Annotated in this window: 87 protein-coding genes and 2 tRNA genes (1 of these 89 running past the window's edge); 29 read left to right on the top strand and 60 right to left on the bottom strand. The window is 67.8% G+C overall.

Annotation, left to right across the window (positions count from 1 at the left end):
* From ISU10_RS02405 to ISU10_RS02395, 3 genes are all read right to left on the bottom strand, one after another.
* Positions 1-38 carry the 5' portion of a hypothetical protein gene (locus tag ISU10_RS02405; RefSeq protein WP_194694772.1) on the bottom strand. 907 nt of this gene lie to the left of the window's left edge, so 38 of the gene's 945 nt are visible here — the first part of the coding sequence; its start codon is at positions 36-38; its stop codon lies off the left edge, out of view.
* 131 nt (positions 39-169) lie between these two features.
* Complete coding sequence (locus tag ISU10_RS02400) at positions 170-1,012, bottom strand: endonuclease/exonuclease/phosphatase family protein (protein ID WP_194694771.1); 843 nt, start codon at positions 1,010-1,012, stop codon at positions 170-172.
* 611 nt (positions 1,013-1,623) lie between these two features.
* A complete protein-coding gene (locus tag ISU10_RS02395) occupies positions 1,624-3,828 on the bottom strand; it encodes a DEAD/DEAH box helicase (RefSeq protein WP_194694770.1) in 2,205 nt (734 codons plus the stop codon).
* 481 nt (positions 3,829-4,309) lie between these two features.
* Here ISU10_RS02395 and ISU10_RS02390 point away from each other — a divergent pair, with 481 nt between their 5' ends.
* The 3 genes from ISU10_RS02390 to ISU10_RS02380 are packed head-to-tail and all read left to right on the top strand — an operon-like array spanning position 4,310 to position 13,814.
* Positions 4,310-7,369 (top strand): hypothetical protein, encoded by a 3,060-nt coding sequence (locus ISU10_RS02390; RefSeq protein ID WP_194694769.1) that lies wholly within the window; start codon positions 4,310-4,312, stop codon positions 7,367-7,369.
* Positions 7,370-7,377: 8 nt separating this feature from the next.
* Positions 7,378-12,732, top strand: coding sequence for a DEAD/DEAH box helicase (locus ISU10_RS02385; RefSeq protein WP_194694768.1), 5,355 nt, complete (start codon positions 7,378-7,380; stop codon positions 12,730-12,732).
* Positions 12,720-13,814 carry a RecB family exonuclease gene (locus ISU10_RS02380; RefSeq protein ID WP_370864594.1) on the top strand — a complete coding sequence of 365 codons (1,095 nt, stop codon included), beginning with the start codon at positions 12,720-12,722 and terminating at the stop codon, positions 13,812-13,814. Before ISU10_RS02385 ends, ISU10_RS02380 begins: the two co-directional genes overlap by 13 nt.
* Before the next feature lie 48 nt (positions 13,815-13,862).
* Here the strand turns inward: ISU10_RS02380 and ISU10_RS02375 are convergent, their stop codons facing one another.
* The 6 genes from ISU10_RS02375 to ISU10_RS02355 form a co-directional block, all read right to left on the bottom strand.
* Entirely contained in the window at positions 13,863-15,515 is a 1,653-nt protein-coding gene (locus ISU10_RS02375) for a nuclease-related domain-containing DEAD/DEAH box helicase (protein ID WP_194694766.1), read from the bottom strand.
* Positions 15,512-15,634: a hypothetical protein gene (locus tag ISU10_RS23985; RefSeq protein ID WP_370864593.1), complete on the bottom strand. Its 123-nt coding sequence runs from the start codon at positions 15,632-15,634 to the stop codon at positions 15,512-15,514. Before ISU10_RS23985 ends, ISU10_RS02375 begins: the two co-directional genes overlap by 4 nt.
* Positions 15,635-15,971: 337 nt before the next feature.
* Positions 15,972-17,189 carry a tyrosine-type recombinase/integrase gene (locus ISU10_RS02370; RefSeq protein WP_194694765.1) on the bottom strand — a complete coding sequence of 406 codons (1,218 nt, stop codon included), beginning with the start codon at positions 17,187-17,189 and terminating at the stop codon, positions 15,972-15,974.
* Positions 17,190-17,192: 3 nt separating this feature from the next.
* Complete coding sequence (locus tag ISU10_RS02365; protein ID WP_194694764.1) at positions 17,193-17,903, bottom strand: hypothetical protein; 711 nt, start codon at positions 17,901-17,903, stop codon at positions 17,193-17,195.
* 316 nt (positions 17,904-18,219) lie between these two features.
* Positions 18,220-19,998 (bottom strand): DUF262 domain-containing protein, encoded by a 1,779-nt coding sequence (locus ISU10_RS02360; protein ID WP_194694763.1) that lies wholly within the window; start codon positions 19,996-19,998, stop codon positions 18,220-18,222.
* A 469-nt stretch (positions 19,999-20,467) separates the two neighbouring features.
* Positions 20,468-21,817: a protein NO VEIN domain-containing protein gene (locus tag ISU10_RS02355; protein WP_194694762.1), complete on the bottom strand. Its 1,350-nt coding sequence runs from the start codon at positions 21,815-21,817 to the stop codon at positions 20,468-20,470.
* A gap of 560 nt (positions 21,818-22,377) precedes the next feature.
* Here ISU10_RS02355 and ISU10_RS02350 point away from each other — a divergent pair.
* Together ISU10_RS02350 and ISU10_RS02345 are read left to right on the top strand one after the other, a co-directional pair.
* Positions 22,378-22,962, top strand: a complete 585-nt coding sequence (locus tag ISU10_RS02350; RefSeq protein WP_194694761.1) for a hypothetical protein — start codon at positions 22,378-22,380, stop codon at positions 22,960-22,962.
* Between the two features lie 746 nt (positions 22,963-23,708).
* Positions 23,709-24,056: a hypothetical protein gene (locus tag ISU10_RS02345; RefSeq protein WP_194694760.1), complete on the top strand. Its 348-nt coding sequence runs from the start codon at positions 23,709-23,711 to the stop codon at positions 24,054-24,056.
* A 996-nt stretch (positions 24,057-25,052) separates the two neighbouring features.
* Here ISU10_RS02345 and ISU10_RS02340 read toward each other — a convergent pair.
* The 3 genes from ISU10_RS02340 to ISU10_RS02330 are packed head-to-tail and all read right to left on the bottom strand — an operon-like array spanning position 25,053 to position 34,604.
* Positions 25,053-28,394 carry a DUF499 family protein gene (locus ISU10_RS02340; RefSeq protein ID WP_194694759.1) on the bottom strand — a complete coding sequence of 1,114 codons (3,342 nt, stop codon included), beginning with the start codon at positions 28,392-28,394 and terminating at the stop codon, positions 25,053-25,055.
* Position 28,395: 1 nt separating this feature from the next.
* A complete protein-coding gene (locus ISU10_RS02335) occupies positions 28,396-31,068 on the bottom strand; it encodes a DUF1156 domain-containing protein (RefSeq protein ID WP_228499313.1) in 2,673 nt (890 codons plus the stop codon).
* Between the two features lie 5 nt (positions 31,069-31,073).
* Complete coding sequence (locus ISU10_RS02330) at positions 31,074-34,604, bottom strand: helicase-related protein (protein ID WP_194694757.1); 3,531 nt, start codon at positions 34,602-34,604, stop codon at positions 31,074-31,076.
* Positions 34,605-35,760: 1,156 nt separating this feature from the next.
* Here ISU10_RS02330 and ISU10_RS02325 point away from each other — a divergent pair.
* The 5 genes from ISU10_RS02325 to ISU10_RS02305 all read left to right on the top strand — a co-directional run bounded on the left by ISU10_RS02325 (position 35,761) and on the right by ISU10_RS02305 (position 38,815).
* Positions 35,761-36,261, top strand: a complete 501-nt coding sequence (locus tag ISU10_RS02325) for a site-specific integrase (protein WP_194694756.1) — start codon at positions 35,761-35,763, stop codon at positions 36,259-36,261.
* Positions 36,262-36,331: 70 nt separating this feature from the next.
* Positions 36,332-37,792: a hypothetical protein gene (locus ISU10_RS02320; RefSeq protein ID WP_194694755.1), complete on the top strand. Its 1,461-nt coding sequence runs from the start codon at positions 36,332-36,334 to the stop codon at positions 37,790-37,792.
* Positions 37,793-37,988: 196 nt separating this feature from the next.
* A tRNA-Arg gene (locus tag ISU10_RS02315) sits at positions 37,989-38,061 on the top strand.
* Positions 38,062-38,237: 176 nt separating this feature from the next.
* Complete coding sequence (locus tag ISU10_RS02310; RefSeq protein ID WP_194694754.1) at positions 38,238-38,441, top strand: ribbon-helix-helix domain-containing protein; 204 nt, start codon at positions 38,238-38,240, stop codon at positions 38,439-38,441.
* Positions 38,438-38,815 (top strand): type II toxin-antitoxin system death-on-curing family toxin, encoded by a 378-nt coding sequence (locus ISU10_RS02305; protein WP_194694753.1) that lies wholly within the window; start codon positions 38,438-38,440, stop codon positions 38,813-38,815. Before ISU10_RS02310 ends, ISU10_RS02305 begins: the two co-directional genes overlap by 4 nt.
* A 172-nt stretch (positions 38,816-38,987) precedes the next feature.
* On the opposite strand, the gene ISU10_RS02300 is transcribed toward ISU10_RS02305, so the two are convergent.
* Positions 38,988-40,457, bottom strand: coding sequence for a hypothetical protein (locus ISU10_RS02300; RefSeq protein ID WP_194694752.1), 1,470 nt, complete (start codon positions 40,455-40,457; stop codon positions 38,988-38,990).
* Between the two features lie 41 nt (positions 40,458-40,498).
* Complete coding sequence (locus ISU10_RS02295) at positions 40,499-41,686, bottom strand: saccharopine dehydrogenase family protein (protein WP_194694751.1); 1,188 nt, start codon at positions 41,684-41,686, stop codon at positions 40,499-40,501.
* Positions 41,687-41,779: 93 nt separating this feature from the next.
* Here ISU10_RS02295 and ISU10_RS02290 point away from each other — a divergent pair, with 93 nt between their 5' ends.
* Positions 41,780-42,049, top strand: coding sequence for a DUF2277 domain-containing protein (locus tag ISU10_RS02290; protein ID WP_194694750.1), 270 nt, complete (start codon positions 41,780-41,782; stop codon positions 42,047-42,049).
* Positions 42,046-42,861: an NAD-dependent protein deacetylase gene (locus tag ISU10_RS02285; protein WP_194694749.1), complete on the top strand. Its 816-nt coding sequence runs from the start codon at positions 42,046-42,048 to the stop codon at positions 42,859-42,861. Before ISU10_RS02290 ends, ISU10_RS02285 begins: the two co-directional genes overlap by 4 nt.
* 88 nt (positions 42,862-42,949) lie before the next feature.
* On the opposite strand, the gene ISU10_RS02280 is transcribed toward ISU10_RS02285, so the two are convergent.
* The gene (locus ISU10_RS02280) at positions 42,950-43,645 is read right to left on the bottom strand and encodes an iron-dependent transcriptional repressor DtxR (protein ID WP_194694748.1); all 696 of its coding nucleotides are present in this window, start codon (positions 43,643-43,645) and stop codon (positions 42,950-42,952) included.
* A gap of 45 nt (positions 43,646-43,690) precedes the next feature.
* On the opposite strand from ISU10_RS02280, the gene ISU10_RS02275 reads away from it, so the two are divergent.
* The 3 genes from ISU10_RS02275 to ISU10_RS02265 are packed head-to-tail and all read left to right on the top strand — an operon-like array spanning position 43,691 to position 47,324.
* The gene (locus ISU10_RS02275) at positions 43,691-44,989 is read left to right on the top strand and encodes a cryptochrome/photolyase family protein (protein ID WP_194694747.1); all 1,299 of its coding nucleotides are present in this window, start codon (positions 43,691-43,693) and stop codon (positions 44,987-44,989) included.
* Positions 44,986-45,741 carry a hotdog family protein gene (locus ISU10_RS02270; protein WP_194694746.1) on the top strand — a complete coding sequence of 252 codons (756 nt, stop codon included), beginning with the start codon at positions 44,986-44,988 and terminating at the stop codon, positions 45,739-45,741. Before ISU10_RS02275 ends, ISU10_RS02270 begins: the two co-directional genes overlap by 4 nt.
* Positions 45,738-47,324 (top strand): glycoside hydrolase family 13 protein, encoded by a 1,587-nt coding sequence (locus ISU10_RS02265; RefSeq protein ID WP_370864589.1) that lies wholly within the window; start codon positions 45,738-45,740, stop codon positions 47,322-47,324. The genes ISU10_RS02270 and ISU10_RS02265 overlap by 4 nt, the downstream gene beginning before the upstream one ends.
* 6 nt (positions 47,325-47,330) lie before the next feature.
* On the opposite strand, the gene ISU10_RS02260 is transcribed toward ISU10_RS02265, so the two are convergent.
* The 7 genes from ISU10_RS02260 to ISU10_RS02230 form a co-directional block, all read right to left on the bottom strand.
* Positions 47,331-47,774 (bottom strand): MarR family winged helix-turn-helix transcriptional regulator, encoded by a 444-nt coding sequence (locus ISU10_RS02260; RefSeq protein ID WP_194694745.1) that lies wholly within the window; start codon positions 47,772-47,774, stop codon positions 47,331-47,333.
* Positions 47,771-49,360, bottom strand: a complete 1,590-nt coding sequence (locus tag ISU10_RS02255; protein WP_228499273.1) for an MDR family MFS transporter — start codon at positions 49,358-49,360, stop codon at positions 47,771-47,773. Before ISU10_RS02255 ends, ISU10_RS02260 begins: the two co-directional genes overlap by 4 nt.
* A gap of 346 nt (positions 49,361-49,706) precedes the next feature.
* Positions 49,707-51,743, bottom strand: a complete 2,037-nt coding sequence (locus ISU10_RS02250) for an ABC transporter ATP-binding protein (RefSeq protein ID WP_194694744.1) — start codon at positions 51,741-51,743, stop codon at positions 49,707-49,709.
* Positions 51,740-53,482 (bottom strand): ABC transporter ATP-binding protein, encoded by a 1,743-nt coding sequence (locus tag ISU10_RS02245; protein ID WP_194694743.1) that lies wholly within the window; start codon positions 53,480-53,482, stop codon positions 51,740-51,742. The genes ISU10_RS02250 and ISU10_RS02245 overlap by 4 nt, the downstream gene beginning before the upstream one ends.
* Before the next feature lie 160 nt (positions 53,483-53,642).
* Positions 53,643-54,257: a TetR/AcrR family transcriptional regulator gene (locus tag ISU10_RS02240; RefSeq protein WP_194694742.1), complete on the bottom strand. Its 615-nt coding sequence runs from the start codon at positions 54,255-54,257 to the stop codon at positions 53,643-53,645.
* 48 nt (positions 54,258-54,305) lie between these two features.
* Positions 54,306-54,974, bottom strand: a complete 669-nt coding sequence (gene pdxH, locus ISU10_RS02235; protein ID WP_194694741.1) for a pyridoxamine 5'-phosphate oxidase — start codon at positions 54,972-54,974, stop codon at positions 54,306-54,308.
* Between the two features lie 25 nt (positions 54,975-54,999).
* Positions 55,000-55,989, bottom strand: a complete 990-nt coding sequence (locus ISU10_RS02230) for a GNAT family N-acetyltransferase (RefSeq protein ID WP_194694740.1) — start codon at positions 55,987-55,989, stop codon at positions 55,000-55,002.
* Between the two features lie 64 nt (positions 55,990-56,053).
* Between ISU10_RS02230 and ISU10_RS02225 the strand changes: the two genes are divergently transcribed.
* The 3 genes from ISU10_RS02225 (at position 56,054) to ISU10_RS02215 (ending at position 59,285) form a co-directional block, all read left to right on the top strand.
* Positions 56,054-57,193, top strand: coding sequence for a citrate synthase 2 (locus ISU10_RS02225; RefSeq protein WP_194694739.1), 1,140 nt, complete (start codon positions 56,054-56,056; stop codon positions 57,191-57,193).
* Entirely contained in the window at positions 57,190-57,741 is a 552-nt protein-coding gene (locus ISU10_RS02220) for a GNAT family N-acetyltransferase (protein ID WP_194694738.1), read from the top strand. Before ISU10_RS02225 ends, ISU10_RS02220 begins: the two co-directional genes overlap by 4 nt.
* Positions 57,742-57,836: 95 nt before the next feature.
* A complete protein-coding gene (locus ISU10_RS02215) occupies positions 57,837-59,285 on the top strand; it encodes a choice-of-anchor P family protein (RefSeq protein WP_194694737.1) in 1,449 nt (482 codons plus the stop codon).
* Between the two features lie 110 nt (positions 59,286-59,395).
* On the opposite strand, the gene ISU10_RS02210 is transcribed toward ISU10_RS02215, so the two are convergent.
* On the bottom strand, positions 59,396-59,893 hold the full coding sequence (locus ISU10_RS02210; RefSeq protein ID WP_228499271.1) for a GNAT family N-acetyltransferase: 498 nt from the start codon (positions 59,891-59,893) through the stop codon (positions 59,396-59,398).
* 24 nt (positions 59,894-59,917) lie between these two features.
* On the opposite strand from ISU10_RS02210, the gene serC reads away from it, so the two are divergent.
* Positions 59,918-61,051 (top strand): phosphoserine transaminase, encoded by a 1,134-nt coding sequence (gene serC, locus ISU10_RS02205; protein ID WP_194694736.1) that lies wholly within the window; start codon positions 59,918-59,920, stop codon positions 61,049-61,051.
* A 146-nt stretch (positions 61,052-61,197) separates the two neighbouring features.
* Here the strand turns inward: serC and ISU10_RS02200 are convergent, their stop codons facing one another.
* From ISU10_RS02200 to ISU10_RS02190, 3 genes are read right to left on the bottom strand one after another with little or no spacing between them, the layout of a single operon-like run.
* On the bottom strand, positions 61,198-61,569 hold the full coding sequence (locus tag ISU10_RS02200) for a DNA polymerase ligase N-terminal domain-containing protein (RefSeq protein ID WP_194694735.1): 372 nt from the start codon (positions 61,567-61,569) through the stop codon (positions 61,198-61,200).
* Positions 61,562-62,062, bottom strand: a complete 501-nt coding sequence (locus ISU10_RS02195) for an O-acetyl-ADP-ribose deacetylase (protein WP_194694734.1) — start codon at positions 62,060-62,062, stop codon at positions 61,562-61,564. The genes ISU10_RS02200 and ISU10_RS02195 overlap by 8 nt, the downstream gene beginning before the upstream one ends.
* A 4-nt stretch (positions 62,063-62,066) precedes the next feature.
* Entirely contained in the window at positions 62,067-63,065 is a 999-nt protein-coding gene (locus ISU10_RS02190) for a DNA topoisomerase IB (RefSeq protein WP_194694733.1), read from the bottom strand.
* Between the two features lie 106 nt (positions 63,066-63,171).
* On the opposite strand from ISU10_RS02190, the gene ISU10_RS02185 reads away from it, so the two are divergent.
* On the top strand, positions 63,172-63,699 hold the full coding sequence (locus tag ISU10_RS02185; RefSeq protein WP_370864583.1) for a dihydrofolate reductase family protein: 528 nt from the start codon (positions 63,172-63,174) through the stop codon (positions 63,697-63,699).
* On the opposite strand, the gene ISU10_RS02180 is transcribed toward ISU10_RS02185, so the two are convergent.
* Both ISU10_RS02180 and ISU10_RS02175 read right to left on the bottom strand, forming a co-directional pair.
* Entirely contained in the window at positions 63,619-64,632 is a 1,014-nt protein-coding gene (locus tag ISU10_RS02180; protein ID WP_194694732.1) for an esterase-like activity of phytase family protein, read from the bottom strand. The two genes, ISU10_RS02185 and ISU10_RS02180, sit on opposite strands and share 81 nt — an antisense overlap.
* Positions 64,625-65,836 (bottom strand): SAM-dependent methyltransferase, encoded by a 1,212-nt coding sequence (locus ISU10_RS02175; protein WP_194694731.1) that lies wholly within the window; start codon positions 65,834-65,836, stop codon positions 64,625-64,627. Before ISU10_RS02175 ends, ISU10_RS02180 begins: the two co-directional genes overlap by 8 nt.
* Positions 65,837-66,028: 192 nt before the next feature.
* Here ISU10_RS02175 and ISU10_RS02170 point away from each other — a divergent pair, with 192 nt between their 5' ends.
* On the top strand, positions 66,029-67,453 hold the full coding sequence (locus ISU10_RS02170; protein ID WP_194694730.1) for a hypothetical protein: 1,425 nt from the start codon (positions 66,029-66,031) through the stop codon (positions 67,451-67,453).
* Between the two features lie 72 nt (positions 67,454-67,525).
* Here the strand turns inward: ISU10_RS02170 and ISU10_RS02165 are convergent, their stop codons facing one another.
* Together ISU10_RS02165 and ISU10_RS02160 are read right to left on the bottom strand one after the other, a co-directional pair.
* The gene (locus tag ISU10_RS02165; protein ID WP_194694729.1) at positions 67,526-68,107 is read right to left on the bottom strand and encodes a hypothetical protein; all 582 of its coding nucleotides are present in this window, start codon (positions 68,105-68,107) and stop codon (positions 67,526-67,528) included.
* A gap of 163 nt (positions 68,108-68,270) precedes the next feature.
* Entirely contained in the window at positions 68,271-69,170 is a 900-nt protein-coding gene (locus tag ISU10_RS02160; protein WP_194694728.1) for an NUDIX domain-containing protein, read from the bottom strand.
* A 75-nt stretch (positions 69,171-69,245) separates the two neighbouring features.
* On the opposite strand from ISU10_RS02160, the gene ISU10_RS02155 reads away from it, so the two are divergent.
* Positions 69,246-70,289, top strand: a complete 1,044-nt coding sequence (locus ISU10_RS02155; protein WP_194694727.1) for an acyltransferase family protein — start codon at positions 69,246-69,248, stop codon at positions 70,287-70,289.
* 3 nt (positions 70,290-70,292) lie between these two features.
* Here ISU10_RS02155 and ISU10_RS02150 read toward each other — a convergent pair whose 3' ends face one another.
* Positions 70,293-73,994 carry a hypothetical protein gene (locus tag ISU10_RS02150; protein WP_194694726.1) on the bottom strand — a complete coding sequence of 1,234 codons (3,702 nt, stop codon included), beginning with the start codon at positions 73,992-73,994 and terminating at the stop codon, positions 70,293-70,295.
* A 227-nt stretch (positions 73,995-74,221) separates the two neighbouring features.
* Here ISU10_RS02150 and ISU10_RS02145 point away from each other — a divergent pair, with 227 nt between their 5' ends.
* The 3 genes from ISU10_RS02145 (at position 74,222) to ISU10_RS02135 (ending at position 77,065) form a co-directional block, all read left to right on the top strand.
* Positions 74,222-75,574, top strand: a complete 1,353-nt coding sequence (locus ISU10_RS02145; RefSeq protein WP_194694725.1) for a hypothetical protein — start codon at positions 74,222-74,224, stop codon at positions 75,572-75,574.
* A gap of 106 nt (positions 75,575-75,680) precedes the next feature.
* On the top strand, positions 75,681-75,908 hold the full coding sequence (locus tag ISU10_RS02140; protein WP_194694724.1) for a hypothetical protein: 228 nt from the start codon (positions 75,681-75,683) through the stop codon (positions 75,906-75,908).
* 5 nt (positions 75,909-75,913) lie between these two features.
* Positions 75,914-77,065, top strand: a complete 1,152-nt coding sequence (locus ISU10_RS02135; RefSeq protein ID WP_194694723.1) for a DUF6895 family protein — start codon at positions 75,914-75,916, stop codon at positions 77,063-77,065.
* Here ISU10_RS02135 and ISU10_RS02130 read toward each other — a convergent pair.
* The 21 genes from ISU10_RS02130 to rplJ all read right to left on the bottom strand — a co-directional run bounded on the left by ISU10_RS02130 (position 77,062) and on the right by rplJ (position 105,531).
* Positions 77,062-77,634, bottom strand: coding sequence for a DinB family protein (locus ISU10_RS02130; protein WP_194694722.1), 573 nt, complete (start codon positions 77,632-77,634; stop codon positions 77,062-77,064). The two genes, ISU10_RS02135 and ISU10_RS02130, sit on opposite strands and share 4 nt — an antisense overlap.
* Positions 77,631-78,467 carry a lysophospholipid acyltransferase family protein gene (locus ISU10_RS02125; RefSeq protein WP_194694721.1) on the bottom strand — a complete coding sequence of 279 codons (837 nt, stop codon included), beginning with the start codon at positions 78,465-78,467 and terminating at the stop codon, positions 77,631-77,633. The genes ISU10_RS02130 and ISU10_RS02125 overlap by 4 nt, the downstream gene beginning before the upstream one ends.
* A 15-nt stretch (positions 78,468-78,482) precedes the next feature.
* The gene (locus tag ISU10_RS02120; RefSeq protein WP_194694720.1) at positions 78,483-79,742 is read right to left on the bottom strand and encodes a geranylgeranyl reductase family protein; all 1,260 of its coding nucleotides are present in this window, start codon (positions 79,740-79,742) and stop codon (positions 78,483-78,485) included.
* 87 nt (positions 79,743-79,829) lie between these two features.
* Positions 79,830-82,817: an ExeM/NucH family extracellular endonuclease gene (locus ISU10_RS02115; protein WP_194694719.1), complete on the bottom strand. Its 2,988-nt coding sequence runs from the start codon at positions 82,815-82,817 to the stop codon at positions 79,830-79,832.
* A 167-nt stretch (positions 82,818-82,984) separates the two neighbouring features.
* Positions 82,985-86,875 (bottom strand): DNA-directed RNA polymerase subunit beta', encoded by a 3,891-nt coding sequence (locus ISU10_RS02110; protein WP_194694718.1) that lies wholly within the window; start codon positions 86,873-86,875, stop codon positions 82,985-82,987.
* 126 nt (positions 86,876-87,001) lie between these two features.
* Positions 87,002-90,493 (bottom strand): DNA-directed RNA polymerase subunit beta, encoded by a 3,492-nt coding sequence (gene rpoB / locus ISU10_RS02105; protein WP_228499269.1) that lies wholly within the window; start codon positions 90,491-90,493, stop codon positions 87,002-87,004.
* A 274-nt stretch (positions 90,494-90,767) separates the two neighbouring features.
* Positions 90,768-92,051, bottom strand: a complete 1,284-nt coding sequence (locus ISU10_RS02100; RefSeq protein WP_194694716.1) for a hemolysin family protein — start codon at positions 92,049-92,051, stop codon at positions 90,768-90,770.
* A gap of 108 nt (positions 92,052-92,159) precedes the next feature.
* The gene (locus ISU10_RS02095) at positions 92,160-92,987 is read right to left on the bottom strand and encodes a J domain-containing protein (RefSeq protein ID WP_194694715.1); all 828 of its coding nucleotides are present in this window, start codon (positions 92,985-92,987) and stop codon (positions 92,160-92,162) included.
* A complete protein-coding gene (locus tag ISU10_RS02090; protein ID WP_194694714.1) occupies positions 92,984-93,616 on the bottom strand; it encodes a hypothetical protein in 633 nt (210 codons plus the stop codon). Before ISU10_RS02090 ends, ISU10_RS02095 begins: the two co-directional genes overlap by 4 nt.
* Positions 93,617-93,621: 5 nt before the next feature.
* Positions 93,622-94,920 carry an MCE family protein gene (locus ISU10_RS02085; RefSeq protein ID WP_194694713.1) on the bottom strand — a complete coding sequence of 433 codons (1,299 nt, stop codon included), beginning with the start codon at positions 94,918-94,920 and terminating at the stop codon, positions 93,622-93,624.
* Positions 94,917-96,365: an MCE family protein gene (locus ISU10_RS02080; RefSeq protein WP_194694712.1), complete on the bottom strand. Its 1,449-nt coding sequence runs from the start codon at positions 96,363-96,365 to the stop codon at positions 94,917-94,919. Before ISU10_RS02080 ends, ISU10_RS02085 begins: the two co-directional genes overlap by 4 nt.
* Positions 96,362-97,537: an MCE family protein gene (locus ISU10_RS02075; RefSeq protein WP_194694711.1), complete on the bottom strand. Its 1,176-nt coding sequence runs from the start codon at positions 97,535-97,537 to the stop codon at positions 96,362-96,364. The genes ISU10_RS02080 and ISU10_RS02075 overlap by 4 nt, the downstream gene beginning before the upstream one ends.
* A gap of 3 nt (positions 97,538-97,540) precedes the next feature.
* Positions 97,541-98,506, bottom strand: coding sequence for an MCE family protein (locus ISU10_RS02070; RefSeq protein WP_194694710.1), 966 nt, complete (start codon positions 98,504-98,506; stop codon positions 97,541-97,543).
* A complete protein-coding gene (locus ISU10_RS02065; RefSeq protein WP_194694709.1) occupies positions 98,503-99,534 on the bottom strand; it encodes an MCE family protein in 1,032 nt (343 codons plus the stop codon). The genes ISU10_RS02070 and ISU10_RS02065 overlap by 4 nt, the downstream gene beginning before the upstream one ends.
* Positions 99,531-100,832: an MCE family protein gene (locus ISU10_RS02060; protein WP_194694708.1), complete on the bottom strand. Its 1,302-nt coding sequence runs from the start codon at positions 100,830-100,832 to the stop codon at positions 99,531-99,533. The genes ISU10_RS02065 and ISU10_RS02060 overlap by 4 nt, the downstream gene beginning before the upstream one ends.
* A complete protein-coding gene (locus tag ISU10_RS02055) occupies positions 100,832-101,671 on the bottom strand; it encodes an MlaE family ABC transporter permease (RefSeq protein WP_370864575.1) in 840 nt (279 codons plus the stop codon). Before ISU10_RS02055 ends, ISU10_RS02060 begins: the two co-directional genes overlap by 1 nt.
* Positions 101,672-101,675: 4 nt before the next feature.
* Complete coding sequence (locus tag ISU10_RS02050) at positions 101,676-102,461, bottom strand: MlaE family ABC transporter permease (RefSeq protein WP_194694707.1); 786 nt, start codon at positions 102,459-102,461, stop codon at positions 101,676-101,678.
* Positions 102,462-102,464: 3 nt separating this feature from the next.
* Positions 102,465-103,418, bottom strand: a complete 954-nt coding sequence (locus tag ISU10_RS02045) for an ABC transporter ATP-binding protein (RefSeq protein ID WP_194694706.1) — start codon at positions 103,416-103,418, stop codon at positions 102,465-102,467.
* 111 nt (positions 103,419-103,529) lie between these two features.
* Positions 103,530-104,219 carry a glutamine amidotransferase-related protein gene (locus ISU10_RS02040; protein ID WP_194694705.1) on the bottom strand — a complete coding sequence of 230 codons (690 nt, stop codon included), beginning with the start codon at positions 104,217-104,219 and terminating at the stop codon, positions 103,530-103,532.
* 164 nt (positions 104,220-104,383) lie between these two features.
* Entirely contained in the window at positions 104,384-104,779 is a 396-nt protein-coding gene (gene rplL / locus ISU10_RS02035; RefSeq protein WP_194694704.1) for a 50S ribosomal protein L7/L12, read from the bottom strand.
* An 86-nt stretch (positions 104,780-104,865) separates the two neighbouring features.
* Complete coding sequence (gene rplJ, locus ISU10_RS02030) at positions 104,866-105,531, bottom strand: 50S ribosomal protein L10 (protein ID WP_194694703.1); 666 nt, start codon at positions 105,529-105,531, stop codon at positions 104,866-104,868.
* A 407-nt stretch (positions 105,532-105,938) separates the two neighbouring features.
* Here rplJ and ISU10_RS02025 point away from each other — a divergent pair, with 407 nt between their 5' ends.
* Together ISU10_RS02025 and ISU10_RS02020 are read left to right on the top strand one after the other, a co-directional pair.
* A complete protein-coding gene (locus tag ISU10_RS02025; protein WP_194694702.1) occupies positions 105,939-106,859 on the top strand; it encodes a DnaB-like helicase C-terminal domain-containing protein in 921 nt (306 codons plus the stop codon).
* 168 nt (positions 106,860-107,027) lie between these two features.
* Positions 107,028-108,026: a DnaB-like helicase C-terminal domain-containing protein gene (locus ISU10_RS02020; protein WP_194694701.1), complete on the top strand. Its 999-nt coding sequence runs from the start codon at positions 107,028-107,030 to the stop codon at positions 108,024-108,026.
* Between the two features lie 6 nt (positions 108,027-108,032).
* Here the strand turns inward: ISU10_RS02020 and ISU10_RS02015 are convergent, their stop codons facing one another.
* The 8 genes from ISU10_RS02015 to ISU10_RS01980 all read right to left on the bottom strand — a co-directional run bounded on the left by ISU10_RS02015 (position 108,033) and on the right by ISU10_RS01980 (position 112,698).
* Positions 108,033-109,049, bottom strand: a complete 1,017-nt coding sequence (locus tag ISU10_RS02015; RefSeq protein WP_194694700.1) for a PP2C family protein-serine/threonine phosphatase — start codon at positions 109,047-109,049, stop codon at positions 108,033-108,035.
* 15 nt (positions 109,050-109,064) lie between these two features.
* The gene (locus ISU10_RS02010) at positions 109,065-109,469 is read right to left on the bottom strand and encodes an STAS domain-containing protein (protein ID WP_194694699.1); all 405 of its coding nucleotides are present in this window, start codon (positions 109,467-109,469) and stop codon (positions 109,065-109,067) included.
* Positions 109,466-109,933 carry an ATP-binding protein gene (locus tag ISU10_RS02005; RefSeq protein ID WP_194694698.1) on the bottom strand — a complete coding sequence of 156 codons (468 nt, stop codon included), beginning with the start codon at positions 109,931-109,933 and terminating at the stop codon, positions 109,466-109,468. Before ISU10_RS02005 ends, ISU10_RS02010 begins: the two co-directional genes overlap by 4 nt.
* Before the next feature lie 19 nt (positions 109,934-109,952).
* On the bottom strand, positions 109,953-110,675 hold the full coding sequence (gene rplA / locus ISU10_RS02000; protein ID WP_194694697.1) for a 50S ribosomal protein L1: 723 nt from the start codon (positions 110,673-110,675) through the stop codon (positions 109,953-109,955).
* An 84-nt stretch (positions 110,676-110,759) separates the two neighbouring features.
* Positions 110,760-111,188, bottom strand: a complete 429-nt coding sequence (gene rplK, locus ISU10_RS01995; RefSeq protein WP_194694696.1) for a 50S ribosomal protein L11 — start codon at positions 111,186-111,188, stop codon at positions 110,760-110,762.
* Positions 111,189-111,333: 145 nt separating this feature from the next.
* Positions 111,334-112,245 carry a transcription termination/antitermination protein NusG gene (gene nusG, locus ISU10_RS01990; protein WP_370864646.1) on the bottom strand — a complete coding sequence of 304 codons (912 nt, stop codon included), beginning with the start codon at positions 112,243-112,245 and terminating at the stop codon, positions 111,334-111,336.
* A 61-nt stretch (positions 112,246-112,306) separates the two neighbouring features.
* Positions 112,307-112,576, bottom strand: coding sequence for a preprotein translocase subunit SecE (secE, locus tag ISU10_RS01985; protein ID WP_194694695.1), 270 nt, complete (start codon positions 112,574-112,576; stop codon positions 112,307-112,309).
* Positions 112,577-112,625: 49 nt separating this feature from the next.
* Positions 112,626-112,698: transfer RNA gene (locus tag ISU10_RS01980), tRNA-Trp, on the bottom strand.
* 252 nt (positions 112,699-112,950) lie between these two features.
* On the opposite strand from ISU10_RS01980, the gene ISU10_RS01975 reads away from it, so the two are divergent.
* Together ISU10_RS01975 and ISU10_RS01970 are read left to right on the top strand one after the other, a co-directional pair.
* Positions 112,951-114,156: a pyridoxal phosphate-dependent aminotransferase gene (locus tag ISU10_RS01975; protein ID WP_194694694.1), complete on the top strand. Its 1,206-nt coding sequence runs from the start codon at positions 112,951-112,953 to the stop codon at positions 114,154-114,156.
* A gap of 25 nt (positions 114,157-114,181) precedes the next feature.
* Complete coding sequence (locus tag ISU10_RS01970; protein WP_194694693.1) at positions 114,182-115,204, top strand: adenosine deaminase; 1,023 nt, start codon at positions 114,182-114,184, stop codon at positions 115,202-115,204.
* Positions 115,205-115,343 lie beyond the last annotated feature (139 nt).

Raw genomic sequence — 115,343 nt, 5'->3', positions numbered from 1 at the left:
CCGGCCAGCGCATCGGCCAGCCACACCTCGTCGATCATCGGTGACCTCCCCGCACGACGGTAGAGGCATCCACCGACACCACCACCCTTCGATGACAGGTAAGCGCTGCAGCAGGCCGCCTCGCATCGCCGCCTGACTGCAACTACTCAGCGCTGGCGAAATCGAGGTCTCAAGGCTGCTCCGCCAGAGCGAACCAAATGGCTGCATGGTCGGACAGTCGGCGTGCGCGACGCGGATCGGCCCAGCGCACGTCGGTCTCGGGCGCCGGGTCGCTCCGTAGGAGCTTCTCTCCGCCGCGGGCGACCAGGATGTGGTCCAGCTGGAGCCCGGTGCGGGTAGGTCGCTCGTGTCTGTAGTCGTCGCGCCACTCTTCGTGGAGCCACGAGCTCACTCCCAGCGAGTCGGCGTTGGAGAAGAATTCACTTCCCCAAGTGCCGCCTTCGGGATCGTCAAGCAGAGACTCGTTGAAGTCACCGGCCGCAAGTAGCGGCAAGTCGAAGGTGTCACCCAAATGGCGCAAGGTCATCAACAGGTAGTCAGAGTCCCACAGACGATGGTTCGGCCAACGCGGGTCGCTGCCTCCGTGTCGCGACTTCGGGTGCCCAGCGTCGGAGGGCCAGCCGTACCTTTCCGGCTCCGCGTACGACGGACTGGCATGGACGCTTGCTAGTACAGCCTCAGAGCCGTCTGGTCGCTTCCACAGCCCGGCCGACACATAGTTCCCGTGGTAGAAGAGGTGGGGTAGGTCTGCTTCGGTGAGGCCTCGAACAGACAGTGCCTTATCGACCACAAGCCCCGACCGGACCTTCCATTGGCGGTCGACGCCTTCGATCACCTCGTAGCCGGCCGCACGGACGACGCGGAGCCACTCTGGGAAGGTCTCCTGAGCGAAAATCATCAGGGGAGGGCACTGTCCGGCCATTATCTCCTGCGTCCAAGCCAGCATGCCTTCTTGCGCCACGGCGCTCTGACGAGGTCCGCCGAGATTGATGGTCACACACCAGTCGGTCACTCCAGCAGGGTGGCATCGCTCGGGGACAGCCATCGCCTCGGCACCAGCAGCCGTCACTCCGACGCCCGCCAGTCAGGACCGAGCACCTGGCTAGTGACGGTCGCCGTCGCCTCGGCGGGGCGGAAGCAGTCGACGGTGCGGTTCCGGGCGGCATGCGGTCAATCGATCGGTGCGATCGGTTTCAATGGCGTGACCGCTCGTCACTGCCAGTGAACACGTCCCGTCTCCCCTCGCACAGCTCCCTAAGGCGGCTCGAATCACCAGGTCAGCCACCCGGAGGTCCGACGAGGTCCCCGGCTCGCCTCGTCGTACAGCCCGCGACTGAGGAGGGTCCGAACCTTGACCCGTTCTCGACGCATCCAACGCTTCCTGTTGGAACGGCTCTCGCGCTCGTAGAACCGCCAAGGGTGCAAACGGGTCGTGCGAGCCATGTACAGATTGTGCCTGGGTTGTCAGGCTCAGGCGAAGGACGCGGGAACACGACCGGCCCCGGACATGATCGGCGACACCTAAACAGTGCCGCACGTGTCAGGCCGACCGCCTCCTCCCTTCGACTCGGGCGCGCGCGGCGATACGACTCTGCGTACTTCCACTCGAGCCGCACGCAGTAGCTAGTTGCTGGTCAGGTCGATGACGGTCACTCCGGGTGGCGGGACCGACGGGCGACCCGCCCACCTGATCCACAGCGTAGTGATCCCCGCGGCCGCTTGGCCCGAAAGGGCCACGGCGGCGGGGCGATAGTCGCTGGCGTCGACTCGGATGACCAGCGTTGCGCGTTTGGCGCGGGCAACACCCAACGCCTTCAACGAGCGGCCGGCCTGCTCATCGATCACAAGGGCACCGTTCACCACACAATCGCGGACCGTGTGGTCGCACCAGCGCAGGTGTGCTGCGTTCTCGAGGGCTTCTCGCAACCTTGCTGTCACCTGAGTGGTGGCACTGAGGTCCTCGGATGCTAGATACGCGTCGGCCAAGGCCTCCAGTGCGATACCCCGCGCCCAGCCGATGGTCTTGTGCAGCGTGTTCGGTATGTTCGGCTGCGGCTGAAGCTCACCAATCACGGTCGCTCGCTCTGGCCGACTCGAGCGAGCGGACGCCGCGGCGGTCGTGGTCGGTGAACTCGAGCGGGCTGGGGTGACAGGCGCTCCGAAACCTGGTGGCAGCGCAAGGGCCTCGACGACGTCGGCCGCGGTCCAACCGCGGCGACAGGTGGTCTCGCGGACCGCGACCGATCGCACGTCGAGGAAGGACATATGGGCGCCCTTGCCGGGGTCTTCCACCGTGTGGCTGGCGTAGACGACCACAAAGCGCGCATGCGATCCGTCCGGCTTGAGTCGAATGACTCGGCCCATTCGTTGGATCATCTGCCGGCGCGTGCTGCTCGCGGCCAGCACGACACCGAGGTCGATGTTGGGGATGTCCACCCCCTCGTCGAGGATCTTGGGTGCGCAGAGGGCAGCAATGGACTGGTCACGCAGGGCGTCGAGGTTTGCGCGGCGCTCGTCCATATCCATGCCGGAGTGGATTGCCGAGGCCGGGGCGCCCGCCTGCCGCAAGGTTTGCGCGGCTAACTCGGCGGTTTCGATGGCCTGCGCGAAGACGACGGTCCCCCGCGACTCCGCGACGATGCCGGCCAACCTCCCGAGAGCGGTGATCTTGGCTCGGCAGCGGGCCAGGACGAGTCGCCGCTGTCGTGCCGCCTGCTGGTAGTCGCGTGCCGCGTCACGCACGTAGCCAGCCGGACCCGCAGCAGCGCGCGTGATCCGGACCATCGCATGATCTTCGTCGTCCCGGATCACCCCGGCGGCCCGAAGCACCGCCACCGCCCTACCAAGCGTGGTCGAGTGCCGCTCGTACTCCTGATGTTCCTCGGATGTGAGATCCACGGGGAGCATCGCCAGTGTGAACGGAGCGACCACACCCTCGGGCACGGCCTGCAGGTAGTCGTAGTGAAACACCTTGCTGTGGAAGTAGGGCAGAAGAACGTCGGCCACGCCTGAGTCTGCGTCGCGCTCGAGAGTGGCGGTCAACCCGAGCCGATAATGGTAGGAGTCACGTAGCGAGAGAGCCCACGCTTTGCTCGCGTAACGATGCGCCTCGTCCGCCACGACGAGAGAGGGACGCCCGCGCGGCACAATGTCTCTCCTGGCAGCTGAAGCGGCCACAGCGATAGTGACGTCCGCTTGTTGCCACGACCCTTGCGAGCCGCCACCGATGCGGGCCGTGGTCAGCTGGGGTGCATGCTCGGCGAGGTTTCGTGCCCACTGATCCTGGAGGACGACCGTCGGCACCAGAATTGTGGTCGACCCACCTTGGGCAGCCATCCGAAGCGCCAGTTCGAGGCCGAGGTGGGTCTTGCCGGTTCCGGTTACCGCTTCGACGATCCCTCGGCCACGGGCTTCGAACCAGGCACGCAGGGCCCGCTCCTGCCACGGCCGCAGCCCCAGTAGCCAGGGTTCGGACCACCTCACCTCTAGCGAGGTGCGCTCGCCCTGGCGTGGCGAGGATGTCCCGGTTCGCTGCGTCGATCGCGTCGCTGTTCGGTCGAGCTCGTCGAGTTGAGCCCGCACACGGCGCGTCGTGGCGGCGCGGTCCACGCGTCCGATGGCGACGCCCGCGAGCGCCCAACGAGGCACGTACCCCATGTCGCTGGAGAAGCGAGACTCTTTGTAGAGGACCCGATTGACGTCGCGCCGAGTAAGTACCGCGAGCCCAAGCCGATGCCGTAGTTGCGATGCGATTTCGCGGGCAGTCAGGCCAGGCTGTTCGCTGAGTACCTGCCCGATGGCGTGCGCGATGTTATCTCTGGCGTCCACTAGTTCGGTTTCGCCCGTCCAACCAGACTTTGAGCGACCTGCCCATGACAACAGCCGCGGCCTCGGCCAGGAACCCCTCCCTGTTCACCGTTGCACCGCCGCTCCATCCTCTGAGAACCCGAAACTTACAACCCAAGGCGACGACCAGTCACCGCTTCGTGGCTTCCTGACCTTTGACCTCTCGATGAGTCAGAACGCACCTCGGATCGAGAGCGACTGCCCGCTTCCCCTGCAGGATCAGAACGCTGGACGGCGTCGGCCCCCAGCCACAACCCGTAGGTCTCGCGTGCGCTTGCCTCCGTCGCTGGCCTCGACCGCGGCGTGGGCGGAGGTCCGCGATCGACGGGTAGCCACGACCGAAACTCCGTCTTTTGGCTCTTTCGACCCCCCGTGCCGTCGACTCCGGCATTCCTGGACCGGATGTCGGCGGCCACCGCTAGGTTTGATTGCGAGGGCGCGTTATAGGGGGAAGGTGCCTCGGATGATGGTTGCGATTGACTGGACAGAGTACGACCGATGGAACGCGGTGCTCGCTAGTCGCCTTTTCGGTGCGTTGCAGGCAGACCTGCCGGCGTACATCGATGTCGACGAAGCACTTCTTGAAGATTGCGCCAAGGATCTTGGACTCGTGCCCCAGAACGCCCGCGAGTCGCTGGTGGGGGCAGTCCAAGGAACACTCGGGCTCGGTCCGGGCCAGTCAGTTCTGAAAGGGCACGTCGAGCGCTACGGGCGCTGGAGAAAGCAGTTCTTGAGAGACGCCGGTACGCGGAACAAACGATCGGTTCACGAGCTGCCTGTTCCTCCGGTGGTCGCCCTTCTCTGCGTCTTTGTGATGGCCGCGGAGAAGATGGGGTCTGACGCCGCCATGGCAGCTCACGCTTACTATCCGCGGCTGGGGGAGCTCTTGGGTCTTAGCCCGGCGAACATGAAGCGTCTCAGGGCGAAGTTTCCCGCTACCGAGCCATTCTGGCGCGGGCTGAATGAGTACCTCGTCGCGAACGAGGGCCGGTACGGACTGCCGACGGCATTCTCACTTGGGCATCGCTACGTGGGGATCCCGCAGTCGCAGGCGCTTGTTCGGGCTAGCGACCGCGTCAGGTTGCCCGACTTCTTCCGAACCTTCGGCCTGGCCCCAGGGTCTGAGCTGATCGCCGCTGACCTCGAAAGGCTTCTCGACGGCTGGATCTCGTCCACTCCGAGCCCGGTGACTGCCAACCTCCGCCGGCTTTGGGAGGGTGTCAAGGCGCGCGAGCGGGTGGCCGGGGTGGTCGCCGTCGAGCTCGCACACTGGGACGGCAGGGGTCGAGAGGCCTCTGCTCCCGGACAGACCGCGTCTGGGGGCGTCGAGCTCACCGCTCTGCTACGGCAGCAGTTCGGAGGCCTCAGCCTGGAGCTGTCCTTTGCAGCGCGTCTCCCCGTCACCGCGGAGGTCACCTCGCTGCGGATCAACTCAGCTGAGTCGCAGCCTTCCATCGGCGTCATCCCGGCCGCCGGTGCCCGACTCCGCCCGACCCCCGGCAGCAGGCTTGACCCGGACTCGTTGGTAGGAGCCCGTCTCGAGCTTGAGGACCCGCAGTCCAGCCAGGTCGTGGTCCGTCGGCCAAGGCGTGTTGTCCCGCTTCGCCGCGACGAGCTGCTCGGCATCCTGGTGGAGGTCGACCGGGTGCAGTTGGCTGACGATGCCGTACTTCTGGTCAAAGACGAAGACACGCTGCTCGACGCGGTCCTCGCACTGGTTGAGTCGTACGGTCATCACGGGCGCGTCCACCGCTCGTCGAGTGTCCAAGATCAGCCGGCGCTCAAGGGGCTGCCGACTGGCTGGGCGTTGATCGATGACGTGCAGATCTACGCAATCCCTCAGGACGTCAAGAAGCTGGACCTCCACGTTCTCGTCCCGCTGACGACCGCCCAGCTCAACCTGTCGGGCGGGCTGAAGCTGCCCGGCAGGATCCGTAAATGGTCGAGCCTCCATCCTCCCGAGATCCGCGCGGCCGTTTCTGAGGCTCAGGAGATGTCGATCTCACTCACCGAGGTCGACGTGGATCGTGTCCTGGTGGAGAAGTGGACCGAGCGAGTGGCGGCCATGGTCATTCCGCTGGACGGCCTGGAACTCGGTGATGGCGACTACGAGATAGAGCTGTCGGTCAACGGGGCTCAGATCGCCATGAGCACGTTGCGCCTGCGATCCGCGGATACACCCGACGCGGTCAGCTGGGAGACGTGCACACGCCTCAACTACGAGCTTGACCGCAGCAGCCTCGGGTGCCTCTCAGCGGTGGAGGCGAGTGAGGACAGCGAGATCATCGTTGATGGTCTTAACACCCTTGGGGCCCGCCCAGACCCTGTCCCGAGCGTCCCTGTTCGACATGGGGCAAACTGGAGCACCGAGAGGAAGTCCTCGGGGGTGGAGCAGCCCGTCATCGTTCTCGGTGTGGCCGACCCGAAGTCGTGCGTGGCGACTGGCGCTCACTACATCGAGCTGCCGACCTGGCACGGCGGCAGGTCGAGTGGACAGATCCTGGGTATCTGCCGGATGTGCGGGCTCAAGAAGTCCATGCCTGCCAGACCGAAGTGGAAGTCGTTGGGAGCGTCGGCAAGTACGCCGACGTCGATCCAGTTCTCCGAGCTGCCGAGCCACACCGACCTCGGGGCCACGTGGGACGTTTGCCTGGATGCTCTCGTCCACGTCGGTGGAGGGACCATCGGCTCGCTGGAGAGGATCGCTACCCAGTCCGAAGGGTCAAGCCTTTTCGTGGACAGCTTCCTTCGGACCCTCGAGACTCTCGGACAGATCGACGTGCGGCGAGACTCATCACTCCAGCCTCGCGAGTGGGAGGCAAACCCCGCCTACCTGGCAGAGACCGTCGGCAACGGCTTCGTTCTTGCTGGTGCCTGGTCCAACGCGGAGCGTCGGTCCCTTCGCGAGGGGCTTGCCGAGCAGGGCGCGGACCTCGTCTGCCAGACGTCGGAAGGTCGGCTCTCCAGCTGGTTCGTGCGTGGAATGGAGGCCGACCGCTTGGCCGAGCTGGTCACCGAGCTTGCCCTGGAGGCGTATGTCGTCCCCGATGCCGTCAGTCGCATGGTGGCAGCGCTCCCGCCGTTGAGTCAGGTGGAAGCCAGTCTTTCGACGGTGCCGATCCCCGACTACAGCAAGGCGACGATCTTCGACGTGCGCGAAGCACGGTGGAGAAAGGTGCCCGGAGTAGGCATGCCTGGCGCCTACCGCCTGGAGCAGTCGTTCAGAACCACCACACTATGGGTCGACCACCAGGGCGCCACCGAGAGGAGTGGCAGAGTCGGCAGCGTCCAACTTGTCAAGCATCTCGCCGCGCGTGCGTCGCGAACACCCTTGATCGGTTACCTCAAGACCCAGTCGACCTTGGTGGTCCCGCTCGGAGCGGACCTCCCAGGTCTGTACGGGCGGGTTGCCGCCCTGTGCTCAGGCCTGGCCCCGCGGGTATCTGTGAAGACACGATCTATCGGGTACCCCGATGTCCCCCGCCCGGTCGCCGACGCCCTCAACTCCCTGCTTGCCTCTTGAGAGAAGCCATGACCACCACCCCGCTGACCCTTCGTGACGACTTGGCGGCCGCCTACCTGCGCTACGTCGACACCGCCTTCTGGCTCCGCAACTCCGACCTCATGCAAGAGCGCCGACAGGTGCTGCAGTCCGGCGACATGCTGCTCAGCGAATGCCTCCTGGAGCCAGTCCTTCCCTATCCGGCGACTGAGGACCTGCTGACCGTCACCCGCTCTGTCGGCCTGTCTGACGCGACGGCGACCGTCGTCGGCGATGCGCTGTTCGGCTCGTTCGTCAAGCCAGGTGACGCCATCAGCCTGCGTGAGCATCAGGCGGCGGCCGTGGCACACCACTTCCGGTCGGGCACCGATGACCAGCGCAACGTGGTGGTCAGCTCTGGGACTGGCTCCGGCAAGACCGAGAGCTTCCTGCTCCCGACGCTGCTTCGCCTAACCGAAGAAGCTCAGCACTGGAAGCCCCAGCCAGGTCCCGATCTCTGGTGGCAGGACCAGCCGGACCCGAGACGATGGCGAGCCATGCGTGCGCACGAGACAAGGCCCGCTGCTGTCCGCGCCCTCGTGCTCTACCCGACCAACGCCCTCGTCGAGGACCAGATGACCCGGCTGCGGCGTGCAGTGCGTCGGATCGGCCAGGCGCTACCTTCACGACCCTTGTGGTTCGGGCGCTACACCGGCGTAACCCTGGGCAGCACCAAACGGCCATCAGCGGCGGGCGGCCCGGCATTCAACGAGGTCCTCGCCCAACTGCGGCAGCAGACCGACGAGTTCCGCCAGCTGCAGGCGGAGAAGGAGACTGTCAGCGAGGACGACCTCTCACAGTTCCCGAACCCGGCTGCGAACGAGCTGCTCGTTCGATGGGACATGGTCGAGACGCCGCCAGACGTCCTCGTGACTAACTACTCGATGTTGAACGCGATCCTGATGCGTCACCACGAAGAGGCCCTGTTCGACAAGACACGGTCCTGGCTTGAGTCTTCCCAGACGAACGTCTTCACCCTCGTAGTGGACGAGCTTCACCTCTACCGCGGCACCCAGGGCAGCGAGGTGGCGATGGTGGTTCGCAACCTCCTCAGCAGGTTGGGCTTGGGGGTCGACTCGCCGCAGTTGCGAGTGATCGCGACCAGCGCCTCCCTTTCCGAGGACTCGTCTGGCTTGGCATATCTGGAGCAGTTCTTCGGACTTGAAGAGTCCAGCTTCTTCCTCACCGCTGGACATCCGATGAAGCTGCCGCCATTGCAGACGCTCGACCGACAGACAGCGATCGATCGGTCTGGGCTGCCGGCAGCGGACCGGCTGTCACAGGCGACAGCCGTCGCCTGCACGGACGAGGAGACCGGACGCATTCGTGCCACCCCCGCCTCGGTGGTCGCCGCACGGCTGTTCGGACGCGACGACGAAAACCTTGACGGGCTCGGTGGGATTCTCACCGAGCTCGCGGAGTCCGCGAGCACCGCCGGAGGAGTCCCCCTGCGCGCACACCAGTTCGTGCGAACGATGCGAGGCATGTGGGCTTGCGTGAACCGTGAGTGCGACGGGGTTCACGCAGACGCGAGAACGGACCGCACCGTCGGCAAGCTCTTCGGCATTCCCACCTTCGCCTGCGATGCGTGTGGCTCGAGGGTCCTTGAGCTCCTCTACTGCTTCTCCTGCGGCGACGTGAGCCTGGGCGGGTTCGTCGTCGACCGGGCGAACCCTGAGGCGGGTGAGGGGGAAGGGGTTGCGATCGGCTCGACGAACGTGGGGATCGTCACCGCGACGGCCCCTCCGGTCTTTCGTCGACTCCACGATCAGTACGTTTGGTTCTGGCCCGGGGACAAACCCAGCGCGGCCGATCCGACGTGGACCAAGAAGACCCCCACGACCAAGAAGACCATCGGCTTCTCCTTCGCACCGGCCCGACTCGATGCCTCGATCGGCCTTATCAGTCCCGCCTTGGCAGACGGAAACGGCTGGGTTCTCAGAACCGACGCCCCCGCCGACGACGAGCTGAAGATTCCGGCGCTGCCGGATCGATGCCCAAACTGCGACACCGAGGGCTGGAACCCAGGCGAGAAGTTCTTCGCTGGCCATGTCCGCAGCCCGATTCGTGCCCACACCTCTGGTGCATCCCAGTCCACTCAGCTGTACCTCTCCCAGTTGGTCCGGAGCATGGGCGAGACTCCCGCGGAGAGCCGCACCATCGTGTTCACAGACAGCAGGGACGACGCTGCTCGCACCGCCGCTGGTGTGGGCCTCAACCACTACCGCGACGTGATCCGGCAGTTGACCCAGCAGATCCTCCTCGAGGGTCCGCCCGACATTCGCGATGTCGTGCAGCGAGGCGCGCGGATGCTGCCGCTTACCCCGGCCGAGCAGATCGCGTTCGAGGACTTCAAGCAGCGATTCCCGGAGGCGGCTCAGCTCACCGGGAAGGCGGTGTTCGTGGCGCTCGACCCCACGGAGCAAGCCGCGGTCGACGAAGCGTTCGACCTGGTGTCCGGGGGCGGCGCTGTTCCATGGAACGAGCTCAGGCAGACCCTGACCGATCGGCTGGTGGCACTCGGCATCCCGCCAGCGGGCTCCGGCCCCTCAGCCGCGAAGAACCAAGACGACAGCCCCTGGTGGGAGGCGTTCTCCCCACCGGCTGCAGGCCTGTGGACTCCCCTTCCGGTCGGTGTTCGCGAACCGCAGGCCGCCATGCACCGCGAGCGGCTGGCCACGGCTCTGGCGACTGCGCTCTTCGGTCGAGCCGGGCGGGACCTAGAAGCGTTGGGAATCGCGTACTTCGCCAGCAGCCGGGCACTCTCAACCAAGGGGCCCTTGGGCGACGGCGACCTCGGTCGGCAGGCGTTGAGCTCTGTGATCCGGATCTTGGGCATCCGCAGGCGCTGGGTCGGAAGTGACAGCAGCCCACTGGCCTCACCACCGTCGGCAGTTACCCAGTACCTGAAGGCAGTCGCCGAGACGCACTCCGTTGACGTCACCGAACTTCGAGAGTGGGTCAGCACCGAGCTCACCAAAGCCGGGCTGCTACAGGACTGGCTGCTCGACCTGAAGTCCTTGGCCGTGCCACTGGTGCTTGTTCCGTGCACCGGACGTGAGTTCGTGTGTGACGTCTGCAGTCTCTCCCACGGCCATGGGTCTGCCGGAGTGTGCGCGAACTACGGGTGCTTCCGACCGAAGCTGACCGAACGCACCAGGCATCCCGAAGACTACGAGAGTGACTACTACGCATGGCTGGCTAGGCAGCGGCCCCGTCGGATGGCCGTTGCCGAGCTGACAGGCCAGACCAAGCCGCTCAGTGAGCAACGTCGTCGCGCACGGGTGTTCAAGGAGGTTCTGCTCCCACGGCCAGCCGAGAACGAGCTCACGGTCCCTCTCGACGTTCTCAGCGTCACCACCACGATGGAGGTCGGTGTCGACATCGGCTCGCTCCGATCGACCCTGATGGCGAACATGCCGCCGCAGCGTTTCAACTACCAGCAGCGAGTCGGCCGGGCAGGTCGAGCCGGGCAGGTCTTCTCCTATGCCATCACGGTCTGCCGAGACCGCACTCACGACGACGACTACTACGCAAGCCCGCACCGCATGACAGGGGATGAGCCGCCACAGCCGTTCCTCGACCTCAGGCGCCCGCGGATCGTGCAGCGGGTAGTTGCAGCCGAGCTGCTGCGTCGCGCATTCCTGTCGCTGCCGAATCCACCTGAGTGGACTCGGCACAGCATTCACGGGACCTTCGGGGAGGCCAGCGAGTGGCCGGCCTACCGCGCTGGCGTCGAAGCCTGGCTGTCCAAGGATGCCGAGGTCACCTCGATTGTCTCGCGGTTCTGCGCACACACCGGACTGGATCAGGCTCAGCACGACGAGATCGTGCACTGGGCAGTGCACGGAGGGCTGGTAGCGGACATCGCGAAGGCCCTCGCTCGCGACGGAGGAGCGACCCCTGAGCTGAGCGAGCTGCTCGCGACCTACGGAGTGCTGCCGATGTTCGGGTTCCCCACCCGTGTGCGGCAGCTGATGGGCCGCCGTCCCAAGCAGCTCGCTGATCTCGACACAGCGTCTGTCTCAGACCGATCCCTCGCCCAGGCCGTCTCCATGTTCGCGCCCGGAGCGAAGGTTGTCCGCGACGGCGCGGTCCACACCGTAGCTGGCTTTGCCGACTGGGCACCCACCTGGAACGGGATGACGCCGGTCGACCCACTTGGCCCGGAGGTGGCCTTGGGGGCCTGCGACTCGTGCGGTGCCAGCTTCGTGGAGCCGACGAGCGACGTGTGCCAGATCTGCGGCGCCGCGTTGAGGCTCCTCCCGATGTACCAGCCCGCGGGCTTCCGAACCACGTACCGGACCGAAGACTTCGACGACGAGAACGACGAGTCGCCCAGTGCCAGCGCGCCGACTATCTCCGTCAGCGGCCCTCCCGACCGCGAGATCAGAGTTGAGGGTGCACGAATCTCCTCCTACGACCAGGCCCAGCTGGTCCAGGTCAACGACAACAACGGCCGACTCTTCCCCGTCGCGAAGGACCGCGACGGCAGCTATCTCGTCACGGACCCGAGCCTGTTCCCCGACGTGAAGGGGTGGCCCCCACCTGGGCTCACGGTGGTGAAGGAGCTCGCGATCGGCGAGCTCCGCACCACCGACGTCCTCACCATCGGTCTGGAGAGCGCCCACCTTCCCGGCGGATTGGTTCCGTACTCCTCACAGCTGCTGCCCGCGGGCATGGCGGCGTACTGGTCCCTCGCCGAAGTGCTTCGCCGAAGTGCGAAGAGGCTGCTCGACATCGACCCCCAGGAGCTCGAATTCGGCCTCTATCCCACAAGCCAGGGGTCGATGACGGTCTTCATGGCCGACTCACTCGACAACGGCGCCGGGTATGCCGCCGAGATCGGAAAAGGTGAGAACTTCACGGAACTTCTCACTACAACCCGTGTGGCGCTGACCGACGACTGGAACGACAAGAAGCACTCTGCCTGCGCCTCGTCCTGCTTGGACTGCCTGCGCTCCTACGACAACCGTCGACTGCATGGAGCGTTGGACTGGCGGCTCGCCCTCGACATGCTCGACCTGCTGGCGGGCGAAGAGCTCGTGACCTCGCGTTGGTTCGAGCTCGGACTTCACACGGCACGCGGTGTCGCCTCGACGGGCCTGATGAGTCTGGAGGCGGGTCAGACCGAAGGCGGCGTGCCCTTCGTCGCCAGCGCGGTAACGAAGAAGGCAGTCCTGTTGGGTCATCCGCTGTGGCAGCGCAACGACGACTACGCGGTGGAGGAGCAGATCCTCGCCACCGACGAGCTGGCCGACGGCAAGGGCTCCGGCGGCACCATCCACAGCGACGTGTTCGAGGCGCTTCGCAGACCCCTGTCGCTCCTGAGGTGGCTCATGTGACCGACCTGCTGTGGCACGACCCAGCCTGCGACCCGCTCGACCGCGTATCTCCATCTGCGCTCAATGTCCTGCTGGGCTGTCCCAAGCGCCTCGCCTTCCAGCGGGCTCCTGAGACCAGACACTGGCGGCGCCACTCGCCTCGCACTGCCCTCGGAAGCGTCGCCCACAAGCTGACCGAGCTTGTTTCGACAGGGAAGGCACCTGCGCCCCCAGAACGCAAGGAGTGGCTGGAGATCCGCTGGACAGAGCTGGTCCACAAGGAGCACGACGACCTCCGGCAGGAATGGCCCAACCGGACAGTGCCAGACCCAAAGGACTGGCCAGGCTACGTGGCAACCCGTGTGCGGCTGATTCGTCGTCTAGCCGATCTCCCGGCACCCAAGGACAAGACAGCCGGGCACTCGACTACCGGCGAAGGATCAGGTGAACGGCCGTTTCCCTGGGTCGAGCGACAGCTCGAGGACGTGCCCAGGAGGCTCTTCGGCACGCCTGATCGCGTTGAGGAACGGGATGGCCGCCTGCGAGTCCTCGACCTCAAGTCAGGAGTTCACCAGGCGGGAATCTCGCACGAGCAGCGCCGCCAGCTGCTCATCTATGCGCATCTGGTCCAGCACACATGTCACAGGCTCCCCGACGACGCCGTCATCCAGGACGTCAAGGGTCACGAGGACTCGGTCACCGTCGTGCCCGAAGAGATGGGAGCAGTAGTCGCCGAGGCGAACGATGCCATCGACGTCTTCAACGCCATGGTCGAGGCCACGACGATCTCCGCTCAACCCGACCCTCAGGTCTGCATGTGGTGCCCGTTCCGAGCCGTCTGCCCTGAGTACTGGACGAATCGGACCGACCAATGGCCCCGGCTTGACGTACGCGGTGTCGTCGCCGAACGCGTTGGCGCCGACGGTGTTCGCCTCGACCTGACCACCCCGGTGGGCGGGACCTCCACCTTCCGGGTCTTGCTGACCGGAGGAGTCGAGGCTGCGGTCGGTGACGAGCTCGTTGTCCTCGACCTCGAGCCCGCCGGACCCGGTGCTGGACGAATGCGATGGGACTCGCGTCTGCGTGCCGGCTCTGAGGGCTAGCGCCAGCTCACCCTTCCCCTACGCGAGGCCCTAACGCCCCCCCTTCCGTCACAGGCCGAGTCGCTTGGCGACGTCATCGCCGCCGATGCGGCGCACGACGTCGGGGTCGCCTACGACGACGAGGATGTCCGTGGCGCGCGACATGCCGACGTAGAGTCGTTCACGGGCCCGGTCGCGCTCACCGGCCTCGTTCACGCAGAGCACCACTGCTGCGCGCTCCAGCCCCTTGCTACCCAGCACGTGGCCATAGAAGACGTCCTCGCCCTCCCAGAAGCTCCGCCAGTACCCGACGTGTCCATGCCGGTCGGTCTGGGCCTGCTGCTCCGGGTGACGGTGTCCCGTGGTCAGGAGCGCAACGTTGCGAGCGGCCCAGCCCTCGTCGAGGAGAGCCTCAACTACGTCGTCGGCAGCGTCGAGCGCGTCCTCGGGCTTGGCAGCAACGAACCTCACCGCCGGACCGTTGCCCCCGCGCGAGTACATGCGACTTGGTGCCAGAGGGCCGAAGCACTCATGGATTTGCTTGGTGTTGCGCAAGTTGTGGTCCAGCACGAGCGCGACCAGCTGGACCGGGGGCCGGCCGAACCTGGCGAAGATGCGCTGGTTCTCATCGGAGTAGACGTAGAGGCCGCCCTCCTCCTCGTCCCGCAGCGCACCGAGCACGGCCGCCCACCAGGTCTCTGCAAAGTCCTGGGCCTCATCGACAATGACCGAGTCGTACTTCTTCCCGTTGGGAAGAAACCGCGCAAGCTCGGCCATCTCACTCGGCAGCCGCTCCTCCCAGAAGGTGCTGTCCTGGCGGTCACCGGACGGCGCTCCCCACTGTCGGCCGAACTCCTCGTAGGTGCCCACGAACGCGGGGCGGTGCTTGCGGTTCCACGTCGACACCTCACGCTTGAGGTACTCGGCGAGACCGATCGAGTAGCACAGCAACGCCACCCGCTCGGCCCGCCGGTCGGAGCGGCCGCGGCTGAGCTCCTTGGCCTGCTGGAGGGCCAAGACGGTCTTCCCGCTGCCCGCACCACCACGCACCTCAACGCGCCGCAACAGCCGGGTCACCTGGAGGATCACCGCCTGCTCGAGGGTGAGCCGGTCGGCCTCGGACGCCCTGTCAGCCGCCTCGGCGTTGACGTCGTAGGACGTGGCCATGCGGCCCGCCAAGATCTCGACCAAGGTCTGCACGTCGTCGGCAGTGGGAGCCGGCTTGCCCTGCGCCGCCTTGCGCGCGTTCTCACGCAGTCGGGCCGCGAGATCGGCCTGGTTTCCTCGATCGTGCAGAGACCAGCGCGGGCACTCGGGAGTGGAGAAGTCATCGGCGAAGTCGGAGTAGGGCGTGACGACTGCGTGACCCCAGGCCACGTGGCTACGCCGGCCCCAACGGGCATTGCTCGCGACGTATCCCCGAACGGCGTACTTCGTCGAGCGGACCTGCTCGACGGGGTCGATGCGCGTCGCCTGGCCACGTCGCTGCTGCCACCAACCGCTCTCGTCGTGCCACACGCTGCTGCCCTTGACCTCGATCACCACAACACCAACGTCCGGCATCAGGACGATCAGGTCGGCCTCGTGGTCCTTCTGCTCGTCAGTCAGCCGGACGTTGGCGAGCAGAACGTCGTCCGGGGCCAGCGTCGTCCGGAGACGTTCCCAAACCTCGCCCTCGGAGGGCGTCACGAACGTCGGCTTCTCCGGGATGCAGCGGGTCACACCGTCTCCTGCCCGTCCTCGAAGAGCAGACGGTCGCCCGTGCGTTCGGCCGCATCGCGGCAGGTCACGACGAAGTGCGGGCCCAGCAGGTCGAGAGTCACCCTAAGACGGTCGCCCACGGGGTGGACCCTAGCGAAGCGGTGACAAGGTTGGTGACATTCGCTCGAGCACACCTCCTGCTGAACCTGGTCGCGACAGCTCTGGACCAGCCTCCGTGTCTGGCTCCCCTCGTCTGCGCCGTCAGCCCGTCGAATCGGGGGCCCAGGACGAAGCAGGGCAACCGGCTTGGCGAAACGAGCATGGTGGGAACCGCCCTCTCGGTCTCCCTTCCGCTCGGGGCCTCCGCGTGGGCGAGGCGTACCCGTTGGCACCCGACGTTCTGCAGACCAGGCGCCATCTGCGACTCAGATGCGGAACAGGCCTTCGGAAACGTTCTCCAACTGCGCCCCCCGTAGCTCAGGTGATAGCGGGTGTCCTCCGAAGCCATGTGCCCGGGTTCGATTCCATTCCTGCCGCGTGCGCTGCCGCCGCGACGCTTTCAATCTCCGAGGCCGCTCGGTTCCGCGCACGCTCCAGGGCGTCGGCGACCTCGTCGAGCCGCCCATCGAACAGGTGCCCGTAGACATCCAGTGTCATGGCTGCCGAGGCGTGGCCCAGCATCTGCTGGAGGACCTTGACGTCGGCCCCGTTGGCGATCGCGAGGCTGGCGGCGGTGTGCCGCAGCTCGTGCGGGTGCAGGCCGGGAACGCCGATGGCTTGGGCAGCCGCGTCGAAGTGACCACGGCGGAACGTCGACACACGGATAGGGCCACCACTGCGGACACCGGTGAACACCAGCTCGCCAGGGTCCTTGCCCTCGATGTGGGCCGCGAGCTCGATCGCCAGGAAACGCGGGATCGGAACCTCGCGGCGCGCGTGCATCTTCGGGGTGCCCCAGACCATCCCATGGCCCTGCACTTGGGTGACCGACTCGATGATGAGAGCGCGCCGCCGCTGCGGGTCGAGCCGCCCGACCCGTAGCGCCGCCAGCTCACCGAACCGAACGCCGGTGAATGCCAGGAAGAGAACCGCGAGCCGGTATGGCTCGTAGTGCCGGTCGACCAGCGGCCGGTGCCTGCTGTTCCACGAAGGGTGGCCGCACTCCTTGGCCAGCGCCTCGACCTGGGGAATGGTCAGGAACCGCTGCTCGTGCCGCACTGGCCGTGGCAAGTTGATCCCTCTCGCGACGTTGCGCCGCAGCTGGCCGTCCCGCACGGCGAGGCCGAGGATCAGGGACAGCACACGGAAGACCTTGCGGACCGTGGCGGGGGACCGCGTTTCGGCCAGCGAGGTCACCCACGCCTGCACGCCAGCGTGGGTGACCCGTTCCAAAGGCACCGGGCCCCAGGTGGGGACGATGTGCGAACGCACGATCCCGGCGTACCGCTCCCGTGTCGAGGCCTTGAGGTGCACCTGTCCGGCAAGCCAGGTGGCGGCCCACTCCCCCACGGTGGCCCCGGTTGCCGGGGAGGTTTGTGTCACGAGGTTGAGGCTGTTCGCCTCCAGGAACGCGACGAATCGCACCGCATCCGAGCGGATAGCAAAGGTGCGGTTCCGCTGTGATCCGCCAGGGATCCGGTAGTGCACCCGCCAGGTGACCTTATCGAGTTTGACCCTTGGCTGAATGCTGGCCATTGGTCAGGCTCCTCGCATGCCGCGCTCGATCCTGGCCGCGTCGGACTCGCAGCCATGCTGACGCAGCGAGGCAGCTGCGGCCAGCAGGAGTCCCTGCAGTCGGCCAAGTTCGCGCTCCAGGGCGTCACCTCGCGGAATTTGCGTCCAGGCACGAGCGAGAGCGTGCGCCGGCGCGCACTTGCGCAGCACGGTGTGGCTATAGCGGCTGCCCGGCTGGAACCCCTCGGCTCTCAACTCGTCCTCCCAGTCGCGCAGATACAGGTCGACCAACTCCGGCTCCGTGGCCGCAAAGCCCTGACAGGCCGCCAAGGCGGTGAGGAAGGAGAGCCGCCACTGACCGTGGAGGTCCATGTAGTTGGCCGCGTGATGCTCAAGTGGGGATCCGTCCAAGCCGGCTCGCGCCCAGAAGCGACGAGCGGTGTTGGGAAGGGTGTTCCATGAACGGGCGAAGCCGTTGTACTCCCCGCTTGCGATCATCACCGCCGAGATAGCCTCTGCGGTCACCTGGTCCCATACTTGGCTGTCGGCTGCGTCCAGCCGCGCCGCCCTGGCCTGGTCGCGGACCAAAGTCGCTAGATCCGACCAGGCGCACGCGAGGTCTCGCGTTCGGACCCACTCCTCCAATCCCGCCAGAGAGCCGTTCTCATGCCTGACCTTGACCTGGGCCTTGTGAGCTCCGCCTAGGTAACTCACCCTGACGAACCCTTCGATCACCTGCATCCGCTTGCCGCCGGTTCGCAGTGCGTACCTGTGGCCGATGACGAGACGAGACCTTTCCACGCCTCATCGTCGCGCGAAACGCCATCGGGCGACCAGGTCACGGGTTGTCAGCGCGCCAGCCGGGGGCCGTCGTCGTGCCCGGCGCGATCGCGGGCCAGAGGATGCTGGGGCTGAGCAATACTCCGCGCACGACGTCGCAGCGGTGCCTGATCAAGTTGATATGGCGCTCCGTGGGCACAGGCGGACCGAGAGCACCTCCCCCGGACGGTGCATGGTGGAGGTCAATGCATGGAGGTCGGACGCGTCGCACCTAGGCGAGGGCAAAACGGGAGGCCACCTGGTCGGCTAGCAGTACCGTGCGCTCTTCTATCTGTTCCGCCGTCCACGTCTCGGTCTCCATGAGATAGGCGTTGAGCGACAGCCCATTCGCGTAGCCAATGGGTCTGCCGAAAGAGTCTTTGCGGTGCTTCTTTTCGCCAAAGGACTTGTTCGACAACGTGCTGTTGTATCCGGTGATGGTCAGGTTGCCTAGGCGGTGAACATGTTCGCCCTGAACAGCCACCGCTGCTTCTGAGCCGCCCAACATCTCTATCCATCCCGCCGGCAGATTCTGTCCCTGGGGCAGGACGTGCTCGATCGTCCACACGTAGTGGCCCCTTTCTCGCCGCCACAGGTCCTGCCACGACTCCTTGGTCATCGCATCTTCCGCAAGTGTCGCGAGAACGAAGCGGGCGACGTCCGAGTTCTCTTCGTAGACGGGTCCAAGGAGGCGCTCGCGGAAGACCTGCTCAGTGGACGAGGCTTGCCGAAGTCTGTTGAGGACGGCGGCGGGGACGTCATCACCTTGGTACTGGCCACCTTCCAGCGCGGTGATCATGTCCATGAAGAGCCGAGGCAGGGCGTAGGTCTGCGGGAATCCGGTGAGGTTGCGTCGTACGAAGAAGTCGACCAGATGTGACGCGACCCGCTCGAGTTGTGGGTCGCCGATCACCAGGGTGTCTCGACGTCGCAGGAGCCAAAGTAGGAGCACGAACGATGGTGCTGCTTGCGCGCGATTTAGTTGGGCGAAGGCCTTGTCGAGAGGTTGTTCCTCATCCAGGACTCCGGTGATGCGCCCGTACGCGGCGCTCGCTGGCAGAAGGTCGTCCATGAAGTTCTCGACGTCGTGGCTGACCAGCGCTTCGTAGATGCGGATCAGCGACGCCTTAGTTGCGACTGGAGCATTCGGCACCTGGGGGAGGTCTAACTTGAACGCGTTGTAGTAGTGCCTCAAGAACCGCTCCTGGTTGGCATAGCTGTCGCCGAGACTGGTGAGCATCTGGTTCCAGAGCTTGAATGCGTCCTCGACTGTCATCACCTGCTTGCGCTCCGACTGCGCAAGTAGGTGGTTCTTGATGAGGTCGACCGGCGTGAGAGGCATTCCTCGGTTGTTCAGTGACTCGAATAAGACGAAGGCGTCGGAGTGACTGGCTACCTCGATCTTGACGATGATCGCCTTGTTGACGGCGGCGAGCACGTCAAGCGCCGCCTCAACTGGGGACGTGTCTCGGGTCTCTGCGAGCTCGAGAATCTCCGCCTTAAAGTGGTGGAAGCACTTGTATATCTTGCGCAGGGATAGGTATCCGGTCCATGACCCGTCCACTGGAAGGCCAGCCTGTCCGAGGACATAGAGGAAGTCGTTGTAGTTCGAGCCCTGACGCTGAGGCGTGAGCCTCGGGGCGGTGTCCCCTTTGCGAACGATCTGCCGACGGAGGTTCACGAGATCAATCTTGACGTCCTCGTCTAGGTCGCTGACTTGCTCGTTTAGGATCGAGTGAATCGCCGCCATCAACAAGGTGAGCGTGGTCAACCGCTGCTGGCCGTCGATCACCTCGAAGACCGTCGCCTCAAGGGCGTCGACCGATTGATCGAGACAGATGATCGTGCCCAGGAAGTGAGCACCTTCGGCCTCGATCAGGTCATCGAACAGGGCTTCCCATTGCGCCCTCTGCCAGGAGTACTCGCGCTGATATGGAGGAACCTTGTAGAGCACATTCGACTGTGGGCTCATGAGGCTGAAGACCGGATGCTGGTTCGCTGACTTGATCATAAGGACCTCTCCCATGGACTCCGGACAACCCAAGCACAAAGGATGGCGACGTCAGGGGTTGAAGGAACAGAGACAACCAGTCCAGCCCGGGCAACTGGTGAGCGACGACGTCCCGGATAGTACGTCGAGCCGATCACGTTGGCGGCACGGCCCGACGGGCTCAAGGCCGGCCTGGTCGCCGACGCTCTGGCCGCGAGGGTCGCCGCCCATCCGGCAGCGCCGAGGCGGACACTGACCTGGGGGTACGTCAATGAGGCAAGGCACGCATGCGGTGCCGGTGAGGACGCCGAGGACCTAGGATGCTTCGCGCCAACCTGTTAGGACCACCATCCTGTGCCGAAGGTGCTCCGGTTGGCCGACCTGCTGGACGACTGACCTAGCTCACACCCGCTGAAGCTGGTGGCGGATTCTGAGGGCCTCCGTCGCCGAACGGACCCAGGCAGCCGTCGTCGGCTCCTCAACGGTCCGCTCAGAGAGTGAGTCGAAAGCCAGTGACGACCCTCGATGCGGCGGCGATCCGGTCTCGGCTGATGAGGTGGGGTGTGTACGCACTTGGTGACAGCACGCTCGTGACGGCTACGACAACCCAGTCCGGGTCGGTTTCCGCCCGCCACGCCTCTTTGGGCGTCAAGTTGAACACTAGGTGCGAACCTTGGATGCCCTTGACCTCGACCTTGAGTGTCGTCCCGGCTCTGGTGAACTCGAGGTCGTAGCCGACCCCGTCCTTCTGCCGGTCGGCAGAGTAGGTCCAACCGTCCCCCTCGAGTCCGCGGATAGCCACCTCGACTGCGCGAAGCTCGGCGACCTTGTCCTTCTTGCGGTCGCTCGGGCTGCGAGGAGGCATGGACGGTCCGCCCACTACTCCCCGCCCGTTGGCGGCTTCCTTGTACTCCGGTATCTGTGGCGGCCGCAGCGGGAGTTCACCCAGCGGCAGCTCGGTTGGGACGTGGATCGCAGGGACGGTCGCGGGAAAGTCCTTCGCGACGCGCTCCGCCACCACGTCACCGCCCGGGTCTGGGGTCTCCGACGCGACGTCGAGCTCGGGGCTGACGCCACCTGCCACGACGATCGCCTCGTACGTCAGCCAATCGATCTCGGTGATGGCGTGCTGCCGGTTCCAGCCTGTGATCGCAACGTCGTCGATCGAGACTGGCGTCTCGAACTCGGTGTAGCCCGTCAACTGAGCTTCCCAAGGCGGGTCCCAGTTGTTGGCGATGTACTTGACCTCGGCGTGCCCGACGAAGTGCTTCTTGTTCGTGGTCGATTTGCTCGTTGAGTAGTACAGGACCCTTGACCCTGGCCCGGCGTCGTTGAACGGCTGCCTCCCGGTGACGGTTGCGTCGTACCTGTAGACGCTCGTATGGTCCGTCTCCCACTTGCTTCCCACGGGCGCGTCTGTGACGTTGAGGATGAAGCACCGCGGCGTGTCAAGCAGTGCCGACCGGATGCGCGAGTACGTCCTCGCGGTGACGGTTCCTCCGCCCCAGTTGGCCGCCTCGCTCGTGTCCCAGTAAGGGTCGTACGTGAGGCCGAGCGACTGAAGCAGCCGCTCGGCCTTCCGGTAGGTGTCGACGCCTCCGGTTGAGGTGCCGTACATGGCCCGGTGCAGGTCATCGAGGAACGTGCTGACGACAGTCCCGCCTTGCGGCGACATGGTGGCGTGGGCGATACCCAGCGCGTCGGCCGCGTCGTTCGCCAGGCGCTCCTTGGTGGGACGCGGCACTTTGCTGCCCGTTATCACATCTGCCCCCTGATCAACGGCCCTGACGTGCACCGTAGTGGAGTTGCGGGCGGCCGGCAGGTAGTTCTTGACGATCAATGTGCGCATTCAGGGCGCACTCGTACGAGACAGATCGACATCTATCTCCCGGGCTTAAAGAAGCACAACTCGGCCTGGAAGCCAGTCCTTGACGCCGTCGTCGAGGCCTCCCGCGAGGTGCTGGAGATCGTCCGCGACGAAATTGGCGGGTCGCCAAAGAGTGCCGACCGGTGGTCGCTTGCCCCCGGAGCATGGCCTGGTGCCTCCTGAGGCGCACTGGTCAGGAAGCCTTCGAGCCCGTCGCGCATCCGTGACAGGCAGGCCACTGTCGTCTGCACCCTGGAAGGCGTCCATGATCTGTCCGACAAGTCTCGTGCGCGATGACCGGTGCTGTGTAGACCGGGAGTCGCACCAACATATAGAGCAGGTCGAACACGCGGCTCGCACGTCCAGGCGATCTCGGCACCTCAGGCGTGACCGCGATGTGAGACCGGTTCAATGTCTGCGGTCAACACGCTCGCTCCAATACGCTGCCGAACGGACTGGGCGCTCACGATCGAACCGACAACGGTGCCTTAGCGGCACGTCCGGACTCTTCCCCGGCATACCAGGAGATGGACATGGACCTGACACGAGCAAGCGCCGACGAGATCGGCTCAGCACTCGGCAGGGCAGGCTTGACTTGGAGTTTCGACGAGGACGGCGACGTCCGCGTTCGATTCCGATCGAGCCAGCAGCCGTGGATTGACGCCGTCTTCTATCGGTTGAACCAAGATTTTTCCATTAGTGGGCAGTTTCTGAACGGCCACGCAGTGCCACAAGGAAACAACACGACGAGGTGGGAGGTGCCACTCGACGCGGGTCGCGAGCCCACCGCTATCGCGCAGAAGGTCGTCAGCGTTTACTTCATGCCCCGGCCCGGACAAGTGGCACTCCAGATTCACGCGTCGATCGCACCCCTAAATCAACCGCGCCCGATGCACATAAAGATCATCCCAGGGGGCCAGCAGATCAGTCAGATCGAGAGAGCGTATCCGGGCTTCGTCGGCCACCAAGGGAGCACGCAGTTCTGGGTGTCCAGTGCTATCACAGGTTCGAGTGTCGATGGAGTGACCTTCGAACAAGTGGTCCGTACGGCTTCAAGTGTTGGCCTGGAAATGTTCGAAGGCCCATTCACTGGCTGGCTTTACTCGACGGACCTGTAGTTTCCCCGCACGCACGCTGTGTCTCCGTCGTCGCAGACTTCGCACTCAGGCACGGCGTGAGAGCAGTCAAATCCCGCAACTCCGGGCCAAGTTCCACCTCTGCATGCACCGCATCAGGATGGAGTCATGGTCCCGTACGCCCGGCATCAGTCACAAGCGACTCGTAACACGACCTGCACCTTGTCGGACTCGAGTAGGTGCAGGTGGAGGTACACGTGATCGCGGTTCGGCAACGTCTGAAGCCGCTTCCTGACCTGTACCAGAAATCGCCGTGCTGTTCGTCACGATGTTGGGCCAAGGCTTAGTGGGGGCAGCCGCGGCGAGCGTGAGCCACCCAATGGACTCGAAGAGGGCCAGCTGCCTTATGAAGCGACCAGCCGCGCAGTCGACCGAGTCATGCTGCATGTCGTCGGGGTGGAGGTGCCCGTAGTCCGGGGTCAGCCACGACAGGTCGATCGGCTCTTGGTTGGGCATGCCGTGGAGGGTGTCACGACACACCCGTGCAGCGGGCGTCTGCGCGTACGCTCAGGCGACCGCTGCGTCACCATGCCGCGTTGTGATCCAGCCGAAGCCCTCGCTCAGCGGCCATGACCGGACATTCGCGAGGCTTTCCGTACGCCCGATTCCGGCCGATAGCATCGAATCTGCACTGTGACCGGTGAGAGTTTTGAGGTGGTGCCAGTATGACCAACTACTTCATGGTGGGGACGATCCACGGGGGTTGGCACGGCAACGGAGCACGGGAGATGCTCGACGACTGGATCGAAGCGGGTGAGTGGGTCTTGGGCTGGAACGACATGGAGTCGGATCCGAGTTACCAGAAGCAGGCCCCGAACCTCGACCTCATGGAGCACGGCGACGTGCTCGTCGCGAAGCAGATGAACAACGACTTCCGCACGATGCTCGTCAAAGCCATCGGTGTCGTGACCGAGCCGTCAACTGACGGCCACCGGGTCGGTGTGGATTGGGTGCGTGACCTTCGATCAGCGCCCGTCACGCTTCCGTCGTCGTACCGCCAGACCTTGACCAAGGTGTCCGACACGCCTGCGTCAAGGACGCTCATCAGGGACCACATTCTCCCGCTGATTAGTTGAAGGCTTGGCGTCCACCAGCCATCTCGCCTAGCGTCGCGGTGTGCCTCTGACCGCCGGCGATGACGCGATGGCGGGCGATCGAGTGCTCCCGAGAGCTGAGTCACGGCTCCGCCGCACGGCTGCGGCTCTTTGACCTCTGCGGTCAGAGGCTGGCGCTCTCTGAACAGCCATGAGCGGGCGCATCCGGACGGAGCGCGCATCGACGTAGACGCGCAGAGTCGCCGCTCCGTCCGGACGGGAGGACCCGCGGCAGGCGCGCCACAACGGGGTTCATCAAGGAACGCAAGGGCAGCAAGCAGAGCCAGCCATCCTGCTCTCTGTCGCATCGCTGGCGAGACCCTACGGGCCCACGCACGTATCGGATTACCTATCCGATAGGTACAGAGCCTCAGGACGGCATGGCCGAGGTCCAATCATCGCGTGGGCAGCGCCGCAGCAAGCGCGCAATGGTATCGCGAGCTCACTACCTGACGCCTCCTCTAGGGTCGCATGCATTTCTGCAGACAAGAGCCTGCTTCGCTTCCTGCTCGAGCGGCTGGATCAGGACACGCATCTGATCATGCTCCACACTCCGACCTTCGTCCCGCCTGAGCACTGCATGAGCGCGGAGGTTCCAGAGCTGCTGGCTGATCCAGCACGGCTGCTGACCCGCCTCGGAGTGTTCGAGAGGTGGTGGAGGAGACCGTCCAAGCGATGCAGGCAGAACAGGAAGAGATACTCATCCCTGAGCCAGCTGCCATGCCGGTTACCAAACTGGGTGAATAGATCCTGCGGACGTTCGCGAGCCGGTACTCTGACCACCCAGATTACAACGACCAGTGGTGAACCGCATGAATCACTGCGCATTAGCCGGCCCCGCACGGCCCGGGCAACGGGAAGCGACGAATTGCCGCTGCCCTAGATGAGATTCGGTCCATAGAAACCACACGGCGACAGGACTCATCCGAGGCGGCCGCTGCGACCGAGTGCCGCTGCGCCAATGAATAGCGAGTTCGATCAGTCCATCGACCAGTCGTCGTCCGCGAAGCCGAGCGTCTTGAGATTCTCTCGGATGGCGGTGCGCTGGTCCTCGGTCAACTTGTCGAGCTGGTCGGACTCGATGTCGAGGGAGACCCGGATCGGGATTCCGCTGGTAACGAAGTGGGACACGATTTCCTCATAGATCTGTCCCACGTCGCGGACGACTCGGTTGGTCGTCAGGTCCTTCGTCGCCTGGAATCGCTTGGGGACCACGGCCACGCGCGGCGTGGTCGTGTCCGTTGAATCGGCTGGAGTCTCGTTGTCGGGTGTCTCCGAGGTCCCTGTGGTGTCGGGCGCGTCTTCGGACTTCGTGTCCTTGGCGATCTGCTCAAGGGCGACCTTGGGATCGACGAGAAGGCCATCTTGACGGACCGCGGTCGGGTTGGTGACGGTCAGTCCAACGAAGCGGCCGTCCTCGAACGAGTCGGCGTAGGCGAAGCCGTCGAGTTCGATGCTCAGGACCTCGTCGAGGTGCCACACCACGTCCAAGACGACCTTGGGCTGAACGACCTTGGGCATGTAGACGTACTGGCTGAAGTACCCGACGACGGTGTCGACGGCGACGTACGGCTTGTCCTTCCAAAGATCGAGCCTGTTGATCTGCATGCGCAGGAGCGATGGCGAGAACGAGCGCACAACAAACTCGCCGGCGTCTGCCTTCTTCGTCACCCGCTCAGCGAGTGTCCCCTCGCCGTTCATCAGGATCGACTCCAACTCGATCTCCGAAGAGCCTGGCTCCTGAGTGGGCACCAGGATCCAGCGGTATGCCTCACGAATCGAGTCCGCGACCGTCTGCTTCGCTTGGGTGACCCGCGACTCAGCCACCTTGATGTTGTGCTGGTCCAGGTTCAGCGAGTCCATGTTCTCCAGGATGTACTCCCACGCCATGCGTTGACGCACGGCGTTGATGAGCACGTCGATGCGGTCGACCTCGGGGGCAAGGAATACCAAGCTGTTCTTGTGGATTCGAGCGTTCGTGCCGCGCTTGGTGAGGAACTCCGTTGCAGCATCCTCGGCCACCGACCGGCCGCGTTTGGAGAAGGGGCGGTCCGGGCCGAAGATTACGAGACCGATCCCGGGATCGTCTTCGACATCGATGCTGCCGTGCGGGAAGCGGTGAACCCGCTCGAAGAGGCCCTTGTCAGTCTCCTGCCGGACAACGGCAGCGAGCTCATCGAAGACCTGATCCTCGTGATACGAGTCGGCCCGCTCCTGAACGATCTGGGCCACCGTCTGCTGTAGCGACAACCAGTAGCGGTCCTGGTCGCGGTTCATGTACTTGCCGAGGTCCCCAAGGCGACGCAATCCATCGGTGACATGGGCCGGGTTGTCTCCCGGGTACGTCGATCCGAGCACAACGCGCTTCTGCTCAATCCCGCGGATCGTGGCCGCGCTGCCGTCACGCTGACGGAGATTCGCCATCGGCGCGGTCCCGAGGAAAACGCAGCGGGCTGCACGCTTAGTTGCCATCGACTTGCCAAGGATCTTGATCTCGCTGTCGACGACGTTGGCCGTCGAGGTCTCACCGGCTACGTCCGCATCTACGATCGGCTTCCACGCGTCATCGAGGTGGTTAGCGAGCTCATCGAAGACTTTGGCGCTGTCGAGCGGGATCGAAGCGGGCAGGATCATCGGCGACTTGTCGCCGCTGATCCACAGCGCGTAGACGACGGTCGCCATCAAACGCAGCACGCCGCGGGTGCGCTGGAATCGCTCTAGCGTCGACCAGTCCTTGTACAGCCGGTCGAAGAGCTCGGGATGGATCGGGTACGCCGCCTTCATGGAGGCCCGATAGCCGGGCTGCATGACCTCGCTCGGGACGTCGTGGGCGTAGCGCAGGTAGTGATCCACAAACTTCTGGACCACGAGGTCGCGAGCCGCATCCTGCTCCCGACCGAACGGCTTGAAGACCCGGCGGCGCACGATCTCGAAAGACTCCTCGATCGTCGCCGGCTGCCAGGCGGACTCGACTCGGTGGATCACCGAACGCAGATGCCTAAGCGCCTGTAGACCTGCCGTGCCACCGACCTCGTGCTCGTTCTCGGTCGGAGCCTCAGCACCCGCGATGTCCCGCACCACGTCTGAGGCAGGCAACGACACAACCAGCAGCGCGGTGGGCACCGACTTCACGGCCTCGGTGAGTGACTGCACGAAGGTCATGTGGCCGTCGAACGTTCCCGCGGGCGCAGCCTTCTCCCTCGACCACAACTGACGGAGGTACGCCACCCACTCGTCGATCAGAACGATGCAGGGCCCGTACTTGGCGAGCAGGTCAGCGATCGCGGTCGTCGTCGGGGGCACCGACTGCTCGTCGTAGCGTGCAACCAGGTCGTAGCCCTCCCTGCCGCCGAGCTGATAGGCCAACTCGCCCCACAAAGTGTTGACCGAGAGCCCCTCCCGCTTAGGCATGCCGAGGATCGACATGTCGTTGCCAACGAGCACGGCACGGTTGACCTTCGCCGGCAGCTCGTCGACGCCAATGCCGTCCAGAAGCTCGCGCATCCCCTGGAGCTTCTCGGCGGGGACACCGGCGGCTGCGTGATAGACCGCGAGCAAGGAGTGGGTCTTGCCGCCACCGAAGGTCGTCATCAGGTCAATGACCGGCTCGCCGCCACCGCCGGAGAGCCGCTTGATCGACTGCTCCAGCAGATACCGAAGACCTCGAGTGAGGTAGGTGCGGCCGAAGAATTCGACCGGATCGCCATACTCAGGTCCAGCCACGCCCTGGTGGACCTGGCGCAAGTCGGCAGCAAACTGAGCGAGCTCGAAAGTTCCCCGGGCGACGTCATCATGAGGTTCGACGACATCACGCCAGGCCGGCAGCCCGGTTGAGTCGACCTGTACCGAGAGCGCCTTCTCCTGGGCGCGCTGAAGTCGCTTCTGGTCCTCCTCGAACATGAGACGCCGGAACTCGCGACGCATCTCGTCGGCCTTGTCCGCCTGCTCGACGGCGCCGATCGATCGAAGGATGTGCTCGCTGTCCATCAGGACGCGCTCCGTGCGCTCCGAGGAGATGCGCTCACCATGAGCCCACTCTTTACGCGCATCCCAGAGCGCGGAGACGGCTCGCTTGTCCTCGAACGAGAGCTGATCCTTGAAAAGCCCGTGCCATTGTTTGTCGAAGACCCAGAACAAGTACGCCGGATCGGATTGGTTCGGCGTCGCATCTCGACCCGTGAGCCCGGCGGTACGACCCACCTCACTCGCCCAGTTGTCCCCGTACTTGGCGTGGAGCGCCGTGACCATCCATGGACCGAGCCCCTCGGCAACAAGATCGAGGGAACGCCCCACACGCTCCTTGTTCGTCAGTGCAGCCATGTCAGAACAACCCCTCTGCCGATTCGTTGCCGTCGCCAGCTATGCGCACCAGCTCGGTCCATGAACTGATCAAGGCGTTGTAGCGCTCCTGGTCTGCGGTCCACCCCTTTTTCGCCGCAATGTCATGCAGTCGATAAACGAGCGCCATTGCTGGATCCCGCAGGCTTCCCAGTTCGGCCATCAAACGGGCAGCCTCCAATTCGCCGCCACCAGAGACGAGTCGATCCGCCAAGTGATGGACCGCTTCCCAGGCGGTCGGTGAAACGTCCGTTGAAGGTCGCCAACGTCGATCGAGGGGGCCCGCGCCAAGCAACTGCACTTTGTTCGCCTGACTTGTCGCTACCTGAGCCCTGACGACGTCATCGACACCGATGCCAAGTGGTCGCGCGGTCTTGTCTGCATCGCCAAATGAAGCGGTTGTCCAACCGTGCGCCTGCCACCACCTGATAGCAAAGCGAGACTCAGCATCCAGTTCCCCCTCTTGCTCGTCGAGGACCTCAGACAGAGCAGAGTTGATCAGTCTGAGAGCCTGACCCACCCCGACCGAACGTCCGGATTGATCGAGGACAGCCCGGTATCGGGAGAACACCTGCATTCCGGGTCCCATCGCGGCCTGCGCCAAATCGACCGGCAGAATGGAGGCCGCCTGGAGGTCGCGAATGGCCGGCGCCAGCTCCCTACGCAGAACGCGCGCAAATTCAGACAGACTTGTGCTGGTTGCCTCCTTGGCCCGCGGACGACAGGTCATCACGATGTACGACGCGACGGCATTCGCGCCAATCCCGCGCATACGTGTGCTCCCCGTGCCGTGGATCGGCCAGGTGCCCGTGATCTCAAGCTCCGCGTCGATCATCGCGGTGAGGATCGACGACCAGCGAGTCTCCTCTTCCGTCCCGCCCTTCTGTTCCTTCGATGCGTACACGACCACCATCGGCAAGTCAGCGGCCAGAGAACTACAGAGAGACCGGAAGGTCTCGGTGAACCCTGCGATGAAGTACGCGCGTGCCGCTTCCCGGGTTCCGCCGTGGTGCCAAGGGAACGCGGTAAGTTCACCCTCCTTCGGAGTGGCGATCGTGCCGTACAGGTCGGGATGGACATGTCGTAGCGCTCGCCGATGCCACAAATAGAAGTAATCCGCAAGGTCGGCATAGCCGATCGCGTCGAAGTACGGCGGGTCGGTGGCGATCAGACCTGGCCTTTCCAGGCTGGTCGAGCGTGCGTCGCCACGTTGAACTGAGCCGACGCCGCCGGGCACGTAAGGGAGGGCGCTCATGCACGTGCTTAGGAGACCATCCCAAGTGCCTCCGATCGCCCCGAACACATTTGCCTCGTAAAAGTCCCAAATCATCGGAAGGTCGTTTCTCGCGAACGCACTATTGAATCGGGTTGTCGACGTTGTGTAGGTGACCAACCTAGTCTGGCTCGAGCCGTATTGGGCCAATTTGCCGAGTGCCAGCGCCAGAATGGTTGTGACCGCTACCGCAAGTTCCTCGGACCCGCCATCTTCGAGCACGCGCGAGTGTGTCGCCGCAATCTCGCCCGCGAACGTCTCCAGAAGGACGAGCTGGCGAGGGGTATACAAGTCGAGATGCGTGGTCAGCCCGTAGCGAGGAGGCGCCACGTACTGATTCGCCGGCCCAAGGGAAATATCTGGCAGCCCCTCCGGGATTGTGGCTGATGCAGCCGCAGCAACCTCCTCGTGAGTCGGTTGGCGATAGTGCCGTCTCCCGCCGATTTCAACTGCCACGGCGGTCATCCGCACGCCGAGCCGGCCCGACTCGCCGAACTTGCGAATCTCATCCTCGCTGATGGGCTGCCCACACGCCAAGCATGCGAAGGACGCACCCCGCCCGATCTTGGGGGGTTCAGGAGCTGCCCCACTTCGCTGTCCCGACACCACCGCCAGGTGTATGTCGTTGCCCACGCGACGAGGCTCGATCCATGCTAGGTCGCCACGGTTGCGTGACAACCACCACGAGGTCGTTAGCACCGTCTCGCACCCACAGGCAGGGTTCGGGCAAGGCGCGGTCCGGGCCCACATCCAAGCGATTGGGGTCTCCCCCGAGCGAGCGGGGTAAAGACCGGCTAGGGCTCGATTGACGTTTTCTTTGACGACGCCGCCGTAGTACCGGACATCCGAGGCGAACCCGGCGAACGGTTCAACTCGTGAGTCAGTGCGAAAGAGTGCGCCGGACTCGCTCGAGTGGAGGGGCTCGGCCCCCCTCACCGCAGGCAATATCTCGGTCAACGTTCGAGAGATAAGAGCAGGAACTGGATTCAGGTCTGAACCGAAAGAAGGCAGACCAAGCCGCTGCGCTTCGACAAGCGTGGTCCCGCCCCCGCAGAAAGGGTCCATGACTGTTGGGAGGCCATCTGCAAACTGGCGGCGAAGGATGGCGCGCGCTTCCTCCAGAGTGTCTTCGTCAGGGAGATCCGCGCCGTTCTCGACCAGACGTTTCGTGACGTCGAGCAGGTGAAGCCGCTTGTTGTCGTCCTCCGGGTCGTCGACAAGCGCTGCAAACAGAAGCGCTCGCCAAGCCGGGAGCGGCATGGGCGCGAACCACTTAGAGATGTTGCGCAAAGTGCCGATCTTTCGGTCCTTGTCCGCCTTGCACGCGGCATTGAGCTCATCGAGCGGAAGCGCGACCTCGATCAGCTTCTTCCTGCGGATCATCTCGCTCACTCTTGGCTCATCTCAGCTGCGTCGTTCCAGAAGGGTTCCCAGTCGTACTCGACGCGAGCTGCGCGTGGGTCGATGGGTTGGGTGATTGGGTGTCGTAGGTAGCGCACCGTAGTGCTGTCGTCCTCGGCGACCTGGACAAGGGCGAGGACGGAGTGGTCGCCCTTGTTCAGGGCGGTGACGGCTTCTTGCCGTGTGAGGACGAAGGTCCTGCCTCCCGCGACACGGCCTTTGACCTCGATAAAGTGGAGGCTGGCATTTGTGTCGGACTCGATGTCGTAGCCCGGGTTGTTGTGGTGCATCTCGGTGGGCCGGTGACCGAGTGCCCGCTCCGCGCGGAGAACGGCATCGACCGCGAGGCGCTCCACCCGGGTCGTCTCGCGAGCTCTGGCGTCGGCGCCCTCAGGGTCGTCCTGAGCATCGAGCCACCCCTGAGTGACGACGAGGCAGGCTCCTGTCACGCGAGGGGGTCGGACTGAGATGTCGCGCTCTTGTTCGAGATCCTTGAGCCGGCGGTCGAGGCGACGAACGAGCGCCTCCGCGCGTTCGCGCATCTGTGACGCAGGGAGACGCGTCTTCTTGCCGGCACGTTCCTGTTCGCCGAGCTCGAACGCGCGCCGGTCCCAATAGTTGATCTCGCGAGTGAGACGCTCGCGTACCAATCGCTCGGTCTTATCGACGCGATCAATCGTCCTCTTGGTCACCTCGTTAGCGTGGTTGCGCGCGATGGTGACCGATGCCTCGCGGATGACTCGCTGGTCGAGGTCGGATGCTTGTGCCCACGGCTCGGTGAGGATCTTGCCGGCGAGTGTGTGTTCCTTGTCGGTCGGTACCTCGAAGTTCGGGATCGGCGATCCCGTCAGCGCCGTGATGGTCCCGTCAACGTCGATGCGGACGTACTGCGCCCGACGCGAAATCACCCAGGGCTGCCCGTCCCGTGCGATGCGGCCGTCGGTGACATCGTGCTCTAGGAGGCTGACGACGTAGGGCTCGGTCGACAGGTCGGACCTGTCAACGAGGATGGAGCCGCGCCTCAGGGCGTCGTGGTGCCGATCTGAGACGACGCCCATCGTGGCTGCCATGAGCGGGTGGCCGGGGTGCAGCAGGGTCGCGAGGTGGTTGTTGCCCTCAACTCGGACATACTGCGGATCGAACGTGACCCGGTGATAGGAGTCGACCACGGGCTGGCCGTAACCAGTGATGCGGTCTCGTTCTTTGACCTCGGAGGGCACTCGCTTGATCTCGAAGCGGTGGCTCTCCCGCATGCGCAGCGACCCACCGACGTCGGCGAAGGCGCGGTGGAAGAAGGCCTCGACGTGGTGGGGTTGGAGGCGTGCCGCCTCGGCACGCTCCATCTCTCGGCGCATCTCCTCGATCTCGGCGTCGTCCATTGCCGATGGCACGAGCTGGTTGGCCCTCAGCAGTTCCGGAATGCCTTCGGAGATTTTCGGGTCGACGACCTCGGTGAGGTATCGCTGCCGCTCGGGCTTGTTGGCCTCACGGATCGCGGCGATCATCAGGTCGCGCAGCGCGTTGCCCTGGAAGAGTTGTCCGAGGACGTCGTAGACACGCCCGCCGAGGGTTACGCGCTGTTCTTCGAGCTTCTCCAGAAGTCGGGTGTAGACGTCGCCCTCGCGGGTGTCCTCGGCGACCAGTGACCACATGAAGCAAGTGTTGGGCTGGCCGATGCGGTGGACGCGACCGAAGCGTTGCTCGATGCGGTTGGGGTTCCAAGGCAGGTCATAGTTGATGAGCAGGTGGGCGTTCCTGTGCAGGTTGACGCCTTCACCTGCGGCGTCTGTGGCGATGAGGAAGACACAGCGTTCGTTCTGCTCGAAGGTCTCCTTGGCCTTCTTGCGGTCCTCGCGCTTGGTCCCACCGTGAATGGTGATGACCGCGTCGTCTCGCCCAAGGTGCTGGGTCAGGCGCCTCACCAGGTCGTCGAGGGTGTCCTTGTGCTCGGTGAAGATGATGACCTTGCGCCGCGCGCCGGTGTCGTCACGCATCTCGTCGTTGTCGTCCAGAGTGTCTCGGAGCGCATCCCACTTGGCATAGGTCGGGGAGGACTTCACAGCTGATGACTTGATCAGCAGTCGATCCAGAACCGCGATCTCGGTCTCCAGCTCTTCGGGCGTGCGTGCGCTGGTGGCGCCGGCGATCGCCTTCTCCTCGAGAGCTTCGCGTTCCTCGTCGGTCAGGTCGTCAAGATCGTCCCAGTCTTCGGGCACATCCAAGTCTTCGCTCTTGACCGACGCGTACATGCGCGTCTCCCGCAGCTCCGACTCAAGGCGTGCCTTGCGTCGCTCCAAAGACCGATGGATCGCTGCGGGCGACGACGCGAGTCGCCGCTGGAGGGTGGTCAGAGCGAATCCGACTGCGGTGCGTCGCCGCTTGTCGCCCTCGATCTGGTCCGCACGGTTCATCTCCTCGCGGACGTAGTCGGTGACCGCGACATAGAGTTCCTTCTCGGGGTGCGACAACTCGTACTTCACCGTAAACGCGAACCGCTCCGGGAAGAGCCGCGTGCCCTCGAAGGTCCGCAACTCCTCCTTGACGAGGCGACGCATCAGGTCCTCGACGTCGACCTTGCGGCTGCCCTCGCGAGCGACGCCCTCGAAACGGTCGGAGTCCAGCAGCGCCATGAACAGCTGGAACTGCTCCTCCTTCCCCGAGTGCGGTGTGGCGGTCATCATCAGCAGATTGCGAGTGTGCTCCCCGAGTTCCTCGGCCATCTGATAGCGCTTGGTCTTCTTGACCTCACTGCCCCACACCGTGGCGGACATCTTGTGCGCCTCGTCGAAGATGATCAGATCCCAGTCGACCTCACACGCCTTGTCGAGGATGCCTTCGCTGTTGCGGGCCAGCACATCGAGGCGCGCTAGCCAGAGGCCGCCGCGAGCGAACGGATTGCCTTCGTTGAGGATTTTGTCCCGGGTGAGCATCTCGAACTCCAGTCCGAACTTTTCCCGCAGCTCCTCGTCCCATTGGTCGACGAGGACACCCGGCGAGACGACCATGACGTTCGCCGCATCGCCGCGAAGCAGCAACTCCTTCACCAGCAGGCCCGCCATTACCGTTTTGCCGGCACCCGGGTCGTCCGCGAGCACGTAGCGCAGCGGCTGCTTGTGCAGCATGGTCTCGTAGACCGCTCGAAGCTGGTGCGGCAGCGGCTGGACATCACTTGTGCCCAACGCCGCCTGTGGGTCGAAAAGGTGGGCCAACCTCATCCGGCGCGCCTCGGCCGCAAGCAGGAAGGCGTTGGAATCGGCGTCGAAGCTGAAAGACAAGCCGGGCTTGACCGCTCGGATGTGCTGGACGGCATCCGCGTAGACGATGCGCTCTGCCGGGCCGGACTCGGTGCGGTACATGACGTTGGCAGAATCGTCGGTCAACCGCTCGATCGCGATGATCTTGACTGGCTCGGGGCCGGCGAGCCCGGTGACCGTCGCCCCGACCTGGACAACTTCGAACAGTCCCGACTCGGGTCCACTCATAATCGCGCGGTTCTCATGATCGCCTGCAGTCCCCACGTGGCGAAACTGTAATCGTCGCCACGGACGGTACACGCACAAAGGCACACTCCTGGGGTCTAAGCGGGCCCATTGAGCCACGAGGATCGGCCAAGCGACCTCATCGGCGCATTGGATTCGTTATCCGATCAAAGTCCTACTAGGCCGAGACTCACGTTTCATGCAAGTCGGTGCGGCGGATCGCGTCGCGGAACCGGCGGAACGTGTCGAGGCACCGCCCGGCTTCATCGCCACCGCGGCTGATGCGGGCACAACGACCGCCGCAGCCGAAGTCACGCGCTGGCCCGCTCGATCGGCTCGCCCTCGAGCCGGTTCACCTGTGGGGCGGGTGTCGGAGGCGCCTCAGCCGCGGAGCCGTTGGCGCGTTGCTTACCGGACGACGGTGAGGCTAACGGTCGCGATCCGTCGCTCCTTTTCTACTGCTCTGCCATGCATGTATTTCGCTTCGCAGCCAGATCCTTGCTCGGCGGCCACCGCGGTCGTACACGGGCTTCGGCATGTCGGGATAGCGGCGCATGTAGAGGTGCACTGAGTTGGCGTGGGCAAGGCCAAGTAACTCGGCGACCTCATGAGCATCGACTAGGTCGTCGATGTCCACCTGCCGTCCCATATCCGCAGCGTAGGAGTCACCACCCCCGTCCGACCTCAGGGCGCGCTGAGCGACGATTGACAGACGAAAGTGACTGTCTATAATTATAGACAGTCACAGATGGAGGGGGGTCAGGTGGTCCAACTGGGGGACGTGCGCACCGCCGCGTGCACTCGGTGGGGCGAGCGGATCGCCGACGGATCCATGACCCCGTCCACTGCCAGCAGGTACGGACGGGTGTTCTGCTCGTTCATCAAGTTCGCCGAGGCTCATGGGGGCCGGACGCTCGCGGATCTTGACAGCGGTCTCGTCCTGCGCTTTGTGTTTGCGCCCCTCCCCGGCTACCTGTCGCCGAGTCCCTCTACGAGCCGCTTTCGGCTCACGGTCGTTCGCGACGCGTTTGTCGGCTTCGTAGCAGTTGGCGCCACGAGCCTGGACCCAGCGGTGGGGCTCCGGGTTGCCCGGTCTGAGACCGGGTCGACACCCCGGCCCCTCACGCCCCCCGAAGTCCGTCGGCTGAGGGCTACCTCGCGACTGCGGCCCTCGGACACCCTTCGACCTGCAACCGTGGAGCTCGCGCTCATGGGCCTGACGCATGCCGAGATCTCTGCGGCCGTGGTGTCCGATCTAGATCAACGGGCACAGACCTTGGCAATCGGCCGCGGGGAGCTGAGGCGAGAGCTCGCCTTGCCAACCGGCCGCCTGGCCGTTCTGTCCTCCCGCATCGATGCTCAGCGCCTCACTGCCCGTCGGCGACACCTTGCTTGGGACCCCTCCCAGATTCCGTTGGCGCTGACAAGACCGCTGCGTGCGTACCCGTTGGAGAGCATCGCTCCGACTGTTTCGACGAACATCACTCGGGCTCTGGTTGCCGCGGGAGTCAGTCGCGCCGGCGTGCGCCCGCGCTCGCTGCGCGAGTACGCCGCGAATGCCTCCTACGCGCGCTCGGGTCGGATCGAAGATGTCGCGGGTCTCCTCGGTATCCGCTCGCTCGATGCCGCCAGGCGTCTCATTGACTTGGATTGGCAGCAGCGCTGGGGCGAGGAGGTCCTTGATGACTCCCCCTAGCTCCGAGCGGGCTGGCGCTCGTCCTCGCATCCTCAGTGGGCGCACCAGCGGCGATCCTCATCATGACGCCATGCTGCTGCTTCGGCAGTCCCAGAGGCATCAGCGCGCCAGCGCGGGCAGCGCAATCAGTCGAGTAAGGGCGATCGCCGCTGATCCGCACGTTCACGCTCTGGGTGCGTTCATCGCGGAGTCGAACCATCGCGAACACAGCGTAGGAGGCCGACCGCTGACCTACCCCGACTGGTGCCTCGTCCTTTTCGGGGCTGCGATCCGCATCTTTGGCTCGGCCTCCGCCACGGCCAGAGCTCTGGGCGACACCGCGCTCTGGGGGGAGGTCCTCCGGGCGGCTGATCCGCTGATCGAGGCCGATATGCCCATCCCCCAGTGCGGGCCGAACCGGGACCATTGGTCCTACTTCTTGAGGAAGCGCGTCTCCACCGGGGGCTTGTCCACGGTCTCTGACTTGATGACCGAACTGGCGATCGAGCGCGCCGAAGAAGTTGGCCTGCTCAACCAGGAGGATGCTCAGCCGGTTGGGAGGTACCACCGCGACCACGTCGTGGGTATGGACGGCAAGGTCTTCTCGAGCCCGCTCCGAACGCTCGATCGCGAGCGAGTCAACCGCGTCACTGGGGAGCTCCGGCCAGTGCGCCAGGACGGCGCACGCCAGCAGTACGGCGAGGGCGGCGTCGATGGCATCGTCTGGGGTACGAAGTTCGCGATCGCGTCCGTGCGATCGCCGATGACCAACCATCGAGTCATCCTCGGCATCTCCCACTTCGACTCCGCGACTCAGGGCGGCGAGGGACGCGTGTTCACCGATCTCGCGAAGAACCTGGCCGGCAAATCTTCCGGTATCCACGCGTTCACCGCGGACGGCGCTTGGCGTGGCACCCACCTCGACCAAGTCCAGGCTGCTACCGGCTGCGGTGTCATCGCACCGGCCCGCCATCTGACCGCGCGTAAGGGCGGCATCACGCTGGGCCGCCACAGCTTCGCCGCCCAGCCGCTCCCGTGGTCCAGCCGACGGTCCAGACGCGAGTCACGCTGCGGTGGCCACCAGCTGTGGGCGTGTGCGGGCACGCTGTTCGAGCAGATCATCGCCTCCGACGGCAGCAGCGAGTTCGTGGAGCTGCGTCGACACCAGACCAAGCGCGACGTGACCCACCACAAGAACGGCTCCAGGCGCCACCAGTTCTACGGCCGCTACACCCTCCCCTGCCCCACCACGGGCGAGCCCCACACCTGGTGGGAACCTCTGCTTCCGGTGACCCACGACGCGCAGGCGAAGTTCAACCGCTGCGAGTATCTGAGGGTCGTGCCTGCCACGAGCCCCGAGCACGCCCGGTTGTACGGGATGCGCCAGGACACCGAGAGTCTCAACGCGCAGCTCGAACGGGCGTTCTACGGGCAGCGACTTCCCGCTTGGGGAGTCCACAACCAGACCGTCGTCGTGCTCCTCGCAGCCATGGCGGAGAACGCTTGGGCGCGCCAAGTGTGGCGCGACGAATTGGTTCGACAGCGGACGTAGCGCTGCTCCCGCGCACTATCCCCTCACCTAGTTCAGCAACTGGCCCCTCTCGCGAACCACGCTGCCCGGACACGCCTCAAGCCCATCGCCGGTGTGATCTCGCGAGACATTTCCGCCTAGGATCGTCAATCGCCCCGCCGGACTGAGGCGGGGCGTTCGTGCGGAAGGGTTTTCCACAAGCAACTCCGCACGTCCCGCCCCAGTAGCTCAGTGGATAGAGCAGCCGCCTCCTAAGCGAAAGGTCGCGCGTTCGACTCGCGCCTGGGGCACAACTGAAGACGCGCAGGTCAGGACACCCGATCGGCTCGTGACCTGCGCATGTCCCCCACTGGTGCACGGGCAGATCGTCACCGTCGACGGCACCGCCGGCACCGTCACGACCCATCCGGCGGACTGACCATCCTCAATCGGAATCCGGTGGTGTCATGGGTGATACCATACGCACATGGCGATGACGCTACGGCTGTCCGATACCGAAGCTGACGCGCTGCGTCTGCGCGCCGAGCGCGAGTCCCGTTCGATGCAGGATGTCGCCCGGCAGGCGGTCCGCGAGTACATCGAGAACCACAGCCGCGCCGAGCTGCTCGACCGGGTCCTCGACGAGGAGCTGCCCCGGTATGCAGAGGCCTTGGAGCGACTCGGCCAGTGATCTACCTGACGCTGGCCGAGTTGCTGCACGTCGCCGAGCGAACTCTGGGCAGCGAGGCGGCCGTCAGGGATCACGGGTTGCTCCAGTCGGCGTTGGCGCGCCCACAGGCCTCGGCGTTCGCGGATGATGCGTATCCCAGTCTGGAGGAGAAGGCCGCCGCGCTGCTGCACTCGCTCGCACGCAACCACGCCCTGGTGGATGGGAACAAGCGATTGGCCCTGGCGGCCACCATCGCATTCCTCGGGATCAACGGCATGCGGCTCACCCTCACCAATGACGAGGCGTACGACCTGGTGGTGGCGGTAGCTGCAGGTCGCCTGGACGAGATCCCCGAGCTCGCGGACCAGATCAGGGACGGTAGCCGACCGCGATAGCCCTGGCGCCGGGTGCGGCGCGCCGCCCCTTCCAAGTCTCCGCAAGCCGATCGACTTCCGGGACGGAGACGCTCGGACTGCTTGACGAGGGCCCGATCTCACGGACTCGTATGCAAATCCGCTGTCAAACTCGCTGCGCTGGGGCACCCTTCCCGATCTGTGCTCCGCCGGCTCAGGGCTTGGCGGCCTTCAGCGCCGAGTGGAGCTCGTCCAGCTGCTCGGCTGGCAGGGCGGTGGAGGCGTACCAGAACCACTTCGGGGCGCTGCCCACGCGCCGGTAGTCATCGGCGAGGACCGGCACCAGCCAGTCGGGGGTGCTGCCGGTGCTGATCACGATCAACTCGGGGCGCTCGGTGCGCACGTACTCGGCGTACCCCTCGAGGCCGCCGGGCCATTCGTCCTCGACGTACTGGTCGAAGCCGAGGGCGAACAGCTGGTACGGCGTGGGGTTGCGGCGGCCGGCCAGCGCCAGGGCCTCGGGGGCGGCGACCGACAGCATCGAGGCGTCGGGCGTCGTGCGCAGCATCGCGTCGACCGAGGCCTGCTGGGCGACCAGGGTGTCGTCGCGCAGCGAGACCGCCTGCGCGCCGGCGGCAACCGTGAGCACGCACGCCAGCGCGACCGCAGGGGCCGGCGAGGTCCGTCGCTCGAGCAGGAGCCCCACGATGCCGATGCCGATGGCGGCGAAGGGCAGCACGACGAACATGTCGGGGGGGCCGTTCAGCGCGTACGTCGACCAGGCGGCCGCCGTGGCGCCGGCCAGGCCCACGACCAGGTAGTCGCGGTCGAGTCCGGCAATGCGAGCGACCTGCGGCACCAGCGCCAGCAGTGCGACGGCGAGTCCAACCAGCACGAGGTAGAGCGACCAGCCGTAGCCGTTGGTGAGGAACTGCCAGACGTAGAGCGGGTTCTTCAGCGGCGACGGCTGCGAGGTGTCGGTCAGGTTGACGAGGAGGAAGCCGTCGATCGCTCTCGAGAGACCGCCTTCGGACCAGAAGTACGCCGCGAACACCAGCGTCGTCACGAGGCCCGCGACACAGACCCGCAAGGCCGCGACCAGCGGCCGCGTCGCCTCGCGCCCGGACACGATGCCGACGACGCCGGCTACCAGGAGCGGCACGAAGGCCGGCTGCCAGGTCAAGGTCGCCAGCGCGGTCAGGCCCCCGAACGCCCACCAGCGCCGGGCGCGCGCCGCGACGAGGGCGGCCAGCAGGAAGACGAGCATCGCGGTCTTGTCCCGCGGCCCGCTACCGGCCAGCTCGGTGAACGTCTCGAAGCAGAGGAACGCCGCACAGGCCACCACTGCTGCGGTTCGCGACCCGAGCACGTCGCGCGCCACGACGTACAGCAGTCCCGCGCAGACTGCAGACAACACGAGGTAGAACGCCCGCGCGCCGTGGACGTCGGCCAACCCGACCGCGCGACCGAGCGCGATCCCGACCCCCGGCAGCATGTCCGCGAGCGGACCGACCCGGTTGAAGACGCCGGTGTAGGGCGGCTCTCCGTCGAGGAACCGCTGGCCGCCATAGACGAACAGGCCGAGGTCGCGGTTGAGGACGCCGTTCCAGCCGCCGACCGCGTAGACGACGCCCGCCACGATGGCCAGCACGGGACCGAGCGGGTCCCACGATCGCGCACGCATGACGCGGCGAAGTCTGGCAGACAACCCGGGGACGGTCCGCCTCAGCGGACCTCGAACCTCAGCCCGCCCGCCTGCACGCGAGCCATCAGGTTGGCGCCCATCGCCTGGGCGGTGGTGACCTGGCCGGCGACCTCCGGGTTGTCGTCGAAGGCCAGGCACAGCCCTGACTCGGCCAGCATCATCGCGGTCTCGGTGTAGCCCGGGTCGCCGCCGGAGACGCGCGTTCGCACGGTCTCGCCACCAGCCTCGCCCACGAAGTCCACGGAGAACCAGGACTTCTGACGGCGCTCCGGGTCGGGTCCGTCGCCGGCGGGGTACCACTTCATCAGCAGCTCGCGGGTGAGCTTGAGCTGGGAGGCCAGACCCAGCCCGGCCACCACGGCCGCGCCGCCCACGGCGTAGGGCAGCGTCTTGGTGCCGGCGTAGTGGGAGTAGCGGAACCTCGGACCGTACGTCGGCAGGGCCGCGCCGCTGCGCGCGACGATCGCGGGGTCCATGGTCGGCAGCGGCAGCAGCCAGTAGTTCAGCAGCTTGTCGCGGTGCGGCTTGCCGCCGACGGCTCGCGAGGACCGCCCGACAGGCTTGGGCTCGATGCGCCTGCGGGCCTGGGCTGCCGCGCGGATCTGGCGGGCCCTGGACATGCCCGTGAGGGCGGTCTCGAAGGTACCTCCCGACGGCAGCCCACCCGCGCGGACGACGCCGCGCATGTCGATCGGTACGTCGGCGGGCAGGTGCTCGACGGTGAACATCGCGCCGAGGTCGTGGGGGATCGAGTCGAAGCCGCAGCCGTGCACGAGGCGGGCCCCGGTCGAGACGGCGGTCGCGTGGTGGGCGACGTACATCGTGTCGACGAACTCGCCCTCCCCGGTGATGTCGCAGTAGTCGGTGCCGGCATCGGCGCACGCGCCGACGAGCGCCTCGCCGCGGCCGACGTAGGGCCCGACCGTGGTCAGCACCACGCGAGTGCGGGCGGCCAGGTCGGCGAGGGATGCGGGGTCGCCGCTGTCGGCAACGATCAGGTCGACGTCCGCCCCGATCTGGGCGCGCACCTTGTCCAGCTTCTCGATGCTGCGTCCGGCGAGCGCCCAGCGCAGGCCGTCCGGCCCGTTCTTCGTGAGGTACTCGGCCGTCAGGGCGCCGGTGAAACCGGTCGCGCCGAACAGCACGATGTCGAACTCGCGGGCCCCGGGTTGTTGGGTCTGGGGCTTGGCCGACTGCTTGCCTGGCATGTCCTCATCGTGGCACCCGCACCTGCCGGCGAGAACCGGGAGGTCCCGCTGCAAGCGGCCTCGAGCCACCGATGCCTGGGTAATCTCGAACCCATGTGCCGCAACATCCGACCGCTGAACAACTTCGAGCCGCCGGCCACCAAGGACGAGGTGTACGCCGCGGCGCTCCAGTTCGTGCGGAAGGTCAGCGGCACGACCAAGCCGTCGCAGGTCAACCAGGAGGCGTTCGACCACGCGGTCCACGAGATCGCCCACATCACCCGCCACCTCCTCGACGACCTGGTCACCACGGCGCCTCCCAAGAACCGCGAGATCGAGGCCGAGAAGGCCCGCGCGCGGGCCCGCTTGCGGTACGCAACATGACGATCGCCCTCGAGTCCACCTACGACGACGCGCTCGAGCTGCTGCGAGAGCGTCCCCTCGTCGTGCTCACGGGCGCCGGCCTCTCGACCGACTCCGGCATCCCCGACTACCGCGGGCCGGGATCGCCGTCGCGACAGCCGATGACCTACCAGGAGTTCGTCTCGGGACCAGCGGCACAGCAGCGCTACTGGGGGCGTAGCCACCTCGGCTGGTCGCGGATGCGAGGCGCCACGCCCAATGCGGGGCACCACGCCCTCGCGCAGCTGGACCCCACCTTGCTGATCACCCAGAACGTCGACGGCCTCCACGAGCGGGCCGGCTCGCGCTCACTGGTCGCACTCCACGGGCGGATCTCGGAGGTGATCTGCCTGTCGTGCCGAGCGGTGACCCCGCGCGCGGCGCTGCAGTCACGGATGTCGGAGCTCAACCCGGGCTGGGTCGCTCGCCACTCGTCGGCCGCGACGCGGCCCGACGGCGACGTCGATCTCGAGGACACCACCGACTTCGTGGTGCCGGCCTGCTCCGACTGCGGCGGGGTACTCAAGCCGGACGTGGTCTTCTTCGGCGAGAACGTCCCGGCTGCGCGAGTCCAGCGCTGCTACGACGCCGTGGACGCCCTGGGATCCTCGGGTGCCCTGCTCGCCGTCGGTACCTCGCTCATGGTGATGAGCGGCTTCCGGTTCGTGCGCCGAGCCGCCCGCGCCGGCACTCCCGTGGTCGTCGTCAACCGGGGAGCTACGCGCGGCGACGAGCTGGCGACGTACAAGCTCGAGGCCGGCTGTTCGGAGTTCCTGGCAGCACTGGTGGGTTGAGGTCAGGCTGTCTTGTCGCGGGTCAGGGGAAGCTTCACCTGACATCCGGCGGTTTCCCCGGATGTCAGTTGAAACCAACCACCAGCCCTCACCCGGCCATCCCGACGAAGATGTGGGAGGCGGCGTCCAGGTCGATCTCGGCGGCTTCGCCGCCGGAGCCCACGAGCACGCCCTGGTCGGTGCCGGAGACGCCGACGATCTTGTCGGGGACGGCGCCGATGCGGCGCAGGGTGGACATCAGGGTCTCGTCCTTCTGGAGCTCCTCGGAGATCCGGCGGACCCGGACCGAGGCGGTGTCGCCGACTCGGGTGGTGACGTCGGCCAGCGAGACCATGCCATCCATGAACTCGTCGGCCTGAGCGGCCTCGCCGAGCTCGTCGAGGCCGGGGATGGGGTTGCCGTACGGCGACTCGGTGGGGTGGCCGAGCAGCTCGACGAGCCGACGCTCGACGGTCTCGGACATCACGTGCTCCCAGCGGCACGCCTCGGCGTGGACGAGCTCCCAGTCGAGCCCGATCACGTCGGTCAGCAGGCGCTCGGCGAGGCGGTGCTTGCGCATCACGCGGGTGGCCAGGCGCGTGCCTTCGGCGGTCAGCTCGAGGTGGCGGTCGCCCTCGACGGTCACCAGACCGTCGCGCTCCATGCGGGCGACGGTCTGGGAGACGGTGGGCCCGCTCTGGTGCAGGCGCTCGGCGATCCGGGCACGCAGCGGGACGATGCCTTCCTCGACGAGCTCATAGATCGTCCGGAGGTACATCTCGGTGGTGTCGATCAGGTCGCTCACTTGGCCATTCTGTCCTATGGGGGTGGCCGCTGGCAGAGTGGAGGAATGCCAGCAGTCATGTGGTTCCGGCGCGACCTGCGCCTCTCGGACAACCCGGCACTGCTCGAGGCGGCGGCCCGAGACGGCGAGGTGCTGCCCCTGTTCGTCGTCGATCCGGCGCTGTGGGGACCCAGCGGCCCGTCGCGCCGCCGCTACCTCGCCCAGTCGCTGCGCGACCTCGACTCGCGCATCGGCCTGACCATCCGCACCGGCGACCCGGTGGCCGAGGTGGTCCGCGCGGCCAGCGAGGTCGGGGCCGACCAGGTCCACGTCGCGGCCGACTACGGCCCCTACGGAGCTGCTCGCGACGAGCGCGTCGACGCAGCCCTGGCAGGACACGACATCGAGCTGGTCCGCACGGGATCGGCATACGCCGTGGCGCCGGGCCGGGTGACCAAGGACGACGGCATGCCCTACCAGGTCTACACGCCCTACTACCGGGCCTGGGCCGCGCACGGCTGGCGGGATCCGGCCGCGGACCTCGGCGCGGTCAGCTGGCTGGTGGCCGAGTCCGACGGCGTGCCCGATGTCGTGCTGCCCGACGGGCTGGCGCTCCCCGAGGCCGGCGAGGCCGCAGCCCAGCGGCGCTGGCACGACTACCGACGCACCAGGCTCGAGGACTACGACCGCCAGCGCGACCGGCCCGACCTCGACGCGACCTCCCACATGTCGGTCCACCTCAAGTGGGGCGAGATCCACCCCCGCACCATGCTGGCCGACCTGCGCGAGCACACCGGCCAGGGCGCCCAGACCTACCGCAAGGAGCTGGCCTGGAGGGAGTTCTACGCCGACGTGCTCTTCCACCGTCCCGAGTCGGCCCGCGACTACCTCAAGCCGGAGTTCGCCCGCATGGACTACGACGTGCCCGGCGAGCAGCTCGAGGCCTGGCGCCAGGGTCGCACCGGCTACCCGATCGTCGACGCCGGCATGCGACAGCTGCGGGCCACGGGGTGGATGCACAACCGGGTGCGGATGATCGTCGCGTCCTTCCTGGTCAAGGACCTTCACGTCGAGTGGCAGCACGGTGCTCGCCACTTCCTCCACTGGCTGGTCGACGGCGACCTCGCCTCCAACCAGCACGGCTGGCAGTGGACCGCCGGCTGCGGCACCGATGCCGCTCCCTACTTCCGGATCTTCAACCCCGTGACCCAGGGCAAGAGGTTCGACCCTCAGGGCGACTACATCCGCACCTGGGTTCCCGAGCTGCGTGACGCCGAGGACCCCCACCAGCCGGTCGACCCGATCGTCGACCACGCCGAGGAGCGCGTCGAGGCGCTCGAGCGCTACCAGAGGATCAAGAGATGACCGATCTGCTCGTGCCCGCCCGGTTCTGCGGACCACCGGTCTCCGGCAACGGCGGTTGGACCTGTGGCGCGATGGCGCAGCTGGTCCACGGCCATCCCGCGGATCACGCCCGGGCGTGGCCCGCCATCACCGTGACCCTGCGTCGCCCGCCCCCGCTCGACACCCCCGTCCCCACCTCAGAGGCCGACGGCGTGCTCACGGCCGCAGACGACGACGGTGTGGTCGCGACCGCCGAGGTCGCCGACACTCCGGTCACCGATGTCGACGCGGTCAGCGCCGTAACCGCCAAGGCGGCGCAGGCGCGGTACTCCGGCTGGGCCAGCCACCCGTTCACCTCCTGCTTCACCTGTGGCCCCGACCGCGCGGAGGGCGACGGGCTGCGGATCTTCCCCGGCCCGGTCGAGGAGGATCGGGTGGCCGCCACGTGGACGCCCCACCCGAGCACGGCGGAGGACTGGCACACCTACGACGACGACCACCGCCGCGCCTCGCTTCCCGTCACCTGGGCAGCGCTGGACTGCCCAGGCGGCTGGGCGGCCGACCTCGCCGACAACCCCGCCGTGCTGGGCCGGATGACGGCGCGGGTCGACACCCTCCCGCTCGTCGGCGAGGAGCACGTGGTGGTCGGCCAGCTGCGTGGGCGCGAGGGCCGCAAGCTGTTCACCGCCGCGACGCTCTACGACTCCGACGGCCGGGTGGTGGCGACCACCGAGCACACCTGGATCACCGTCGACCCGGCGACCTTTCGGTGAGGACGAGCACGGCGCCCTGGTGGCGCGACGCCGTGGTCTACCAGGTCTACGTCCGCTCCTTCGCCGACGCCAACGGCGACGGGCTCGGTGACCTGCCCGGCATCACCAAGCGGCTTCCCTACCTGCGCGACCTCGGCGTCGACGCGCTCTGGATCACGCCGTTCTACCCCAGCCCGCAGCACGACGCCGGCTACGACGTCTCCGACTACCTCGACGTCGACCCGCGGTTCGGCACGCTCGCCGACGCCGACGCGCTCCTCACCCGCGCCCATCAGCTCGGCCTCAGGGTCGTGGTCGACCTGGTGCCCAACCACACCTCCGACCAACACGAGTGGTTCCAGCAGGCCCTCGCCGCCGGGCCCGGCAGCCCCGAGCGCGACCGGTTCCTGTTCCGCAAGGGCAGGGGCCGCGGCCGCACGCAGCCGCCCAACAACTGGACCTCGGTGTTCGGCGGGATCGCCTGGGAGAAGCTCCCCGAGGGCCCCGATGGGTCGACAGAGTGGTACCTCCACCTGTTCGACCGCACGCAGCCCGACCTCAACTGGCGCAACCCCGAGGTGCGCGCGATGTTCGCCGACGTGCTCCGGTTCTGGCTCGACCGCGGCGTCGACGGGTTCCGGGTCGACGTGGCCCACGGGCTGTTCAAGGACAAGGCGCTCCGCGACCAGCGCTCGGCCCACCCGAGCTCGCAGCACGTCGAGTCGATGCTCGAGACCGACACCAAGGACGAGCCGATGTGGGACCAGCCAGAGGTCCACGACCTCTACCGCGAGTGGCGACGCCTGCTCGACTCCTACGACGGCGACCGGATGGCCGTGGCCGAGGCCTGGACCCAGACGCCGGCGCGCACGGCAGCGTTCGTGAGGCCCGATGAGCTGCAGCAGGCCTTCAACTTCGCCTGGCTGCTGGCGAAGTGGGACGCCGGCGACCTGGCCGACTGCATCCGCCGCACGTTCGCCACGCTCGACCCGGTCGGGGCCAGCCCCACCTGGGTGCTGTCCAACCACGACGTGGTCCGCCACGCCACGAGATACGGCGGCGGCAAGGTCGGTGTCGCCCGTGCCCGAGCCGCGACGCTGGCGATGCTCGCCCTGCCCGGCTCGGCCTACCTCTACCAGGGCGAGGAGCTCGGGCTCGAGAGCGTGGACGTGCCCGAGGAGCTGCGGCAGGACCCGGCCTGGTTCCGCACCGGCAAGGTGTGGCGCGACCACTGCCGCGTGCCCATGCCGTGGAGCGGAGCCAGGCCGCCCTTCGGGTTCGGCGGCCGCAAACAGCCCTGGCTGCCGATGCCGAGCGAGTGGGCGGCTCTCACGGTGCAGGCGCAGACCGGCAAGCGGGGCTCGACGCTCGAGCTCTACCGCAAGGCGCTGAAGGTCCGCCGCACCTTCGCCACCTCGGCCCCGCGCGAGGTCGAGATCCTCGACCGGGCCAGGTCCGTGCTGGCCTTTCGTCGCGGCCCGGTCACCGTCGTCCTCAACGCCGGCAAGCGGCCGGTCGCACTGCCGAAGGGCAAGGTACTCGTCAACAGCGGCCGCCTCGCTGACGGCAAGCTGCCGCCAGACACGGCGGTGTGGATCGGGTAGCTGCCCTCAGCCGTCGAGGGCGCGGTTGTAGCGCCCCAGCGTCTCGACGAACCCGGTCAGCTCGGCCTCCGACCAGTCACCCAGGCGCTCGTCGAGCCACTTGCGACGGTGCCGGGCCACGTCGGTCAGGCGGGTCCGCCCCTCCTCGCTGACCGACACGAGCAGCGCGCGGCCGTCCTCGGGGTCGGCGACCCTGGCGAGCAGGCCGAGCTCGGTCAGGTGCGCGACCTGGCGGCTCACCGCACCCTTGTCGATGTCGAACTGCTCGGCGATCTCGGAGGCACGCAGCGGCCCCTGCTCGGCGACGTAGGCGAGCATCAGGTACGACGAGGGCATCAGGTCGGGGTGCACCGCACGGGCCCGCAGGCCGATGACGCGGCGTACGCGCCGGATCAGCACCCCGACCTCGTGCTCGAGATCGCCGAGGGTGTCGGCACGACGAGCGGTCATCGGTGAGCCGCCCCGCTCACTGCCTCGGGTGCGATCTCCTCGGCCAGGTCGATCGTCGTGCGCAGCGGCACCTCGCGGATGAACAGCACGCACACGAACGCTGCCACAGCGAACGGCAACGCGACCAGGAACAGGTGCCCCGTGGCCTCACCGAAGGCCTGCTCGACCAGGGCGCGGACGCCGGCCGGCAAGGTGTCGAGATCGGGGATCGAGTGGCTCTGGTGGCCGCCGTCCAGGGAGGAGAGCTTGGCCGCGACCTGGCTGCTGAGCACCGCACCGAGCGCGGAGACGCCGATCGAGCCGCCCAGGCTGCGGAAGAACGCCACCACGGAGCTGGCTGCACCGAGGTCGGCCTGGGTGGTGTTGTTCTGGACCGCGAGCACGAGGTTCTGCATGGTTGCGCCGAGTCCGATGCCCAGCACCGCCATGTAGACGTCGATGTGCCACAAGGTGGTCGCCTCGTCGACGGTCGCGAGCATCGCCAGGCCGGCGATGACCACGACCATGCCGCCGACCAAGAACCGCTTCCACGTCCCGGTCTGGCTGATGATCCGCCCGGTCACCATGCTGGACAGCGCCAGGCCCAGCACCATCGGCATGGACATCAGGCCGGCCTCGGTGGGGCTCATGCCCCGCGAGAGCTGGAAGTACTGGCTGAGGTAGACCGTCGACCCGAACATCGCCACGCCGATCAGGACCGAGGCGCCCGTCGCCAGGCTCGTCGTGCGGTCGCGGAAGAGCCGCATCGGGATCACGGGCTCGACCGCGACCCTCATCTCCACCCAGATCGCGGCCGCGATCACGGCCAGGCCGGCCAGCACCAGAGCGGCGCTGGTGCCCGAGATCCAGGGGAAGTCGTTGCCGGCCAGCGAGACCCAGACGAGCAGCATGCTCACGCCACCCACGATCAGCGTCGCGCCCAGGTAGTCGATGTGGACCTCACGGCGCACGACGGGCAGGTGCAGCGTCTTCTGCAGCAGCGCGAAGGCGGCCACCGCGACGGGCAGACCGACGAAGAAGCACCAGCGCCAGCCCAGTCCGGGGGTGTCGACGATGACGCCGCCGATCAGCGGGCCCATCACCGTCGCCAGTGCGAAGGTCGCGCCGATGTAGCCGGAGTAGCGCCCGCGCTCGCGCGGGGTGACCATGCTCGCGATGACCACCTGCACGAGAGCGGTCAGGCCGCCGACGCCGAGGCCCTGGAAGGCGCGCGCGCCGATCAGCACCTCCATGTTGGGTGCGAAGCCGGCGAGCAGGGAGCCGGCCGAGAAGATGACCAGAGCGCTCTGCACGAGCACCTTCTTGCTGAACAGGTCGGCCAGCTTGCCCCAGATCGGGGTCGTGGCCGTCATCGTCAGCAGCGTTGCCACGACGACCCAGGTGTAGCCCGTCTGGCTGCCGTGGAGATCGGTGACGATCGCCGGCAGGGCGTTGGACACGACGGTGCTGGACAGCATCGCGACGAACATCGCGAGCAGCAGGCCGGAGAGCGCCTCGAGCACCTCGCGGTGGCTCATCTGGCCGGCGGTCTCCGCGGGGGCCGGGCCCTGCTGACCCTGCTGACGGGGGGTGGCGGTGGAGGACAAGTCAGAACCTTCGATTCGCGGGTGGCGTAGTTGGTTGACCCTAGCAACAGTTGCCATCCGCAACTAATTCCCCTGCCCCCGACACGCAGACGACCCGCAGGTGTGGCGCCCCTTACGGGGCTCCCCTCCGGCCGGACGTGGGCCGGATCACCTGCGGGTCGGGTGTCTGCGTTGGAATTGCCAGCAGTACTACGGAGTACGGGACTGGCCGGTTGCTGCTAGACCGCAGCCACCTCACGCGTCCTGAAAGTATTCAACTCTGGACCACCTCCTTTCCCGTGTGCGAAAACGGTAGCCGTCCGCGCAAGCACACCTCAACCGCTTTGCGCCCGTGTCGTCCGCAACCTCAGCCGACGGCCTCGGGCACTGCGGCGGTGAACTGCGCCTGGTACAGCCGGGCGTAGGCCCCGTCGGCCGCCAGCAGGGAGTCGTGGGTGCCCTGCTCGACGATGGCGCCGTCCTCCATGACCAGGATCAGGTCGGCGTCGCGGATCGTCGAGAGCCGGTGCGCGATCACGAACGAGGTGCGGTCGGTGCGCAGGGCGGCCATCGCGTGCTGGAGCAGCAGCTCGGTGCGGGTGTCGACCGACGAGGTCGCCTCGTCGAGGATCAGCAGGTCCGGGTCGGAGAGGAAGGCCCGGGCGATCGTGACGAGCTGGCGCTCGCCGGCCGACAGGTTGGAGCCCTCCTCGTCGACGAGCGTGTCGTAGCCCTCGGGCAGCGAGTGCACGAACCGGTCCACGAACGTCGCCCTCGCCGCCTCGACGATCTGCTCGTCGGTGGCGTCGGGGTTGCCGTAGGCGATGTTGTCGCGGATCGTCCCGGCGAACAGCCAGGTGTCCTGGAGCACCATGCCGACCTCGCTGCGCAGCTCGCCGCGCGGCACCGATGCGATGTCGACGCCGTCGAGGGTGATCCGGCCCGAGTCCACCTCGTAGAAGCGCATCACCAGGTTGACCAGCGTGGTCTTCCCGGCGCCGGTCGGGCCGACGATCGCGACCGTCTGCCCAGGGGCGGCGACGAGCGAAAGGTCGGAGATCAGCGGCTTGTCGGGGTCGTAGGAGAACGACACGTTCTCGAACCGGACCTCGCCGTGCCGCTCGACCTCGGGCACCAGCGCACCGTCGAGCTCGGCCGACTGCTCGTCGGCGTCGAGCAGCTCGAAGACCCGCTCGGCCGAGGCGACGCCCGACTGCAGCAGGTTGGTCATCGAGGCCACCTGGGTCAGCGGTTGGGTGAACTGGCGGGAGTACTGGATGAAGGCCTGCACGTCGCCGAGCGTGATCGACCCGTTGGCGACCTTGATCGCTCCGAGCACCGCGATCACCACGTAGTTGAGGTTCCCGATGAACATCATCGTCGGCATGATCAGCCCGCTGACGAACTGCGCCCCGAACGACGCCTCGTAGAGCTTGTCGTTCTCCTCTGCGAAGGTCCGCTCGACCTCCTCCTGCCGGCCGAAGACCTTGACCAGCGCATGGCCCGAGAAGGTCTCCTCGATGTGCGCGTTGAGCTTGCCGGTGCGACGCCACTGGTCGATGAACATGCCCTGGCTGCGCTTCATCACCGCACCCGTCACGACCATCGTCACCGGCACGGTGACCAGCGCGACCAGCGCGAGCTGCCAGGAGATCGAGAACATCATCGCCACCACGAACACGACCGTGAGCAGCGAGGTCATCAGCTGGCTCATCGTCTGCTGCAGCGACTGGCTGATGTTGTCGATGTCGTTGGTGACGCGGCTGAGCAGCTCACCGCGCGGCTGCTTGTCGAAGTAGCTCAGCGGCAGGGCATTGACCTTGTCCTCGACGTCGGAGCGCATCCGGCGCACGGTGCCTTGCACGACGTCGTTGAGGAGGTAGCCCTGCACCCATGCGAGCAGCGACCCCACGACGTACACGCCCAGCACGAGCAGCAGCACGTTGCGTACTGCCGTGAAGTCGACGCCTGCGCCGGGCACGAGATCGTGCATGTTGGCGATCAGGTCGGCCTGACGGACCTCGCCCCTCTCGCGGAGCGCCTCGACCGCCTGCTCCTGGGTGACACCCTCGGGGATCTTCTTGCCCAGGATGCCGGCGAAGATCAGGTCGGTCGCACGTCCCAGGATCCGCGGGCCGACCGACATCAGCGCGACGCTGAGGACCGCCAGCACCACCACGGCGATCGCCTTGGACCGCTCCGGTGCCATCCGGCGTACGAGTCGCTTGGCCGAGGGCAGGAAGGTGTTGGCCTTCTGCCCGACCATGCCGCCGCCCATCGGGCCGCGACCGGGCCCGGGACCTTGGGTGATCCGCTCGGTCTCCTTGAGCGTCGTGGTTGGTTGAGGAGGGCGCGCAGCGCCCGTCTCGAATCCCGGTGAGTCTTTCGAGGGCCGCTGGCTCATGCCGCCTCCTCCGCGCTCAGCTGGGACGCGACGATCTCCCGGTAGGTCGCCGAGGTCTCGAGCAGCTCGTGATGGGTGCCGCGGCCGATGATGGCGCCGTCCTCGAGCACGAGGATCAGGTCGGCGTCGCGGATCGTGGAGACCCGCTGGGCGACGATGAGCACCGTCGCGTCACGTGTCACCGGGCGCAGCGCGGCGCGCAGCCTGGCGTCGGTCGCCAGGTCGAGCGCCGAGAACGAGTCGTCGAACAGGTAGATATCCGGCTGCTTGACCACCGCTCTGGCGATCGCCAGTCGCTGCCGCTGCCCACCGCTGACGTTGGTGCCCCCCTGGGCGATGACCGCGTCGAGACCCCCTGACCCGCCTGCCATCTCGCGGACGAAGTCGGCCGCCTGGGCGATCTCGAGCGCCGCCCACAGCTCGTCCTCGGTGGCGTCGGGCTTGCCGTGCAGGAGGTTCGAGCGCACCGTGCCGGAGAACAGGTAGGCACGCTGGGGCACCAGCCCGATCACCGACCAGAGCCGCTCGGGCGCGAGACGGCGTACGTCGACGCCGCCGACCCGCAGCTGGCCACCGGTCACGTCGAACAGCCGTGGGACCAGGTTGACCAGCGTGCTCTTGCCGGCGCCGGTGGACCCGATCACCGCCACGGTCTGCCCGGGCTCGGCGCGGAACGTGACCTCGCGCAGCACCGGCTCGTCGGCGCCGGGGTAGGTCAGCTCGACGCCGTCGAGCTCGAGGGTGCCGCGCAGCGGAAGGTCGGTGACGGGATCGGCCGGAGAGGGTACGGACGTCTCGGTGTCGAGCACCTCCTGCACCCGGTCGGCACAGACAGCCGCGCGCGGCAGCATCATCATCATGAAGGTGCCCATCATCACGGCCATCACGATCTGCATCAGGTAGGCCAGGTAGGCCGTCAGCGCCCCGACCTGCATGGCGCCGGAGTCGACCCGGTGGCCGCCGAACCAGAGCACCGCGACCGAGGCGATGTTGGCGACCAGCATGACCGTCGGGAACATCGCAGCCAGGTAGCGGCCGGCGCGAGTGGCCACGTCGGTCAGCTCCTGGTTGGCCTCGGCGAACCTCTCGGTCTCGCGCTCCTCCCGCACGAACGCGCGCACCACGCGGACACCGGAGATCTGCTCGCGCAGCAGGCGGTTCACCTCGTCGATCCGGGTCTGCATCATCCGGAAGCTGGGCACCATCCGCGTGATGATCAGGCCCATCGCGCCGGCCAGCACGGGCACGGTCACCACGATCAGCCAGGAGAGCCCGACGTCGACGTGCATCGCCATCACGATGCCGCCGACCATCATGATCGGCGCCATCACCATCAGCGTGCACGACATCAGCACGAGCATCTGCACCTGCTGCACGTCGTTGGTCTCGCGGGTGATCAGGCTCGGCGCCCCGAAGTCCTGCACCTCGCGCTGCGAGAAGGACCCCACCCGGTGGAAGATCGCGGCCCGGACGTCGCGGCCGAAGCCCATCGCCGACCGGGCACCGAACCACACCGCGCCCACCGAGCAGACCACCTGCACGAGCGCGACGACCAGCATCACGGCGCCGGTGCGCACGATGTAGCCGGTGTCGCCGGTGATCACGCCCTTGTCGATGATGTCGGCGTTGAGCTTGGGCAGGTACAGCGCGCCGAGCGTGCCGACGAACTGCAGCAGCACCACCACCGTCAACGCCAACTTGTAGGGCGCGAGGTAGGTGCGAGCGAGCTGGATGAGCATCAGTGCTTCTCCCCTTGCTGGTTCCCTTGCCGGTTCTCTTGCCGGTTCTCTTGCCGGTTCTCTTGCCGGTTCTCTTGCCGGTTCTCTTGCCGGTTCTCTTACTGGTTCTCTTACTGGTTCTCTTACTGGTTCTCTTACTGGTTCTCTTACTGGGGCAGGTTCACGGCAGGACTCCGTGGAGGACGAGGTCGGCGATCTCCTCGGGCGTGAGCGCCGGCGACAGTCCGAGCTCGGGACGCGCCGCGCCGAAGGTCAGGCTGCGCAACGCCAGCGCCGCCGTCTCCGGCGTGACGGCCAGCCCTTCGGCGTACGGCTCGAACAGGCGCGTGAGTCTCTCGTGGAGGTCGCGTTGCGCCTTGAGCATGAACTCCGGAGGGCCGATCGGCGCCTGCTTGCTCTTCGAGTGGTGGGCCTCGTGGAACTTCGCGGCGAGGTAGGGGCGACAGGCGCTCATCACCGCCATCGTCAGGCGCATCCGCTCGAGGATCCGCGTCGCCGCGATGACGATGCGATCGCGCAGCTCGTCGGCCTCGGCGAGGGCCTCCTCGAACGCCTCCTGCCCCCCAGCCGGATTGATAGCCTCCTCGGCCGCGGCGAACAGCAGCGTCGCCTTGTCGGGGAAGACCCGGAAGATCGTGCCCTCCGCGATCCCTGCGGCCCGGGCGATCTCCTTGGTGGTGATGTCGCCGCCCTTGTCCACCAGAAGCGGGATCAGCGCATCGAGGATCGCCTTGCGCCGATCCTCCGGTGCCATCGCACTCGCCCGCGGACTCACGGCGTCGATGTTAAGTGAGTGAGCACTCACTCACAAGCGGATTCCGAGTTATGGTGCCAGCCGCTCGATGCGCCAGCCCTCGTCCGCACGGCGGTAGACCAGCCGGTCGTGCATCCGCCCCGGTCTTCCTTGCCAGAACTCCACGACCTCGGGACGCACCCGGTAGCCGCCCCACTCCTCCGGGACGGGTACGTCGTCGGGGTAGGCCGCCTCGGCCTCGGCGTACGCCTCGTCGAGCTGGGCCCGGGAGGCGACCACGCGGGACTGGTGCGAGGCATGCGCTCCCAGGCGGGAGCCTCGCGGCCGGGAGGCGAAGTAGGCCTCGACGTCGCTGCGTGGCAGGTGACTCGCCGTGCCCTCGACGCGGACCTGGCGCTCGAGCGGGTGCCAGGGGAACAGCAGTGCACACCGGGGCTCGGCCGCGAGCTCCTCGCCCTTGCGCGATCCCTGGTTGGTGAAGAACACGAAGCCGTCGTCGGAGACGCCCTTGAGGAGCACCATCCGCGACGACGGCTGGCCGCCACCGTGAGGGTCGGCGGACACCGTCGAGACGACCATGGCGTTGGGCTCGTGCACACCCGCGGCTCCGGCCTCCTCGAACCACCGGCCGAACATCGCGATCGGGTCGTCGGCCAGCTCCGCCTCGCTCAGACCGTGGTCGGCGTACTCGCGGCGCAGGCCTGCGATGTCCTCTCCTGCGACGTCGTCTCCTGCCATGGCATCGACTCTAGGCACTCCTGGGTCAGAGCAGCGTCTGGTACTGCGGCTCGCGGGACATCACCCGGTAGCTGAGGCGTTCGTTGACGGCGACCATGTGCGCGTTGGACTCGGCGTTGAAGGTGTCGACCTGCTCGAGCTGCGGCTCGACCTCGGCCAGCCAGCGCATCATGTCGGCCTTGAGCAGCTGGCCGAGACGGTGACCGCGATGCGCGCCGACCACCGACGTGTCGTGCTGGTGGCCCTCGGTCGGCGCCTCGCCGTCGACCGTCACCACGCTCAACCCGGCGATCTCCCCGGTCGCGACGTGGCGGGCGATGATGCGGTAGACCCGGAAGCCCAGCAGCAGCTGAGTGCGCTCGTAGGCGCGGACCCTTTCGGGCGAGAACACCTCGTCCTCGACGTCGATGTCGTCGAGCGGGGCGTCGTTGATCGCGGCGGTCGCCTCGGCCAGCTCGGGCAGCAGCTCCTCGGGACTGGGGACGACGATCCGCTCCAGCGCGTACCCGTCGGCGTGCGCCCGCGCCTCGTCGTACAGCCTGTCGGCGAGTCCGGGCTCGAGCTCCTGGAGGAGCTGGCGGCGACACACCGCCACCGACTTGACCTTCTCCCCGAGGGAGGCGGCGAACCCTTCGGTCTGCGGGCCCTCCCAGCCGTACCAGCCCATCTTCGTGCGCCCGACGGCCTTCGACTGCTCGCCGAGCAGCCGCATGGCCTCGGTGCCGTGACCGCGGCGCCGGTGGTCGGGGTGGACGACGATCTCGACGAAGGAGGCGTCGAGGTTGTCGTACTCGGTGGTGTGCAGCGCCGCGCAGCCGACAGCGGTCCCGTCGTCGCGCAGGAGCAGGAAGTGCCGGCCCGGCTCACCGTCCCAGCCGTGCTGCATCAGCAGCCGTTGGCGGCCCAGGGAGGTGCTCGGCCACCACGGCGCGTCGACCAGCCGCGCCGCCTCCTCGATCTCGACGTACGTCTCGATCCCGGCCCCTTCGTCGAGGCTCAGCTCCTTCAGCTCCACGATCGACCAGCGTGGTCGGAGGGCGGCGATGACGCGAGCGATTAACGCAGGCAGAATGCGCGACATGGCCGACAACCCTGGCGGGGCCGACGTGACCGTCCACGAAGGTCTCGAGGGCGTGGTCGCCTTCGCGACCGAGATCGCCGAGCCCGACAAGGAGGGCTCGGCCCTGCGCTACCGCGGCGTCGACATCGAAGAGCTCGTCGGACGAGTGCCGTTCGAGAAGATCTGGGGGCTGCTCATCGACGGCTCCTACGAGCCTGGACTGCCACCGGCCGAGCCCTACAACATCCCGATCCACACCGGCGATGTGCGCGCCGACGTGCAGGCCGGCGTGGCGATGCTGGCGCCGATGCTCGGGATGAGGCAGACCTACGACATCTCCGACGAGCAGGCCCGACTCGACCTCTCGCGGGTCGCGGTGATGGTGCTCTCCTACGCCGCCCAGGCCGCGCGCGGGCTGGGACTGCCCATCGTGTCGCAGCGCGAGGTCGACCAGGGTCACACCCTGGCCGAGCGCTTCCTGATCCGGTGGAAGGGCGAGCCGGATCCCAAGCACGTCAAGGCGATCGACGCCTACTGGAGCTCGGCGGCCGAACACGGCATGAACGCCTCCACGTTCACCGCCCGCGTGATCACCTCGACGGGCGCCGATGTCGCGGCTGCCTTCTCCGGGGCCATCGGCGCGATGAGCGGCCCGCTCCACGGAGGCGCGCCGTCTCGGGTGCTGCACATGATCGAGGAGGTCGAGAAGCGCGACGGCGACGCCGTGTCCTACGTCAAGGAGCTCCTCGACAGGGGCGAACGGCTGATGGGCTTCGGACACCGCGTCTACCGCGCCGAGGACCCGCGGGCACGCGTGCTGCGGCGGACCGCGAAGGAGCTGGGCGCACCGCGCTACGCCGTCGCCGAGGCGCTCGAGCAAGCTGCGCTGGCCGAGCTGCGCGAGCGCCGGCCCGACCGGGTGCTGGAGACCAACGTGGAGTTCTGGGCCGCGATCGTCCTGGACTTCGCGGAGGTACCGGCCAACATGTTCACCTCGATGTTCACCTGTGCGCGCACCGGCGGGTGGTCGGCGCACATCCTCGAGCAGAAGCGCACCGGCCGGCTGATCCGGCCCTCGGCGGTCTACGTCGGACCGGCATCGCGCCCGGCGGATTCCGTCGAGGGCTGGAACCCCGACTGGAACACCATCAGGGCGTGAGGCCCACCCTCGCCACCACCCGGCTGCGGCTGGAGCCGTTGACGGCCGACCATGCCGAGGACCTGGTCGCCCTCGACGGCGACGCCGAGGTGATGCAGTACCTCACGGGTCGTGCCCGCACCCGCCAGGAGGTCCTCGACGAATGGCTGCCGGTGCTGACCCGCGAGACCGGCCCCGGCGGCGTATTGGGGTACTGGGCGGGCAGCCGGGACGACGACACCTTCGTCGGCTGGTGGGCGCTGAACCCGTCGCCGGACGACGAGCACCAAGCCGAGCTGGGCTACCGGCTGCGGAGGGCGTCGTGGGGGCAGGGACTGGCGAGCGAGGGAGCGCTGGCACTGCTGGCACACGGGTTCGAGCGCGGTGGGCTGAATCGGATCTGGGCCCAGACGATGGCGGTCAACACGGCCTCTCGCGGCGTGATGACCCGGATCGGGATGAGCCCGGCCCGCACCTGGGTCGGCGAGTGGAACCAGCCGTTGCCCGGCTGGGAGCAGGGCGAGGTCGAGTACGAGATCACGCGGCAGCAGTGGCTCGAGAGGCGCTAGCACGTCAATTCGTTGACTAGACCGGCATAACCGCAGCTGTTCCCGTCTCGTTGATGGCCTGTTCTGTTGTTACACGACCGGGAAAGGGCTATCCCATGAGTGCTGTTCGCGCCACCCCCCTCCAGCGGCCCCGCCGCCACACCCTCTCGCGACTCGTGGCCATCGCTGCCGTTGCGGCGATGTCGACGTCCGTGGTCGCCATCGGCCAGGCGCCGGCGGCGCACGCCAGCAAGCGCACCACGGCCTACAGCTACACGGCCTTCTCCTACGGCACCAAGGTCATGGCCGCCGCCGGTGAGCTGCGCTCGGGCCGTACGGCGCCCAGCTGGGTCGGCTGCACCCGCCAGGCCGGCCAGACCAGGACCAACGAGGTGCTCGGCGTCGACGCACCCAACAACAACCCGTTGATCGGCCTCGGTGCGATCACCAGCCGGAGCACGACGTTCAAGCGCGTCAAACAGGGCATCGCCGGCGGCACGACCAGCACCTCGCGGATCGCGTCGGTCCGCCTCGGCAACCAGGACCAGCAGGTGCCCTCGCCGCGTCTGACCATCACCGGGCTGACCACCACCGCCACGGCGTGGGCCACCAACGACGGCAGGCTGCACGCCTCCACCGACTCCCAGCTCGTGGACATCGCCCTGGTGATGCCTGCGACCGGCACGCCACTGGACGACGGCCTGTCGGACCTGCTCGACCTCGTCAACAAGCAGGTCGCGCCGACGTTCGACCAGCTGCTCGCCCTGCTCAAGCAGAACGGCGGAGCCATCGACATCCCGGGCCTGGGCAAGCTCCAGCTCGGCTACTCGCGCACCAACGTGGGCGCCCACCAGGCGGCCGCCGTGGCCCTCTCGCTGCAGGTCACGCTCTACGGGGTCGACGGCAGGCCGGGCGGGGCAGACGACTCGACCCTCAAGATCGGCCGTAGCTTCGCCCGGGTCCGCGACAACTCGATCCAGCCTCCCGTGATGCGCGGCGGCGGCTGGGCAGCCGAGGCCGACCTGGTCGGCGGGACGGCCCGGATCGGCGACATCGTGCCGCAGCTGCTGCCGTGCCAGGGCACCGACGGCCAGACCCGGACCACATCGCTGGCCTCCGCGTCGATCCCGGGGGTGGAGATCGCCGGGCTGCAGGCCAGGGCCAACGGGCGGGTGGCCAGCAAGGGCCAGGTGCGCGTGTGGACCGAGGGCAAGGTCGCCCACGTCGCTCTCGGTTCCGGCAACATGGCGCTGAGCGTCGACGGCATCGTCGGACGGGTCAACCTGGCCACCGACCGTGACGGCCGCGTCGTCCGGCGCGACATCGACGGCACGATCCCGGGCGTGCTCACCTTCCAGGGCCAGTCCTACACGCTGCCCCTGGGAGCCGCACCGGCACTGCCGGCCGAGCTGGCGCAGCTGATCAGCATCGAGACCGGGGTCACCGACCGCTCGATCCGGCGCGGGATCAGGGTCACGGCCCTGCGGATCACCGTGTTGAGCGGTACGGCGGCCGGCACGGTCGTCAACCTGGGCAACGCCAAGGCCATCGCGCTCGGTGACTGACCTGGGGAGCTGAGGCAACTCATCGGGCGACTCGCCCGTCACAGCTTGGAGGGGGAGTTCCAAGTCGCATCACCCTAGAGCCGGTCCCGGGCCCCCACCCCGGGACCGGCTCACTTGTGCGCCGGGACCAGCCGCTTGGCGTAGCAGCGGTTCTGCGGCGACCACGCGTAGTGGCCGAAGCCCGCGATGGGCGTGTAGCCCGAGGACTCGTAGAGCGCCATCGCCTCCGGCTGGGCGGTGCCCGTCTCGAGGACCATCACCTCGGCCCCGGCAGCCGCTGCCGTCTCCTCGAGGTGAGCCAGCATCCGCCTGGCCGCACCGATCCCGCGAGCCCGCGGGACGACGTACATCCGCTTGATCTCCGCGCAGTGCATCGAGCCGAGCGCCTCGACGTCGTCGCGTCGGCGCCAGGCCCCGGTCGCCACCGGCTCCCCGTCGCGGTAGCCGACGTAGAAGGCGCCACGCGGTGGCTCGAACTCCTCGGCGTCGACGGGGGTGTTGTCGGCGCCGCCGTAGCGCACGACGTACTCGGCCTGGACCTCGGCGACGAGCCGCTGCGCGTGCTCGTGCGACAGCGAGACGCGGGCGATCGTGTGCATGATGGCCATCAGTGAACTGACACACTAAGCCCCGTGAACGACGCTGCTCTCACCATCCCCGCCGACCTGCTGCCCGCCGACGGACGCTTCGGGGCCGGCCCGTCCAAGATCCAGACCTCGCACCTCGACGCGCTGGCCGCCACCGGCGCCTCGCTGATGGGCACCTCCCACCGCCAGGCGCCCGTGCGGCAAGTGGTCGGTCGGGTCCGTGACGGTCTGGCCGCGCTGTTCTCGATGCCCGACGGCTACGAGGTCGTGCTCGGCAACGGCGGCGCGACGGCGTTCTGGGACGTCGCGACCTACGGGCTGATCCGTGAGAAGAGCCAGCACCTGACGTTCGGCGAGTTCTCCGCCAAGTTCGCGAGCGCTGCCAAGGCCGCGCCGTGGCTGTCCGACCCGTCGGTCATCAGCAGCGAGCCCGGCTCGCGTCCGGTGTCGGTCGCCGAGGAGGGCATCGACGTCTACGCGTGGGCGCACAACGAGACCTCCACCGCGGTCATGGCGCCGGTCGTGCGTCCGGGAGGTACGTCGGCAGACGAGGCTCTGGTCCTCATCGATGCCACCTCGGGCGCCGGCGGCCTGCCGGTCGACCTCGCCGAGACCGACGTCTACTACTTCGCCCCGCAGAAGTGCTTCGCCTCCGACGGTGGCCTCTGGATCGCGATCATGTCCCCGGCCGCCATCGAGCGCGTCGGGCAGGTCAAGCAGAGCGGTCGCCACATCCCGGCGTTCTTCGACCTCGACACCGCCATCACGCAGTCGCGTCTCAACCAGACCTACAACACCCCTTCGGTCGCCACCTTGTTCTTGATGGCCGAGCAGCTGGACTGGATGAACGGCGAGGGCGGGCTGTCCGGCATGGTCGAGCGCACCACCGCCTCCTCCGACGCCCTCTACGGCTGGGCCGAGAAGACGTCCTACACCACCCCCTACGTCGCCGAGCCCGACCACCGCTCCCTGGTGATCGGCACCATCGACTTCGACGACGCGATCTCCGCCGACGCCATCGCCGCGACCCTGCGGGCCAACGGGATCGTCGACACCGAGCCCTACCGCAAGCTGGGCCGCAACCAGCTGCGCATCGCGATGTACCCCGCCATCGACCCGGCCGACGTCGAGGCGCTGACGTCCTGCATCGACTGGGTGGTGGAGAGGACCGCCGGTTGAGGAAGGCGCGCCAGCGCAACCTCCTCAACCAACAACAACCCCCGCTGGTTGAGGAAGGCGCGCCAGCGCCTGTCTCGAAACCTGGTGAGTGATACGCGCTCACCGGGTTTCGAGACGGTTGCCAGCGCAACCTCCTCAACCAGCGATCAGCTCTGCTTCTTCACCAGGTGCAGCAGCCGGTCGTTGGTGTCGGGGTTCGTGGTGATCATCGCGTAGCGGCGCGAGCCGTGCCTGCCGTGCAGGACGAAGACGAACCTCTTCTCGGTGCGGTCCTCCAGCTCCCACCAGCCCGTGTCGGCGATGAGCTTGTGCTCGTCGGTGTACGTCGCGTGGTCGAGGTCGTGGTCGCCGACCTGCACCGCAAGGCGGTCGCTCCGGTAGTCCGTCGGCAGACCGCGCGGCACGGCCCACGACTTGAGCACGCCGTCCTCCTCGAGCCGCAGGTCGAAGTGGGGTGCGGGCTTGCGGTGGTCGTGAAGCACGAACACCGGCCCTGCGGGTTGTCGGCGATCAGCCATCCAGCGCGGCCTTGATGGCGTCGTAGGTCGCCTGGTCGAAGGCGACCAGCCGAGCCTCGGTGACCGACGTGGGCGCCGAGCGGAGCGTGTCCACCGCGGCCGCGATCGCGTCGTCCTTGGGCCAGGCGTAGGCGCCCGCAGAGACCAACGGGAATGCCACCGTGCGCGCACCCAGCTCGTCGGCCACCTCGAGCGCACGGGAGTAGCAGGAGGTCAGCAGGGACCGGTCCCGCTCGCCGCGACCGTAGTTCGGGCCGACCACGTGGATCACCCACTGGGCCCGCATCTGCCCCGCAGTGGTCCAGCCGGCGTCTCCGGTGGCCAAGCCCTCAGGGAACCGACGACGACAGTCCTCCAACACCGCCGGCCCACCGGCCCGGTGGATCGCACCGTCCACTCCCGCGCCCCCGCGCATCGCCCGGTTGGCGGCGTTGACGACCGCGTCCACCTCCTGGGCGCTGATGTCACCTCGCACGACCGTCACCTCGACCACGAGCTCACTCCTTCAGCAGCTTGAGCACCGCGCGCTCCAGCGCGGCCTGCTTGGCGTCGGCGGTGCGATAGGACCGCTTGGTCGCCACCTCGATGGTGCGCCCCTCCTCGTAGGCGTCGAGCACCCGGGGGTCGACGTAGGCCGACCGCGCCAGCGCGGGCGTGTTGCCGAGGTACTCCGAGACCGCCTTCATCGTCGCCACGACCGCGCGCTTACGGCCGGTCCTGGTCGGGGCCACCCCGGCCTCGGCGAGCGTCGCAGCGGCGATCACCGTCGCGTGCCACGTACGGAAGTCCTTGGCCGTGGCCTCCATGCCCGTGGTCCTCCCGACGTACTGGTTGACGAGCGACGAGTCCACCGGTCGCCAGCGCCTGCCGTCCTTCCACGCGAGCAGGCGGTCGTCGCCACCTCGTCTGCGTCGCATCACCTCCAGCGCCTCGACGGCGCCCGGGTCGTCGATGGTGATCGTGTGCTCGATGCCGGACTTGCCGGTGAACCGGAAGACCAGGGCCTGGCCTACGCGGCGCACGTGACGGCGCTCGAGGGTGGTCAGGCCGAAGCTGTTGTTCTCCTCGGCGTACTCCTCGTTGCCGATCCGGAAGTAGCCCAGGTCCAGCAGGCGTACGGCGACGGCGCAGGCGCGCTCCTCGGTCATCCCCTCCGCCCCGAGGTCGACCAGCACCTGCTCGCGAGCCTTGGACAGCGCCTTGCCGAAGACCAGCATCTTCGCGAACTTCTCGCCGTCCCGACGGGTCCGCCAGTCGGGGTGGTAGAGGTACTGACGCCGCCCGGCGTCATCGGTGCCCACGGCCTGCAGGTGCCCGTTGGGCCACGGGCAGACCCACACGTCGCGCCATGCCGGCGGGATCACCAGGTCTTTGACGCGCTGGGCATCCTCCGGCGACAGCCTCCCGCCGTCCTGGTCGAGGTAGACGAACCCCTTGCCGGCGCGGCGACGCGTCCACCCGGGTACGTCGGGGCTGCTGCGTCGGAGCCTCACCATGGCGACACCCTAGGCACCAGCCTGGCCGCACCACCTCGCCCGAAGGGGCGACGCTGGTGGGCTGGCTGGTGGGCTGGCTGGTGGGCTGGCTGGCACGCTGGTACCCGTGCGCAGGTTGGTGCTGGCCGCGGAGCTGAGCCTCGACGGATTCCACGTCGGCGCACAGGCCTCCGACGAGGAGCTCGCCCGCTACCAGCGCCGAGTGGTGCAGAAGGCTGGCGTCCATTTGCGCGCGCCGGAGCTGGGCATCGGGGAGATCGTCGCCTTGCTGTCGGAGGGCGGCGACGAGGAGTTGGCACCGGTCGTCGTCGAGGGCGACCCGGAGCTCTGCCGGGAGCTGGTCGGGCGCGACCTCGTCGACGAGTACCGGCTCACCGTGCACCCCTTCGTCCTCGGCGAGGGCGAGCGGCTGTTCACCGGCGCCGCCCGGCTGCTCAACCTCAGCACGCGGCTGTTCGCGCAGGGCCAGGTCGCCTACACCTTGGCGCCGGAGGACAAGTACCGCGACCACCCGCCGCCCTACCCCTGGTCGACGTCCGGGTCGGGCTCCGGCTCAGCGGGGCCGCAGGGCGCGGGCCACGACGATGACGATCCCGAGTCCCAAGACACCCCCGAGAGCCCAGCCCCAGGCTGACCGGTCCTCCGGCGCCGCCTCCGGGAGCTCGCGCCCCTGCCGGGTGCCGGGCGGGAGCGTCGGGCTCGGGCTGGGGCTCGGGCTCGGGCTGGCCGAGTCGGGGGACGGCGTGGACGTCGGCTGCGGCCGCATCGCCCGGCGTACGGCGGCGGGCAGCGAGATCCGCAGCACCGGCGCGCGGATCCCCTCGGAGGAGACGTAGATGGTGCCGTCGGCCGCGACCGCGACGCCCTCGCCCTGCTCCTGCTGCGGCAGACCGAAGCGGCCCACTTCCTCGAGGTTGGGCCAGGAGTAGACCGCTGCCTGGCTGTAGTTGCGCACGATGATGTGCCGCCCGTCAGGGAAGAATGCCGCGTCCGTCGCGATGCCGAGGACGGGCCCGATCTCCTGGAGCTGGTTGGGCTTGCGCGGGGACAGTCGCTCCGGTGCGGCGTAGACCGCGCCACCCAGCACGCCCTTGCTGATCACGTAGAGGCGACCCGTCGCCGGATCGGCCAGCAGCGACTCGGCGTCGCGCGGACCATCCGGATAGAGGAGCTCATAGGACGGCACGTCGACGTCGGCGTCCTGTCGGCCGATGGGCACTCGCGCGACCGAGACCGAGTCGCGCTTGGCGAGGTTGTCGCCGATGTCGCCGACCCACACCTCGCCGCCGCCAGCGGGCGCCAGCGCCTCGACGTCCGTGGGGTCGGCCGACCAGCTAGTGACGCCGGCTGTCTGCCCGTTCGACGGGTCGACGGCGAAGATGCGACCGGAGTCACCGGAGTCGTTGGTGGTCACCAGCAGTCCGTCGACCACGGCGAGGCCGCTGGACTCGACGATGGCCGGGTCCTCGAACCGGGTGACCACGTCGCCGCCCATCGCGTTGCCGGACACCAGCGTGCCGATGAGGAAGGGCAGAGCGGTGATGCCGTAGACGAAGCGCTCAACCATGGGACAGGAGCTCCGCGAGCTTGGGGCGGATCTCCCAGGTGGCGACGAGGTCGTCGTACTCCTTGCGCACCGCACCGCCGGAGACCGGACTCCCCGTGCGCACGGCGCGGAGCAGGGTGTTGCGCGGCGTGTGCTTGCTCTCGACGAACTGCATGACATCGACGCGGTAGCCCTCGATGCGCAGCAGGCTCGCTCTCACGGCGTCGGTCAGGGTGTCGGCGAACCTCTCGCGGAGGATGCCGTGCCGGGTGAGCATCGCGTAGGGCTGCGGCGTCGGTGTCTTGCGCAGCTGGGTGGCGATGTCGTGATGACAGCACGGTGCGGCCAGCACCAGCGGTGCCTCCCACGCCACAGCGCGGGCGAGCGCGTCGTCGGTCGCGGTGTCGCAGGCGTGCAGGGCGAGCACGACGTCGGGTGGCGGGTCGATGGCCACCTCCGCGATAGCGCCGACGACGAAGTGGGCTGGCATGCCCAGCCCGGTGGCGAGGGCCGCGTTGTGATCGGCCGACTGCCGGCGTACGTCGACGCCGGTCACCTCGACGGGCAGCTCGCGCACGTGGGTCAGGAAGCGCTGCGCTGCCAGCGTGAGGTAGCCGTTGCCGCACCCCAGGTCGGCGACCCGCAGGGGCTCCTCGACACTCGGGCGACGCAGGTGACCCTTGTCGATCGCGTCGGTGATCGACGCGTCGAGGATGCGCAGGAACTCCTCGACCTGGCGGTACTTCGCCTGGCGGCTCGGCTTCATCCGCCCCTGGTGGTCGGAGAGCCCGAGCGCCACGAACACCGGGTCGTCCTCGGCCAGCAACCGCCCCTTGTCACGGTCGTGGTCGCGGCCGGCCCGGACCTCGTCACTCCGTTGTGCCGTATGCAGCAGCGCCTCGCCCTTCTTGGTCACCCGCACCTGGTGGGACTGCGTCGTGGTGTCGACGTGCCAGTTGCCGAACGGCTCGTCGAGCAGCGCGTCCACGGCCTCGCGGGCATCCTCACCGAGGGCGTGGTTGGTGGTGTGCGCCTGGCGTTCGTCGTACGCCGTCACCTGCAGGTGGCGACCGACCTTGAGGTCGACGTAGCGCAGCTCGACCCTCCGCCACCGAGGCTCGTGCCCGCGGCGGCGTCCTGAGGCGACGGCCCGCACGAGCGCCTCGGGGTCGAGGATCTCCTGGCGCAGCTGCGCGAGGGCGCGGAGCAGAGGTTGGGTGGGCATGGTCTCGAGCTTCTAGAAGAGGGCGGCGATCAGGACGACCAGGAGGAGGGCACCCAGCGCGACCGGGATGATGAGACGTCGGTGGCGCGGGTTCACCGGTCGAGTCTAGGTGTCAGGTGGTTCTCGACTGCCTCGCTGGAAAGGCACGCACCGTGACTTGTTATTCGAACATATGTTCGATATCATGGCGGAGTGGATCTCGGGCCCATGGACGACCTCGACGCGGCATCGACGCTTGCCGCCGCGTCCTGCGCGACGAAGGCCCGACGTGCGGCTGAGGTCCAGGACCTGCTGGTGATCTCCCACTGGGCCGCCCTGCACGGGAGCGACCCGCGCCGCGGCCCTGGCGGTGAGCGGATCGAGTCGTTCGGCAATCGCCTGATCGACGTCGGGGGCGATGGCACTCCCCTGGTGCAGGAGTTCTGCCTGGGCGAGCTCGCCATCGCCCGCGAGACCGGCGCCGTGGCCACGGGTCGAGCCATGGCCGACGTTCTCGACCTCGAGCACCGACTCCCCCAGGTGTGGCGACGCGTGCTCGACCTGGAGTGCGAGGTGTGGGTGGCCCGCAAGGTCGCCACGATCTCCCGGTCGCTGCGCCGCGAGCAGGTCGGGCTCGTCGACGACGCCGTCGCTGCCGCGATCGGCGGCGAGACGCCCGGGCGCGTGATCTCGCTCGCCGAGGCCAAGGTCATCGAGGCCGACCCCCACGCCCACTCCCAGCGCATCGCAGACGCCGAGCAGCGCAAGTTCGTCCGCCTGTCCCGTGCCGACGCCAACGGTCTCAAGACCGTCGTCGCTCGCGTCACGGCCGGTGACGCCGCCTGGGTCGATGCCACCGTCGAGCGGGCCGCCGACCTGCTCGCCCCTCAACACCCAGACCTGCACCGCGACGAGCTCAGGGCCAAGGCGTTCGGCCTGCTCGCCAGGCCCACCGAGCTGCTCGAACTCCTACTGTCGGGCGTCGAGGAGAGCGAGCCGCCCGATGACCTGTGCCGCGCGCTCGCCTTCCCCGCCGACCTCCTCGACTCGCTGCGCTCGGTCGACCCTGCTCGGTTGCGCCCCCGCGCGAATCTCTACGTCCACCTCCACGAGGCGGTCGGTGCCGGCATCGTGCCGGGCGTTGCCCGCGTCGAGGACGCTGGCCCGCTGCTGCCGAGTCAGCTCACCGAGCTGCTCGGCAACGCCTTCGTCAACGTCCAGCCCGTCATCGACCTCAACGACGACGTGCAGGTGAGTGCCTACGAGCACCCCGAGGCGCTCAAGGAGCGCACCTGGCTCGGCTCCCGCGGCGACGTCTTCCCCTTCTCCACCGGCTCGCAGACCCGCAAGGTCGACTTCGACCATCCCGTGCCCTTCGACCCTCTCGGCAGACCCGGCCAGACCGGCACCCACAACTCCGGACCACTTCGCCGCCGACATCATCGATGGAAGACGCTCGCGGGCTATCAGGCGCGGCAGGTCGGACCCGCCGCCTACCTCTGGCGCACCCCCCACGGTCGCTACTACCTCGTCGACTCCCTGGCACCCTCGAAGTCGACACCGAGGCGGGCGACATCGTCTTGGACGGGCCGCAAGAGAGCGAGCCCGGCGTGTGGCCGCTTGTCTCCGCAACGTTGACCGTGGCCTAGGCACCTAGGGACCCGCTTACCTGCCCGACGCTGAGGTATGGAGCACGCAGGCGATGTCGGGTCACTGAGCGAGCCGACAGGCTTTCCGGGAGCCCCGGAACCCCAGGCTCGCGAGGACGCCGTCATCGAACACTTGGACGGTCATTCGCAATGTCGTGCGATCGACCTTCCGCCGCAAGTGGGCAGTGTCGAAACTGAGCCCTCTTGGCAGGTCGAACCCAAGGCCAGTCCCGCGATCGCCGACGGTCCAGCCAGTCGCGACCAGGCGACGGATGATGGCTTTGTAGCCCCGGGCCGTGGTCGCAGTGACGCTCGGGTCGAAGTGACTCGCGTCCATGCCCGGGCGCGTTGCGGTCCATTGACGACCCGCAGTGAGATCGAAGAGCTCGCCGCTGTCGATGCTGCACGGCGTGACCCTGGCGACGCCCTCCGCCTTGAGTCCCGGGAGTCCGCCCAGGGCGTTAAGGTCGTCGACGCCCGGAGACACAGCCTTCCTCCATTCGGAGACCACGGCCTGATCAACAACGATCTCGGGCTCGCCCGTGGAGGGGTCCCGGAAGTCCACGACGCCGCAGCCCCCCAGACAGACAAGCGCAAGCCAGGTCACGGCGATGGCTTCGACCACCTTCGCCCGCTTCCTCACGATCGGTGACCATACCTCGACCCACACGGCGACATGGTGCTGCCCGAGGCCAGGCGCCTGGGTCGAGGCACCTCCCGCCGCCAACGGCTTGCGGTACCGACCCTGGTGGTCTTCGGGCGGCACGACCCAGCACGTTGCGCCACACGGGCCGCACGTGCCACGGCTAGACCCTCCGCCGCTCCCCCGCCTGAAGAGCAGCGTGCACGACGTCGAGCACCGGCCGACTGCCGTCGGTGATCTCGCGCCTCGGCACCCACTCGACCAGGTCGGTGGTGCCGTCGACCTCGACGACCTTCGGCACCGCGTCGGCGTCGATGCGCGCGGCGAAGACCAGGGCGACGGCATGGAAGTCCTCGTAGCGACCCGATGGCGCCGTGCCGCTGAAGTGCTCGTCATGCACGAGCAGCAGCTCTCCGACGTCCGGGGTCATCCCGCACTCCTCCTCGACCTCACGCACGAGGGCGTTCGCGGGCCGCTCGCCGTGGTCGATACCGCCGCCAGGCAGGCTCCACGACCCGGTGTGGAAGCCCTTGGCGGAGAACCGCACCAAGAGCACGTCGCCGTCGCGCGGGTCACCGCGCGTCACCAGCGCGTAGGCACCGACGCGCTGCATCCGGTAGGGAGCCCAGTCGGCGAGCGCCTGCTGCACCAGCGGGACCGTGGGGATGGTGCCGTCGAGCACGTCGGCGAGCGGATGCCACGCCGTGGCCACGGTGGAGCCGTCGACCTCGACGACACGAGGCTGGGGTGCATCGGGCGCGACCCACGCGTCGTACACGATGCGCAGCGCGTGGTAGTCGGAGCGCCGGCCGTCTCGGCGCACGCGGGCCTGATGGGCGGAGTACACCCGCGCCTGCTCTCCCACGAAGGCGTCGAGCCCGGTCTCCTCGGAGATCTCGCGGATCACCGCGTCACGCGGGTCCTCACCGTGGTCGAGGCCGCCGCCGGGCAGCGTCCACTGCTCGGTGGGGGTGATCCACGGCGCGAGCTTGCACAGCAAGATGCGCTCGTCGCGCACGATGACGGCGTACGCCGCCACGCGTTGCCGTCGGGGCAGGGCCATGCCGTTCACGATAGGTGCGGCTCACGCGCCGATCGGTCGGGCCGCGCGGGTCACTGCGGCTCTATGGTTCTCGCGATGACGCAGCAGGCACAGCCCAGGCTCGGGCAGAAGACCCGGGATCCGTGGCTCGACAACGCCAAGATGGTGCTGGTCACCATCGTGGTCGTCGGCCACATGGTGGTGCTGGTACCAGGCGGTGACGAGCAGTCCCGCATGTACGACTTCATCTACTACTTCCACATCCCGGCGTTCGTGCTGGTGACCGGGTACCTCTCGAAGTCGTTCCGCTACAGCCGACGTCATCTGTGGGCGCTGCTGACCACGCTCGTCGTGCCGTACGTCGTGTTCTCGTGGCTGATGATCCACTGGCGCGAGACCCTCGACCAGGTGCCGCCCGGGCTCGAGTGGTTCCAGAACCCGCGATGGCCGATGTGGTACCTCGTGGCCACCGTGATCTGGCGGCTGCTGACCCCTTTGCTGAAGGTGCACTGGCTGATGGTGCCGGCGTCGGTCGCGGTCAGCCTGCTCGCCGGGCTGACCAACCAGGAGCTCTTCGACCTCAACCGGACGATGGGCTTCTTGCCGTTCTTCGTGATCGGGCTGCACCTCAAGGCCGAGCACCTGGCGCTGCTGCGTCGCCGGTTCGTGTGGGTGGCCGGCATCGTGGGCGTGCTGTTCTTGTGGTGGCTGGCCGCTCGCACGGACCGCTACTGGGCAACCCAGTTCCTCTACTTCCGCGCCTCCTACGACGAGCTGGGCTACAGCGCCGGCGACGGCATCTGGATCAGGGCGCGGTTGATCGTCGTCGCGCTGATCGGTTCGGCGTCCGTGCTGGCTCTGGTGCCGCACGGCCGCAGCTTCCTGACCAAGATGGGTGCGTGGAGCCTGGTGGTCTACCTCTGCCACGGGTTCGTCGTCCGCTACCTGGAGTACCGCGGGTACGAGGACTGGATGCCCGGCACCAGCTGGTGGTCGGTGGTCATCACGGTCGCCACGGCCCTCGCGCTGGCCCTGTTCTTGGCCTCGGAGCCGATCGCGCGGGCGCTGAACTACGTCGTGGATCCCGTCAACAGCATCAGCAAGCTGGCCCGTGCTCGCCGCCACTCGTCATCCGGGTGAGACTCACCCTCCGCCACCTGCCGGGTTCGCACCCCCTCCACCTCCAGGCGAAGGCTGGTTCGGAGGTGTCGGCGTGACGACACCAGGTGCCCCGTAGAAGTCGTACCGAGCGTCGGTCTCCGGGTCGTCCAACCGCCCCTCGATCAGGCGCGAAGCATGGCGCAGGTTCTCGATGGCCGCGCGACGAGCGTCCTCCTGCGCACGAACCAGATCGAGGGCTCGGTGGGCGAGCTTGAATCCCTCCAACAGAGGGGTCGAGCCGGGGAGCGCCTCCATGTAGAGCGCGCCCGAGGGGACGACGATCTCGTCACCGGCATACTCCGAGGACAACAGCAGCTCTCGGTACCGGGCGGCGAGCGCACCCCGGATGCTCTCGAACTCCTGGGCGCCGAGGCGCTCCCTGAGCCGGACGACGTACTCGGCGAACTGCGGCCTGGTGATGTTGCCCGGGTCGTGGGGGTCGAGCAGGCGCAGGCCCTCGTCGACGTAGGGGTCCAGCATCATGTCGGTGAGCGCGTTGCTGCGCCGCATCGGAAAGATCATGTAGTTCCCGAGGAACCCCAGCAGGCGCGAAGGATCGGCGACCTCCACGAGGGGAAGATCGAACTGGTCGGGCAGCATCTCGATGGACGGGACCAGCTCGAAGTCGACGCCCACACGCGCGTGTGCCGACACGTTCGCGGTGTCGGAGATGTCCACGTCCACGCGGCTGACCGCTGAGGTGGCACCCAGCCGGCGGTACGTCGGCTCTGTGCCCACCGGGTTCGCGAACTGCGGGACGGGCAGCTGGTAGAGACGCAGAAATCGTTGGTCCTCGACCTCGTGGACCCAGATGGCCTGCATGTAGTGCAGGATGTGCTCCTTGACGTGCAGCCGCAGCCGGGCGACCTCCAACGCCATGCTCTGGTAGCGACGGTTGGCCTTGTTGTAGGCCTCGGTCGCCTCGTTCAACGCATTGACCGCTCGTTGGAGGTTGACCGCCATCTCCTTGGCCTTCTCGGCGGCACGCTGCTCGGCGTCGCGGGCCGCCTCCTCGCGCAGCTTGGCCGTCTCGGTGTCCTGGCCACCCCCGAAGAGGCTCTGCCCGATGTCGGAGAAGAAGCCGTCGCTCTCCTCACGTCCCTCCTCGGCGATACGTTCCCTGACCGCCTGCACGAGGGCTTCATAGCGACGGCCGGCCTGCTCCTCGAGAGCCTGCATCTGCGTCGTCAGATCGCGCACCTGGAGCCGGTGGGCGCTGAGCGTCTCCGCGAGCGCAAGTACCTCGAGACGGTCCCCGACGATCGCTCCCTGCACGTAGTCCAGGGCGGGCTCGAAACCATCGTCCAGAAGCGCGCGGCGGATGACCCAGGCGTATCGCACCAGGAAGCCGTTGTTGATCTCGTCGGGTGCGGGAACATCCTGAGCGACCAAGATGACGGGAGTCGCCTTCTGGATCGTCTCGTTGACCCGGAACCGACGCTGAAGCTCGAAGAACAGGCAGTTGAGGGTGATTTCGCTGTTCTTGTTCTCCAGCCGGCCCGAGGTGGTTTCCTCGAACTCGTATCCCTCGTCGAAGGTGACCTCAACTGCCCGCTCCTGGCGAAGCTCCTCGCTGGCCTTCAACACGGCCTCTCGGAACGCCTTCTTCACCTCGCCTGAGTTGGTCTCGCCGTCCCTCGAGGAGGCGGTGGTCGAGTCGCCCTTGCTGATACCGATGTTGTAGGTGCCGTTGGTGTTGAGGGAGAAGTTGGTCTTGGCCAGGGCCTTGCGGATGATCTCGCTCTCGGCTCTGTTCGTCTCGGAGAACTCATCTCGCCGGATCGCCGAGCGCTTCATCAGCTCCTTCTCCGAGCGCTTGCGCGTGATGACCGTGCGCGTCTTGTACTCGCGCACCTCGTTGGGCGCCAAGGTGATGCTCTTGACCAGGTCGCCCACCTGGTAGCTGACGGGGGTCATGACGTGGCGGTAGCCGATCAGGAGGCCGAAGTTCACGGCCTTGCTCCGGCCATCAGCACCGAAGGCGGTGAACGCGTGCGGCTCCTTCAAGATGGCGTTGATCTGTTCGACCAGGTCTTCGGGGTTGGCGTCGGTGTCGTAGTCACTGCCGTCGCTCTCGTCCGGGAGGAGCACACCACCGGGCTCGGGGGGACGGTCCGGACGCCCACCGGGCGGGTCCGGCGGGTCCGGAGGGTCTGGCGGACGGGGCGGCACCGGGTCGACCGGCAGGATGTCGCCGCCGCCCCCCAGCAGGTCGCGCGGCCCGCGCCCGTCGTTGCGCAAGAACACCATCGTCGGCGCGGCGTCCTGCGTCGCGGCGCGCACGGACCGGAGGGCCGCGGTGAGCTTCCCCAGGTCGGCAAGGTCCGTCGGCGCGACGACGCGGTCCTTCAGCACCCGGCTCATCTTGACGTGCAGCGAGCGAGCGAGCGGCTCAAGACGCGTGTCCACCACGGTCTGCCAGACGTCCTCGAAGGCGACGTCCAGCGTTGCGAAGTCGAAGACGCGCGGCTCGTCGGCAGGTCCGACCGGCACGGCGAACTCACGGATCTTGGTTGCCAGCCCAGGCCCCTCCCCGTCTCCGGTCAGTACGTCGATCGGGGAGCGGATGTCCTCGATGGTGCGCCCCAACAGCTCCAGGACTGCGTTGGCATCTGCTGGCCCGGGCGGAGTACCTGCTCCCCCGCCTGGTTGCTGGGGGTTCGTGGTCGTTGCGGGGCCGGCGAGAAGGTCACGGGCCGATCGCTCCTCGGCGGTGTCCTGCAAGAAGGCCTCGAAGAGCTTGTCCTCACGGGCCACTTCGACGGGCGTGCCCGACGTCTCGATCCGTGCGGTGAGCCCGAGGATCTCCATCAGGGTGGATCTGCCGATGTCGCCGAAGGTGCCCGCCGGCAGCGTCCCGTTGGCAGTCGTCACGTTGTCGAGCTGTTGCAGCTGAGCCTGGTCGAAGAAGAAGCGAGTACGACGACGACCCTCACGCTCGCGATCGGGGTCGGGAACTCCCTCGGCCTGCATGCGCGCCACTCCGCGCTCGATCGCCTTGCGCGCCAGCGCCCCAGGCGCGTGTTCGGCCGCCGGACCCACGACGAACTGGTAGCCCGCGGCGACCGCACCGGAGCTCGCAGTGACCTCCTCGAGGAACCGGGGCAGGAAGTCGGTCTCGAACTCAGCCTCCAGCTCCTTGCCCCGCACCACACGGTCGGCGATGGCCTCCCCGACGGCGACCTCCGACACCACCGCCTCGTCGATCGTCCGGCGTGCGCGCGTCGACAGTCGCAGCCCGCTTGTCGACGGGCCGGGGGGCAGCACACCGGCCTGCTCGAGCCGGTCACCGTCAATGCTGAGCCGATAGCTCTCCTGCGCATCGGCCGCCACCTCGTGGACGGGTGTGGTGAGCAGGAAGGCCGCTGCGTCGAACGGCACTGCATCCTCCGGCACCAGCCCCTCCGGCACCAGCCCAGGCCGGCGGTGACCATCACCATCGCCACCTGCTGGCCGGTCCGGGCGTGCGACCGTGACGAGCACCCGCAACGTGGGTTCGCCCTCGACCGGTCGCGACACCACCTGAAACCGGCCGGACGCGTCGCTGATGTCAGAGCCCAGGGACACCACCCGTTGCCCGTGGTGGTCGTCGCCGGCGGCTGTGACGCTGTAGACGCGGACCACCAGGTCCGAGATAGGTGCCTGGGTGTCTGTCCGGGTGATGCGGCCGACGAAACGAGCCATTGCTGTTCCTCCCCTCGATCGAGGGGGCAGCCGGACCTGCCCGAGAACAATGGGCCGAGCGTCCTCTCGGATCAAGTAACGGACCCAGCGTGCAGGTTCGTCAACCCTTGACGACGACGAGTCCTGCTCGCGGGCCTTGACCCGCCGCGACGGCTGGGAGGACAGTCGCAGCAAGCGTCCCTCGCAGGCGGATGGGCGGGCACATGAGGGAAGTCACGAAGACACCGGTGACCGGCTCCGTCGCTGCCCAGGTCTCGCCCGAGTGGGAGGCGGCACGTCGTCGTGCGGCGCCGGCAGACAACACCCAGCGGACGTTGGTCCGGCACCTCGAGGAGCCGATAGCGGCCTCACAGACCACCGCCATCCGAGCTCGCGCCAACGCGCTGCGCAAGCTGGTGCAGACCTCGCCCCCTCAGGAGGCCTCCGCGCTGCAGCGCAGGCTGAACGACCGCTCCGACCCGCTGGCGCACTTGTTCGACCTCGAGCTCTCCACGCCGCTGCGAGCCGAGCTGCGCACCAGGCTCGCCCGGCGCCCGGTCGAGGAGGAGCGCGGCACATTCGACCGTGGGACGGAGGACAAGTCGACCGAGCGCCCACCGCCGCCACCGCCGGACAAGCCCCAGCCGCCGGTGCCGCCCGTGGTCCCCCAGAAGCCCGACCCCACCAAGCCCGACCCCAAGAGGCCCGACCCCAAGAGGCCCGACCCCAAGAGGCCCGACCCCACCAAGACGCAGACGACAGACCCGCCCAGGATCAAGCCCGGCGACGGCGGCGAGGATGGCCGACGCCTGCTCGACTGGCTGGAGAAGATCTACGGAGCCGCTGGTCGGGCGTTGGGGCTGGGGCTGATCCCCTTGATCGGCATGGTGATCTCGGGCAGCTCCGGCAAGGTCGCCCTCGACGCGACCATCATCCAGCGAGCACTCCAGGCTGCCATGAACGTCTTGATGGAGAACAGGACGGCCAGGCAGCTCGTCGGCGACGCGGGCGAGGCGATCGCCGAGGAGGTCTATGAGTGGCTCAGGGAGAAGGAGACGGGAGGCAGGTCCAGGCCCTTCAACCTCAACCGGCTGCGGAAGAACTTCCCCCTCATCGACCTGATCGACCGCAGCGGCATCTACGGGGTCAAGGCCCGCGGTGCTCTGACGTCGGGGGACGTGACCGACAGTCTGGTGGGCGACCTCTTCGAGTTCTGGAGCAACACTGGCAAGGAAGGCATCCCGAAGGTGAGGAAGGCCGCGGAGCTGCTCCACGAGCTTGCCTCGGTGCTCCAGGCTCAGGACCACTGGCCCGACGACCTTGCTCGCAATGCCACGTCCGAGGTCATCGAGACCTACATCCGCCAGAAGGGGATCCTTCTGGTTCCCAGCGACAAGTGGTACGAGGTCCAGAGCAAGGTCGGCACGCGCGTCCTCAGTGGGCTCTCCGACACCCTCACCGACGCCGACAAGGTCGCTCAGGTCACCCCCTACACCTCGCGGGTGCGCTCCTTCGGCATCTCCAGCAAGGCGATCGGCGCCATGCTGAAGATCGCGGACAAGCTGACCAAGCTGTCCGCCGGAGGGCCACCGGCCCACTAGCCCGACCCATGCCGTCTCGGCGGCGGCGTATCTGACCCGCCTTCCTCCTGCTCCTCGTCCCCAGTCGCACGGCATCGGGCGGTGCGCTTCACGAAGGAAGTTCGACATGGGAGATATCGCACGCAGTGAGCTGCGCCAGGAAGTCGTGACCGCGCTGCTCGACACCGGCGCGATCAACCTGGAGGCCGCCGGCGCGGTCTTCAGCAAGTTCGGCGAGCGCGCCATCCGCGGGGGCGACGAGCTCGTCTTGGCGATCGGCAAGCACAACTACTGGGCTTGCGGCTGGCCGGTGCCGGTCATCCGCGAGCTGGGCGTCAACCTGCGCGAGGGCTGACCCGGATGAGCACGTCGGGTCCGAGCGCCGTCCTGCTCCGCGACTGGGTCACCGGCAGCCTGAGGCTGACGGCCCGTACCGTCGCGGCGCTGTCCGACGACGGACCCGACGTCCCCGCGCCGCGACTCGAGCCCGACAAGGTCGTGGGCGAGGCCCTCCTGCTGCTACGAGCGACTGCCGATGTCGGCGCCGGCCGGGCCGATCCCGATTGGCGACGCCTCTACGCCGCCGCGGCACCTCTCGCCCGTCCCGCATCTGTGCCCGCGGCGATCTGCTGCGACCCTGCACACGCCCTGGAGGCGGCGTTCTGCCACCTCCAGCTCTCAGCGCTCGGCGACACCGACCCCGGCATCGACCTGCTCCTGGATCTCGCGCTCGCCGAACCCGACTGCGGCCCCGAACCGTACGTCGTGACGGCGCTGCACCGCGCCTGGCTGCGCGCCCTGCGCGAGGAGGGTCCCGATCTGGCCGGGGTCGCAGCCCTGCTCGAGCGCTCCAGCCTCGGTCGCCAGGTCGACGTCCTGCGCTGCTCCACCCAGGACGTCTACGACCTCACGCACGCGGTCATGCACGGCACCGACCTCGGCCGGTGGCGCATCCCCGTCCCGCGACCCGAGGCCGACCTGGTGCCCGACCTCGACGCGCTCCTGGCGCTGGCACTCGACGCCCGCAACCTCGACCTGACCACGGAGCTGCTGTGGTGCTGGCCGATGCTCGGGCTGGCCCCCAGCCCTGCCCGCGCACGCGCCCTGGACGAGGTGGCCTCGGTCCGTGCGGACCAGGGCTTCCTCCCGGGACCGGGCTTCGAGCGAGAGGTCCACGCCCTGTTGGCGCCTCAGGCCCAGGACGCCTACGTGCTGCGCACGTCCTACCACGCATCGCTCGTGCTGGGGATCCTCGGCGCCTCGATGCTCGCCGCCGGCCCGCCTCGAGGGGCGCCGACGCAGCTCGATGGCGGGCTGGCGGCCCTGGACCTGACGGTCGCGCTCCGCAATGCCTCCGACCGCTCCGACCTCCAGGCCGTCCGCGGCCTGCTGGAGCTCGCCCTCGAGCTGGACCTGGCCGAGGGACGCGCGGTGCAGCAAGCAGCGTCGCTGCTGCGACGCAGCGCGGCGATGATGTCGCCCCGCGCTGCGGCTCGGCTGGCAAGCTCCTAGCGCGCGTCGGCCCGGCGCGCGATCGCCTCGAGCTTCTCGACGTACGCGGGCCAGTCGTAGCCCTCGACGATGTTGCGGTCGGTTGCGCCGCGACCGACCGCGCCGTCGATCGTCTCACGCACGATGTCGATGTGGCCGGCGTGCCGGGCGGTCTCGTTGGTCATGTGCACCAGGATCTGGTGGAGGCTGACCTCGTCGTCCGACCACCAGGGCACCTTGCCGGCGGTGTCGAGGTCGGCCTCGGCGAAGGTCTCCTCGGCGTGCCGCCACGACGCCCGGTAGAACTCCTTGACGCTCTGGCTGGTCTCATCGGCAGTGGCGTAGAGGTCGGCCTGCGGGTCGTCGTCGTCGAACGGCAGCTCCCCGGGGAACGGTCGGCCGAACGTCGCGCCGAAGTAGCCCGCCTGCACGCTGGCCAGGTGCTTGACCAGGCCCAGCAGGTTCGTGCCGGTCGAGGTGACCGGGCGGCGCAGGTCGTACTCCGAGAGTCCGTCGAGCTTCTCGAGCACCTGCTCGTTGAGTCGGCCGAGGCCTTCGACGAGCGTGGACTTGGGGTCTGGGATCGTCACCCGGCCACACTAGGCGGGCCCCACGACGGTGGCACCGCGGTTTTCGGCACGCTGTCGAGCGAGCGCGCAGCGGATCGGTCAGGGGCGTGACCGCCGAGATGGGCGGGGTACCTCGGTGCGTGCGACCCCGGGGCCGGCGCGTGGTGGGGCAGCCGCTGCAGGCCCTCCAGCAGCCCGGTCATCGCATGACCCAGCTCGGTCGTCGCGGCGACCAGATCGGCGTCGGGCCCGACCGTGATGGCCGGCCCGAAGGCCACGTCGATGCGCTGGTGTCGCCTCGGGTGGGGACGCACGACCTGCGACGGCCTGGTCGCATCCACGGTCCAGAGCTCCTGCGAGCCCCACAGCGCGAGCGGCACCAGCGGTGCGCCGACCTCGCGAGCCAGCGCCGCGGGGCCGCGCATCAGCGAACGCACGGCGTAGGAGAACGAGATGCCGGCCTCGGGGAAGACGCCGACCGCCTCGCCCTCGCGCAGCAGCCGACGAGCGGTGAGGTACGCCGCCGCCGGCGCCTCGCGGTCGACGGGGACGTGCCGCATCGCGTCCATGGCCCGCGCGGCCCGCGACTGCCACACGTCGTGTCGGGTCAAGAACCGCACCCAGCGGCCACGCTCGTGGGCTGCCAGGCCGATCCACAAGAAGTCGGGGTAGGACCCGTGGGTGCTCGCGAGCACGACCGGCCCCGTCTGCGGCACGTGCTCGAGTCCGGAGTAGTGCAGGCGTACGTCGAGTGCCCGGACCAGCATCCGCGTCGCCGTCCCCGTGGCCCGGTACCAGCGCTCCGCCCCCCGGTCGTTGGTGGAGGTGCGAGCGCCAACGAGCCTCGAAACCACGGCAGCTCTCGATCTCTACGCGAACGGCGCGCGCGCGTCGCGGGCGATCGACCGACGCCCAGCCCAGCGCCAGACCCGGGCTGCCCGGTCGCGGTCCTCGTCGGTGACCAGGTTGCCCATCCACCGCAGTGCCAGCGTCATCAGCCAGTCGGATCGCATGCCCGCCGGGCCGAGGGTCGACAGCAGCCGCGGGATGGTGACCAGCCCCGCCAGCCGCCGGGCGATCGAGAACGCCTCGCCGTAGTGGTCGCGCAGCAGCGCCGGCCACGCCTCGGACAGGTCGTCGTGCTCGGCCATCGTCTCGACCACGAGCCGACCGGTCTCCAGGCCGTAGTCGATGCCCTCGCCGTTGAGCGGGTTGACGCAGGCGGCCGCGTCGCCGATCAGTGCCCAGTTCGCTCCGGCGACGCCCGACACGGCCCCGCCCATCGGCAGCAGCGCGCTGGTGGGCATCCGCAGCTCCTCACCGAGGCCGAAGTCGACCCGCCGCTGCTCGGCGTAGTGCGCCATCAGCGGCTTGACCGCGATGTCGGCTGGTCGCTTGGCGGTCGCGAGGGTGCCGACGCCGACGTTCACCTCGCCGTTGCCCAGCGGGAAGATCCAGCCGTAGCCGCTGAGCACGGTGCCCTGCTCGTCACGCAGCTCGAGGTGGCTGCTGATCCACGGGTCGTCGGACATCGTGGAGTCGGCGTAGGAGCGTCCGGCCACGCCGTACACGGTCTCCCGGTGCCACTCCCGCCCGAGCAGCTTGCCCAGCGGCGATCGCACACCGTCGGCGACAACCAGACGGTCGCAGGCGATCTCGAACCGCTCCCCTCCTGATGATGACCCGCGGGAACCGCGCGCGAACTCGACGGCCGCGACCCGGTCGCCCTCCCTGCGTACGCCGACCGCGCGGACGCCGTCGACGGCATCGGCACCCGCCTTGATCGCGGTGGTCCGCAGGTGGTCGTCGAGCTCGGTGCGCGCGACGGCCGAGCCCCAGTCGGGCAGGTTGCCGCCGGGCCACGGCAGCAACAGGGTCTGCCCGAAGCCATGGGCGCGCAGCCCCTGGTTGACCGTGTGGGCGCGCAGCCAGTCCTCGAGACCGAGTCGCTGCAGCTCGCCGATCGCCCGGGGGGTGAGTCCGTCACCGCACGTCTTGTCGCGCGGGAAGACCGCGGCGTCGGCGAGCAGCACGTCGTACCCGCTCTGCGCCGCCCAGGCCGCCGCCGCCGACCCCGCCGGTCCGGCGCCGACGACGAGCACATCGGTGCGTGTCGCAGCGGCATTCACACTCGCAAGTGTCCCAGGCGGGATTCGCCTCGCCCAATCAGACCCAGATCGCCGCTACCTCGATCGTGTCACCGCGGTGTCACCTCGTCACTTGGCGAACCGGAAGAGTGCCTGCTGGGTGGTCCCGTCGAGCAGCTCGAGGGTCAGCAACCGGCAGCCCGTCCAGGACTTCGTGGTCTTCCAGGTCAGCGAGTAGGTGTCGATGTCGGAGCGGTAGGTGAGACCTCCGTTGGTCTGGAGCTCCGCGGCCGGCCCGGTCGGCGCCAGGGTCGTGCAGTTGACCGGCGTCGAGGTCGGCGAGCCATCTCGGAAGATGTCGAGACCCTGGTCGCCGCCCAGCCGGAACTTGATCGGCACCGAGCTGCCCGCCTTCACGCTGTTGGCGGCCGGCAGTGCCGCGATCGGCGGCAGGAAGCCGGAGAAGTCGTAGGACACCAGGTCCAGGCCCACGAGCACCGGATCGTGGTCGGAGGCCCGATAGGGCTCGGGCGAGTAGAAGTCCGAGATCTGCTCATCCGACTTGAACTCGGTGTTGTAGTCGAGGGCGACCGGCTCGTCGGCGTTGAGGTGCCATTCGGTGACGCCCGAGACCTGAGCGGCCAGGTTGGGGCTGGCCAGGGCGTGGTCGAGGTAGCCGGACTGGCCACCGAAGACGTAGGAGTAGCCGTCATCGCCGACGAACTCGCTGATGGTGTCGACGTACCCGGCGTCGCGGAAGACCGTGATCGGGTCCTCCTGGGCGTAGGAGTTCATGTCTCCCAGCAAGATGACGTCCGAGTCTCCGCTCCCGGTCGGGTCGCTCGCCAACCAGTCCACCAGGGCCTCGGCCGCCCTGGTCCGGGTCAGGTTGCAGTTGCCCTGACCGTCGAGGGCGTCGGGGTCGCCGACCGCGTTGCAGTCGGAGCCCTTGGACTTGAGGTGGTTGACGACCGCGGTGAAGACCGCGCCGTCGCCGTTGACCTCGAAGCTCTGGGCCAGCGACGGCCGATTGAGGTTGTCGTCGAAGCGCGAATCGACGGTCGAGTCGATGAGGGCGTAGTCGCCGAGCGGGGTCACCCGGGCCGGCTGGTAGAGGATCCCGACGCGGATCGCGTCCGTGCCGATGACGCCCGTGTCGATGAAGTCGTAGGTGCCGGCGCCGAGGGCGTCGTTGAGCCCGTCGACGAGGTCCTCGACGGCGCCGTACTCGGTGCCTGTGTCGTCGTTCTCGAGCTCCATCAGGCCCAGGACGTCGGCGTCGAGCTCGCTGATCGCCGCGATGATCTTGTCGCGCTGACGATCGAACTCGAACGGCGTGTTGGCACCACGCGGGGTCGGGAAGCCACCGCCCGCACCGTCTCCGTTGAAGTAGTTGAGGACGTTGAACGCCGCCACGCGCGCCTCCCCACCCACCTCGGCCGGGGCCGCCGGACGCGGGTTGGCGTGGTCGAACTCGATCGGACCGACGGGCTGCACGCGGTAGCGGCTGAACCCGAAGCCGAGGACGCCGGTCAGGCCCGGCAGGGTGTCGCCGACGCGCAGCGTGTTGTCGGCCGAGAGGCCCCCCTGCGGGTAGGCCACCGAACCGGGGTTCTGGGTGTTGAGGCCGTCGTCGAGCAGGATCCGTCTGCGGTCGTTCGCATCCTGCAGCGCCATCGCCGCACCACCCGGCGCGACGGCGTTGGTCGGGGTCTCCAGCCGCCCGCCCACGGAGAGGTCGACCTCCCCGAACCGGGCGAGAGTGAACACCTCGGTCACGGTGAGCTCCTGGTCGACCTCGACGAGCATGCCTTCGTAGGGCTCACGCTCGCTCGCGAGGTCGCCGACGAGCGGCATCTCCAGAGTCACCGGTGTGACGGATGCTCCCGTCGCGCAGACAAGCGTGTCATGCACGCTGGAGACCTGCGTCTGGCCGCCGAACTCACTGGCGAAACCGACGACTCGCACGACGTCGCCCGGATCGACGTCAGTGGCGGTGTCGAACACGAAGATGCCTTCGGAGGTGTTCGGATCGGCGTCCTCGGTGCCGTCCTCGTCCTGGACGTAGTAGCCGCCGAAGCCGCCCTGACCTTGGTAGTCGCCGGTCACGATGCCCTCGATCATCACGATCTGACCCTGCATCGGCGTGCTGGCGCCGGCGCCCTGCACGTCATGGATCGGCAGGGCGGGCTGACCGCACACCGAGACCGGGAAGACCCCGATGCTCAGCGTGCAGGTGCCGGTCTGGGGAACGCCGTCGCTGTTGGTCGCCACGACGGTCAGGCGGTAGGCGCCGACGGGGGTGGCATCCGAGGCCGTGAAGGTCGCCGTGGCGGCCTGGCCCACCGAGGGGGACGGGGCGAACGCGGTGCGGGTGATGGTGCCCGGATCCGAAGGCGCGATCGCCGTGACCGCGATGTCGACGATGGTCCCATCGCGGTCGGTGGCGCTCACGGGCGCATCGACCGCGGTGCCTTCGTCGGTCGCCACGGCAGGACAGGTCAGTCGCGGCGGCGCGAGGTGGGAGCCGAGGTCGCCGAAGGTGTCGGTCGCGAAGCCGTCCCACTGGACGGCGGGATCGAAGGCGTCGCCGCCGTCGGTGTCGCCCGCCTCGATCGTCGCCTTGCGTCGCAAGGTGTTGTCGGCTGTGCTGGTCAGACCCGTGCCCCACTCGGCGCCAGGGTCGAAGCCGACCTGACCGATGACGTCCACGACGGTGGTGCCCTTGCGCAGCACGACTGCGTCGTCTCCGTTGAACCAGCCCGAGCCGTTGGTCTGGTCGGCCTGCGCCAGGATCGTCGCGTTGGCGCTGCCCTGCGCCAGGACGAAGACATCACCGGCGGCGACGGTTCCGGTCAGGTTGATCGTCAGGCCGGCAGTCGACGAGCCGTTGAAGAACATCTGGACGTTGTAGGTCGCGGTGGCCAGGTTGATGCCGGTCCCTGTGCCGTTGTAGATCTCCAGCGCCTTGTTGTTCGAGGAGCCCTCGATGTACTCGGAGAAGAACAGGTCCGTGGGGGCGGCCGATGCAGCACCGACGTTGCCCACCACCGCCAGCCCGAGTCCGGTCACCGCCGCGATGAGTCCCGAAACCGCCGTACGCCACTGACGCCTCATCAGATCTCCCTTGCCGAGCTCCGCTGCCGAGCTCCGCTGCCGAGCTCCGCTGATCGGGGAACCCTAACCCGGCGCACCGACCATGGACAGACCATGGCGTGAACGGCCGACGACAAAGCAACGGCCCCGGCTCCGTGAGGAGCCGGGGCCGCCGGAGACGATCGTCGTCAGTTCTGGAACGGGCCGAAGTCGAAGTCGTCGAGGGCCACGGGCTGGCTCGCGCTGCCGAACTCGTAGTCGTAGTTGTCGTAACCGGTCACGGAGTAGGCCGCCGCGCGCGCCTCCTCGGTCGGCTCCACCCGGATGTTGCGGTAACGCTCCAGGCCGGTGCCGGCGGGGATCAGCTTGCCGATGATCACGTTCTCCTTCAGGCCGCGAAGGCTGTCGGAGCGGGCGTGGATGGCCGCGTCGGTGAGCACCCGGGTCGTCTCCTGGAAGGAGGCGGCCGAGAGCCACGACTCAGTGGCCAGCGATGCCTTGGTGATGCCCATCAGCACCGGGCGGCCGGAGGCGGGCTTGCCGCCCTCGGACACCACGCGACGGTTCTCGGTCTCGAACAGCACCCGGTCGACCAGGTCGGCCGGCAAGATGTTGGTGTCGCCCGACTCGATGACCGTGACCCGGCGCAGCATCTGCCGCACGATGATCTCGATGTGCTTGTCGTGGATCGACACACCCTGGCTGCGGTAGACCGCCTGGACCTCCTGCACCAGGTGCTCCTGGGCAGTGCGGACTCCGAGGATGCGGAGTACGTCGTGGGGGTCCTCGGTGCCGACGATCAGCTTCTGGCCGACGTCGACGTGGTCTCCGTCACCCACCAGCAGGCGCGAGCGCTTGGACACGGGGTACTCCTGGACCTCCGACCCGTCGTCGGGGGTGATGAGCACCTTGCGCGTCTTGTCGGTCTCCTCGATCTCGACGCGGCCGGCAGCCTCGGCGATCGGCGCACGTCCCTTGGGCACGCGAGCCTCGAAGATCTCCTGCACACGCGGCAGACCCTGGGTGATGTCCTCGGCCGAAGCCACGCCACCGGTGTGGAAGGTACGCATGGTCAGCTGCGTGCCGGGCTCACCGATCGACTGGGCGGCGATGATGCCGACCGCCTCGCCGATGTCGACGAGCTTGCCCGTCGCCAGCGACCGGCCGTAGCACTTGGCACACGTGCCGGTCTTGGCGTCGCAGGTGAGGACGGAGCGCACCTTGACGACCTCGATGCCGGCCGCGACCAGCTCGCCGATCTTGACGTCGCCCAGGTCGTCACCCGCCGCTGCCAGCACCTCGCCGGTCTCGGGGTGGGTGATCTCGCCGGCCGAGGTGCGGGCGTAGGCGGAGGTCTCGGCGTTGTCGTCCTTGCGAACGGTGCCGTCCTCGCCCTTGACGCCGATCCGCTTGTCGAGGCCACGCTCGGTGCCGCAGTCGTCCTCGCGGATGATGACGTCCTGCGACACGTCGACCAGACGACGGGTCAGGTAACCCGAGTCAGCCGTGCGCAGCGCGGTGTCGGCCAGACCCTTGCGGGCACCGTGGGTCGAGATGAAGTACTCCAGCACCGAGAGGCCCTCGCGGAAGTTGGCCTTGATGGGCCGCGGGATGATGTCGCCCTTCGGGTTGGCCACCAGACCACGCATCGCCGCCACCTGGCGGATCTGCATCATGTTTCCGGAGGCACCCGAGCTCACCATCATGAAGATCGGGTTGGTCTTGTCGAAGTTGGACTCCATCTCGGCGGCGACCTTGTTGGAGGCCTCCGTCCAGATCTCGATGAGGTCCTGGCGACGCTCGTCGTCGGTGACCAGACCGCGTTCGTACTGGGTCTGGACCTTGGCGGCCCGGTCCTCGTAGGCCGAGAGGATCTCGGCCTTCTTGTCGGGCGTGGTCACGTCGTCGATCGACACCGTGACACCCGAGCGGGTCGCCCAGTGGAAGCCGGCGTCCTTGAGGGCGTCGAGCGACGCGGCGACCTCGACCTTGGTGTAGCGCTCGGCCAGGTCGTTGACGATCGTGCCGAGAGCCTTCTTGCCCACCTCGTAGTTCACGAAGGGGTAGTCGGCGGGCAGGGTGTCGTTGAACAGCGAGCGACCCAGCGTGGTCTCCAGCGTCAGCGACTGGCCCTCCTCCCAGTCCTCGAGCCCGAGCTCCAGCGGCGGCACGATGTCGGTGAAGCGGATCTTCACCTTGCTCTGCAAGGTGATCTCGCCCCGGTCGAAGGCCATGATCGCCTCGGCCGCGGAGGAGAACGCGCGACCTGCGCCGATCTCGTCCTCGCGGTCGGTCGTCAGCCAGAACAGGCCGATGATCATGTCCTGGGACGGCATCGTCACCGGACGACCGTCGGACGGCTTGAGGATGTTGTTGGTCGACAGCATCAGGATCCGGGCCTCGGCCTGGGCCTCGGCCGACAGCGGCAGGTGCACCGCCATCTGGTCACCGTCGAAGTCGGCGTTGAACGCACCGCACACGAGCGGGTGGATCTGGATGGCCTTGCCCTCGATCAGCTGGGGCTCGAAGGCCTGGATGCCGAGCCGGTGGAGCGTGGGTGCGCGGTTGAGCAGCACCGGGTGCTCCATGATCACCTCTTCGAGCACGTCCCAGACCATCGCGTAGCGGCTCATGCCTGAGGTCGCCCGCTCGACCATCCGCTTGGCGGACTTGATGTTCTGGGCGTGGGAGAGGTCGACCAGCCGCTTCATCACGAACGGCTTGAACAGCTCCAGCGCCATCATCTTGGGCAGACCGCACTGGTGCAGCTTCAGCTGCGGACCCGACACGATGACCGAGCGGCCGGAGTAGTCGACGCGCTTGCCCAGGAGGTTCTGGCGGAAGCGGCCCTGCTTGCCCTTGAGCATGTCGGACAGCGACTTCAGCGGCCGGTTGCCCGGACCGGTGACCGGACGACCGCGGCGGCCGTTGTCGAACAGCGAGTCGACGGCCTCCTGGAGCATCCGCTTCTCGTTGTTGACGATGATCTCGGGCGCGCCGAGGTCGAGCAGGCGCTTGAGCCGGTTGTTGCGGTTGATGACGCGGCGGTAGAGGTCGTTGAGGTCGCTGGTGGCGAAGCGGCCACCGTCGAGCTGCACCATCGGACGAAGGTCCGGCGGGATGACCGGGACCGCGTCGAGGACCATGCCCAGCGGACTGTTGTTGGTCTTGCGGAACGCGTCGACGACCTTGAGCCGCTTGAGGGCACGCACCTTGCGCTGCCCCTTGCCGGTGGCGATGATCTCGCGGAGGTTGTCGACCTCGGCGTCGATGTCGAAGGTCTCGAGGCGACGCTGGATGGCCTGAGCGCCCATGTGGCCCTCGAAGTACTTGCCGAACCAGTTCTTCATCTCGCGGTAGAGCATCTCGTCGCCCATGAGGTCTTGGACCTTGAGCGCCTTGAACGTGCTCCAGACCTCCTCCAGCCGGTCCAGCTCGCGCTGGGCCCGGTCACGGATCTGCTTCATCTCGCGCTCGGCGCCGTCCTTGACCTTGCGCCGGGCGTCAGCCTTGGCGCCCTCGGCCTCCAAGGCAGCGAGGTCGTCCTCGAGCTTCTTGGCACGCTCGTCGACCTGGCTGTCGCGACGCTTCTCGAGGCGGTCACGCTCCAGGCCGACCTTGTTCTCGAGCGAGGACAGGTCGCGGTGACGGGCGTCGTCGTCGACGGCGGTGATCATGTAGGCGGCGAAGTAGATGACCTTCTCCAGGTCCTTGGGCGCCAGGTCGAGCAGGTAGCCCAGCCGCGACGGCACGCCCTTGAAGTACCAGATGTGGGTCACGGGCGCGGCGAGCTCGATGTGGCCCATCCGCTCGCGGCGGACCTTGCTGCGGGTCACCTCGACACCGCAGCGCTCGCAGATGATGCCCTTGAAGCGCACGCGCTTGTACTTGCCGCAGTAGCACTCCCAGTCCCGGGTGGGACCGAAGATCTTCTCGCAGAAGAGGCCGTCACGCTCGGGCTTGAGCGTGCGGTAGTTGATGGTCTCCGGCTTCTTGACCTCGCCGTGGCTCCACTGGCGGATGTCCTCCGCGGTGGCCAGGCCGATCTGAAGCTGGTCGAAGAAGTTCACATCGAGCACGGTGGCTACTTGTCCTTCGTTAGTTTCTGAAATCTTGGAGGCTGATGGACTGGGGCGGTCCCGTCCCGCTGGTTGAGGAAGGCGCGCTAGCGCCTGTCACGAAACCCGCGGAACGGGACACACACCTCAGACTTCTTCGACGCTGCTGGGCTCGCGGCGCGACAGGTCGATGCCGAGCTCCTCGGCCGCCCGGAAGACGTCTTCCTCGGCGTCCTTCATCTCGATCGGGGTGCCGTCTTGCGAGAGCACCTCGACGTTGAGGCAGAGCGACTGCATCTCCTTGACGAGCACCTTGAAGGACTCCGGGATGCCGGAGTCGGGGATGTTCTCGCCCTTGACGATCGCCTCGTAGACCTTCACGCGGCCAGGCACGTCGTCGGACTTGATCGTCAGCAGCTCCTGCAGGGCGTAGGCGGCGCCGTAGGCCTCCATCGCCCAGACCTCCATCTCGCCGAACCGCTGGCCGCCGAACTGGGCCTTACCGCCCAGGGGCTGCTGCGTGATCATCGAGTAGGGGCCGGTGCTGCGTGCGTGGATCTTGTCGTCGACGAGGTGGTGCAGCTTGAGGATGTACATGTAGCCGACCGACACCGGGTCCGGGAACGGATCGCCGGAACGGCCGTCGAACAGGTTGGCCTTGCCCGTCGCGTCGATCATCCGCACACCGTCGCGGTTGGGCAGGGTCGCACCCAGCAGGCCAGTGATCTCGTCCTCCTTGGCGCCGTCGAATACCGGTGTCGCCACCTTGGTGTTCGGGGCTGCCTTGTCGGCGTGGATCTTGATGAGGCTGTCCTTCCACGCCGTCGACGTCTTGTCGGCGTGGAGGTCGAGGTCCCAGCCCTGCTTGGCCAGCCACCCCAGGTGCAGCTCGAGGATCTGGCCGATGTTCATCCGTCGCGGCACACCCAGCGGGTTGAGCACGACGTCGACGGGCGTGCCGTCCTCCATGAACGGCATGTCCTCGATCGGCAGGATCTTGGCGATGACGCCCTTGTTGCCGTGACGCCCGGCGAGCTTGTCGCCCACCGAGATCTTGCGCTTCTGGGCGACGTAGACGCGGACCAGCTGGTTGACGCCCGGAGGCAGCTCGTCGCCGTCCTCGCGGTCGAAGACCCGCACGCCGATGACCGTGCCGGACTCACCGTGGGGCACCTTCATCGAGGTGTCGCGCACCTCGCGCGCCTTCTCGCCGAAGATCGCGCGGAGCAGGCGCTCCTCGGGGGTGAGCTCGGTCTCGCCCTTGGGCGTGACCTTGCCGACCAGGATGTCGCCCGTGGTGACCTCGGCGCCGATGCGGATGATGCCGCGCTCGTCGAGGTCGGCCAGCATCTCCTCGGAGACGTTGGGGATGTCGCGGGTGATCTCCTCGGGACCCAGCTTGGTGTCGCGGGCGTCGACCTCGTGCTCCTCGATGTGGATCGAGGTGAGGATGTCCTCCTGCACCAGACGCTGGCTGAGGATGATGGCGTCCTCGTAGTTGTGGCCCTGCCACGGCATGAACGCCACCAGCAGGTTGGTGCCCAGCGCCATCTCGGCGTTGTCGGTGCACGGACCGTCAGCGATCGGCGAGCCGGTCTCGACCCGGTCACCCTCGGCCACCAGCGGGCGCTGGTTGATGCAGGTGCCCTGGTTGGAGCGGCGGAACTTCGCCAGCCGGTAGGTCTGGTAGGTGCCGTCGTCGTTCATCGTCTCGATGAAGTCGGCCGAGACCTCCTTGACCACACCGGGCTTCTCGGCCACCAGCACGTCGCCGGCGTCGACGGCGGCGCGGTACTCGATGCCGGTGCCGACCAGGGGCGAGTCGCTCCTGATGAGCGGCACGGCCTGGCGCTGCATGTTGGCGCCCATCAGTGCGCGGTTGGCGTCGTCGTGCTCGAGGAAGGGGATCAGCGCGGTCGCGACCGACACCATCTGGCGCGGCGAGACGTCCATGTAGTCGACGTCCTCGGCCAAGACCTCGGACACGTCACCGTGGCGCTGGCGCACCAGCACCCGCTCCTCGACGAAGCGGCCCTTCTCGTCGAGCGGCGCGTTGGCCTGCGCGATGACGTACTTGCCCTCGTCGTCGGCGGTCAGGTAGTCGACCTGGTCGGAGACCTTGCCCTTGACCACCTTGCGGTAGGGCGTCTCGACGAAGCCGAACGGGTTGATCCGTCCGTAGGAGGCCAGCGAGCCGATCAGACCGATGTTGGGACCCTCAGGGGTCTCGATCGGGCACATCCGGCCGTAGTGGCTGTGGTGGACGTCGCGGACCTCCATGCCGGCGCGGTCACGAGACAGACCGCCGGGGCCCAGCGCCGAGAGGCGACGCTTGTGGGTCAGCCCCGAGATCGGGTTGGTCTGGTCCATGAACTGCGAGAGCTGGCTGGTGCCGAAGAACTCCTTCAGCGCCGCCACCACCGGACGGATGTTGATCAGGGACTGCGGCGTGATCGCCTCGACGTCCTGGGTCGTCATCCGCTCGCGGACCACCCGCTCCATGCGGGCCAGGCCGGTGCGGAGCTGGTTTTGGATCAGCTCGCCGACCGTGCGCATGCGCCGGTTGCCGAAGTGGTCGATGTCGTCGGCCAGGACCTCGATGACCTTGCCCTCGAGGTCCTTGACCTCGGCACCTTGGGCATCGGCCAATGTCGTGTCGCCGTTGTGGAGGCGGACGATGTAGCGGATCGTCGCGACGATGTCGTCGATGGTCAGCGTCTGCTGGTCGAAGGCCTCGTGGACCCCGAGCTTCTTGTTGATCTTGTAGCGACCGACCTTGGCCAGGTCGTAGCGCTTGGGGTTGAAGTAGTAGTTGTTCAGCAGCGTCTGCGCGGCCTCCTCCGTCGGGGGCTCGCCCGGACGGAGCTTGCGGTAGATGTCGAGCAGGGCGTCACGCTGTGCCTCGGTGTGGTCCTTCTCGAGGGTCAGCATCATCGACTCGTACTGGCCGAACTCCTCGCGGATCTGCTCGTTGGTCCAGCCGAGGGCCTTGAGCAGCACCGTGACGTTCTGCTTGCGCTTGCGGTCGAGGCGAACCCCGACCATGTCGCGCTTGTCGATCTCGAACTCCAGCCACGCACCGCGGCTCGGGATGATCTTGGCGGTGTAGATGTCCTTGTCAGAGGTCTTGTCGGCGGTGCGCTCGAAGTAGACGCCCGGCGACCGGACCAGCTGGGAGACCACGACACGCTCGGTGCCGTTGATGATGAAGGTGCCCTTGGGCGTCATGAGCGGGAAGTCGCCCATGAACACGGTCTGGCCCTTGATCTCGCCGGTCTCGTTGTTGGTGAACTCGGCGGAGACGTAGAGCGGGGCGGAGTAGGTGAAGTCCTTCTCCTTGCACTCGTCGACGGTGTACTTCGGGTCGTAGAAGACCGGGTCCTCGAACGAGAGCGACATGGTCTCGGAGAAGTCCTCGATCGGGGAGATCTCCTCGAAGATCTCCTGCAGACCCGACTTCTCGGAGACGTCCTCGCCCACCTCACGACGACGCGCGACCTCGGCGGTCCAGGCGTCGTTGCCGACCAGCCAGTCAAAGCTGTCGGTCTGGAGAGAGAGGAGCTGGGGGAGCTCGAGAGGCTCGGAGATCTTTGCGAACGAGATGCGGCGTGAATTTTCAGCGGAGCTGCGCGCGGCCAACAGGTGTCCTTCGACGTGTCCTGGGTGATTGCGTCTCCCACCACTCCATCGGCCACCGGGCAGGCGGATGGGCATCTGAGAGCAGACGCGAGGGGCCACGATAGCGTAAACATGCGCGCGCCACAAGTGGGCAGACAAGCCCAGCCCGTGTGGGGTGCATGTCGCTGACGTCGATGATGACTCGCCCCATGGGCGAGGTCAAGCACATCGGCCAATCCTGTGGAAGAGGTCTGCAGCGGTACGGCGGGGGCTGCCTCGGTGTCTGAGCGGCACCTCACTCGGGCTGCGCCACGGGATGCAGGGCGAGCTGGGTGATCCGTGGCCCGACCATGTCGGTGACTTCGAGGACTGCACCCTCGACCTCGACGGTGTCGCCGGGGTCGGGGATTCGTCCCAGTCGGGAGATGACGAACCCGGCCACCGTCTCGTAGTCGCCGTCCTCGAGGGGGATGCCGGTCTCCTCGGTGAAGTCCTCGATGCTCCATCCGGCGTCGATGCTGGCGGGGTCTCCCTCAGCAGCAGCGCCGGGCCCCGGCGCGTCGTACTCGTCGCGGATCTCCCCGATGAGCTCCTCGACGAGGTCCTCCAGGGTGACGATGCCGTCGGTGCCGCCGTACTCGTCGACGACGACGGCGAGGTGGGTGCCCTGTTGGCGCATGGTGGCGACGGAGGGCAGGACCAGGTTGGTCGCTGGCAGCATCAGCACCGGACGGCGCACGTCCTCGACTCGGCGCCGGTCGTCGGTGGCGATCCCGAGCAGGTCACGGACGTGCAGGAAGCCGACGACGTCATCGAACCCGTCGCCGGTGATGGGGTAGCGGGAGTAGGGGAGGTCGCGGATCCGGCCCGCGGCCTCGGTGAGTGAGGTCCGTGCGCTGAGGAACTCGACGTCGCCGCGCGGTCGCATGACCTCCTTGACCGTGGTCTCGGTGGCCCGCAGGACGTCGCGCAGAATGCGACGTTCCTGCTCGTCCAGCGCCTCATGGTGGGAGACGAGCTCGCGCAACTCCTCCTCCGACACCTGCTCGGCCGTGGCATGCGGGTCCCCGCCCACCAGGCGCACCACCGCGTTGGTCGAGATCGAGAGCAACCAGATGACCGGGCGCATCAGCACCGCGAAGCGGTCCAACACCGGCGCCACGACCAGCGACAACCCGGCAGACTTCTGCAGGGCCAGCCGCTTGGGCACCAGCTCGCCGAGCACCAGGGACAGGTAGGCGATGATCAGCGTCATCACGACCAGGGCCACTGTCTGTGCCAGCTCCGCACCCAGGCCGAGGACCTCCAGGTGCGGGGCCAGGTCCGGTGCCAGCGTGGAGCCACCGTAGGCGGCGGAGAGGAATCCAGCGACGGTCACCCCGATCTGGACCGCTGCGAGGAAGCGGTTGGGGTCGCGCGCCACCTGCGCGACTCGCGCGCCCCGCGGGCCTTGACGCTCGAGTTGGGTCAGCTGGCTCTCGCGCAGCGAGACCAACGCGATCTCGGTCGCGGCGAAGACGCCGCCGACGAGGACGAAGACCAGGACCAGGCCGACGTTGAGGAAGGTCTGGCCGTCCATCAGGCCCATTCACCCCCGGTCCGAGCCGCGGGTGAATGGCTGGTACTTCGGGGGTCGTCCATGCGCTCCAGGATACGAATCGGGTGGAGGGAGCTCGCCGGCGAGCCCTCAGCCCCCGGCGGGTGAGGTCACCAGATCGTCGACGAGCCACTGGTCGCCGACCTTCTGCATGGTGACGGTGACCTGGTCCTTGTAGACGACCGGGTCCTTGAGCTGCTTGTTGGTCGTCGGGCGGTTGACGAAGACCAGGACGGAGACGCGGTTCTCGCCGGAGCGGACGATGCCCGATGCGATGACCTCGGCTGTGACCTTCGTCCGGGTCGTCGGCGCGTTGGCCTTGATGACCTCGAACAGCTTGGCGTACTCCGCGCGGTAGTCGTCGGTCAGGTAGGCCTCGGCAGCGCGCTGGTCGGCGTCGAGATCGCCGGCCTGGCTGCCGTCGTAGGACAGGATCGGAACGATCGCCCGCTCGGCGCTGGCCTGGGCCGCACGGGTGGCGTCGGCGATGCTCGCATCGGACGGTGCCGTCGCGGCCAGCACGGAGCAGGCCCCCACCACCAGCGCGGCGATGGCCGCAACGGTCACCAGCAACCAGCCCGGCACGATCCAGCCCGGCACGATCCCGCCCGGCACGATCCCGCCCGGCACGACGGTGGCGGTTGCCTCGGGCTCCCCCGATGTCTCCTCGTGCAGGCGATGGCTCGCGTCGAGCTCGGCAGACAACAGCTCGGCGTCGTAGGCCGCGCGGCGGTCGTGTTCGAGGAGCACCTCGGCGGCCTGGTTGAGCAGGCGGAACCGGCGGTCCGACGGCTCGAGCTCGGCGATCGCCTGCTTCCATGCGATGCGGACGTCGGCCTCGGACGAGGTCGGCTCCACGCCCAGCACGTCGTACCAGCTGGGGCCCCCGGTGATGTGCGCGGTCGTGAGCGAGGTCATCGGGCCTCCCCTGTCACCGGCGTGAAGTCGTCGACCAACCAGGTGCCGTCGATCTTGACCAGCCGGACCTCGATCCTGAAGGGGGTCGGCTCGCCGGCCTGCTCGGTCCGGTCCTTCCCCTCCCCTCGGGGATAGCTGTCGGTGAAGGTGCCCGCGACGAGCGCGGTGGCGGAGTCGGAGTCGATGGTCGACACGCCGGTCGCGAACACCTTCGCCTGGCGAGAGACGCCCGCCTGCGCGACGAGCTGCTCGGCCGTCGCCGCCTCCTTGTCGAACGACACCGCGAACTTCGGCGTGATCACGTCCTTGACGCGCTCGCGGTACTGCGGCATTCCACCCTTGGCATCGAGCAGGTCCGGGCCATAGGTGCCCATCCGCAGCATGAACTGCTCGGTCTGGGCCATCACGGCCTCACGCTCACCCTGCAGCTGCTCCTGGTCGCCCGAGACGCCGACGGCGTCCACGCCGCGCGTGGACATCAGCCACACCAGCAGCACGAGTGAAGCGACGGTCACTGCCACGAGCACCGCCAGCAGGTTGCGCCGGAACCGCGGTGCGCGGGCTGCCGCCTCGGAGGGGGTCGCTACCTCGACCGCCTCGGAACTATTGACCACCTCGGTGGTTGCCATGGGTCTCACTCCCGACTCGACAACAGCGGCTGCAACCACAGCCACTTCCACGAATCCCCTCCCAGGGTTCGTGGTGCCAACGAGCCAGGCGAGGAAAGGTCACGGGGCACGCTTGATCCCCAGTGGAGCTCCTGGCCGTCGTACGTCGCCACGACGGGAGACCAGGGAGCTGCCCGGTACGCCGCGGGGGCACGGTTCGGAGCGTTCTGCGCGCCGCGCGGGTCGGACTTCGACGGCGGCTCGGCGCAGTGGGCGTTCATGTTCATCGGCCGGTTGGAGCCGTCCTGAGGGGGCCGGCGGTCGGTCGATCCGTAGCCCGCGTGGCAGACCTCCGGGTTGTTGGTCAGGATCATCCCGAAGTGGGCGTCGTACAGCCCGGTGTCCGGCGACCTGGACACCACCGTGAAGCCGCCCTCGACGACGTAGGGGTAGATCGCCAGCACCTGCTCGACACCGTCGAGGTGCCGGACGACGACCTCACCGGTGGTGACGAGCTCGTTGATCAGCTCGGCGAGGTCGACCTTGTTGTCGGCGAGGAACCTGCGCAGCTCGACCGCGGTGGCGGAGCCGTTGTCGATGACGGCGCGCAGGTCCTTGTCGGAGCCGGCAAGCGTGCCGGTGAACAGGCTCAGCTGCTGGGCGAAGGTCCGCAGCGCGCTCTCGGAGGCGATCTGCCCGCGCAGCACGGTGTTGCTGTCGCGGATCAGCGCGGTGGTCGTGTCGAAGTTGGCGTTGGCCGCATCGATGAACGAGGTTCCGCTGTCGATGATGCGCTGCAGGTCCTCGCCGGTGCCGCTGAAGGCATCGCCCATCTCGCTCAACGTCGTCTGCAGCGCCTCCCGGTCGACCGACTCGACGGTCGTGGAGATGTCGCCGAGCAGCTGCTGGGTCGGCAGTGGCGTGCGGGTGTCGCCGACGGCGATCTCGGACCCGTCTCGCAAGAAGGGCTTGCCGTCGGCGCGCGGCTGCAGCTCGACGTACTGCTCTCCCACGGCCGAGCGGTTGCCGACGACGGCCAGGGTGTCGGCGGGGATGTCGTCGTGGCCGTTGTCGATGTCGAGGTAGACGTCGACACCGTCGTCGGTGAGCGCGAGCTTCTCGACCTGCCCGACCCGCACGCCGCGATAGCTGACCTCGCCGCCGGCGAAGATCCCGCCGGAGTCGGCGAAGTGCGCCACGACGGTGTAGGAGGAGTCGAAGAACAGCCGGTCCAGCTTGGCGTAGCGGGCCCCGACGAAGCTGACCCCGACCATGGTGATCAGCACGAAGACGACCAGCTGGATGCGCGTGCGACGGGTGATCATCGGCCCGCCTCCTCGACCGGCACCATGCCGGGGACGAGCAGGCTGACCAAGGCCGGGTCGTAGAGCGCCATCAGCTGCTCGTACGTCGGTCCGCGCGCTCCGAAGTCCAGCGTCCGGCTCTGCTGGCCGACACCAGCCCGGGGCAGGCCGGGGATGGTCGGCAGCAGCGTCGGCATGCCGTCGCCCGTCGGGAGCCCGGGGATGAGGGCGAGCTGCTTGCAGACGGCGCGGTCATCGTTCTCCTGCTTGGCGCACTCCTCGCGCAGCTGCAGCAGCTTCTGCGGCGAGGCGAGCACCTTGGCGCACTCGGGGCTGCTCAGGCTCCCGCTGCGCAGGCACGCCAGCACGTCGTTGAGGATCACGGTCGGGTCGAGGATCGTGGGCAGCTTCGTCGGCAGGTCCGTCGGCAAGGTGGGCAGTCCCGTCGGCAGGCCGGTCGGCAAGGTGGCCCCGGTGTCGATGTCGAGGTCGAGGGTGATCGACAGGTTGGTGTAGTCGCCCATGTGCAGGTTGCGGGCGACCTGCGGGTCGCGGCCGACCACCTCGTCGACGAACGGGTAGGTCAAGAAGACGTTGAACGCGTTGACGAAGTCGTCTCCTGACGCAGCGATCTGGGAGAGCACCGGCGACAGCTGCTGGAGAGAGTCGATGGTGGCGGCCTTGGACGCGCTGATCACCCGCACGCCCACGTCGCTGAGCCGGCTGAGAGCCTTGAGCAGCCTGACCAGGTCGTCGCGCTGCTTGTCGATCGACCGGAGCGCCGAGGGCAGCTCGTCGAGAGCGGCATCGATGCTGTCGCGCTGCTTGTTGACCGAGACGGCGAGGTCGTTGAGCTTGTCGATCGCGTTGACGATGTCGGCCCTGTGGTCGTCGAGCTGGGTCATCAGCGTGCGGATCTGGTCGAGCGCCGAGCGGGCGGTGCCCTCGCGGCCCTCGAGCGCGGTGTTGAGCTCGCGCGCGATGGTCCGCAGCTGGGCGACGCCGCCGCCGTTCAGCAACAGGCTGAGCGCGCCGAGCACCTCCTCGACCTCCGGGTTGCGTCCGCTGTGGTCGAGGTCGATGACGTCGCCGGACTGCAGCAGCTCGTTGCTCGCGCCGGTCTCGGGCGCCGCCAGCGACACGAACTTCTCGCCCAGCAGGCTGGTCTGGCGGATCGTCGCGACCGCGTTGTCGGGCAGCAAGGTGTCCTTGCGCAGCTGCACGGTGACATCCGCGGTGAACCCGTCGAGCCGCACGTCGGTCACCTTGCCGACGCTGACGTCGTTCACCTTGACCGTCGACTGGGGCACGAGGTCGAGCACGTCGCGGAACATCACGTGCACCGTGATCGGGTCGCTGCCCACGTCCGTCCCGCCCGGCAGCGGCAGCTTGTAGACGTCGAACCCACACCCCGAGATCGTCAGCGAGCCGACGAGGGCGAGCAGGAGCAGCCTCAGCCTCGTCATCGGGCCGCCACCAACCCTCCGAGCGTCGGGTCGTACTGCTCCGGCTCGCGCTGCTGGTCCCGAGCGAAGGCGGCGACCCGCGGGGCCGCGGGGAGGTCCTTGAGGATGTCCTGGATGACGCTGCAGGCCTGGCCATTCGACTGCTTGGGCTTGTCGGCCTGGCTGATGATCCCGCACAGGAAGGTCGCGGGGTCACTGGTGATCTGGTCGCCGATCATCTGCAGGTTGGCCCGGGTGTCGAGGGTGCCGGCCTGCGGGTTGTAGGTCAGCGCCAGGTTGTTGAGGGCGACCGGCGCCGCCGAGAGCACCTCGTCGAGTGCGTCGCGCTGCTTGACCAGCACCTTGGCGACCCGGTTGAGCCCCTTGATGTTGCGACCGAGGATCGCCCGGTTCTCCTTGACGAAGCCGGACACCTGCTTCATCGCGACGGCCAGGTTGCGCAGCGACGCGGCCAGCTCACCACGCTCACCCGACAGCATCTGCGACACCGAGGCGAGCGAGTCGTTGAACTGGCGGACGGTCTCGTCGTTGTCGGCCAGCGTCTTGATGAAGCCCTCGAGCGACCTGGCGGAGCCGAACAGCTCCTCCTTGTTGTCATCGAGAGTGCCGGTGAGCTGGCTGAAGTCCTCGATGGTCTGGTGGAACTTCGCCCCCTGACCGCCGAAGTTGGCCGCGGTGGTCTCCAGCAGGTCGGTCAGCGCACCCTTGGCGTTGGCACCGTTGGGGCCCAGCGCCACGGTGAGGTCGTCGAGGCTCTGGTAGATCTCGTCGAGCTCGAGGGGCACGGCGGTCCGGTCCGTCTCGAGCGTGGCCCCGTCGGGAAGCTCCGGGCCGTCGGTGTAGACCGGCGTCAGCTGCACGTACCGGTCACCCACGATGGAGGGCGAGACGATGACGGCCGCGGCGTCCTCGGGGATCTTGACGTCGGCGTCGTACGTCATCGTCACGACCACGTCGGTACCCGACGGCGTCACGGTGTCGACGGTGCCGATCGGCACCCCGAGCACCCGCACGTCGCTGCCCTCGTAGATCGAGACCGTGCGCGGGAAGTGTGCGGTGAGGGTCTTGGTCTCGGAGCCTCCGAGTAGGAAGGTCCAGGCGCCAGCGGCCAGCAGGGCGACGACGATGACCGGCACGACGACCGTGGCCGGCTTCAGCTTCTTGGGGTCCATCGCTCAACCCACCTGCGGCACGGGAGGCATGTTCTGGATGTAGGTGTCGAACCACGGCCCGTTGCCGAGCGTGTTCGCGAAGACGCGGTAGAAGGGCGCCATCAGCCGCAGGCTGTTGTCGATGTTGTCCTCGTTCTTGTTGAGCACGCCCACCACCGACTCGAGGTGGGTCAACGCGGGCTTGAGGTCGGCGCGGCTCTGCTTGACCAGCTTGGTCAGCTCGGACGAGAGCGTCGAGGTGGACACCAGCAGCCGGTGCACGGCCTCCCGCCTCCTGAGGAGCGCGCGGAACAGCACGTCGCTGTCGCGCATCAGGCCGATGATGTCGTCGTCTCGCGCCTCGAGGACCTGGGAGACATCTCGAAGGTTGCCGAGCAGCTCACCGATCTGGTCGTTCTTGGCCGCGATGTTGCTCGACAGCCGGGAGACGCCGTCGAGCGCCGCCTGGAACTCCTCGGGGGTGTTGCGGGTCAGGTCCGACAGCGTGGTCAGCGACTCCGCGAGCTGGTCGGTGTCGATCCGCTCGGATCGCTCGGCGAGGCCCGAGAACGCCTTGACGACCTCGTACGGCGAGCTGGTGCGGGTCTGCGGTATCTCCGCGCCCTCGGCCAGCTGACCCGACCCGGCCGGGGCCAGGCTGAGGTACATCGCACCGAGCAGCGTCTTGACCTTGATGTCGGCGTGGGTCTGGTCACCGAAGTCGGCGCCCTTCTCGATCCGGAAGGTGACCTTGACGTGGTCGCCGTCGAGCTCGACCTTCTCGACCTTGCCGACCCGCACGCCGGCGATGCGTACCTCGTCGTTGGCTTTGAGCCCGCCGGCCTCGCTGAAGGCTGCGTAGTAGACGTCACCCCCGCCGATGACCGGCAGGTGCTGGGCGTTGAAGGCGGCCAGGATCAGGGCCGCGACGACGGCGAGGCTGATCGCCCCGACGACCACCGGGTTGCGCTCGCGGAAGGGGGTGCTCATCCGAGGGAACACCTGTCCGATCCGGTGTTGTAGGAGACCGGGATGGTCTGACCGCCGACGCGGACCTTGCCCTGGAACTGGCAGAGGTAGAAGTTGAACCAGGAGCCGTAGATCGCGGTGCGGCCGACCTTCTCCAGCTTGATCGGCAGCACCTGCAGCGCCCGGTCGAGCTCGCCCTTGTTGCGGTCGATGTTCTCGGCCACCGCGCGCAGGTGCGTGATGTCCTCGACGAAGGGCTGACGGATGCCCTGCACGAGGTCGGCCGTCTCGACCGAGAGCGCGGAGACCTGGTCGAGCGAGGACAAGATCGCCTGCCGATCACCCTTCAGCCCACCCACGAACTGCCGGAAGGTCGTGATCAGCTCGTTGAGCTGCTTGTCGCGACTGCCGATGTGGTCGAGCACCTCGTTGAGGTTGTCGATCAGCTGTCCGATGACCTGGTCGCGGTCGGCCAGGGTCGAGGTCACGCTGGCGGTGTGGGCGAGCAGACCCTCGAGCGTGCCGCCCTCGCCCTGGAAGACCTGGACGATCTCGTAGGACAGCGTGTTGATGTCGCTGGGGGTGAGCGCCTCGAACAACGGCTTGAACCCGTTGAAGAGCACCGTGAGGTCGAGGGCCGGCGAGGTCTGGCTGACCGGGATGGTGGCGCCCTCGGGCAGCTTGGCAGTGTCCCCGATCTCGTTGCTCAGCGAGATGTAGCGCTGGCCGACGAGGTTGCGGAACCGGATGTCGGCCCGCGTCGCCTTCGACAAGGTGATGGACTCCTGCACCGAGAAGGTCACCAGCGCCCTGGTGCGCTCGACGATCTCGACCTTCTTGACGGTGCCGACCTTCACGCCGGCGATCCGGATGTCGTCGCCCTTGTTCACGCCGGTCGCGTCGGTGAACTCCGCCTGGTACCGACGGCTGGTGCCGAAGTCGAGGTTGCCGATCGTGACGGCCAGGACGCTGGTGGCCAGCGTGGTGACCACGATGAAGACGACCAGCTTGACCAGGTCGACGGTGGTGCGCTTGTCGAGAGCCTTCATCGCAAGGTCACCTCCGCCCCCCGTGCCATCGGCGCGACGAGCAGGACGCCCAGGTCGGGAACATCGTCGGTCCTCAGGCCCAGCCCCGGACCCAGGAGCGACTTGAGCAGGCCCGACTCCTCGGACGTGCCGGCGTACTGGCCCCAGGCGGGAGCGACGCGGCTGGTGCCCTTGCCCGTCGGGCTGTCGACGCCGTCGTTGAAGTTCGGCTGGTGGCGCATCGGGTTCTGCTGGTTCCACGGCGGCTCGGGCAGGTGCAGGCAGGACGGACCGCGCTTCTCACCGAGCCGCGGCACGTCCGAGGCGTTGTAGCCGCGCGGCTGGTTGGGCAGCGTCTCCAAGACGATGTGCAAGGTGAAGCCGCGGAAGGCCTCGGCCTGCAGCTTGCCGGCGTTGACGATACCGCCGGTCAGGCAGGGGTACTCCGGGGCGTACTTCGCCAGCACGCGCAGCTGCGCCGCCCCCAGCCGGCCGAGGCGGATCAGGTTGTCGCCGTTCTCGTCGAGGAAGTCCCGCGAGTCGTCGGCGAACAGCGTGAGGTCGGCGAAGAAGGTCCTCAGCTCCGCCTCGCGGTCCTCGAGGGTCCCGGTCGTCTTGACGGTGTCGCGCAGGATCTGGGCGATCTGCGGCATCACGTCGGCGTAGATCGTGGAGACCTTCGCGGTCAGCCGCAGGTCCTGCACGATCGCCGGGATCTGCGGGTTGAGCCGCTTGAGGTAGGAGTCGACGGTCTCGAGGTTCTCCCCGATCTTGTCGCCACGACCCTCGAGAGCAGTGGCGATCGCGTTGAGCGTCATGTTGATCTCGGCGGGCTGGACCGTGCGCAGCAAGGGGTACAGGTCGTTGAGCACCTTCTCCACCTCGATGGCGACCTGCGTGCGCTCGATGGTGGCGCCGGCCGCGATGTGCTGCGAGGACGGCTCCTCGGGCACCTCGAGTGCGACGTACTTCTCGCCGAACAGCGTCTTGGGCACGATCGCACCGGTGACGTTGGCGGGAATGGTCCTGACCTGGTCGGGGTAGAGACCGAGGGTGACGACGGCGCCCCCGTCACTGCCTGCCTCGCTGGTGAACCCGAGCACCTCCCCCACGATCACCCCGCGGATCTTGACGTCGGCGCGCTCGGGCAGCTGCAGGCCGAGCGTCGAGGTGCGCAAGGTGACCCGGTCGTAGTCCACGAACTTCTTGCTGAACACGCCGTAGGTCAGCCAGACCCCGAGCAGCAGCAGGCAGACGAAGACGACCCCGAGGGCCTTGTTGCCCAGCCGTTTGCCCAGCCGTGTCGATCCAGCGGTCATCAGCCGGCCAGCCTCACCGTCGTCGTGGCCCCCCAGATGGCCATCGACAAGAACAGGTCGAGCACGTTGATCGCCACGATGCTGGTGCGGACGGCGCGCCCGACGGCCACGCCCACGCCCGCAGGCCCGCCGGAGGCGTTGTAGCCGTGGTAGCAGTGGATCAGGATCACGGTGACCGCGAAGACCAGCACCTTGCCGAACGACCAGAGCACGTCGCCGGGCGGGAGGAACTGGTTGAAGTAGTGGTCGAAGGTGCCCTCGCTCTGCCCGAAGAACTGCGTCACGGTCAGCCGCGTGGCGTAGTACGACGACAGCAGGCCCACGACGTAGAGCGGGATGATCGCGATCAGCCCACCGATGATCCGCGTGGTGACCAGGAACGGCAACGACGGGATCGCCATCACCTCGAGAGCGTCGACCTCCTCGGAGATCCGCATGGCGCCCAGCTGTGCGGTGAAGCCACAGCCGACGGTGGCTGCCAACGCGATGCCGGCGACCAAGGGCGCGATCTCGCGGGTGTTGAAGTAGGCCGACACGAAGCCGGAGAAGGCAGAGGTGCCGAGCTGGTTGAGTGCGGCGTACCCCTGCAGGCCGACCTCGGTGCCGGTGAAGAAGCACATCGCGGTGATCACGCCGACCGTGCCGCCGATGACGGCCAGGGAGCCCGAGCCGAGCGTCACCTCGGCGAGGATCCGCAGGATCTCCTTCTTGTAGCGGGAGACCGTGCGAGGGGTCCAGGCCAGCGCCTTGAGGTAGAAGGCCAGCTGGTGGCCCAGGTCGTCGAGCGACTGCGCGGGCTTGTCGTAGATGGCCTTCAGGCCGGTCATGGTCTTGGGCATGTCGTCAACCGGTCTTCGGCGGGACGAGCTGGAAGTAGATCGCGCTCATCACGAAGTTGATGACGAACAGGAGCATGAAGCTGACGACGACCGACTCGTTGACCGCGTCCCCGACACCCTTCGGCCCGCCGGCGGCGTTCATGCCCTTGTACGACGCCACGATGGCGGCGACGAGCCCGAAGACCAGAGCCTTGGCCATGCCCTGCCACAGATCGGGCAGCTGGGCGAGCGCGGTGAAGCTGGCCAGGTAGGCACCTGGCGTGCCGTCTTGGAGCACGACGTTGAAGATGTAGCCGCCGGTCACGCCGACGACGCTGACCAGGCCGTTGAGGAAGACCGCGACGAGCATGCACGCCAGCACGCGTGGGACGACCAGGCGCTGGATCGGGTCGATGCCCAGCACCATCATCGCGTCGAGCTCCTCGCGGATCTTGCGGGCGCCGAGGTCCGCGGCGATGGCCGAGCCTCCTGCCCCCGCGATCAGCAGCGACGTGGCGATCGGGCCCGCCTCGCGGACGACGGCCAGCACGGAGGCGGAGCCGACGAACGACTGCGCGCCGAACTGCTTGATCAGCCCGCCGACCTGGAGCGCGATCACGGCGCCGAACGGGATCGCGACCAGCGCGGTCGGGATGATCGTGACCGATGCGATGAACCAGGCCTGCTGGAGGAACTCACGGGTCTGGAACGGCCGCCGGAACAGCCCACGGCCCACGTCGAGACCGAAGGCGAACAGCTTGCCGGCGGTGCCGATGGGCGCCAGGGCGCGCGACGAGGTGAGCGAGGACATGGCTCAAGCCCCCGGGGTCATGCTCATGGCCGGCTCGAAGGAGCCGGGCGGTGGGGTCACGCCGTTCGCGCGGCACCAGTCACCGGGCGGTCGCTGGCTGCGGCGTGGCTGACCGTTGGTCGGCTCGAGCTGCAGCGGGATGGGCGGCAGGGGCGGCAGCTCCTGGTCCTTCTCGGCCGCCAGCTCGTCGGCGTCCTTCTCCTCCGACATGCCGATCGGGCCGACGCGCTGGGCGTTGAGGAACTGGCGCACGACCGGCTCCTCCGAGCTGAGCAGCATCTCGCGCGGGCCGAACATCGCCAGGTGCCGGTGGTAGAGCAGGCCGATGTTGTCGGGCACGGTGCGCGCGGTGTTGATGTCGTGGGTGACGATCAGGAACGTCGCGTCGATCTGGGCGTTGAGGTCGACGATCAGCTGGTTGAGGAACGCCGTACGCACCGGGTCGAGGCCCGAGTCGGGCTCGTCGAAAAGCACGATCTCCGGGTCGAGCACCAGGGCCCGTGCCAGGCCGGCGCGCTTGCGCATGCCACCGGAGATCTCACCGGGCAGCTTGTCCTCCGCACCGACCAGGCCGACGAGCTCCATCTTCTCCATCACGATGTCGCGGACCTCGGACTCGGACTTCTTGGTGTGCTCGCGCAGCGGGAACGCGACGTTGTCGTAGAGGTTCATCGAGCCGAACATCGCGCCGTCTTGGAAGAGCACGCCGAAGAGCTTGCGGATCTCGTAGAGCTCGCGCTCCGAGCAGGTCGCGATGTCGGTGCCCTCGATGACGACCGAGCCGCGGTCGGGCTTGAGCAGCCCGATCAGCGTCTTGAGAAGGACCGACTTGCCGGTGCCCGAGGGGCCGAGCATCACGCAGATCTCACCCGCGGGGACGGTCAGCGTCACGTCACCCCAGATGAGCTGCTTGCCGAAGGACTTGGTGAGCCCCTCGATCTGTATCTCGACACCCATCAGCGCGGCGCCTCCCTTCGCATCGACCGTGCCCGCGGTCAGTGACCTGTCGAGGAAGGGCGCCTCCCGTTCGCCGCTTCCAGAGGGGTCAACGGGCGCGGGTCGCGAAGGTTACGGGGAGGTCGCCGACTTCGTGACGGACGCCACGAACGCGCGGATGAGCGGGTGGATCGGCTCGCCCCGGGATGCCCCCACATGGGGCTGGAAGAGGCTGGCCACGTAGAACGGGTGGCCGGCGCCCATCTCGGGGAACTCCAGCACCTCGGCACCGGCATCGGGTGCGGTGGCGCCGACGACCACACCGGCCGACACCAGGTCGGCGACGGCCGCCGGCGTGGGCGCATAGGAGCAGTAGTGGGTGCCGACGAAGGGCTGGCTCACCCAGGTCGCGAACCGGGTCCCGGGGACCGGCGTGACCAGGCGCTGCTCGCCCTGCAGCGAGCAGGCCAGCGGTTCGACCACGTTGTCGTCGTCGAGGCCATCGGTCTCCGCGTGCGTGGCGCGGCGGCCGAGGACGTTGCGGGAGTACTCGACCACGGCGTACTGCAGGCCACCGCAGGTGCCGAGGAACGGCGTCCCGCTCTCACGCACCGCCGTCAGCGAGGCCAAGACGGCGTCGTCGTCGGCGTAGGGAGACCCGGGGACCAGCCACACGGCGTCGTAGGTCGTGACGTCCTCGCCGCTGTCGGTGGGCACCCAGCGAGCCTCGACGTCGAGCTCGGTGGCGAGCCGTGGGACCAGCGCGTCCAGCTCGCGATGGCTGGGGTGGGAGCTGTGGTCACCGAGCAGCGCGATCCGCACGGCTCATCATCGCTGGTTGAGGAGGTTGCGCCAGCAAGCGTCTCGAAACCTGGTGAGAGGTCAGATGACCGCGCCTTCCTCGACCGGCGGAGGCACGAAGGGCGGGTACCCAGGTGGGTACCCGCCCTTCGGATCGCGCTAGGAGCTCAGACGATCAGTCTGCGTCACTTGAGGGTGACGGTGGCGCCGGCGCCCTCGAGGGCCTCCTTGGCCTTCTCGGCGGCGTCCTTGGCCACGCCCTCCAAGACGGGCTTGGGAGCGGCCTCGACCAGGTCCTTGGCCTCCTTCAGGCCGAGGGAGGTCAGGGCGCGCACCTCCTTGATGACGTTGATCTTCTTGTCGCCGGCTGCCTCGAGGATCACGTCGAACGAGTCCTGCTCGGCGGCCTCCTCGCCCACGTTGCCGGGGCCGCCGGCCGCGGGAGCGGCAGCGGCCACGGCGACCGGAGCGGCCGCGGTGACGCCGAAGGTGTCCTCGAACTGCTTCACGAACTCGCTGAGCTCGATGAGGGTCATCTCCTTGAACGCGTCGAGGAGCTCGTCGGTGCTGAGCTTCGCCATGGTGGCGTTTCCTTCCAATCGGTGGTGTTGGCCCATGAACGGGCCAATAACTGGGCCAATATCTGGGTGGTGTGACCGGCCTGGTGTCAGGCCTCGGTCGGCTGGTCCTCGGACTCGGCAGCCTCCGCTGCGGGCTCGTCGTCCGTCGAGCTCTCGACGGTCGCCTCCTCCGCGTCAGCGACGACCTCGTCGGTGGCCGGGACCGGTGTGCCGGCACCACCCGCGAGGATCGAGGGGTCCTCTTGCGCCTTGGCCTCGAGCGCGCCCGCGAGCCGGGCGACCTGGGCGATGGGAGCGTTGAGGAGGTAGACGGCCTGGCTGAGCGACGCGAGCATCGCGCCGGCCAGCTTGCCCAACAGCACCTCGCGCGACTCGAGGTCGGCGAGCTTCGCGACCTCCGCAGCGTCGAGGGGCTTGCCGTCCAGGACGCCACCCTTGATGACAAGGGTGGGGTGTGCCTTGGCAAAGTCACGCAGACCCTTGGCCGCCTCGACGACGTCGCCGTTGATGAAGGCGATCGCGGTCGGACCGGTCAGCAGGTCGTCGAAGCCGTTGATGCCCGCCTCGTTGGCGGCCAGCTTGGCCAGCGTGTTCTTGACCACGGCGTAGTTGGCGTTCCCACGCAGCGAGCGCCGCAGTTCCTGCAGCTGCTTGACGGTGAGCCCGCGGTACTCGGTCAGCACTGCACCGGCCGAGTCGTTGAACGAGTCAACGATCTCCGCGACGGCCGCAGCCTTCTCTGCCCGCGCCATGGGTCTCCTTCCGGATGGGGAGACCGGGCCTGTCCCGGGCCGGAGACGACGAACGCCCCGGGCGCAGGAGGCCCAGGGCGTGGTCATGCGATCCAGCTCTGCGTCACCTGCGCGGGTCGCCCGACGAGTCGGAGCCTTCGGTCGACTTCCTCATGATGAGGAAACCGACGACCAGCGGTCTCTGGTTTCAGCGGCCACCATAGGCCGCGGCGTACGACCTCAGCAAATTGCGGTACATCGTCCGATCGGCCATCGCGAGATGGCCCGACCGGACTAGTCAGATTTTACGTTTCGGTTCCCGGGCACGGCCCTGTTCTGTTGCAATGAGTTCCGTGGACCCGAAGTTGACCTCGCTTGCCACGATCTTGGATCGTGCTGACGCTCGGTTGCGGTCCCCGGAATCCTCGGTGCGGATCTGGCCAACGGGGTTCCCACTCGTCGACGACGTCCTCGGGGGTGGCCTTCGGGCCGGGGCGCTCAACCTGCTTGCCGGACCTCAGGGTCAAGGCAAGACGACCATGGCTCTCCAGATGGCCCGCAATGCGGTCGCCTCTGGCCGGGCCGCCATCTTCTTCTCCTTCGAGCTCGACGCCGAGTCGCTGCTGCAGCGACTGATCGCGCTCGAGTCCGGGCTGATCGGGGGGATCAGAGCACCGGGCCTGACGCAGGTACGCGCGGCCTTCGAGGGCGCCACGGGCGCCGGAGGACTGCCGGAGCGCCTGGCCGGCACCGCGGGCATCGAGGCGATCATGCGCATCCAGGGATACGCCGAGCGACTCGTCGTCCACCGCTCCACCACGACCGCGACCGACATCCCGACGATCGCGAGTGCGGTCAAGGAGGTCGTCGGGGAGACCGGCCAGCCGCCGCTGATCATCGTCGACTACCTGCAGAAGGTGAAGTTCGACGACCCGCGGCTCTCCGACGAGGAGAGCATCACCAAGATCACCGAGCAGCTCAAGGACCTCGCGATCGACTTCGAGGCACCGGTCCTGGCGGTCGCGGCCGCCGACAAGCAGGGCCTCGAGCCCGGACAGCGGATGCGCGCGCGTCACCTGCGCGGTGGCACGGCCTTGGCCTACGAGCCCGACGTGGTGCTCATCATGAACACCAAGTCCGACGTGGTCGCCCGCAACCACCTGCTCTTCGACATCAACGGCCTGGAGCGCTGGCGCGAGTGGACTGTCATCACGGTGGAGAAGAACCGCCAGGGTCACGACGCGATGGAGCTGGAGTTCCGCAAGCGGTTCCACCAGGGCCGCTTCGAGACCGACGGCAAGATCGTGGCCGAGCAACTGGTCGAGGAACGCCTCTTCGCCGATAAGTGACAGACGCTCGTCACGTCCTTGACATGACGCCCCGCACGCGAAGTCGCGTGCGGGGCATCGGTCTGTCTAGTCCGGAAATGACCCCAATGGACCATCGCTACCCTCCAAACGGGCCAGATCAGTCCATTCGCCCAGATCCGGGTGCTCACCTTCGATGGAATGGTGGGCATGGACCAGAAGCTCACCTCGCTGACTTCGGTGGTCGAGCGGACCGACACGCGGCTCCGCTCCCCCGATGCTGAGGTCCGCATCTGGCCGACCGGCTTCCCGATCCTGGACGACAGCATCGGCGGCGGCTTCCGTGCGGGCGCTCTCAACGTGCTGGCCGGCCCCCAGGGCCAGGGCAAGTCGACGATGGCACTGCAGATGTGCCGCAACGCGGCCGCGGCCGGTTGCTCGGCGGTGATGTTCTCCTTCGAGCTCGAGGCCGAGGTGCTGCTCCAGCGCCTGATCTCGCTCGAGGCCGGCCTGATGTTCGGCCCCCAGGCGCCGCCGATCGCGCAGATCCGCGAGGCCTTCGACGGCAAGGGCGACGCGGGCGGTCTCCCCGAGCGCCTGTTGGCCGCCGCAGGCCCGATGGCCATCGACGCCCTGATGTCGATCGGCACGTTCTCCGACCGGCTGGTCATCCACCGCTCCACCACGATGCACACCGACATGGCCTCGATCGCGGAGAACGCCAAGGAGGTGTACGCCGACACCGGGCAGCCGCCCCTGATCGTCGTGGACTACCTGCAGAAGGTGAAGCCCTTCGACCGCACCATGTCGGAGGAGCAGCAGATCACCCTGATCACCCAGCAGCTCAAGGACCTGGCCATCGACTTCGCCAGCCCGATCCTGGCGCTGAGCTCGGCCGACCGCGACGGCCTCAAGCCCGGCCAGCGGATGCGCGCCCGCCACCTCAAGGGCTCCACGGCACTGGCCTACGAGCCCGACATCGTGATGATCATGAACACCAAGGCCGACATCGTCACCCGCGACGCCCTGGTCTACGACGTCAACGGCCTCGAGCGGATGCGCGAGTGGACCGTGGTCACCTTGGAGAAGAACCGGCAGGGCTCGACCGGGCTCGACATCGAGTTCCGCAAGAAGTTCATGCAAGGTCGCTTCGACACCGAGGGCGCCCTCGTCTCCGAGCGCCTCGTCGAGGAGCGCCTCGACGGGTGAGCCCCCTCAGGGCTCGCGCCTGGCGACCAGCAGGGTCAGGTCGTCGTACACCGCTGCGTCGCCCCTGAACGCGCGTACGTCGGCCAGCACGGCATCGCGTACGTCGTCGGCCCCGGCGCCGGACAGCGTGCCCAGCAGGGCCACCAGGCGGGACTCACCGTAGAAGGCTCCCGTGGCGTCACGGGTGTCGGTGATGCCGTCGGTGTAGAGCACCATCGTCTCGCCGGGCTCGATGCGGCAGTTCCCGAGCTCGAAGGAGGCCACCGGGAAGGCGCCCAGGATGGCGCCGCCCGCCTCGAGCGCCTCCACCTGCCCGTCGGCGCGGATCACCAGGGGTGGCTCGTGACCGGCGCTGGCCAGCCGGACGTTACCGGTGTCGGCGTCGACCGAGGCCAGGGCAGCGGTGAGGAACAGCGTGGTGCGCCGCTCCACGCACAGGATCCGGTTGACGCGGGCCAGGGCATCGGCCGGGTCGTCGGCATTGTCGGCGGCCGCGTGGAGCAGCGCCTTCGTGTCGGCCATCAGCAGCGCGGCCGGCACGCCCTTGCCGGTCACGTCGGCGATCAGCAGGGCCACGTCGTGGCTGGCGCCGCGCACGCGGAACACGTCGTACAGGTCGCCCCCGACCTCACGCGCCGGCTCGTAGTCGGCCGCGAACCGCCAGCCCTCCACGTCAGGAAAGCGGCGGGGCAACAGCGAGCGCTGGATGTCGCGCCCGATGGCCAGCTCCTGGGCCGCTGTGACGCGCGAGGCGTGCTGGCGGGCACCGCGCAGCGCCATCTCGACCGAGGTACGCACGAGCTCGGCCAGGTCCGGCGCCATCGCGGCGTCGTGGACCACATGGCCGACCAGCCGGTCCTCGAGCCGCAGGGTCAGCCGAGCTCCTCCTGCGACCGTCGCACCGACCAGATGCCGGCCGTCAGCGTCGGTGACCGCGATCGCCGCGCCGGCGGCCAGCGCGGAAGCGGTGGCCAACAGGTCGACAAGGCTCTCGTCGTCGACGAGGGAGTCGAGCTCGCTCATCGAGCAGCCGACTGCTCAGCCGTCGATGGCGGCGTCGCGATCGGGGAAGACCGGCATGATCCGATCCATCCCCGTGCGGCCGAGCACGACCGAGATGGCCTCGCTCGGTGCGACCAGCCGCAGCTGGTCATGATCGCCCCCGGCCTCGGCGTCGGTCTGTGCGGCGTGCAGGGCCTCCCAGCCGGCGTCGGGGTCGTGCGGCGGCTCACCGCGGTAGACCAGCGCGAGGGAGTGGAGCGCCACGATGCCCGAGCTCGACATGTACTCCAGGCCGGACATGTCGAGCACGAGGGTGCGCACCCCCTCGCCGTAGAGCTGCTCGCCGGTCTCCATCACGTCGCGGTAGTTGGAGGCGTCCAGCTCACCGTCGAGCTTGAGCACGGCCACGGAGTCGGAGACCCGGTCGATCGACGTCTTCACAGTTGTCCTCCATCGTTGGCGGCGGTGTGTGCCGGACGACGCATCGTCACGACGTTGCCGGCCTGTGACGCGCCTCCGGACAGTGACCGGTGCTCGAAGACCGTACAGAGGTCGTTGATCAGTGCGATACCCATGCCACCGAACGGCCGTCGCTCGAGGGGAACGTCCGGGTCGAAGGGCCGCGCGGTCGCCGGGTCGAACGCCGGCGCCGCATCGCGGATGTCCACGACGATGTCGGCGCCCTCGCGACCGAAGGACACCTCGACAGGTCCGGGCCCGCGGTAGCCGTGCACCACCACGTTGGTCACCCACTCATCGACGCACTGCACCAGGGCGCTGACGGTGTCGGTGTCGGCACCGAGCCCGGCAGCGGTGGAGCGCACGAAGGCGCGCACCTCGGCGAGTACGTCGAGACTCGCCGTCACCTGCAGGCTCGACCCCGTCACGTCGGCCACCGCGCTCACGCGGCGAAGGTACCAGCCGTCAGGCCGTGGCGGACTCGTCCTCGACCGCGACGTTGCGGGTGCGGTTGGGGTCGACCTGGACGCCCGGGCCCATGGTCGTGGAGACCGTGATCTTGCGGATGTAGCGGCCCTTGGAGCTGGCCGGCTTGAGCCGCAGCACCTCCTCGAGCGCAGCCGCGTAGTTCTCGGCCAGCTGCACCTCGGAGAAGGACGCCTTGCCGATGATGAAGTGCAAGTTGGCGTGGCGGTCGACCCGGAACTCGATCTTGCCGCCCTTGATGTCGGAGACGGCCTTGGCCACGTCCGGGGTCACGGTGCCGGTCTTGGGGTTGGGCATCAGACCGCGAGGGCCGAGCACGCGGCCGAGGCGACCGACCTTGCCCATCATGTCGGGGGTGGCCACCACGGCGTCGAACTCCAGCCAGCCGCCGTTGACCTTCTCGATCAGCTCATCGCCACCGACGACGTCGGCGCCGGCCTCACGGGCGGCGTCGGCCTTCTCGGCGTTGGCGAACACCAGCACGCGGGCGGTCTTGCCGGTGCCGTGGGGCAGGTTGACGGTGCCGCGGACCATCTGGTCGGCCTTGCGGGGGTCCACCCCGAGGCGCATCACGACGTCGACGGTCTCGTCGAACTTCTTCTTGCTGGCGGTCTTGGCGATCTTGATCGCGTTGAGAGGCGCGTAGATCTCGTTCTTGTCGAACGTCTCGGCGGCCGCTCGGTAGGTCTTGCTGCGCTGCATGACTGGTTCTCTTTTCGTCTGGTGTTCCAGGTGTGGTCGAGCGGGCCAGCGCGGCCCTGCCACGTCGTGCGAGTGGGCGGTGCGTCAGTTGGTGGTGACGCCCATGGAGCGGGCGGTGCCCTCGACGATCTTCATCGCGGCGGCCTCGTCGTTGGCGTTGAGGTCGGGCATCTTGGTGCGGGCGATCTCGCGCACCTGGTCCTTGGTCAGCTTGCCGACCTTCTCCTTGTGGGGAACCCCCGAGCCCTTCTGCAGACCAGCAGCCTTCTTGATGAGCTCGGCAGCCGGCGGGGTCTTGGTGATGAAGGTGAAGGAGCGGTCCTCGTAGATGGTGATCTCGACCGGGATCACGTTGCCGCGCATGGACTCGGTCTGGGCGTTGTAGGCCTTGCAGAAGTCCATGATGTTGACGCCGTGGGGACCCAACGCGGTGCCGACGGGTGGGGCCGGGGTCGCGGCACCGGCCTGGAGCTGCACCTTGACGAGCGCAGCGATCTTCTTCTTGGGAGGCATTGTCTCTCCAGCTTTCTATCTCGTGGTCATGACGAGGACTCCCTGCCCTCTGCCACTGGTGGTGCTGGTTGTCCGAGGACAACCGGGACATTGTGCCTTGCTCGGTCCTACGACGGCCAATTACGGCTGCCTGCGAGCTCGGGCGTCACACTCGCTGAATCTGCGAGAAGCTCAGCTCCACCGGCGTCTCGCGACCGAAGATCTCCACAAGCGCCTTGACCCGCTGGGCCTCGGCGTTGATCTCGGTGATCGTGGCGTGCAGGGTCGCGAACGGGCCGTCGACGACCATCACGGAGTCGGACACCGAGAAGTCGGCGACCTCGACGGGCTTCTTCGCCGTCGTGACGCCGCCGCCCGTACCGGCAGCCGCCGCGGCGGCCTCGGCGGTGGCGACCACGCTCGGGGCCAGCATGTTCTCGACCTCGTCCATGCTCAGCGGCACCGGCTGGTGGCTGTGGCCCACGAACCCGGTCACTGACGGCGTGTGCCGCACGGCCGCCCAGGACTCGTCGGTGAGGTCCATGCGGACCAGGACGTAGCCGGGGAGCACGGTGCGCTTGACCATCTTGCGCTGGCCGTTCTTGATCTCCGCGACCTCCTCGGTCGGGACCACGATCTCGTGGATGTAGTCCTCCATGTGGAGGGAGGAGATGCGGTTCTCCAGGTTGGCGCGCACGCGGTTCTCCATGCCGGAGTAGGTGTGCACGACGAACCAGTCGCCGGGCTTGGCGTAGAGCTCGCGGCGGAAGGCCTCCAGCGGGTCCTCGTCGTCGGCGACGGACTCCTCGTCCTCCACCTCGTCCGCGGGCGACTCCTCGCTCACCTCGTCGCTCACCTCGTCGGTGGGCTCGTCGGTGGGCTCGTCGGTGGGCTCGTCGGTGGGCTCGTCGCTCACCTCGTCGATGGCCTCGTCGCTCACCTCGTCGATGGCCTCGTCGGCGGGAGTCTCCTCGGCGGGCTCGTCGGTGGCCTCGTCGGTGGGAGTCTCCTCGGCGGCCTCGTCGATGACGTCGTCGGTAGGAGCCTCGGGCTCCTCGGAGTGGTACTGCTCGGACACGTGCTGCTCCATCACTGGTGGTTCGGGTGGGGAAGGGAGGCCGGGAAGGGAGGCCGGAGGGCTACTGGGTGCCCCCGCCGCCGAACATCCAGAACACGAGCTTGCCGAAGCCGAGGTCGAGGGCCGAGACCAGGGCGATCATCACCAGCACGAACACCATCACCACGAAGAAGTAGGTGACCAGCTGCTCCTGGGTCGGCCAGACCACCTTGCGGAGCTCGGCGACGACCTGGCGGTAGAACGTGGGGATGCTGGTCCGCTTGTCGGTGTCGCGGCGCCGCTCACGATCCTCGCGCGGGCCGCTGACGGCCTTGCTGTCCGACACTCGCATCTCACCTTCCGTCTGTGCTCGCGAGCCTGTGACTGACTCCGGTCATATGCAGGGCACGAGGGACTTGAACCCCCAACCTTCGGTTTTGGAGACCGATGCTCTGCCAGTTGAGCTAGTGCCCTCCGGTGCGGCTCCGATGGGCAGGCTTGAGCCTGTGGGAGACCACCAACAGGGGAGTCTACGGGCAATCACGAAGGCAGGTCCAAACCAGGCCCGGTCGGCAAGCCCCGTCGATCAGCCCCGTCGATCAGCCCCGTCGATCAGCCCCGTCGATCAGCCCCGTCGATCAGCCCCGTCGATCAGCCCCGTCGATCAGCCCCGTCGACAAGCCCCGCCGATCGGCCCCGTCGATCGGTCCCGCCTACGATGACCCCATGAGCTCTCCTCGTGACCGGCGCGTCTCCCGTCGCATCGGTGCGATCGCCGAGTCGGCGACGCTGAAGGTCGACGCGAAGGCCAAGGCACTCAAGGCCGAGGGTCGCCCGGTCATCGGCTTCGGCGCCGGCGAGCCCGACTTCCCCACTCCCAACTACATCGTCGAAGCCGCGGTCGAGGCGTGCCGCGACCCCAAGAACCACCGCTACACCCCGGCCGGTGGGCTCCCGGAGCTGAAGAAGGCGATCGCCGACAAGACCCTGCGTGACAGCGGCTACGCCGTGGAACCCAGCCAGGTGATCGTCACCAACGGCGGCAAGCAGGCGATCTACGAGGCGTTCGCGGCGATGATCGACCCGGGCGACGAGGTGATCGTCCCGGCGCCCTACTGGACGACCTACCCCGAGGCGATCCAGCTCGCCGGCGGCGTCCCCGTGCTCGTGCTCGCCGACGAGACGCAGGGCTACAAGGTCACCGTCGAGCAGCTGGAGGCGGCGCGCACCGACAAGACCAAGGTGCTGCTGTTCGTCTCCCCGTCCAACCCGACCGGCGCCGTCTACACCAGTGACGAGATCCGCGCGATCGGTCGCTGGGTCGAGGACAACGACCTCTGGGCGCTGACCGACGAGATCTACGAGCACCTGGTCTACGACGGGGTCGACACCGGCTCGCTGCCCGTGCTCTGCCCCTACCTCCGGGACAACTGCGTGGTCGTCAACGGCGTGGCCAAGACCTACGCGATGACCGGTTGGCGGGTCGGCTGGATGATCGGCCCCCAGGACCTCGTCTCCGCGTCGGCCAACCTCCAGTCCCACGCCACCTCCAACGTTGCGAACGTCTCCCAGCGAGCCGCGCTCGCGGCCGTGACCGGTGACCTGTCGGCCGTCGCGGCCATGAAGACGGCCTTCGACCGGCGCCGCAAGACGATCGTGTCGATGCTCAACGAGATCGAGGGTGTCTACTGCCCGATGCCGGAGGGCGCGTTCTACGCCTACCCACAGGTGAAGGGCCTGCTCGGCAAGACCTACGACGGCCGGCTCATCGAGAGCTCCGCCGAGCTGGCCGAGTACATCCTCGACACCGCTGAGGTCGCGGTCGTGCCCGGCGAGGCGTTCGGCACCCCCGGCTACCTGCGGCTGTCCTACGCGCTGGGCGACGACGACCTCGTCGAGGGCATCACCCGCCTGCAGAAGCTGTTCGCCTGATGGTTGCCTGCATGAAGGGCGTGGCTTGAGGGACCTGCACCGGCTCCCGAAGGCGCATCTCCACCTGCACTTCACGGGGTCGATGCGGCACGGGACCTTGGTCGAGCTGGCCGAGCGGGACGGCATCGTGTTGCCCGATGCCCTGGTCGACGACTGGCCGCCCCAGCTCAGCGCGGCCGACGAGAAGGGCTGGTTCCGCTTCCAGCGGCTCTACGACGTTGCCCGCTCCGTGCTGAGGACGCCGGCCGACGTGCGCCGTCTGGTGCTGGAGGCCGCCGAGGACGACGTACGCGATGGCGGACGTTGGCTGGAGATCCAGGTCGACCCGTCCGGGTACGCCGCCAGGTTCGGCGGCATCACGGCCTTCACCGACCTGGTGCTCGACTGCGTGCGCGACGCCTCCGAGCGCACCGGTCTCGCGATCGCGGTGATCATCGCCGCCAACCGGACCCGCCATCCGATGGACGCCCGCACCTTGGCGCGGCTGGCTGGTCAGTACGCCGACGAGGGAGTCGTCGGGTTCGGCCTGTCCAACGACGAGCGACGGGGAACGACCGCTGACTTCGCGCCGGCGTTCAAGATCGCCGAGCGCGCGGGACTCTCGCTGATGCCGCACGGCGGCGAGCTCCTCGGACCAGCGTCCATCCGCACCGTCCTCGACGACCTCCACGCCGACCGTCTCGGTCACGGCATCCGCTCGGTGGAGGACCCGGCGCTGCTCGCGCGCATCGTCGAGCAGGGCGTGGCACTCGAGGTATGCCCCGTCTCCAACGTCGCGCTCGGCGTCTACTCCGACCTCACCTCGGTCCCGCTCCCCCAGCTGCTCGAGGCGGGGGCGACGGTCGCGCTCGGCGCCGATGACCCGTTGTTGTTCGGCTCCCGGCTGGCCGGCCAGTACGCCACCATGCGGGCCGCCCACGAGCTCAGCGACGAGCAGCTCGCCGAGCTCGCCCGCATGTCCGTGCGCGCCTCGCGGGCACCGTCAGACGTGGCGGCCTCGATGCTCGCCGACATCGACGGCTGGCTCGCCTCACCGCCCCCTGGTTGAGGAAGGCGCGCTAGCGCCTGTCTCGAAACCTCACCGCCCGCTGGTTGAGGAAGGCGCGCTAGCGCCTGTCTCGAAACCTCACCGCCCGCTGGTTGAGGAAGGCGCGCTAGCGCCTGTCTCGAAACCTCACCGCCCGCTG

This window comes from Nocardioides agariphilus, assembly GCF_015352445.1.
Classification (GTDB): domain Bacteria; phylum Actinomycetota; class Actinomycetes; order Propionibacteriales; family Nocardioidaceae; genus Nocardioides; species Nocardioides agariphilus.
The sequence above is the reverse complement of the archived record's forward strand: the minus strand, read 5'-3'. Positions and strand labels throughout refer to the sequence as shown.

What these genes read in the sequence shown, in the direction of transcription:
- ISU10_RS02320 (WP_194694755.1), top strand. Translation starts at nt 36,332, where the DNA reads ATGCTGCTGCTTCGGCAGTCCCAGAGGCATCAGCGCGCCAGCGCGGGC.
- ISU10_RS02160 (WP_194694728.1), bottom strand. Translation starts at nt 69,170, where the DNA reads ATGGCCCTGCCCCGACGGCAACGCGTGGCGGCGTACGCCGTCATCGTG.
- ISU10_RS02150 (WP_194694726.1), bottom strand. Translation starts at nt 73,994, where the DNA reads ATGGCTCGTTTCGTCGGCCGCATCACCCGGACAGACACCCAGGCACCT.
- ISU10_RS02345 (WP_194694760.1), top strand. Translation starts at nt 23,709, where the DNA reads ATGCTCGACGACTGGATCGAAGCGGGTGAGTGGGTCTTGGGCTGGAAC.
- ISU10_RS02135 (WP_194694723.1), top strand. Translation starts at nt 75,914, where the DNA reads ATGAGCACGTCGGGTCCGAGCGCCGTCCTGCTCCGCGACTGGGTCACC.
- ISU10_RS02140 (WP_194694724.1), top strand. Translation starts at nt 75,681, where the DNA reads ATGGGAGATATCGCACGCAGTGAGCTGCGCCAGGAAGTCGTGACCGCG.
- ISU10_RS02215 (WP_194694737.1), top strand. Translation starts at nt 57,837, where the DNA reads ATGAGTGCTGTTCGCGCCACCCCCCTCCAGCGGCCCCGCCGCCACACC.
- ISU10_RS01975 (WP_194694694.1), top strand. Translation starts at nt 112,951, where the DNA reads ATGAGCTCTCCTCGTGACCGGCGCGTCTCCCGTCGCATCGGTGCGATC.
- ISU10_RS02060 (WP_194694708.1), bottom strand. Translation starts at nt 100,832, where the DNA reads ATGACCGCTGGATCGACACGGCTGGGCAAACGGCTGGGCAACAAGGCC.
- ISU10_RS02390 (WP_194694769.1), top strand. Translation starts at nt 4,310, where the DNA reads ATGATGGTTGCGATTGACTGGACAGAGTACGACCGATGGAACGCGGTG.
- ISU10_RS02020 (WP_194694701.1), top strand. Translation starts at nt 107,028, where the DNA reads ATGGACCAGAAGCTCACCTCGCTGACTTCGGTGGTCGAGCGGACCGAC.
- ISU10_RS02115 (WP_194694719.1), bottom strand. Translation starts at nt 82,817, where the DNA reads ATGAGGCGTCAGTGGCGTACGGCGGTTTCGGGACTCATCGCGGCGGTG.
- ISU10_RS02065 (WP_194694709.1), bottom strand. Translation starts at nt 99,534, where the DNA reads ATGAAGGCTCTCGACAAGCGCACCACCGTCGACCTGGTCAAGCTGGTC.
- ISU10_RS02090 (WP_194694714.1), bottom strand. Translation starts at nt 93,616, where the DNA reads ATGGCAACCACCGAGGTGGTCAATAGTTCCGAGGCGGTCGAGGTAGCG.
- ISU10_RS02085 (WP_194694713.1), bottom strand. Translation starts at nt 94,920, where the DNA reads ATGATCACCCGTCGCACGCGCATCCAGCTGGTCGTCTTCGTGCTGATC.
- ISU10_RS02290 (WP_194694750.1), top strand. Translation starts at nt 41,780, where the DNA reads ATGTGCCGCAACATCCGACCGCTGAACAACTTCGAGCCGCCGGCCACC.
- ISU10_RS02045 (WP_194694706.1), bottom strand. Translation starts at nt 103,418, where the DNA reads ATGGGTGTCGAGATACAGATCGAGGGGCTCACCAAGTCCTTCGGCAAG.
- ISU10_RS02250 (WP_194694744.1), bottom strand. Translation starts at nt 51,743, where the DNA reads ATGAGCCAGCGGCCCTCGAAAGACTCACCGGGATTCGAGACGGGCGCT.
- ISU10_RS02310 (WP_194694754.1), top strand. Translation starts at nt 38,238, where the DNA reads ATGGCGATGACGCTACGGCTGTCCGATACCGAAGCTGACGCGCTGCGT.
- ISU10_RS02285 (WP_194694749.1), top strand. Translation starts at nt 42,046, where the DNA reads ATGACGATCGCCCTCGAGTCCACCTACGACGACGCGCTCGAGCTGCTG.
- rplJ (WP_194694703.1), bottom strand. Translation starts at nt 105,531, where the DNA reads ATGGCGCGGGCAGAGAAGGCTGCGGCCGTCGCGGAGATCGTTGACTCG.
- rplK (WP_194694696.1), bottom strand. Translation starts at nt 111,188, where the DNA reads ATGCCTCCCAAGAAGAAGATCGCTGCGCTCGTCAAGGTGCAGCTCCAG.
- ISU10_RS02260 (WP_194694745.1), bottom strand. Translation starts at nt 47,774, where the DNA reads ATGACCGCTCGTCGTGCCGACACCCTCGGCGATCTCGAGCACGAGGTC.
- ISU10_RS02075 (WP_194694711.1), bottom strand. Translation starts at nt 97,537, where the DNA reads ATGGACCCCAAGAAGCTGAAGCCGGCCACGGTCGTCGTGCCGGTCATC.
- ISU10_RS02335 (WP_228499313.1), bottom strand. Translation starts at nt 31,068, where the DNA reads ATGATCCGCAGGAAGAAGCTGATCGAGGTCGCGCTTCCGCTCGATGAG.
- ISU10_RS02015 (WP_194694700.1), bottom strand. Translation starts at nt 109,049, where the DNA reads ATGAGCGAGCTCGACTCCCTCGTCGACGACGAGAGCCTTGTCGACCTG.
- ISU10_RS02295 (WP_194694751.1), bottom strand. Translation starts at nt 41,686, where the DNA reads ATGCCAGGCAAGCAGTCGGCCAAGCCCCAGACCCAACAACCCGGGGCC.
- ISU10_RS02050 (WP_194694707.1), bottom strand. Translation starts at nt 102,461, where the DNA reads ATGTCCTCGCTCACCTCGTCGCGCGCCCTGGCGCCCATCGGCACCGCC.
- ISU10_RS02080 (WP_194694712.1), bottom strand. Translation starts at nt 96,365, where the DNA reads ATGACGAGGCTGAGGCTGCTCCTGCTCGCCCTCGTCGGCTCGCTGACG.
- ISU10_RS02245 (WP_194694743.1), bottom strand. Translation starts at nt 53,482, where the DNA reads ATGCTCATCCAGCTCGCTCGCACCTACCTCGCGCCCTACAAGTTGGCG.
- secE (WP_194694695.1), bottom strand. Translation starts at nt 112,576, where the DNA reads ATGCGAGTGTCGGACAGCAAGGCCGTCAGCGGCCCGCGCGAGGATCGT.
- ISU10_RS02175 (WP_194694731.1), bottom strand. Translation starts at nt 65,836, where the DNA reads ATGCCCACCCAACCTCTGCTCCGCGCCCTCGCGCAGCTGCGCCAGGAG.
- ISU10_RS02070 (WP_194694710.1), bottom strand. Translation starts at nt 98,506, where the DNA reads ATGAGCACCCCCTTCCGCGAGCGCAACCCGGTGGTCGTCGGGGCGATC.
- ISU10_RS02270 (WP_194694746.1), top strand. Translation starts at nt 44,986, where the DNA reads ATGACCGATCTGCTCGTGCCCGCCCGGTTCTGCGGACCACCGGTCTCC.
- ISU10_RS02225 (WP_194694739.1), top strand. Translation starts at nt 56,054, where the DNA reads ATGGCCGACAACCCTGGCGGGGCCGACGTGACCGTCCACGAAGGTCTC.
- ISU10_RS02350 (WP_194694761.1), top strand. Translation starts at nt 22,378, where the DNA reads ATGGACCTGACACGAGCAAGCGCCGACGAGATCGGCTCAGCACTCGGC.
- ISU10_RS02055 (WP_370864575.1), bottom strand. Translation starts at nt 101,671, where the DNA reads ATGCCCAAGACCATGACCGGCCTGAAGGCCATCTACGACAAGCCCGCG.
- ISU10_RS02095 (WP_194694715.1), bottom strand. Translation starts at nt 92,987, where the DNA reads ATGACCTCGCTCACGACCGCGCACATCACCGGGGGCCCCAGCTGGTAC.
- ISU10_RS02360 (WP_194694763.1), bottom strand. Translation starts at nt 19,998, where the DNA reads ATGATCAAGTCAGCGAACCAGCATCCGGTCTTCAGCCTCATGAGCCCA.
- ISU10_RS02155 (WP_194694727.1), top strand. Translation starts at nt 69,246, where the DNA reads ATGACGCAGCAGGCACAGCCCAGGCTCGGGCAGAAGACCCGGGATCCG.
- ISU10_RS02190 (WP_194694733.1), bottom strand. Translation starts at nt 63,065, where the DNA reads ATGGTGAGGCTCCGACGCAGCAGCCCCGACGTACCCGGGTGGACGCGT.
- ISU10_RS02370 (WP_194694765.1), bottom strand. Translation starts at nt 17,189, where the DNA reads ATGGCCAGCATTCAGCCAAGGGTCAAACTCGATAAGGTCACCTGGCGG.
- ISU10_RS02275 (WP_194694747.1), top strand. Translation starts at nt 43,691, where the DNA reads ATGCCAGCAGTCATGTGGTTCCGGCGCGACCTGCGCCTCTCGGACAAC.
- ISU10_RS02300 (WP_194694752.1), bottom strand. Translation starts at nt 40,457, where the DNA reads ATGCGTGCGCGATCGTGGGACCCGCTCGGTCCCGTGCTGGCCATCGTG.
- ISU10_RS02210 (WP_228499271.1), bottom strand. Translation starts at nt 59,893, where the DNA reads ATGGCCATCATGCACACGATCGCCCGCGTCTCGCTGTCGCACGAGCAC.
- rplA (WP_194694697.1), bottom strand. Translation starts at nt 110,675, where the DNA reads ATGCAGCGCAGCAAGACCTACCGAGCGGCCGCCGAGACGTTCGACAAG.
- rplL (WP_194694704.1), bottom strand. Translation starts at nt 104,779, where the DNA reads ATGGCGAAGCTCAGCACCGACGAGCTCCTCGACGCGTTCAAGGAGATG.
- ISU10_RS02180 (WP_194694732.1), bottom strand. Translation starts at nt 64,632, where the DNA reads ATGGTTGAGCGCTTCGTCTACGGCATCACCGCTCTGCCCTTCCTCATC.
- ISU10_RS02100 (WP_194694716.1), bottom strand. Translation starts at nt 92,051, where the DNA reads ATGGACGGCCAGACCTTCCTCAACGTCGGCCTGGTCCTGGTCTTCGTC.
- ISU10_RS02200 (WP_194694735.1), bottom strand. Translation starts at nt 61,569, where the DNA reads ATGGCTGATCGCCGACAACCCGCAGGGCCGGTGTTCGTGCTTCACGAC.
- ISU10_RS02340 (WP_194694759.1), bottom strand. Translation starts at nt 28,394, where the DNA reads ATGGCTGCACTGACGAACAAGGAGCGTGTGGGGCGTTCCCTCGATCTT.
- pdxH (WP_194694741.1), bottom strand. Translation starts at nt 54,974, where the DNA reads ATGGCAGGAGACGACGTCGCAGGAGAGGACATCGCAGGCCTGCGCCGC.
- ISU10_RS02385 (WP_194694768.1), top strand. Translation starts at nt 7,378, where the DNA reads ATGACCACCACCCCGCTGACCCTTCGTGACGACTTGGCGGCCGCCTAC.